The organism is Hymenobacter sp. M1-2 (assembly GCF_057808495.1).
In genome coordinates, this window is sequence record NZ_JBTYZO010000002.1 from 230,687 (window position 1) to 343,339 (window position 112,653).

105 protein-coding genes, 4 tRNA genes and 1 pseudogene (1 of these 110 running past the window's edge) are annotated in these 112,653 nt (G+C 57.2%); 52 read left to right on the forward strand and 58 right to left on the reverse strand.

Annotated elements, in window-relative coordinates; genetic code table 11:
* The first annotated feature begins 121 nt into the window (after positions 1-121).
* The 9 genes from ACYSMN_RS03030 to ACYSMN_RS03070 all read left to right on the forward strand — a co-directional run bounded on the left by ACYSMN_RS03030 (position 122) and on the right by ACYSMN_RS03070 (position 4,393).
* Positions 122-493, forward strand: coding sequence for a hypothetical protein (locus ACYSMN_RS03030; protein ID WP_488922364.1), 372 nt, complete (start codon positions 122-124; stop codon positions 491-493).
* The gene (locus ACYSMN_RS03035) at positions 486-779 is read left to right on the forward strand and encodes a hypothetical protein (RefSeq protein WP_488922365.1); all 294 of its coding nucleotides are present in this window, start codon (positions 486-488) and stop codon (positions 777-779) included. The genes ACYSMN_RS03030 and ACYSMN_RS03035 overlap by 8 nt, the downstream gene beginning before the upstream one ends.
* A complete protein-coding gene (locus ACYSMN_RS03040; RefSeq protein ID WP_488922366.1) occupies positions 766-1,062 on the forward strand; it encodes a hypothetical protein in 297 nt (98 codons plus the stop codon). The genes ACYSMN_RS03035 and ACYSMN_RS03040 overlap by 14 nt, the downstream gene beginning before the upstream one ends.
* Positions 1,063-1,114: 52 nt before the next feature.
* On the forward strand, positions 1,115-1,303 hold the full coding sequence (locus ACYSMN_RS03045; RefSeq protein WP_488922367.1) for a SymE family type I addiction module toxin: 189 nt from the start codon (positions 1,115-1,117) through the stop codon (positions 1,301-1,303).
* A gap of 53 nt (positions 1,304-1,356) precedes the next feature.
* Positions 1,357-1,671 (forward strand): DUF3846 domain-containing protein, encoded by a 315-nt coding sequence (locus ACYSMN_RS03050; RefSeq protein ID WP_488922368.1) that lies wholly within the window; start codon positions 1,357-1,359, stop codon positions 1,669-1,671.
* Between the two features lie 3 nt (positions 1,672-1,674).
* Positions 1,675-1,929, forward strand: a complete 255-nt coding sequence (locus ACYSMN_RS03055) for a hypothetical protein (RefSeq protein WP_488922369.1) — start codon at positions 1,675-1,677, stop codon at positions 1,927-1,929.
* A gap of 67 nt (positions 1,930-1,996) precedes the next feature.
* Entirely contained in the window at positions 1,997-2,707 is a 711-nt protein-coding gene (locus ACYSMN_RS03060; protein WP_488922370.1) for a hypothetical protein, read from the forward strand.
* Between the two features lie 51 nt (positions 2,708-2,758).
* On the forward strand, positions 2,759-3,433 hold the full coding sequence (locus tag ACYSMN_RS03065; RefSeq protein ID WP_488922371.1) for a PD-(D/E)XK nuclease-like domain-containing protein: 675 nt from the start codon (positions 2,759-2,761) through the stop codon (positions 3,431-3,433).
* Positions 3,434-3,508: 75 nt separating this feature from the next.
* A complete protein-coding gene (locus tag ACYSMN_RS03070) occupies positions 3,509-4,393 on the forward strand; it encodes an RNA ligase family protein (protein WP_488922372.1) in 885 nt (294 codons plus the stop codon).
* 188 nt (positions 4,394-4,581) lie between these two features.
* Here ACYSMN_RS03070 and ACYSMN_RS03075 read toward each other — a convergent pair whose 3' ends face one another.
* On the reverse strand, positions 4,582-5,202 hold the full coding sequence (locus tag ACYSMN_RS03075; RefSeq protein ID WP_488922373.1) for a DUF4304 domain-containing protein: 621 nt from the start codon (positions 5,200-5,202) through the stop codon (positions 4,582-4,584).
* Between the two features lie 313 nt (positions 5,203-5,515).
* On the opposite strand from ACYSMN_RS03075, the gene ACYSMN_RS03080 reads away from it, so the two are divergent.
* Together ACYSMN_RS03080 and ACYSMN_RS03085 are read left to right on the forward strand one after the other, a co-directional pair.
* Positions 5,516-6,553 carry an HNH endonuclease gene (locus tag ACYSMN_RS03080; RefSeq protein ID WP_488922374.1) on the forward strand — a complete coding sequence of 346 codons (1,038 nt, stop codon included), beginning with the start codon at positions 5,516-5,518 and terminating at the stop codon, positions 6,551-6,553.
* Positions 6,554-6,651: 98 nt separating this feature from the next.
* Positions 6,652-7,290: a hypothetical protein gene (locus ACYSMN_RS03085; RefSeq protein ID WP_488922375.1), complete on the forward strand. Its 639-nt coding sequence runs from the start codon at positions 6,652-6,654 to the stop codon at positions 7,288-7,290.
* Positions 7,291-7,478: 188 nt separating this feature from the next.
* Here ACYSMN_RS03085 and ACYSMN_RS03090 read toward each other — a convergent pair whose 3' ends face one another.
* Both ACYSMN_RS03090 and ACYSMN_RS03095 read right to left on the reverse strand, forming a co-directional pair.
* Complete coding sequence (locus tag ACYSMN_RS03090; protein WP_488922376.1) at positions 7,479-7,739, reverse strand: Tn3 family transposase; 261 nt, start codon at positions 7,737-7,739, stop codon at positions 7,479-7,481.
* A complete protein-coding gene (locus tag ACYSMN_RS03095) occupies positions 7,636-8,073 on the reverse strand; it encodes a Tn3 family transposase (RefSeq protein ID WP_488922542.1) in 438 nt (145 codons plus the stop codon). The genes ACYSMN_RS03090 and ACYSMN_RS03095 overlap by 104 nt, the downstream gene beginning before the upstream one ends.
* Positions 8,074-8,229: 156 nt before the next feature.
* Between ACYSMN_RS03095 and ACYSMN_RS03100 the strand changes: the two genes are divergently transcribed.
* Entirely contained in the window at positions 8,230-9,540 is a 1,311-nt protein-coding gene (locus ACYSMN_RS03100; protein WP_488922377.1) for a C39 family peptidase, read from the forward strand.
* A 28-nt stretch (positions 9,541-9,568) separates the two neighbouring features.
* Entirely contained in the window at positions 9,569-10,090 is a 522-nt protein-coding gene (locus tag ACYSMN_RS03105; protein WP_488922378.1) for a hypothetical protein, read from the forward strand.
* Between the two features lie 318 nt (positions 10,091-10,408).
* On the opposite strand, the gene ACYSMN_RS03110 is transcribed toward ACYSMN_RS03105, so the two are convergent.
* The 6 genes from ACYSMN_RS03110 to mutS form a co-directional block, all read right to left on the reverse strand.
* Positions 10,409-10,891 (reverse strand): hypothetical protein, encoded by a 483-nt coding sequence (locus ACYSMN_RS03110; protein WP_488922379.1) that lies wholly within the window; start codon positions 10,889-10,891, stop codon positions 10,409-10,411.
* A gap of 122 nt (positions 10,892-11,013) precedes the next feature.
* Positions 11,014-11,754: a hypothetical protein gene (locus ACYSMN_RS03115; protein WP_488922380.1), complete on the reverse strand. Its 741-nt coding sequence runs from the start codon at positions 11,752-11,754 to the stop codon at positions 11,014-11,016.
* A gap of 609 nt (positions 11,755-12,363) precedes the next feature.
* Complete coding sequence (locus ACYSMN_RS03120; RefSeq protein ID WP_488922381.1) at positions 12,364-13,659, reverse strand: site-specific integrase; 1,296 nt, start codon at positions 13,657-13,659, stop codon at positions 12,364-12,366.
* Positions 13,660-13,812: 153 nt separating this feature from the next.
* A tRNA-Leu gene (locus tag ACYSMN_RS03125) sits at positions 13,813-13,895 on the reverse strand.
* A gap of 234 nt (positions 13,896-14,129) precedes the next feature.
* Positions 14,130-14,205, reverse strand: a tRNA-Gly gene (locus tag ACYSMN_RS03130).
* A 252-nt stretch (positions 14,206-14,457) separates the two neighbouring features.
* On the reverse strand, positions 14,458-17,172 hold the full coding sequence (mutS, locus tag ACYSMN_RS03135) for a DNA mismatch repair protein MutS (protein WP_488922543.1): 2,715 nt from the start codon (positions 17,170-17,172) through the stop codon (positions 14,458-14,460).
* 258 nt (positions 17,173-17,430) lie between these two features.
* Between mutS and ACYSMN_RS03140 the strand changes: the two genes are divergently transcribed.
* Complete coding sequence (locus ACYSMN_RS03140; RefSeq protein ID WP_488922382.1) at positions 17,431-17,967, forward strand: RNA methyltransferase; 537 nt, start codon at positions 17,431-17,433, stop codon at positions 17,965-17,967.
* Between the two features lie 173 nt (positions 17,968-18,140).
* Here ACYSMN_RS03140 and ACYSMN_RS03145 read toward each other — a convergent pair whose 3' ends face one another.
* Positions 18,141-20,657, reverse strand: a complete 2,517-nt coding sequence (locus ACYSMN_RS03145) for a T9SS type A sorting domain-containing protein (RefSeq protein ID WP_488922383.1) — start codon at positions 20,655-20,657, stop codon at positions 18,141-18,143.
* Between the two features lie 504 nt (positions 20,658-21,161).
* On the opposite strand from ACYSMN_RS03145, the gene ACYSMN_RS03150 reads away from it, so the two are divergent.
* The 3 genes from ACYSMN_RS03150 (at position 21,162) to ACYSMN_RS03160 (ending at position 25,159) form a co-directional block, all read left to right on the forward strand.
* Positions 21,162-23,822: a T9SS-dependent M36 family metallopeptidase gene (locus ACYSMN_RS03150; RefSeq protein ID WP_488922384.1), complete on the forward strand. Its 2,661-nt coding sequence runs from the start codon at positions 21,162-21,164 to the stop codon at positions 23,820-23,822.
* Between the two features lie 99 nt (positions 23,823-23,921).
* Complete coding sequence (locus ACYSMN_RS03155) at positions 23,922-24,353, forward strand: hypothetical protein (RefSeq protein ID WP_488922385.1); 432 nt, start codon at positions 23,922-23,924, stop codon at positions 24,351-24,353.
* The gene (locus tag ACYSMN_RS03160; protein ID WP_488922386.1) at positions 24,350-25,159 is read left to right on the forward strand and encodes a J domain-containing protein; all 810 of its coding nucleotides are present in this window, start codon (positions 24,350-24,352) and stop codon (positions 25,157-25,159) included. The genes ACYSMN_RS03155 and ACYSMN_RS03160 overlap by 4 nt, the downstream gene beginning before the upstream one ends.
* A 97-nt stretch (positions 25,160-25,256) precedes the next feature.
* Here the strand turns inward: ACYSMN_RS03160 and ACYSMN_RS03165 are convergent, their stop codons facing one another.
* Together ACYSMN_RS03165 and ACYSMN_RS03170 are read right to left on the reverse strand one after the other, a co-directional pair.
* Positions 25,257-26,027 (reverse strand): TerC family protein, encoded by a 771-nt coding sequence (locus ACYSMN_RS03165; protein ID WP_488922387.1) that lies wholly within the window; start codon positions 26,025-26,027, stop codon positions 25,257-25,259.
* 88 nt (positions 26,028-26,115) lie between these two features.
* Positions 26,116-26,613 (reverse strand): YajQ family cyclic di-GMP-binding protein, encoded by a 498-nt coding sequence (locus tag ACYSMN_RS03170; protein ID WP_488922388.1) that lies wholly within the window; start codon positions 26,611-26,613, stop codon positions 26,116-26,118.
* A 341-nt stretch (positions 26,614-26,954) separates the two neighbouring features.
* On the opposite strand from ACYSMN_RS03170, the gene ACYSMN_RS03175 reads away from it, so the two are divergent.
* Positions 26,955-27,434: a PaaI family thioesterase gene (locus tag ACYSMN_RS03175; protein ID WP_488922389.1), complete on the forward strand. Its 480-nt coding sequence runs from the start codon at positions 26,955-26,957 to the stop codon at positions 27,432-27,434.
* A 90-nt stretch (positions 27,435-27,524) separates the two neighbouring features.
* Here ACYSMN_RS03175 and ACYSMN_RS03180 read toward each other — a convergent pair whose 3' ends face one another.
* From ACYSMN_RS03180 to ACYSMN_RS03190, 3 genes are all read right to left on the reverse strand, one after another.
* Entirely contained in the window at positions 27,525-28,538 is a 1,014-nt protein-coding gene (locus tag ACYSMN_RS03180) for an NYN domain-containing protein (RefSeq protein WP_488922390.1), read from the reverse strand.
* 720 nt (positions 28,539-29,258) lie between these two features.
* Positions 29,259-29,999, reverse strand: a complete 741-nt coding sequence (locus ACYSMN_RS03185) for a metal-dependent hydrolase (RefSeq protein WP_488922391.1) — start codon at positions 29,997-29,999, stop codon at positions 29,259-29,261.
* A gap of 58 nt (positions 30,000-30,057) precedes the next feature.
* Complete coding sequence (locus ACYSMN_RS03190) at positions 30,058-30,303, reverse strand: hypothetical protein (RefSeq protein ID WP_488922392.1); 246 nt, start codon at positions 30,301-30,303, stop codon at positions 30,058-30,060.
* A 167-nt stretch (positions 30,304-30,470) separates the two neighbouring features.
* Between ACYSMN_RS03190 and mfd the strand changes: the two genes are divergently transcribed.
* The 3 genes from mfd to nfi all read left to right on the forward strand — a co-directional run bounded on the left by mfd (position 30,471) and on the right by nfi (position 35,304).
* Positions 30,471-34,013 carry a transcription-repair coupling factor gene (mfd, locus tag ACYSMN_RS03195; protein WP_488922393.1) on the forward strand — a complete coding sequence of 1,181 codons (3,543 nt, stop codon included), beginning with the start codon at positions 30,471-30,473 and terminating at the stop codon, positions 34,011-34,013.
* Between the two features lie 84 nt (positions 34,014-34,097).
* Complete coding sequence (locus tag ACYSMN_RS03200; RefSeq protein WP_488922394.1) at positions 34,098-34,463, forward strand: hypothetical protein; 366 nt, start codon at positions 34,098-34,100, stop codon at positions 34,461-34,463.
* 157 nt (positions 34,464-34,620) lie between these two features.
* A complete protein-coding gene (nfi, locus tag ACYSMN_RS03205; RefSeq protein WP_488922395.1) occupies positions 34,621-35,304 on the forward strand; it encodes a deoxyribonuclease V in 684 nt (227 codons plus the stop codon).
* A 98-nt stretch (positions 35,305-35,402) separates the two neighbouring features.
* On the opposite strand, the gene ACYSMN_RS03210 is transcribed toward nfi, so the two are convergent.
* The 3 genes from ACYSMN_RS03210 to ACYSMN_RS03220 form a co-directional block, all read right to left on the reverse strand.
* Positions 35,403-38,696, reverse strand: a complete 3,294-nt coding sequence (locus ACYSMN_RS03210) for a PQQ-dependent sugar dehydrogenase (RefSeq protein WP_488922396.1) — start codon at positions 38,694-38,696, stop codon at positions 35,403-35,405.
* 299 nt (positions 38,697-38,995) lie between these two features.
* Positions 38,996-39,598 carry a DUF4276 family protein gene (locus ACYSMN_RS03215; protein ID WP_488922397.1) on the reverse strand — a complete coding sequence of 201 codons (603 nt, stop codon included), beginning with the start codon at positions 39,596-39,598 and terminating at the stop codon, positions 38,996-38,998.
* Between the two features lie 25 nt (positions 39,599-39,623).
* Positions 39,624-40,889 (reverse strand): AAA family ATPase, encoded by a 1,266-nt coding sequence (locus ACYSMN_RS03220; protein WP_488922398.1) that lies wholly within the window; start codon positions 40,887-40,889, stop codon positions 39,624-39,626.
* A gap of 227 nt (positions 40,890-41,116) precedes the next feature.
* Here ACYSMN_RS03220 and ACYSMN_RS03225 point away from each other — a divergent pair, with 227 nt between their 5' ends.
* Complete coding sequence (locus ACYSMN_RS03225) at positions 41,117-41,629, forward strand: hypothetical protein (protein WP_488922399.1); 513 nt, start codon at positions 41,117-41,119, stop codon at positions 41,627-41,629.
* Positions 41,630-41,689: 60 nt separating this feature from the next.
* Here the strand turns inward: ACYSMN_RS03225 and ACYSMN_RS03230 are convergent, their stop codons facing one another.
* Positions 41,690-41,986, reverse strand: coding sequence for a hypothetical protein (locus ACYSMN_RS03230; RefSeq protein ID WP_488922400.1), 297 nt, complete (start codon positions 41,984-41,986; stop codon positions 41,690-41,692).
* A gap of 498 nt (positions 41,987-42,484) precedes the next feature.
* Here ACYSMN_RS03230 and ACYSMN_RS03235 point away from each other — a divergent pair, with 498 nt between their 5' ends.
* On the forward strand, positions 42,485-43,168 hold the full coding sequence (locus tag ACYSMN_RS03235; RefSeq protein WP_488922401.1) for a hypothetical protein: 684 nt from the start codon (positions 42,485-42,487) through the stop codon (positions 43,166-43,168).
* Positions 43,169-43,403: 235 nt separating this feature from the next.
* Positions 43,404-43,724, forward strand: a complete 321-nt coding sequence (locus ACYSMN_RS03240; RefSeq protein WP_488922402.1) for a hypothetical protein — start codon at positions 43,404-43,406, stop codon at positions 43,722-43,724.
* Positions 43,725-43,861: 137 nt separating this feature from the next.
* Here ACYSMN_RS03240 and ACYSMN_RS03245 read toward each other — a convergent pair whose 3' ends face one another.
* A complete protein-coding gene (locus tag ACYSMN_RS03245; RefSeq protein WP_488922403.1) occupies positions 43,862-44,137 on the reverse strand; it encodes a hypothetical protein in 276 nt (91 codons plus the stop codon).
* A gap of 347 nt (positions 44,138-44,484) precedes the next feature.
* Complete coding sequence (locus ACYSMN_RS03250; protein ID WP_488922404.1) at positions 44,485-45,486, reverse strand: fatty acid desaturase; 1,002 nt, start codon at positions 45,484-45,486, stop codon at positions 44,485-44,487.
* Positions 45,487-45,982: 496 nt separating this feature from the next.
* Here ACYSMN_RS03250 and ACYSMN_RS03255 point away from each other — a divergent pair, with 496 nt between their 5' ends.
* Both ACYSMN_RS03255 and ACYSMN_RS03260 read left to right on the forward strand, forming a co-directional pair.
* Positions 45,983-46,426 carry a BLUF domain-containing protein gene (locus ACYSMN_RS03255; protein ID WP_488922405.1) on the forward strand — a complete coding sequence of 148 codons (444 nt, stop codon included), beginning with the start codon at positions 45,983-45,985 and terminating at the stop codon, positions 46,424-46,426.
* Between the two features lie 81 nt (positions 46,427-46,507).
* On the forward strand, positions 46,508-48,358 hold the full coding sequence (locus ACYSMN_RS03260; RefSeq protein WP_488922406.1) for a sensor histidine kinase: 1,851 nt from the start codon (positions 46,508-46,510) through the stop codon (positions 48,356-48,358).
* 39 nt (positions 48,359-48,397) lie between these two features.
* On the opposite strand, the gene ACYSMN_RS03265 is transcribed toward ACYSMN_RS03260, so the two are convergent.
* Entirely contained in the window at positions 48,398-48,796 is a 399-nt protein-coding gene (locus ACYSMN_RS03265) for a response regulator (protein WP_488922407.1), read from the reverse strand.
* A gap of 11 nt (positions 48,797-48,807) precedes the next feature.
* A complete protein-coding gene (locus ACYSMN_RS03270) occupies positions 48,808-50,232 on the reverse strand; it encodes a sensor histidine kinase (RefSeq protein WP_488922408.1) in 1,425 nt (474 codons plus the stop codon).
* Positions 50,233-50,954: 722 nt separating this feature from the next.
* Between ACYSMN_RS03270 and ACYSMN_RS03275 the strand changes: the two genes are divergently transcribed.
* The 4 genes from ACYSMN_RS03275 to ACYSMN_RS03290 all read left to right on the forward strand — a co-directional run bounded on the left by ACYSMN_RS03275 (position 50,955) and on the right by ACYSMN_RS03290 (position 55,528).
* Entirely contained in the window at positions 50,955-51,524 is a 570-nt protein-coding gene (locus tag ACYSMN_RS03275; protein ID WP_488922409.1) for a hypothetical protein, read from the forward strand.
* A 63-nt stretch (positions 51,525-51,587) separates the two neighbouring features.
* Positions 51,588-53,321, forward strand: coding sequence for a type VI secretion system Vgr family protein (locus ACYSMN_RS03280; RefSeq protein WP_488922410.1), 1,734 nt, complete (start codon positions 51,588-51,590; stop codon positions 53,319-53,321).
* Positions 53,322-53,339: 18 nt separating this feature from the next.
* A complete protein-coding gene (locus ACYSMN_RS03285; RefSeq protein WP_488922411.1) occupies positions 53,340-55,019 on the forward strand; it encodes a DNA/RNA non-specific endonuclease in 1,680 nt (559 codons plus the stop codon).
* A 26-nt stretch (positions 55,020-55,045) separates the two neighbouring features.
* A complete protein-coding gene (locus ACYSMN_RS03290) occupies positions 55,046-55,528 on the forward strand; it encodes a hypothetical protein (RefSeq protein ID WP_488922412.1) in 483 nt (160 codons plus the stop codon).
* 114 nt (positions 55,529-55,642) lie between these two features.
* On the opposite strand, the gene ACYSMN_RS03295 is transcribed toward ACYSMN_RS03290, so the two are convergent.
* From ACYSMN_RS03295 to ACYSMN_RS03305, 3 genes are all read right to left on the reverse strand, one after another.
* On the reverse strand, positions 55,643-56,626 hold the full coding sequence (locus tag ACYSMN_RS03295) for an ABC transporter ATP-binding protein (protein ID WP_488922413.1): 984 nt from the start codon (positions 56,624-56,626) through the stop codon (positions 55,643-55,645).
* 125 nt (positions 56,627-56,751) lie between these two features.
* Positions 56,752-57,444 (reverse strand): hypothetical protein, encoded by a 693-nt coding sequence (locus ACYSMN_RS03300; protein WP_488922414.1) that lies wholly within the window; start codon positions 57,442-57,444, stop codon positions 56,752-56,754.
* Positions 57,445-57,619: 175 nt separating this feature from the next.
* Positions 57,620-58,603 carry a GlxA family transcriptional regulator gene (locus ACYSMN_RS03305; protein WP_488922415.1) on the reverse strand — a complete coding sequence of 328 codons (984 nt, stop codon included), beginning with the start codon at positions 58,601-58,603 and terminating at the stop codon, positions 57,620-57,622.
* Positions 58,604-58,787: 184 nt separating this feature from the next.
* Between ACYSMN_RS03305 and ACYSMN_RS03310 the strand changes: the two genes are divergently transcribed.
* From ACYSMN_RS03310 to ACYSMN_RS03320, 3 genes are all read left to right on the forward strand, one after another.
* The gene (locus tag ACYSMN_RS03310; protein ID WP_488922416.1) at positions 58,788-59,207 is read left to right on the forward strand and encodes a VOC family protein; all 420 of its coding nucleotides are present in this window, start codon (positions 58,788-58,790) and stop codon (positions 59,205-59,207) included.
* 88 nt (positions 59,208-59,295) lie between these two features.
* A complete protein-coding gene (locus tag ACYSMN_RS03315; protein WP_488922417.1) occupies positions 59,296-59,835 on the forward strand; it encodes a dihydrofolate reductase family protein in 540 nt (179 codons plus the stop codon).
* A gap of 119 nt (positions 59,836-59,954) precedes the next feature.
* A complete protein-coding gene (locus ACYSMN_RS03320) occupies positions 59,955-60,398 on the forward strand; it encodes a DoxX family protein (RefSeq protein ID WP_488922418.1) in 444 nt (147 codons plus the stop codon).
* Between the two features lie 24 nt (positions 60,399-60,422).
* Here the strand turns inward: ACYSMN_RS03320 and ACYSMN_RS03325 are convergent, their stop codons facing one another.
* The 9 genes from ACYSMN_RS03325 to ACYSMN_RS03365 all read right to left on the reverse strand — a co-directional run bounded on the left by ACYSMN_RS03325 (position 60,423) and on the right by ACYSMN_RS03365 (position 66,561).
* Positions 60,423-60,599 (reverse strand): hypothetical protein, encoded by a 177-nt coding sequence (locus ACYSMN_RS03325; protein WP_488922419.1) that lies wholly within the window; start codon positions 60,597-60,599, stop codon positions 60,423-60,425.
* A 229-nt stretch (positions 60,600-60,828) separates the two neighbouring features.
* A complete protein-coding gene (locus ACYSMN_RS03330; protein WP_488922420.1) occupies positions 60,829-61,437 on the reverse strand; it encodes a DUF4136 domain-containing protein in 609 nt (202 codons plus the stop codon).
* A gap of 86 nt (positions 61,438-61,523) precedes the next feature.
* A complete protein-coding gene (locus ACYSMN_RS03335; RefSeq protein WP_488922421.1) occupies positions 61,524-62,021 on the reverse strand; it encodes a YciE/YciF ferroxidase family protein in 498 nt (165 codons plus the stop codon).
* Positions 62,022-62,320: 299 nt separating this feature from the next.
* Complete coding sequence (locus ACYSMN_RS03340) at positions 62,321-62,824, reverse strand: YdeI/OmpD-associated family protein (RefSeq protein ID WP_488922422.1); 504 nt, start codon at positions 62,822-62,824, stop codon at positions 62,321-62,323.
* 1,086 nt (positions 62,825-63,910) lie between these two features.
* Positions 63,911-64,591, reverse strand: a complete 681-nt coding sequence (locus ACYSMN_RS03345) for a hypothetical protein (RefSeq protein ID WP_488922423.1) — start codon at positions 64,589-64,591, stop codon at positions 63,911-63,913.
* Positions 64,592-65,079: 488 nt separating this feature from the next.
* Complete coding sequence (locus ACYSMN_RS03350) at positions 65,080-65,319, reverse strand: DUF433 domain-containing protein (RefSeq protein ID WP_488922424.1); 240 nt, start codon at positions 65,317-65,319, stop codon at positions 65,080-65,082.
* Between the two features lie 50 nt (positions 65,320-65,369).
* Positions 65,370-65,786 (reverse strand): NAD(+)--rifampin ADP-ribosyltransferase, encoded by a 417-nt coding sequence (gene arr, locus ACYSMN_RS03355; RefSeq protein ID WP_488922425.1) that lies wholly within the window; start codon positions 65,784-65,786, stop codon positions 65,370-65,372.
* 105 nt (positions 65,787-65,891) lie between these two features.
* Entirely contained in the window at positions 65,892-66,182 is a 291-nt protein-coding gene (locus ACYSMN_RS03360; RefSeq protein ID WP_488922426.1) for a hypothetical protein, read from the reverse strand.
* Between the two features lie 10 nt (positions 66,183-66,192).
* Entirely contained in the window at positions 66,193-66,561 is a 369-nt protein-coding gene (locus ACYSMN_RS03365) for a 4-fold beta flower protein (protein ID WP_488922427.1), read from the reverse strand.
* Between the two features lie 240 nt (positions 66,562-66,801).
* On the opposite strand from ACYSMN_RS03365, the gene uvrA reads away from it, so the two are divergent.
* The 6 genes from uvrA to ACYSMN_RS03395 all read left to right on the forward strand — a co-directional run bounded on the left by uvrA (position 66,802) and on the right by ACYSMN_RS03395 (position 72,839).
* Positions 66,802-69,729, forward strand: a complete 2,928-nt coding sequence (gene uvrA / locus ACYSMN_RS03370) for an excinuclease ABC subunit UvrA (RefSeq protein ID WP_488922428.1) — start codon at positions 66,802-66,804, stop codon at positions 69,727-69,729.
* A gap of 174 nt (positions 69,730-69,903) precedes the next feature.
* Positions 69,904-70,104, forward strand: coding sequence for a DUF2281 domain-containing protein (locus tag ACYSMN_RS03375; protein ID WP_488922429.1), 201 nt, complete (start codon positions 69,904-69,906; stop codon positions 70,102-70,104).
* Positions 70,105-70,231: 127 nt separating this feature from the next.
* Positions 70,232-70,414 (forward strand): PIN domain-containing protein, encoded by a 183-nt coding sequence (locus ACYSMN_RS03380; protein WP_488922430.1) that lies wholly within the window; start codon positions 70,232-70,234, stop codon positions 70,412-70,414.
* Between the two features lie 176 nt (positions 70,415-70,590).
* Positions 70,591-71,367: a hypothetical protein gene (locus tag ACYSMN_RS03385; protein ID WP_488922431.1), complete on the forward strand. Its 777-nt coding sequence runs from the start codon at positions 70,591-70,593 to the stop codon at positions 71,365-71,367.
* 169 nt (positions 71,368-71,536) lie between these two features.
* Positions 71,537-72,304, forward strand: coding sequence for a triose-phosphate isomerase (tpiA, locus tag ACYSMN_RS03390; RefSeq protein WP_488922432.1), 768 nt, complete (start codon positions 71,537-71,539; stop codon positions 72,302-72,304).
* A 151-nt stretch (positions 72,305-72,455) separates the two neighbouring features.
* Positions 72,456-72,839: a 7(1) septoil knot domain-containing protein gene (locus ACYSMN_RS03395; protein WP_488922433.1), complete on the forward strand. Its 384-nt coding sequence runs from the start codon at positions 72,456-72,458 to the stop codon at positions 72,837-72,839.
* A gap of 106 nt (positions 72,840-72,945) precedes the next feature.
* On the opposite strand, the pseudogene ACYSMN_RS03400 reads toward ACYSMN_RS03395, so the two are convergent.
* Both ACYSMN_RS03400 and ACYSMN_RS03405 read right to left on the reverse strand, forming a co-directional pair.
* Positions 72,946-73,242 (reverse strand): annotated as a pseudogene (locus ACYSMN_RS03400) (OmpA family protein); the annotation flags it as partial.
* A 44-nt stretch (positions 73,243-73,286) separates the two neighbouring features.
* Positions 73,287-74,000, reverse strand: a complete 714-nt coding sequence (locus ACYSMN_RS03405; RefSeq protein ID WP_488922434.1) for a hypothetical protein — start codon at positions 73,998-74,000, stop codon at positions 73,287-73,289.
* Positions 74,001-74,178: 178 nt separating this feature from the next.
* Between ACYSMN_RS03405 and prmA the strand changes: the two genes are divergently transcribed.
* A complete protein-coding gene (gene prmA, locus ACYSMN_RS03410) occupies positions 74,179-75,009 on the forward strand; it encodes a 50S ribosomal protein L11 methyltransferase (RefSeq protein ID WP_488922435.1) in 831 nt (276 codons plus the stop codon).
* Positions 75,010-75,323: 314 nt separating this feature from the next.
* On the opposite strand, the gene ACYSMN_RS03415 is transcribed toward prmA, so the two are convergent.
* On the reverse strand, positions 75,324-75,665 hold the full coding sequence (locus ACYSMN_RS03415) for a hypothetical protein (RefSeq protein WP_488922436.1): 342 nt from the start codon (positions 75,663-75,665) through the stop codon (positions 75,324-75,326).
* 296 nt (positions 75,666-75,961) lie between these two features.
* On the opposite strand from ACYSMN_RS03415, the gene ACYSMN_RS03420 reads away from it, so the two are divergent.
* Together ACYSMN_RS03420 and plsY are read left to right on the forward strand one after the other, a co-directional pair.
* Positions 75,962-81,391, forward strand: coding sequence for a hypothetical protein (locus ACYSMN_RS03420; protein ID WP_488922437.1), 5,430 nt, complete (start codon positions 75,962-75,964; stop codon positions 81,389-81,391).
* A gap of 186 nt (positions 81,392-81,577) precedes the next feature.
* Positions 81,578-82,216 carry a glycerol-3-phosphate 1-O-acyltransferase PlsY gene (gene plsY, locus ACYSMN_RS03425; protein WP_488922438.1) on the forward strand — a complete coding sequence of 213 codons (639 nt, stop codon included), beginning with the start codon at positions 81,578-81,580 and terminating at the stop codon, positions 82,214-82,216.
* A 255-nt stretch (positions 82,217-82,471) separates the two neighbouring features.
* On the opposite strand, the gene ACYSMN_RS03430 is transcribed toward plsY, so the two are convergent.
* From ACYSMN_RS03430 to ACYSMN_RS03440, 3 genes are all read right to left on the reverse strand, one after another.
* Entirely contained in the window at positions 82,472-83,581 is a 1,110-nt protein-coding gene (locus ACYSMN_RS03430; RefSeq protein ID WP_488922439.1) for a glycerophosphodiester phosphodiesterase, read from the reverse strand.
* Positions 83,582-83,808: 227 nt separating this feature from the next.
* Positions 83,809-84,276 carry a VOC family protein gene (locus ACYSMN_RS03435; protein ID WP_488922440.1) on the reverse strand — a complete coding sequence of 156 codons (468 nt, stop codon included), beginning with the start codon at positions 84,274-84,276 and terminating at the stop codon, positions 83,809-83,811.
* A gap of 102 nt (positions 84,277-84,378) precedes the next feature.
* Positions 84,379-85,182, reverse strand: coding sequence for an AraC family transcriptional regulator (locus ACYSMN_RS03440; protein ID WP_488922441.1), 804 nt, complete (start codon positions 85,180-85,182; stop codon positions 84,379-84,381).
* Positions 85,183-85,307: 125 nt separating this feature from the next.
* Between ACYSMN_RS03440 and ACYSMN_RS03445 the strand changes: the two genes are divergently transcribed.
* Entirely contained in the window at positions 85,308-86,669 is a 1,362-nt protein-coding gene (locus ACYSMN_RS03445) for a dipeptidase (protein WP_488922442.1), read from the forward strand.
* A gap of 96 nt (positions 86,670-86,765) precedes the next feature.
* On the opposite strand, the gene ACYSMN_RS03450 is transcribed toward ACYSMN_RS03445, so the two are convergent.
* The 4 genes from ACYSMN_RS03450 to ACYSMN_RS03465 all read right to left on the reverse strand — a co-directional run bounded on the left by ACYSMN_RS03450 (position 86,766) and on the right by ACYSMN_RS03465 (position 89,934).
* Positions 86,766-87,359: a porin family protein gene (locus ACYSMN_RS03450; RefSeq protein ID WP_488922443.1), complete on the reverse strand. Its 594-nt coding sequence runs from the start codon at positions 87,357-87,359 to the stop codon at positions 86,766-86,768.
* Between the two features lie 149 nt (positions 87,360-87,508).
* Positions 87,509-88,219, reverse strand: coding sequence for a porin family protein (locus tag ACYSMN_RS03455; protein ID WP_488922444.1), 711 nt, complete (start codon positions 88,217-88,219; stop codon positions 87,509-87,511).
* A 185-nt stretch (positions 88,220-88,404) separates the two neighbouring features.
* Entirely contained in the window at positions 88,405-88,998 is a 594-nt protein-coding gene (locus ACYSMN_RS03460) for a porin family protein (protein WP_488922445.1), read from the reverse strand.
* Positions 88,999-89,190: 192 nt separating this feature from the next.
* The gene (locus ACYSMN_RS03465) at positions 89,191-89,934 is read right to left on the reverse strand and encodes a porin family protein (protein ID WP_488922446.1); all 744 of its coding nucleotides are present in this window, start codon (positions 89,932-89,934) and stop codon (positions 89,191-89,193) included.
* Between the two features lie 198 nt (positions 89,935-90,132).
* Here ACYSMN_RS03465 and ACYSMN_RS03470 point away from each other — a divergent pair, with 198 nt between their 5' ends.
* Entirely contained in the window at positions 90,133-91,242 is a 1,110-nt protein-coding gene (locus ACYSMN_RS03470) for an acyloxyacyl hydrolase (RefSeq protein WP_488922447.1), read from the forward strand.
* Positions 91,243-91,253: 11 nt separating this feature from the next.
* Here ACYSMN_RS03470 and ACYSMN_RS03475 read toward each other — a convergent pair whose 3' ends face one another.
* Positions 91,254-92,303: a quinone-dependent dihydroorotate dehydrogenase gene (locus ACYSMN_RS03475; protein ID WP_488922448.1), complete on the reverse strand. Its 1,050-nt coding sequence runs from the start codon at positions 92,301-92,303 to the stop codon at positions 91,254-91,256.
* Positions 92,304-92,541: 238 nt separating this feature from the next.
* Between ACYSMN_RS03475 and ACYSMN_RS03480 the strand changes: the two genes are divergently transcribed.
* Positions 92,542-92,617 (forward strand) — tRNA-Lys (locus ACYSMN_RS03480).
* A 126-nt stretch (positions 92,618-92,743) separates the two neighbouring features.
* On the opposite strand, the gene ACYSMN_RS03485 is transcribed toward ACYSMN_RS03480, so the two are convergent.
* The 7 genes from ACYSMN_RS03485 to ACYSMN_RS03515 form a co-directional block, all read right to left on the reverse strand.
* Complete coding sequence (locus tag ACYSMN_RS03485) at positions 92,744-94,282, reverse strand: YifB family Mg chelatase-like AAA ATPase (RefSeq protein WP_488922449.1); 1,539 nt, start codon at positions 94,280-94,282, stop codon at positions 92,744-92,746.
* Between the two features lie 60 nt (positions 94,283-94,342).
* The gene (gene lpcA, locus ACYSMN_RS03490; protein ID WP_488922450.1) at positions 94,343-94,945 is read right to left on the reverse strand and encodes a D-sedoheptulose 7-phosphate isomerase; all 603 of its coding nucleotides are present in this window, start codon (positions 94,943-94,945) and stop codon (positions 94,343-94,345) included.
* 18 nt (positions 94,946-94,963) lie between these two features.
* Entirely contained in the window at positions 94,964-95,392 is a 429-nt protein-coding gene (locus ACYSMN_RS03495) for a hypothetical protein (protein WP_488922451.1), read from the reverse strand.
* A 121-nt stretch (positions 95,393-95,513) separates the two neighbouring features.
* Positions 95,514-95,843, reverse strand: coding sequence for a hypothetical protein (locus ACYSMN_RS03500; RefSeq protein WP_488922452.1), 330 nt, complete (start codon positions 95,841-95,843; stop codon positions 95,514-95,516).
* 90 nt (positions 95,844-95,933) lie between these two features.
* The gene (locus ACYSMN_RS03505; RefSeq protein WP_488922453.1) at positions 95,934-96,179 is read right to left on the reverse strand and encodes a hypothetical protein; all 246 of its coding nucleotides are present in this window, start codon (positions 96,177-96,179) and stop codon (positions 95,934-95,936) included.
* Between the two features lie 144 nt (positions 96,180-96,323).
* Positions 96,324-96,653 (reverse strand): hypothetical protein, encoded by a 330-nt coding sequence (locus ACYSMN_RS03510; RefSeq protein WP_488922454.1) that lies wholly within the window; start codon positions 96,651-96,653, stop codon positions 96,324-96,326.
* Positions 96,654-96,720: 67 nt separating this feature from the next.
* Entirely contained in the window at positions 96,721-98,568 is a 1,848-nt protein-coding gene (locus ACYSMN_RS03515) for an ABC transporter ATP-binding protein (protein ID WP_488922455.1), read from the reverse strand.
* 359 nt (positions 98,569-98,927) lie between these two features.
* Between ACYSMN_RS03515 and ACYSMN_RS03520 the strand changes: the two genes are divergently transcribed.
* A complete protein-coding gene (locus ACYSMN_RS03520) occupies positions 98,928-99,374 on the forward strand; it encodes a QcrA and Rieske domain-containing protein (RefSeq protein ID WP_488922456.1) in 447 nt (148 codons plus the stop codon).
* A gap of 196 nt (positions 99,375-99,570) precedes the next feature.
* Here ACYSMN_RS03520 and ACYSMN_RS03525 read toward each other — a convergent pair whose 3' ends face one another.
* Entirely contained in the window at positions 99,571-101,388 is a 1,818-nt protein-coding gene (locus ACYSMN_RS03525; RefSeq protein WP_488922457.1) for a hypothetical protein, read from the reverse strand.
* A 118-nt stretch (positions 101,389-101,506) separates the two neighbouring features.
* Positions 101,507-103,933, reverse strand: a complete 2,427-nt coding sequence (locus tag ACYSMN_RS03530; protein ID WP_488922458.1) for a VPS10 domain-containing protein — start codon at positions 103,931-103,933, stop codon at positions 101,507-101,509.
* A gap of 228 nt (positions 103,934-104,161) precedes the next feature.
* On the opposite strand from ACYSMN_RS03530, the gene ACYSMN_RS03535 reads away from it, so the two are divergent.
* The 3 genes from ACYSMN_RS03535 (at position 104,162) to ACYSMN_RS03545 (ending at position 106,502) form a co-directional block, all read left to right on the forward strand.
* Complete coding sequence (locus ACYSMN_RS03535) at positions 104,162-105,103, forward strand: GNAT family N-acetyltransferase (protein WP_488922459.1); 942 nt, start codon at positions 104,162-104,164, stop codon at positions 105,101-105,103.
* Complete coding sequence (gene upp / locus ACYSMN_RS03540; protein ID WP_488922460.1) at positions 105,091-105,786, forward strand: uracil phosphoribosyltransferase; 696 nt, start codon at positions 105,091-105,093, stop codon at positions 105,784-105,786. Before ACYSMN_RS03535 ends, upp begins: the two co-directional genes overlap by 13 nt.
* Positions 105,787-106,088: 302 nt before the next feature.
* Positions 106,089-106,502 (forward strand): hypothetical protein, encoded by a 414-nt coding sequence (locus ACYSMN_RS03545; RefSeq protein ID WP_488922461.1) that lies wholly within the window; start codon positions 106,089-106,091, stop codon positions 106,500-106,502.
* Positions 106,503-106,721: 219 nt separating this feature from the next.
* On the opposite strand, the gene ACYSMN_RS03550 is transcribed toward ACYSMN_RS03545, so the two are convergent.
* A complete protein-coding gene (locus ACYSMN_RS03550; RefSeq protein ID WP_488922462.1) occupies positions 106,722-108,149 on the reverse strand; it encodes a DEAD/DEAH box helicase in 1,428 nt (475 codons plus the stop codon).
* A gap of 344 nt (positions 108,150-108,493) precedes the next feature.
* Here ACYSMN_RS03550 and ACYSMN_RS03555 point away from each other — a divergent pair.
* From ACYSMN_RS03555 to ACYSMN_RS03565, 3 genes are all read left to right on the forward strand, one after another.
* Positions 108,494-108,567 (forward strand) — tRNA-His (locus ACYSMN_RS03555).
* 157 nt (positions 108,568-108,724) lie between these two features.
* The gene (locus tag ACYSMN_RS03560; protein WP_488922463.1) at positions 108,725-109,660 is read left to right on the forward strand and encodes a PfkB family carbohydrate kinase; all 936 of its coding nucleotides are present in this window, start codon (positions 108,725-108,727) and stop codon (positions 109,658-109,660) included.
* Positions 109,661-109,825: 165 nt separating this feature from the next.
* Entirely contained in the window at positions 109,826-110,101 is a 276-nt protein-coding gene (locus tag ACYSMN_RS03565; RefSeq protein WP_488922464.1) for a hypothetical protein, read from the forward strand.
* 78 nt (positions 110,102-110,179) lie between these two features.
* Here ACYSMN_RS03565 and ACYSMN_RS03570 read toward each other — a convergent pair whose 3' ends face one another.
* Both ACYSMN_RS03570 and ACYSMN_RS03575 read right to left on the reverse strand, forming a co-directional pair.
* Positions 110,180-110,995 (reverse strand): TolB-like translocation protein, encoded by an 816-nt coding sequence (locus tag ACYSMN_RS03570; RefSeq protein ID WP_488922465.1) that lies wholly within the window; start codon positions 110,993-110,995, stop codon positions 110,180-110,182.
* 23 nt (positions 110,996-111,018) lie between these two features.
* Positions 111,019-112,653, reverse strand: partial view of a M61 family metallopeptidase gene (locus ACYSMN_RS03575; protein ID WP_488922466.1) — the 3' portion only. Its footprint extends 102 nt past the window's final position; 1,635 of the gene's 1,737 nt are visible here — the last part of the coding sequence; its start codon lies beyond the right edge, outside the window; it ends in the stop codon at positions 111,019-111,021.

Here is a 112,653-nt window from a genome sequence, read left to right on the forward strand (position 1 = left end):
TCTTAATTTATAATAGTGTGAGTATTTTTCGTATATTTAGATAGTAGTTCGGGAAAGGCCCGGACGCTTTGCGCCAGCCAAAGGCCACGGCGGCGCAGCCCACGGCTAACATCTACAGCCCATGCTCACCGCTTTGCAGTTTTCGCAGCTCGTCACCGTTGCTTGGTCCGGTCCGGCCGCCGCCCATTTTGCCACTATCAGCCATTACGTAGCCCCAGAGGGCTACACCCGCACGCAGTACACGGCCTCTTATCACATCGGCCAAGCTTGCCACATGGGGCAGGCAGCGTGCCCCTTCCAGGCCATTTCAGCCGCCGTGCGGGCCTTTGCTGTTGCTCAGCCCGCCCCTAGCCTATTGGGGGCTCTAGCAGTAGCCTACGCCGCCCAGGCCTTGGCTGCAGCGGCTCAGGAGCTGGCCGGCGCGCCTCTGCGCCGCCCCGGCTTCGCCTTCCGCTGCCTTCGTCACCGTTGCGCCCGCCTTCGGTATGCGTAGCGCCCAGCTCACCGCGCCAGCCGCTTCCCTTTGGGAGGCGGCCCCGGCCCTGGGTGTGCGCCAGCAGTTGGCCCGCACTCAAGCCGTTTTGTTTGATGCTCGTTCGGCCCTCTACGCCATGCGCGACGAGTATTCACGCCAGCCCGCCCGCTTTGCCCGCATCCGCGCCGCCATTGTGCGGTACCGGCAGGCTCGCGCCGCCTATAAGGCCGCTACCGAGGCCTTCCATACTAGCCCGGAAGGGGCGCAGCTGCAACGCTTACGCCTGTACTATGCCCGCTGGTAACGTTACGCAGGCGGGCCGTTGGCATACGGCCTGCCTGTACGCTGGCAACAATGGTTGGGCCGTAGTGCGCGATGTGGCCCAGCCCGGCACTACGCCCGGCGGCCCCGGCTACTACCAGCAGCAGGCCGCTCCCGGCGCCTACGCCACCCACGAGCAGGCCCAGGCCGCCGCCGATGCGCTGAACGCTGCCTCGCTCATCATTCGCTTACGCCCGGCCGACCGCTACGGTCTGCTCCCAGCCCCGGCCGAGGACTACCATCCCCACCCCTGGGAACTGTCATAACCTGCCACCGGCCCGCGCTGCCTCCAGCGCGGGCCCCCACAACCCCAGCACCGTGGCCCACACGCACACGACATCTCGCCGCCTCAAAGTGGCCCTGTATTACCGCCGCCTGCATCCCACGCTGTCTACTACCTCACTGCTCGTGCTGCGCGGCAATTGGCTGGCCCAAGCCGGCTTCGTGCCCGGTGCTACGGCCGTGGTAGAGGTAGAACCCGGCCGGCTCATCATCACTGCCAAGTAATTCTCTCATCGGCCCGCGCCGGACTAGGCGCGGGCCCTAACCTTCCAGCCGCTATGCCCGCTACCGCTACTACCTACCAGCCCCATCTGCTCGACCCGCACAGCGCCGAGCCCCAACCCATCCGTCCGCGCAATGGCCGCAGCTTCAAACTGGCCGAATTGTACGAACTGCTCGATTGTCGAACGGTAGATGTGGTGCGCCTCACGGATGAGTTGATTTTGATAATTGACGACGAAGGTAAGTTCCGCAACCCCGCTTACCTGAATCTACTGGCTACCTACCTGTGGTACCAGTACCAGCCGGAGGCGCGCGGCAAAGACAGCATTGTGGGCCGCGTCATTCTGTGCCACGATAAGCAGTTCCGCTAAGCCATGCAGGCCCCCACGTTCCGCGCCTGGGTGCGGCCCTGCCCGCGCTTCGGCTTTGTCTGGCAGTTGCGCCAGCCCTGCTACTCAACTACTGCCAACGGCGAGCGGCCTACCAGGGCCGCCGCCATGCGCGAGGCCATCCACGACGCCCGCCACTTCCAAACCGTCCACGAGGAGCCGGAAGAAGGTGGCGAGTCCTTCCACGAGCCGCCGCCCGCTTGGGCACCCGAAGGCTTCTACGACGATACCGACTACTAACGGCCACCGGGGGTCGGGCCGACAACTGGCCCCCATTCACTTCTTCCTCTTTTTCCTCTTACTCCCTATGGCTAAGAAAAACGCCACCCCCCCCATTGCCACGCCCGCCGTGCTCGACCCCACCACCGCCCCCGCCGAAGTTCGGCCGTCCTATCTGCTGGATAGGGTAGATGAGGCCACCGGCGAGGTGCAGCAGATTTCCCGCTTCAAGTACCTGCCTGGCCACCCGCGCCAAGTGCGTTTCGACGCCAAAGCCGGCCAGTTCAACATCAACGGTGTTACCCCGCTGGGCAACTCGCTCCGCTTCATACCGCTGGCTTGGCGCATCTTCCAGGACGACATCTTAAACATGGGCCGCAAGCTGTGGGCCGAGCTGTTCTATGCCGACGAGAAGGGCGCCATCTGCGCCGTGCTGTTCCACGGCTATTCGGTGGAGAACCTGTACCGCCTCATCGAACCGCTGTTTTACGACGACCTGACTCTGGCCGATGTGGTAGTAAAGGTGCAGGCCAGCAAGAAAGAAACGACCAAAGAGGGCAAGAAAGCCACCTACTACATTGCCGAGTTCAGCTACGAAGCAGCCGACCCGGCCGAGGTGCAGGCCCGCCGCGAGTTTGCCCAGGACTTCCCCATTTGGCGTGAGGAAACCTACACCGGCGCGGCTGACGTGCGCATCCAGCACGGCTACCAGAAACCAAAGGCCGAAGCCGCGTCGCTCGATCTGCCGGAAGGAGAAAACCCAGCCGCCCCAATCACGGAAACCGCTCAAGCTGCCTAAAGACACACTGGCCCCCGACCCTATACGGAAGGGGGCCTTACTTCTCGACTCATGTTCACTGATTTACAAGCTCACCCCGATTTAACCCAGGCCCAGCACCGCAGCCTGCCCCACGTCAGCAACACCGACCTGTCCGACCTCAAAGCCCAGATAATTGGCCAGCTACGCACCCCCAGCCCGGCTGCCCTGGCCTACGGCACCGCCTTTCACGCCGCCACCCTGGAGCCCGCCACCTACGCCCGCACCGATGAAAAATGCCCGTGGGAGCAGTTAGAGCAGCTGGCCCGCCATGTGCGTCGCCAACGCTACTGCCGCGACCTGCTCTACCGCGGTACCCCCGAGCTAACGCACACCGCCATCCACACCGCGACCAGTGTGCCCGTGAAGGTGCGGCCGGACCTGCTCGTGCGCAGTCCCGCCGGCCGCCGCCTCACCCTCATCGACTTCAAAACCACCAGCTGCCGCGACCGAACCCACTTCCTGGCCACCATTGAGCAGTACGACTACGACCGGCAGGCGGCTTTCTACCTCGACGCACTTCAAGCCGACCGCTTCCTCATCATTGGGGTGCAGAAGAAGGCCCCGCACGAGCTCTGGACAGTGGAGATAAGTGCTAATCTTATGCTTATGGCGCAGGGACGTAAAAAGTACGCTGCCCTATTACGCCACTACGCCCGCCAGTCAGCCCCTCAATTGCCCACGCCCTGCTTCAGGCAGGCAGCCTAGTCTACTCACCGGCCCGCTAGTGAAGCGGGCCGGTCCCTTTTTTCAGTAGCTTCACCCCCGTAAACTATCCGACTCATGCCATTCTCTACCGAAAGCCACGCCCGTACCATCGCTGCCCGCTCCCTGGCTCAGCTCAACACCCTGACCAAGTACCCGTCTATCCTCACGCTCCATGCCCTTGGCGACCGGGGCCGTCTCACAACCACCTTCACGACGCCTGCTGTATTCGACCAGCCTCTGACGGCCACCGAGAAGATAGACGGCACCAGCGCCCGCCTACTGGTCTTTGCCGATGGCTCCTATCTAGTAGGCTCCCGCGAAAACCTACTCACCGTCAGCGGCGACTTCTTATTTGACCCAGCCGTGGGCATTGTGGAGGGGCTTCGCCGCCTCGTGTTCCCACAGTTCGCCGACGAGCAAGGCCACCTGCCGCGGCTGGCTCATGGGGCCGCCACTGGCCAGCCGGCTCCGCTTACCGTCCTTTTCGGCGAGTTCTACGGGGGTAAGGTCACCGGCAATTCCAAACAGTACGGCCCGCCCGAGCAGGTTGGGTTCCGGGTCTTCGATGTTGCTGTCTTCCCGGATGCCGCTGCTCTAGCCATCCAACTCCAGGCCGACATCCGTGACTTATCTATCTGGCGCGAGTCTGAAACGCCAACCGGCATTCGCTATGGCCAACCGTTCCTTTCCGAAACCGAGTTGGCCATTTACCTCACCCACGTCGGCTTGCCCGCCGTGCCGCCGTTGCCTGCTTACACCCTCTCCGCCGCCGAATCCACGCATGAGGGCGTCTTAACGTGGTTACGCCACCATATACCGCTCACCCACGCCGCCCTACTCGGCCAAGCTACTCCCGGCCGCGCAGAAGGAGCCATCCTGCGTACCGCTGACCGCTCCGCACTGGTCAAAATCCGCTTTGAGGACTACGAGCGCACCCTCAACCAGCGCGGCAAAGGGTAATATCAACGTTGCCCATTCACAAAAGTCAAGCCCGGCAATTCTCTCAACAGCATGGTGAGAATTGCCGGGCTCTTTCATTCAATCGTTTAAAAAACCGCTCTTGCCTAGTATGGCCCGCATCTATAATATACACTTTAACAGCTAGCGAAGGAGGTAGCGCAACCCCGCACCCATGCGAAGCCGCATCCTCACCCACTCTCCTCAAGACTTTTCAGCCGGCGCTGAAGCATCTCCAGTGGCTCGCGGTGAGACCGATAGATAGTCGTGGTGATTTCGTGGGATAGCCACTCGTGGGCTTCCACCGAATACCCGCAGACATACACCGTTTCGATGGCCAAAGGCGAATTGGGGCGTCTTTCGCTGAGCAGGTGGTGCAGAATATCTTCCCGGCGGCTCATCCGGTCCAGGTAGGGTAATACATGGGCCTGAAGATCCTGGGTTACCACTTGCGCCAGAAGTTGCGGCTCCGTCGCGTCCGTCAGCTCGTACCAGACGTCGGCCCCCAGCTTTTTTAGCGCACTAATGCGTTTTCGGATGAGACAATCCGGCTCCAGGAATCGCTCGTTCGTGGTGCGCCCGGTCCACAGACGCTCCGCTTCGGGCAGGTAGAGTCCGGTATTCAGCGTAAAAGTGAGGGTATGTCGGTCGCTATACTGGCTCTTTTGGACGTTGACGATCTTGCCCCAGCCGGTAGGGTCGTACCAGCGAAAATTGCTGCCCGTTTTTTGGTAGCCCCGCTGCTTAAACGGAGGCCAGAGCACGTCTCGAATCAGAGCATCAAATCGTGTCTGAACAATGGTCTTCGTCATATCCTACATAGAAAGGCTGACGCTTAAGCACCCTGGTACAAGCTGGAAAAGGTCATTACATTGTTCAGGAAAACGGAGGGTAAGGTATATGTTTGTATAAATGTATAATCTCCAATCAATACCGTAGAGTTGGTCGGATGGAAGCTTTGTGAGAAATGGCAGGTGAGCCTGGATCAATGTGCGGATGGCAACTGCTGCTGCCACCGGGCTGGCTGTTGTCTCAACCCAGAACTACTCTTTATATTACATGTGTGCAACGTCCAGCCAGGAAAGTCACCGCTTACTCCGTCTGGTTAGAACCACCCGTCAAGCTATGGGACCTAATAATCAAGCCCGCCGGTGCTATTGGTGCGGCGAGAAATTAACCGCCGCCAATAAATCTGAGGAACATATTATTCCTGAGGCTCTGGGCGGCCGTCATACCAGTCCTAATCTGCTATGCTTGGCCTGTAATAATGGACCCGCTTCCGACATTGATAAGGCTCTGGCCGCTCAGCTGGGCTACATCCTCCCGCTGGTGCGTATGGCGCAGCCGGGAACCGGTAACGAGGTAAAAAGTGTGGGTAAGCTGCTGTCCGGCGAGGAGGTTAAGTTTCGCGGCGACCTTAAACCTGAGACCACGCTCATCATTGAATGGAAACACGAGCCTGCTTACCAGTTCACAGGGACCGATGAGGAGGTCCGGGCCAAAGCGCTTCGGTACCTCAAGCAGAAAAAGGGGCAGTACCCGGATATTAATCCTGAAAAGATGCTGGCGGAAGCCGAGCTTTTACAACAGCCAGTAGAAGGCCTGATCTATTTCTCGAACTGGACCCCTACGCAGAGCCGGACCGGCGGGCTGGAGTTCTACAAAGGCATCATCAAAATCGCGGTCAACTTTTACCTGAGCCGGGGCGGTGATGCCGGATTAGTGCAACGCCCAATTTACATCCTGCGCGAAGCGGACCCGAGACAATCGGTGGCCAAGTTCTATTATCCCACCAGCATGGAGCCTCACCAGCTGGGCCCCGACGAAGTTTCCAACCTCCTATATTTAAAAGCGGATTCAGAACTCGGGTTGCTGTACTGCTACGTGGAGATCTACAACGCTCATAATGTCATCGTGCTCCTCAACGACTCTTATAGTGGTCCGGCGTTCGAACACGTGTATTGCTACGATTTGCTTAATAAGCGACGGGTGTACAAGCCGGTGAGGCTCCCTATACGCTTTGCCGACCACCTGCTGGACTATCTTGTTATTGACTGGGACACCAGTCATCTGCATGATGCCCGCTACAAACGCATGCGCCGTATTCTAGATGTCCGCTTCCAGCAAAAAGGGGTCGTGCAAGCTCCCGGCCTAATAACATAGCCCTGTCGGGTTGATACTCTCTGATAACTCATCACCCGCTATTATTGCTCTGTTCTGGTTAATCTGGTATTGAAGTCAGTCTATCACATTTGCTGCACATGAATTCTTTAGAACGCCAGTCAGGCGGGCTTCCCCGCCCGATGAAAGATAAACTCATTGCGCAACTCTTCCCCGACGACGTGAGTGGCGACAACGTTGTGCAGTTAGCTATTCGCTTTGCAGATGAAAACATCAATGTCAACGAGCTGGCCAGCTATTTGGGCGCTATCTACAAAGTCGACGGCCTCCTGCACGGTTCCCGGTACCGCAGCTATGTGCATCAGAGCGACCGGCAGATTGAGCTAACGCGCATTCGCAACGGCTCAGTAGTAGCTGAAATAGAGCGTTACATCTCGGACAACGATGCTTATAATCTCGGGGTGCTGTGGTTGTTTCTCAAATACCTGCCCCAGGCTATTACCAAGCTAACTGAGATTGCCAGTAATGTTATTGAGGTGCTCGATAAGCGCGAGGATTACTTGGAAAAACGCGCCAAGCGTCGACTCCGTCAGGACATAAGGCGCGTGGTGGCTGATGACCCAGAACTGGCGTCGCTCACGGAGGCCGACAAAGCCAAACTTGTCAAGCTCCTCGGAGAGCTATATGAAGCTAACAGCACGAAGATGAACGCTATGGTGCGTTTCTCAAAGAAGTACGTTAAGGAGATCACCCTTAAAGCGCGCAAGAGGACCTTCTAATAGCAGTGGAGGATGAAATGGCTCTAAGCCGTTTCCAACGGCTTGCGCAAGCTGCGTAGCCCGTTGGGCTCTACTCCCATCTGGCGAGGGAAAGTGTACTTGCCTAGGCGGTTGATGTGTTCGTAGTGGGCATGCGAGAGCCGAGCTAGGTCTTCGTCGCGCACTTCCACGCCTTTGGCCCGTAGTGTTTACACCACCTGTTGCAGATACCGTGTCCCATGGCACCGCATCAAGTTAGTGACCAGGTTTAGGGCGCTGACCACCTCCTGCTGGACTTCTTCCTGTTTGCGGCAGATGAGCCCTTCGCCACCAAACCAGAGAAACATCCGCAGCGCGTGCAGCCGCTCACCCTGTTGAACTGAACGTGAATCTTGCGTGCAAGGGTTGGCTAAGCTGGTGGCGTAGAATGAACGGGGGTTTGATAAGCCGCCCGAATTGCTGCATGACATACGTCAGATTGTGCCGGCGTGGATAGGCCTGTAGCTGGCTGATAAAGAGCGAGGCCGCGACATAGCTTAACTTAAAGGAGCTGGCTACTCGCCGTAGCAGGTCATCTAAGCGAGCTTCGATGTAACTAGGCTGCACGTGGCCGGTGAAGTGCAGGCCTGGATAGGTCAGGTATTGGCAAAATAAGTTACACAAGCCAAGCTCTACAAACGCACTGTGCCTTCGCCACCTTTCGTAGGGAGCACTAATGAGTGGTCCCTTTGAACAAGCAGTCTTAGAACAGTCGCTTCCTTCTACTTTTCCATTATTTTTCCCATTCACATAGCCTATCTGCATTTCACCCTCTATACACGACCACTCGCCAAAATTTTCTCTATGGGCGGCCGTGGCGCATTTATTTTGAGGCACTACTTGCTGTAGGCAAGAATCAGAAAGCAGCGGGGTATAAGCTGCAAATACGCTAGTAATTCACCTAAATCCTTTATAAAATTCATGAAATACTCCCCGTTACGTCTTGTCGTAGCCGCCGCAACGCTAGCATTAAGCGTTTTCGGTTGCAACCCACAAGAACCGGAACTGTTGCAGCAAGACTCTATTGAGGAGATAACTCCTCTTTCCGCTGCCCAACTTCAGCAATGGTATAGAGACCAAGGCGGTACGCTCACCGATGCCGTGTTGCCTACTCCAGCCGGGGCCTTTTCTGTGGATGCCCCCCCTCAACTTAATTGGGGATTGCTCACTAGCACCCAAATTGGCGCCGAGCGGGTGTCATTAGTGCCCTTCGCCGACGCACTCACTCCCGGTGGCAGTAGCGACTATTTTACTCGCCGCTATTTACTCCTCGTCCAGCGTACAGCGCGCTCACCAAAAGCCGCCATTATTGAGGTATTGACCACTAACTCGCAATCAGTAGCCGAGTCTCAAGCCCTGTTTTTCGACCTTTACCGTCAAGGTCGATCAACCGCCGCGCTTCCTCAGCAAAACTTTACTGGTTTCGTATTCTACTACACATTACGCTATCAGTTCCGCGCTGGACGCCGCTACACGCAAGGGCGCGTATCTCCTGGTAACCCGCAACTCCTTACAGCTGCAGAGGCCGGGGGTAGCGCGCGAGGCACCAGCACGTGCACTTATGTGATTATATCACACTCTCCGCCTTATACAGTTAACGTATGTGATCCACCAAGTGGTGGCGGCTACGGTGGTGGTGGCTACGGCGGCGGCGACGACAGCGGCGGTGGCGGCGGTGGTCTACAGCCCACCGATTATCCTGAGCTGCCAGGTGGTGACCCCAATGACAATGGGAGTGGATCTGGGTCAGGATATCCGAAGCTTATACCCAACATGCCAACCTCAATGATCCCGCAGATAACACCGGGTAGTTGCGTAACCTCTTCTTTAACAGAGGTCAAGGCAGCATTATGTGGAGGCAATCAGACGAAGGAACAGATTGAGTCTGCAATGGTTACGTATGCAACGCAACTGTATGGCGGTGCCTTTTTCACCACTGGCGTACCTTTAAACGATATAGGCAGCTTTGTAAGCCATTTTTTCACTACCACCGTCCTTTTTCCCGTTGATAACTATCAAGGAGCAATTGACGCAGGCCATCCGATAGCAATTGATATACCTTCAGGTACAGATGCTTCTGTTTGGCATAGTGTAATTGTAATGGGCTATGAGTCGGATCAACCCAACCTTGTTTACTACCTAGACCCCGCTACAGGAATGATCACAATGGGTGATGGCCCAAGCTTGTTCGCGAACGCGCACTATGCGATACCAATAACGGGCTGCCGATAATTTTTGTATTCTGTAAATCCCTTTCGCCATGCGTAATCACCTGCTTCAGTTTCTTCTCTTTGCTGTTTTGATTGGCCACTTCCACATGAGTTATGGGCAAGAGCCAACGGCAAGCAACACACACGTTGAAATAAAAGAGCCTTTATATATTGTAAACAATAACATAATAGCTAATGGTCTCACTCCTGCTCTTAACTCGACGCGTATTAAAAACGTGAGGATATACAAAGGACAGGATACACCCAATCTATCGAAAAACATATCAACAAAGGGAGTAATCTATATAGATTATGAAGATAAGATCACGAGCGTCTCATTTGCTGATGTAGCCCGCCAGTATGGAGTGCAAGGTCCTTTTCGCGTTGTAATCGACGGGCAGGCGCTTGCCGCAGCACAAGTAAGTGCCCTGCGTATTGCACCCGAAGCTCTTGGACAGGTGCGCGTCGTCCCCGCGACACCCAACACTTCAGAGGTTACCCTAGCTATTCAACTCGCAAAGCCCAACGCAGATAATTCCAGAAGAGCCCCTGGAACCATAATGATTCGGTAAGCACGCCTAGTTGCCTTAAAGTGGCTCAGTCCTCTTTCGTTCTAGCCGTTTTCGGGTCGTCAGGGTATGGCAAATACTTGTAGGCCTGTTCCAAGTGCTACTTCACTAACGGCTGCCGACGTTCGGTGTACCTTACCGCGCCGCTACTGGCTTAAGTTTTACGCTCAACTACTACGAAAAGGCCCCGCGCTGCCGCCGGCGACCAGTGGGTTTTCTTGAGTGTCACTGTGGCGCCGAACGGCAGAATCTACTTCTACTTAAAAGGCCAGTCCATAAGATGGACTGGCCTTTTCTATACCTTTTATCTAGGTACACAGCTTATTCCTGCTCGGCCTCGGGTGATGCGGCAGATTGCTCATTGGTGCTAAGAGACGGCGGCACCTTAGCTGACAGCTTTACCAAGTTGGTATCCGTTTGAGCTGGCGGCACGATGATGGGCGTGCCCGCTCCCCGTTCCCCAAACAATGGATTATCCGGCAGTGGCTGCCCGCCGTTCCCGTCGGGAACTTGGTTGTACAGTACCAGTTCCTCTCCAGGTGTACTCTGGGCCAGATGGTCGAGCAGCACTTCTTGTCCGCTGTTGGCGTGCAGCGCCTGTGTGAGTAGCGTGTAAGTGCTCACGTCAACGTTGTAGAGCTGGTTCAGGGCGTTCATCTGCATGGCCGCGTCTTCGGCGGCCCCGATAGCATCCGCCAGCTTCTGTGCATAACGCCGGGCCTTTGCATCGGCTGAGGCCCGCAGTCGTATTGCCCGCTTCATGCGGACGCGAAATTGGCGTTGGTAAGGAGTGAGAGTTGCCATCGTTAAAAACCTAAATGTTAGAAATGAGAAAGTAGGAGCATGACGAAGCGAAAGTGAGAGCCTGCCCCTGGAGCCGTTCTGCGATTCTCAGTTCCAAGCTCTCACCTCCACCTTCTAAAGCACTACCCCACTGCCACCACGCTCAGCGCGTTATAAGCATTGGAATTCAGGGGGTAGAACTTGCCGTTCATCTGCTGAAAGAAGTCCACACCCACCGCCACAATCAACGACTCATCGGCTGCGGCAGTCCGCACCAGCTGCAATGCCTCGGCCGGCCGCACCGCGTTGCTCAGCGGCAACTCCTCCGTACTAGCTTCGGCGCTAGTGGCGGTGCCCGTCTCGAAGTTAACCGCTCCTACGGCCGCCGTAATGCGGTAGTGGGTGGCGCCCTGTGGAGCGGCCACGTCACGGGCCGGGTTCAGTTCCCCTATGCTCACCAAGTGATTGCCGGTGGCCCGGTCCAGCGTTGCCTGCACACTGCCGTAGTAGGTGCCGGAGAAGGCCGAGCCCGCATTAAAGTCAAAGCCCAGCAGTGCCGACAAGTTCTCCGGCAGAATCTGCCGGCCACCACGGTCAGAGTCCTCGTCCAGATTAAGGATTTCCTTCATCTTCTGCGCCAGGCGCGACACCATCAGGCGGTCGGAAGCCAGCACCACCACGCGCCGCAGGGCGTCGCGTACCAGTTTGCCGGCCTTGGCCGCCGTGCCAAACTCGCTGGCGTTTTCTCGTACCCGCTGCATCGAAGCGGACGAGTTGAATTGGCTCTTGTTCGAGCCCTGTTTTTGGCGCACCGTGCCGTCCTTCGCGAAAACGACGCCGCCCACGGTGCCACTGATTTGGATTACGCCAGTCTGACGTGCCATAGTAGTAGGGGTAAGAATGAAAAATGAGACTGTAGCTGCTTTCATTACCGACTCCTACCAGGTGCACCCACCCCAGCAAAGCCGCTCGATTTTCTTTTGATTGTCCTGCCCATCAGCAAGACTGGCCCAATGCTCACATAAAGAAGCCGATTATTATACAAATATGAGAAATATATTCTTTTTATGAAATAAATAGTATCAGTATCTAGGAGCCAGTGTTACTTATCTTTCCCATTTGGCCCCCACCATCCTCGTAGCTAGAGTATAGCTAGAGTATGGCTTAGGTATGACACCGTCCTCTTGATTCGCCTATTTTGCTAGTTAGCCGCTGCCTTTGAATCGTTTATTCTGCGCCGCATCAGGCTCTGAACCACCTCTTACAGCGGCTAAGGCAGCCCGTCAGCCGGGCCGCTACGTGCATATGCGCGCTATCGTGGCCCGCGTGTACACCACTTGCGCAGGCTACACCTTCTTGAACCTGGAACGCGCCCGTCTTAGTTGCCCGCTGGAGCTGGTCATCCGTCCCGACCTGCTGCCCAACATGGTGCGCCACCTAAAGCAACGGCCCGCCAACTTGGCGGGCCGCGTAATCATAGCTGAAGGATACGTTCAGGCTGCCAAAGGTTCCGCCGCGCAGATTTGGTTGGCGCGAGCCCCTGCGTTATCCGTAGCGGCACCCTGACCTTCCCAAATGCGGCGCATAGTCTGGTGCTGTAGTTCTTCTACCACTTTGGCGTACACCAGCGTGGTTTGAATCTTGGCGTGTCCCATCACCTTCTGCAATACTTCCACTGGCATACCACGCAACAGGCTCTGCGTGGCGAAGGTGTGCCGGGCCGTGTGGCTGGTCAGCAGCTCATACCGCGGCACCGACTTTTTCAGCACTTCGCCGCCTACTACGGTAGTTACAACCACTTCATCCGTCAGCCCGGCCGCCTTGCCCACCCGTTTTAGGTAGCGGTTCATAACTTGGTTAGCCAGCACGGGCAGCAGGCGCACCCGCTCCGCGTCGGCGTATTTGTCCAGAATAGCCCGCGCGGCCTCGGTTAGGTAGATGCTCACGCCCGTGCGGGTTTTGGTCTGCACCAGCCGCAGAATCAAGCCCCCGTCCCATTCGTGCAGGTTGCCGCGCTGCAGCGCAAATACGTCCGAGTAGCGCAGCCCCGTGTAGCAGCAGAACAAGAGCACGTCCCGCACCCGCGTCAGGTACTCCGGCAGCTCGGCCGCCGCCAGGGCCGTCAGGTTGTCGGCCGTTAGCCACATCTTCAGCACATCCGCGTGCCGCCCCTGCAGCTTGCGGAGTTCCACGTCCACCGCCATGCCCCGCTCTTCCCGGCACCAGCGCAGAAACACTTTCAGTCCCCGCACGAAGGAAGCCACCGTATTCTGCGCCAGGTTCCGCTGAAAGCGCAGGTAACTCAGCACCCGGTCATACGTGCAGGGGTTCAGCAACTCGCCCCGGTCCTGCTCGTAGGCGCTCAGCCACGAGCCCAGCATCTTGCGCTGCCGCAGCGTGTGGTGCGCGTACCCCCGCGCCTGCAGCGACTGCCAGTGCTCCTCAAATATGCCCATCACCGACTTGGGCTTTTCTTCTTGCTCTCCCGACTCTGCTACCGGCCGCAGGGCGGCCTTCAAGCTTTCTACCGTGGGCGTTTCTCCGGAGGCCCGCAGGTTCCGCCACCAGGCCAGTGCGTCAGTTGTCAGCCGGGTTAAATACAGATTGGCTTCTTCGGCCAGCGGATAGGCCGAGCGGAACTTCTGCTTATCGGCGTTCCACTCGGTGGGTTTACACTTTTCGCCAGTAGCGTATTTGAGGCGCACGCCGTTGAAATAGGCGATGAAGTGTACCGGACAGCGGCCGGTGCTGTCCTTCTTGTCTTTGCGAAGAATGAATTGCGTGTTCATCCGGAAAGGGGGGCGTAAGAGGGGGCGTGACTCCCATTGCACAGTCCATATTTCGCGTTGCAGAGTACCGATTGCCCTGAACGCAAAAAACCCGGAAAACCCCTTCTGCTACGTGAGAAGGCATTTTCCGGGTCTTCCGGTTGTAAGTTGTTGTACCAGAGACGGGACTCGAACCCGTACGTCCGTGAAGACAAGGGATTTTAAGTCCCTCGTGGCTACCATTACACCACTCTGGCAAGTGTTTTATTTCAGCCGCGTAAGCTCATTACCACCACGCGACAGTTATGACAAAGTAACTGCAAATTCTTGAGACAATAATCCTCAATATTGGCCGTAGGTCTGAATCAAAGAAACTTTTTGCGGGCCTTACCTTTGCCGCACCGTACTTTTCGAGAGAATGATCAATGCAATAGCGAACTACAACAGCCGCTCTACAACAAAAAAAGGATGCTGCCGGAGCAACATCCTTTTGGAGCGGGAGACGAGGTTCGAACTCGCGACCTCGACCTTGGCAAGGTCGCGCTCTACCAACTGAGCTACTCTCGCTTGAGGTCTAGACGCCGTAGGGGGCGTTTTGATGTGACAAAGGTACTACAGGAAATTGGCTTGTCAAGTCCCTGCGCCAAAAAATGTCAGACTTTCCACACTGTGCCTGTGCTTTTTCCTGATTATCAAGGAGAAATTTTTTGTCTCAAATTACCTTGCCAAACCATATTTCTCGCCTCACAACGATGGTATTGTAGTGCTTCGTATCTGCCATTGCTCACGCGAATTATTCAACAAAACTTGAGGCTAAATTTACTGTTTGGGGCTAGCGGCCAGCTTCAGCTCGTTGAGCTTAAGTAGGGCTTCAATAGGAGTGAGCGTATTCACATCCAGCTTTTCCAGCAACTCGCGCACCCGCTCCAGCCCTGGATCGGCGGGCTCAAACATGCTGAGTTGCAAGCTGGGCCGAGGAGCATTGTGTACCGCTGCCGCAGGCTGGGCTTTAGGGCTACGACGGGCGCTGTCGTCAGCGTCTATCGCGTGGCCGTTCAGCGGTACTACTTTACTGATGGGCTCAGCATCCAACCCGGCTAACACCTCGTCAAACTCAGTGGGAGCATCAGAGTCAATACCGGCGGAAGTGCGCTCTTGCTCCAGATGGTGCATGATTTCGTTGGCGCGCAATACCACCGAGGTAGGCATGCCGGCCATGCGGGCCACGTGAATGCCAAAACTATGCTCGGAGCCACCTTCGCGCAACTTACGCAGGAACAGAATGCGGCCATCGGCCTCCTTCACGGCTACGTTGTAGTTACGGACCCGCGAACAATCGTCGGCTAGCTGGTTGAGTTCGTGGTAGTGGGTGGCGAAGAGCGTTTTGGCCCGCGCTTTGGGCGAGTTGTGCAGATGCTCCACAATCGCCCAAGCAATGCTGATACCGTCGTAGGTGCTGGTGCCGCGCCCGATTTCGTCCATGAGCACGAGGCTACGGTCGGAGAGATTGTTGAGGATGGAAGCCGTTTCGGTCATCTCCACCATGAACGTACTCTCGCCTTTGCTCAGGTTATCGGATGCGCCAACACGGGTGAAGATTTTGTCGATGATGCCCACGTGGGCCGAGTCGGCAGGCACGAAGGAGCCAATTTGCGCCAGCAGCACAATAAGCGCCGTTTGCCGCAGCAGGGCCGATTTGCCGGCCATGTTGGGGCCCGTAATCACCACAATCTGCTGCTCGTCCTGGTTGAGGCAGATGTCGTTGGGAATGTACTGCTCGCCGGGCGGGAGCTGGCGCTCAATTACGGGGTGGCGGCCCGCCCGGATGTCGAGCAAAGTGGTATCGTCGATGATCGGCTTCACGTACCGGTGCTGCCGGGCCGTGGCCGCGAAGGACGATAGGCAATCGGCCACGCCAATGGCGCGGGCGTTCTGCTGAATCTGCGACACGTACTCGGCCGCAAACAGTACCAGCTCATTATAGATATTCTGCTCGATGACGAACAGGCGCTCCTCGGCGTGCAGAATTTTTTCTTCGTAAGTTTTCAGCTCCTCCGTAATGTAACGCTCGGCATTCACCAAGGTCTGCTTGCGAATCCAGGAGGTCGGAACCTTGTCTTTGTGGGCGTTGGTGACTTCGAGGTAGTAACCGAACACCTTGTTGTAAGCCACTTTCAACGACGAAATGCCGGTTTCCTGAATGGCGCGCTGCTGAAGCTGAAACAGGTAGTCTTTGCCCGAAAAGGCCATGGCCCGCAGCTCGTCCAGCTCTGTATCCACCCCATCATTAAGCACGCCGCCCTGGTTGGTCAGGATGGGCGCATCGACTTTGATTTTCGCTTGAATTTCTTCGCGCAGATTGGCGCAAGGGTTGAGCTGGTCGGCGAGCTTTTGCAGGGCTTTGATGCCGGACGCCGCTAGTTCTTCCCGGATGGGGCTAATGGCTTCCAGGGCGCGGGCCAGTTGGAGCAGCTCCCGAGGGTTGATGCGGCGCACGGCCACTTTGGAAATCAGGCGTTCCAAGTCGTTGATCTGACGCAGGTACTGGAGAATGTTTTCCAGCAACTCCGGAGTTTGAAGCAAGGCTTCCACTGTATCGAGGCGGCGCTGAATCTGGGCGGGCTCTTTCAGAGGGAGTACCACCCACTTGCGCAGCAGGCGCGCGCCCATCGGCGTCACGGTCTGGTCCAAAATGTCGATAAGGGGCACGCCGCCGGGGTGTTGTGCTTGCACCAACTCCAGGTTGCGCACCGTAAACCGGTCGAGCCACACATATTTGTCTTCTTCCAGGCGCCCGATGCTGCCGATGTGGCCCACGTCGGTGTGCTTGGTTTCGGCGAGGTAGTGCAGAATGCAGCCCGCTGCCGTAATACCTTCGCGCAGCCCATCAATGCCGAAGCCTTTGAGCGAGGTAGTATTGAAGTGGCGCGTGAGGGTCTCGTGGCTATAATCGAAGCCGAAAACCCATTCATCCAGCGCGAAATGGCAATAGTCGGGCCCAAAATGGCTTTCGAATTCAGCCCGGCTTTTCTTGCAAAACAGGATTTCGGCGGGCTGGAAGTTCTGGAGCAGTTTGCCCAGGTATTCCACGGTGCCCTGCGCCACCAGAAACTCACCGGTACTGATGTCCAGGAAGCTGATGCCGGCCTCTTGCTTGCCGAAGTGCACGGCGCAGAGGTAGTTGTTGCTGCGGCGGTCCAGCACATTGTCGTGCAGGCTCACCCCAGGCGTCACCAGTTCCGTGATGCCGCGCTTCACGAGGCCCTTGGCCATTTTCGGGTCTTCGAGCTGGTCGCAGATGGCGACGCGCTGGCCGGCGCGCACCAGCTTGGGCAGATAGTTGTCGAGCGCGTGGTGGGGGAAGCCGGCCAGGGGAGTTTCCGAGGAAGTGCCCGCGCCGCGCTTGGTGAGCGTGATATCGAGGATGCGCGAGGCCGTTACGGCATCTTCACCGAAGGTTTCGTAGAAGTCACCCACCCGGAACAGGAGCACGGCGCCGGGGTGGGCCTGCTTGAGTTGGTAATACTGCTTCATCAGCGGCGTATCAATCACGGGAGCAGGACCGAGGGAGCCGTGGGTGCGGATAGGCTTTTTAGTTGGATCGGCGACTTTCGTTTTCACTAGGCTAGCGGGTAGCGCGAAGCTCCAGCTTCGCGTATTGTTGAGCAGGCGGTGCGGGTATCGTTGCAACCAAGCAAGGCAACGATGCGCGAAGCTGGAGATTCGTGCAGCATTTCGGGATACGAACAGCCAACATCAGCCACCTACGGGCGCGTTCCTACCTTTGTCGTTATGCGCAAACTCTCGATGGAAGAGCTGAACCGACTGACGGTGGCAGACTTCAAAAATACGCGAAAATTCCCCCTTACCCTAGTGCTCGACAACGTGCGCAGCCTGCACAATGTAGGCGCCGCCTTCCGCACCGCCGACGCGTTTGCCATCGAGAAAATCTGGCTTTGCGGCATCACCGGCCGCCCGCCCCAGCGCGAAATCACCAAAACTGCCCTCGGTTCCACGGAGTCGGTGGCGTGGGAATACGCTTCTTCTACCACAGAAGCCCTGCGTCAACTGAAAGCCGCTGGTTACGTGCTAGTGGCCGTAGAGCAAACCACGGACAGCCAGCCGCTACCCGCCTTTCAGCCTAACCCGGTGCTGCCGTATGCACTAATTATGGGGAATGAGGTATTTGGGGTGGAAGATGAGGTACTGGCCCTGTGCGATGCCGCCGTGGAGATTCCGCAGTTCGGCACCAAGCACAGCCTCAACGTGAGCGTAGCGGCTGGGGTGGTGCTATGGGATTTCCTGAGCAAGATGCACCTTAGTACTTAGGTGGGTTAAAGTAATCCGCAGGCCGTCATCTGCTTCTGCACCTTTTGCGGGCTAAAAACCTGGCGCCCCGCAGGGGTAACTAGCCAACTCGGGTAGTGCTCGGCTGAACACCATTTAAAAACGAAAGGGCCGCCTCATATGAGGCGGCCCTTTCTGAGCAAAAAAGATACCTGCTACTTCTGTACCAGGACTTTGCGGGAAACCGTTTCGCCATCGGCGCCGAGGCTTACCTGGTACATACCAGCTGCCAAACGGCTCAGATCCACGGGAACTTGCACTGTGCGTTGGCCGGCGGGTAAGGTCTGGCGCTGGATTTCCTGGCCTAAGCTATTGCGGACTACCAATTGTAAGCCATTTACAGGTTGCTTGAAATTTGCTTGAACCAAGAAACGACCCGCGCTGGGGTTGGGGTAAACTTGCAGACCGCCATTTGCCTTCAGATCAGCTACGGTACTGTTGGATAGTACAGCATCCTGAATAGACAGATTGTCGATGGCCCAGCCCCAGCCGTGGCTGAGTTGGTCAGAGAAGAGACGGAAACGCAGACGCACCACGTCGCCGGCCGCAAATTTGTCGCGCAGGTTCAGCGTGCGGGGTTGAAACAAGGCAGGCGTACCTGGGGCCGTGGAATTACCACCACCATCGACGGCGCTGTTCCAGGCAGCAAGCCAAATGGCTTTGTCGCGGGAGTCGTAGCCCGGTGCTACGGCAGTCCAAGTGGCGCCATTGTCTTTGCTGCCTTCCACTACCACATAATCATAGAAGTTGGCGCCGCCGAATACAGTGCCTGCGTCACCCGGCTCCACCAGCACTATTTCGTCGAACTTCATGATGGCCGCTGCCGGATCCGCTTTAACAATGATAGGCACCAGCAATTGGTAGATGATGCTGCTCTCGAAGCCAGGGCCAGTACCGTCCGCGTACGGATGGTCGGAATGAATGGCGGGACTGCTGAAGCCGGTGGGTTGCGTAATGGAGAATCCATCCCCTACTAGATCCAGCGGATTATTGCTGTTAAGGGCGTTAACATACGTAACAACAGGAGTCTTAAAATCGACGACTGGTACAGAATACGAGCCGCTGGCTGGGGTCACTGTTTGGTTGACAGCGGCAGCGACATCTCGCACTACCACCCGGTAAGTGACTACATTACCTGCTGCAATAGCGCCGCCGGCGGTGCTGAGCTGCCCGACGAAAGTAGTGTCGTTTTGCTGAGTCAGGGAGAAATTAGGTCGTGGGGTGCCATTCACGCTGTATTCCACGGTTACAGTGTTCACTCTCTGGTTGTCTTTGGCATACACCGTGAGCTGGTAAGGGAGCTGGCTCGGAAACAGGAAGGACGGCGCCCGGTGAGCAACGATAGGCGCTTGCGTGTCAGGGCCTACTCTGAATCGGTATCGCAGTGCCGGGGCAGTGGAACGGTAAATGCCCGGCGCGGTGTACGTGCGGTTGGTTTCCACGTCTTCGGCCTGCAAGTAATAGCTCACGCTTGCGTTGAGACCCGGGTTCGGAATAGTGCCTGTATACTGATTAGAGACACTGGTGGCCGTCATGGTCACCGTAGTTTCCGACCCATTATTAATGGCGTACACGAGCTTCACTGAACCAGGTTTTACCGTGCCGTCGCTTTCCACGTTGGCATTTATCACGAAGTTCTGCGCCACCTCTGTGTCGCGCAAAGGCGTATGCCGAATGGCCGTGTTAAACCACCCTATTTCGGCAAACATGGCCTTGGTCAATGGTCCGGGGTCATGGATTGCTTCTGCGGCCCCAATTTGCGGCGTCATCAGCGAATTAATGTCGCGGGCTGGGTAAGTGGCTTCGTCTAAGTGCGAAATGCTGGAGCCGGCTGAAAACATAGACGGCGCGTACAGTTTCGGCCGCTTCTCGGCGCTGGTGGTCGTGTTGGCTGCCTTTGCCAGCGGACTGTTGAAATACAGGTTATTACTCCGAAACTCGGTACCCAGCGCAGTCGAAGGATTCTGAAAAATCTGCGTGTTAGTGATTTGCTGGCCCGCCAGATTTTCTATGTACGTAGCGAAGTTGATAGGAGGGATACCGTAGGCGCCTTGGGTTGTGCTGGCAGTGTAACTAGTACCCGCCTGAAAGCCAAGACCGTGGCCTAGCTCGTGCAGCACCACTGATACCAAGTCGTACTGGCCGGCGGGGGTGTTGCCGTCAAGGCCATAGTACCAGGTAAATGTGCTGCTGAAGTTAGCGTTGATGTCGGCATCCGTAGGGGCGTTTAGGTCGCGGCCCGCAATCTTTTCGGCCAGGGCTACCGGATATTGCACATCCACGCGCGAAGCCCCATCAAGGCGGCTGTAGAAACTGCTGGCTCCCGCCGAGCCAAGTACGTTAGCAGCTAGGGGCGTCCAGTTAGCGCGCACCCGGATAGTAACTGGCGACGAGAGCAGTGATTCCCAGATATCAACTGCGCGTTGAAAAGCGGCCTGGGCCTCCGGGGTGAAGCCAGTGTAGGTGACCTCAATATTTGCAGCAGTCGTTGATCTGCGCCCGGTGCGCACTTGTTCTAGATACTCGGTGGGTGGCGCCACCCGGGTGTACATATTCTCGGGACGAGCTGGGCACACCACAACGGGCACCCGGCCAGGTACCTGAACAAAGGTCTGGCTGAGGGCCGGCTGAACAGCTGCACAAAGCAACGAAAGCGTCAGTAGTTTTTTCATCAACAGGTGAGACGGAAAAAAATGAATGAAAAGCAAAAGCGTAAGGTGAAGCTAAGGAGTCGTTGTTCAGTTAGCAAATCAAGATCTAATATTTTAGAGAAGAGCCACTTACCAGCACTTGATGCGAGTACAAAAAAATAGTAACAGCGTTAAGCTTACTTGTAGCTTCAGGCCTAGTAAGGTAGCCTACACTGCGCTAATTGCACTGCATTGCTAGCAATTTCTGAAGCTTTGAGCCTTAATGAAGGCTAATCAACACCATATTGATTAGAGAAATAGGTAAAATACGTAATGTCACCACGTATAAAGGATGAGATGTCGGTGCGATACTAGGCAATGTTAGCGGGTTTAGTATAGGCTTGGGTGCTAAAATTTTCAAATTTCTTATGTAGTTTTGGGATGAAGCACTAGAAAAGAGGTGCTTTTTTTGCGTTTTTGCCAATTTCCCACATTTTCAAATACATGAAACAAAGTTTTACTATGCCGGGTAGTCGAGCATTGGTAATGGCTGCTCTGCTTGCCATACCAGGACTAGCCACTGCCCAACAGACCGCGCTTAGCCACGCTATTTCAGCTTTGAGCAGCAAAGCGTTACGACAGGGGTTGAGTGAGCAGGACCTAGCTAATCCAGTTATCACCAGCCAGCATACCGATGCCAGCACTGGTCTCACGCATATCTACTTGCGTCAGCGCTACCAAGGAATTGAAGTATATGGTGCTGTAGCCAATGTACACGTTGCTAGCAACGGTCGGATTGTGGCTTTACAGCACAACTTCGTGCCAAGTGTGGCTGCAAAGGCTCGCACCAGCGCCCCTGCACTCACGCCAGCACAGGCCATAGCAGCGGCGGCCCGCGCCTTACGAATGCCTGCGCCTAGCGCACTTGTTGTGGAGCAGCAAGGCCAGCCGGCCGAAGGAATGGTCTTCAACAACGGCGGCATTTCGCTGGAAAAGATTCTGGTAAAGCTCATGTACCAGCCTGTAGTCAGTGGTGAGTTGGTATTGGCTTGGGACGTGACGCTGGCTCCGCAAGATGCAGAGCACTACTGGAACGTGCGGGTTGATGCCCAGACTGGTCAGTTGCTCGACAAGACTGATTACACAGTCTCGGAGGAGGTTTCCTTCGCGGAGATGACGCAGCGGGCCTTGGCTTCTCGCAACTGGTCGCAGGTGTTGGCCACACCCACCACGGCCAGCCGCGTGACGGCGCCCAATTCCTACAACGTGTTTCCGCTCACTGTTGAGAGCCCTAGCCATGGAGCACGCCAGGTCGTAACTGATCCGGCTAGCACCACGTTTTCGCCTTTTGGCTGGCACGATGTGAACGGGGTAGCTGGTGCTGACTCCACCAATACCAAGGGCAATAATGCGTACGCCTACCTGGACCGTAATGGGGTGAATGGGTTTCGCAAGGGTGCCAGCCCCGACGGTGGGCCCACGCAAATATTCGATTTCGCCTTCAACGGTACATCGGAACCGAATATCAGCAAAGACGCTGCTGTAACTAACTTGTTCTACTGGAATAACCTAATGCACGACGTGATGGCCACTAAAGGCTTCACGGAGCAAGCTGGTAACTTCCAAGTGAAAAACTACACCAGCAATGGTGGTGTTTCCACACCTGGCGGCAATGACCAGGTACTGGCCGAAGCTCAGGATGGTGCTGCTCTGGCAACACCTAATCTTAACAACGCCAATTTCTCGACTCCTATTGACGGCTCCGCGCCGCGCATGCAGATGTATGAGTGGGATGGCCTGGTTACCGTAGCAGTGACGGCTCCTTCCACCCTAGTAGGCCCAATAAATGCGCGCGAAGGCGCTAACGGCCGCAAGCTGGCTCAGGTAGGGCCCGTTACGGGTAATCTAGTTGCTGTCAACGATGGCTCGGCGCAACCCACGCGTGGTTGCAGCGTGCCATTTGTGAATGCTGCTGCCATCAGTGGCAATATTGCGCTGATGCGGCGTGGTAAATGCGGCTTCTCGGCTAAAATAAAAAATGCTCAGAATGCTGGTGCCCGCATGGTTATCATGATGGATAGTATTCCTGACGCACCGACACTAGTAACCATGGGAGCCACGGCACCGGACTCTGTTGGCATCCGCATTCCTTCTGTCTTCATTTCATACAACGATGGTATGCGGCTGCGGACAGCATTGGAGAGTGGCCAGACGATTACGTTAACGGCTAGTGGCTCGGCTCGGCGCGACGGTGACTTCGACAATGGCATTATCGCCCACGAATACGGCCATGGCATCTCGAATCGCCTCACTGGTGGCCGCTTAGATGCCAGTTGCCTTAGAAACTTTGAGCAGATGGGTGAAGGCTGGAGCGACTTCTTCGCGCTCTGGATGACCACGCGCCCCGGCGACGCAGGCACTACCGGTCGTGGTATCGGCACTTACGCTTCATCGGAGCCTACCACCGGTGGTGGAATCCGACCAACCCGGTACAGCACGGACATGGCTATCAATGGTGCTACCTATGCCCTAATAGGAACTCCCGGTTACAACACCACCGTCAACGCCGCTGGTCAAACTGTTGCTCAGGTTCACAACATTGGTTATGTATGGTGCACCACACTCTGGGACCTGAACTGGAAGATGATTGCCCGGCACGGCTACAATGCTGACCTAACGGCAACTACAGGTGGCAACAACATGGCACTGCGGTTGGTCTTGGAGGGTTTGAAGTTGCAGCCATGCAGCCCTGGCTTCATTGACGGCCGTAATGCTATTTTGAAGGCTGATTCTGTCCTGTATGGTGCCGCTAATTCAGATATTATCTGGCAGGCTTTCGCCCGCCGCGGTATGGGCTTCAATGCCGTACAAGGCAGTAGCAGCAATCTCACCGATAACACGGCTGGTTTCGCGCTGCCCACGGTATTGAGCACTAGCACCCGCCTCAACGAGCAGCAGCTGGAAGTGTATCCGAACCCGGCCCGCGACCAAGTACTGGTACGCACGCAAATAGCTAGCAAAACCGCTGTTTCGGTGGAGCTGCTGACGCTAATGGGCCAAGTAGTACGCGCTACCTCAGTGCCAGCCAGTATGTTGCAGCAGAGCGGTGTGAAGCTGAACACAGCGGAGTTAGCCGCTGGCGTGTACGTCGTGCGTCTGACTACTTCGGAGGGCATTATCACCAAGAAAGTGGCTGTACAGCATTAAGTAATCGGCTGGCCTCAAGGGCAGCTTTACAAGAAACCCATCTGGCTGTGCGTCGGATGGGTTTTTTGTGGTTCTTCGCCTTGCCTTATTCTGTACTTTATGACTTCTGAGTTTTCATTACCCACTCGGCCCGACACAGCACTACTGGCCTTGCGGCCGGTGCTGCCACACGTATTGCCCGCCACCGGCGAAGCTACTCCTGCTGATTTCCTGCACCACACGCTCCGGCCGGTGTTGAAACTGCAAAACGACTTGCTACTGACGGTGGTGGCCGATTTTGTGCACGATCACCATATCCCGCTGGCTACTGCTTCGGCCGCGGAGCAGCAGCGACTACTGGCCGAATTGCTGACCCGTAATATCAAGCTGCGCTACACGGTGGTAGGGCTGGTGTGCGGCCTGTTTACAACGGACGAGCTGGTTTACTACCGCCAGCACCGTTCCGAACTGAACCGCCGATTGCTGGAACTGGCCACGCGCCGGGTGCAGGACCAATCTGCCGGAGTTGCTACTCTAAGCGCAATGCGGTGAGCTACTACGCAATCCTTGGCGTCAGCGAACAAGCTTCTCCCGACGACATTCGGCGGGCGTACCGACGCCTCGTACTGCTCACCCATCCCGACCGCACGCCTGATCCGGCCCAGCATCGCCGTTATTTAGCTATCAACGAAGCCTACGAGACCCTTAGCGACCCGGTCCGCCGCCAGCGTTACGACTATATTCTGCGCCAGCCTGTAGCGCCAGGCCCAGCCCCCGTCGATGATCTGCATCCTGATCCTGCACTACGGCGGCGTGGTCGGCGCCGGCCGAAACCGGCGGCCCGGCAACCGTCAGCACCCCCACACATTCGGTACGCCAAGGAATTTGGCCGCATACGGCCTCACTTTCGCTTACTCGCCATTCTGAGTTTGCCGATAGCTTTACTGGTGATAGTAGACTTCTCGCGGACTCAGGTGCTACCCCAGGAAACAGTGCAGGACTTTGAATATGTGGTAGGAGGAACCAGACGCTATACAACTTCCTACTTCGTAGTATCGACGCAACAAGCGCAGTTCGAGACTGAAAGCACAACCAAGCTAGAAAGAGGTGCCCAACTGATAGTCTACCAAACGCCGTGGTTCGGGAAAGTTCGGCGTGTAACTACACCATCTGGCGAATCAGAAAGCATTGAACTGCGGCTTACCAATTTCGTCTATGCCTGGATGTTGCTGGTCACACTGATTGGTAGTGCCACCGCAACATTGCGCCTGAAGCTACGACGTGACCGCGCTTTCAACGTGGGGTTGGTCAACTTAGTAGCATTTGTGCTGCTCGTTATAGTTCTGCTTTTCATGTAAGTCAACCTATACAAAAAGGTCAATAGAAAGGCCCGCAGTTAAAGCTGCGGGCCTTTCTATTGACGTGTACTAAGAAAACAGCTTTGCCACTACTGCATTAGTCGAAGCTGGAGTCGCGAAGCTCTACGGGGGAGGCTTTCTTGCGCAGCCGCATGTTGAGCAGTTCCACTGTCAGCGAGAAGAACATGGCGAAATAGATGTAGCCTTTCTCTATCTCCTTGTGGAAGGCTTCCATCACCAGCATCACCCCAATCATAATCAGGAAGGAGAGGGCCAGCATCTTGATAGTGGGGTTGCGGTTAACGAAATCAGCCACTACCCCCGAGAAAGCCAGCATCACGCCCATGGAAAGGATAACGGCTAGAATCATGATCAGCACGTTGTCGACGAGGCCCACGGCCGTCAGAATAGAGTCGAAGCTGAACACAATGTCGATGATGATGATCTGGAAAATGATGCTGCCCATTGTAGCGCTGCCGCCCGTGCCGTGCTCGTCTTCGGGGCCACCTTGCAGCTTGGTATGAATTTCGGTGGTGCTTTTGCCAATCAAAAACAGGCCACCCGCAAACAGAATAAGGTCGCGGCCCGATACGCCGAACGGCTCATCCAGCCAGGGCAAGGGCAGTGTAAACAGAGACGCCTTCAGCCCCACGATCCAGGAAATACTCAGCAGTAGGCCAATACGACACAGCAGCGCCAGTAGCAAGCCAATGCTCCGGCCCCGTGCTTGCTGATCGTGGGGCAGCCGGTTTACGACAATCGAAATGAAGATGATGTTGTCGATACCCAGCACGATTTCCATGAACGTGAGCGTGAGCAAACTCACCCACGCTTCCGCACTGGAAAAAACCGAAAAGTCGAAGTGCATTGATTGAATGGTTAAATGGTTGAATTGTGAATGACTGGTGGTGCCGTTCTGCAAGCCTCAACGACCAGCCATTGAGCCGTTAAGCCATTCAACTTTTCATGTTCACAAATTGCAGCGGCTGGCCAATCTCGGCGGCGCGCTGACGGAGCAAGGCAATAACGCCTTGCAAATCATCTATTTTCTTGGCTGACACCCGCATTTGGTCGTCCTGCATCTGCACTTCCACCTTCAGCTTCGCGTCTTTGATCGTCTTGCTGATTTTCCGGCCTACTTCCTTGTCGACGCCGGCCCGCACTTTGATGGTTTTCTTCACCAGCGCCCCGCTAGGCTGTTCTTCAGCCGTGAAATCCAGCGCCGTGCCATCGATTCCCTGTTTCACGATGCGAGCCAGCAGAATGTCTTCTAACGCCTTGATGCGCATGGAATTCTCGGAGCTAAGCAGAATGGTATTGGCCTTCTTGTCTAGCTCCATGCCGCCTTTGGTGTCGCGGAGGTCATACCGAGTTTGCAGTTCTTTTTTCGCCGTGTTCACCGCGTTTTCCAGGGTTTGCGGGTCCACTTTGCTTACGATGTCAAAAGATGCCATGAGAAAGGAAGAAGGGTATAAAAGCCATTACGCCAAACCAGCGGGCCGGTTCGGTTGAGAGCCGCAAAGGTAGGAAGTCACAGCAGGATTGGCCGGCGGCTGTTTTTGGTCGTGTTCAGGCCCAATAGTTTGGCTGTAACCACGCGGTGCCTCGCCTCTCCACGTAGCTAGTTGGTGTAGCTAGGTTGCTGGGTAGCCTTGGCCCGTGCGGTACGCGGCCCCGCGTACGCACGGGGCTACAAGGATATGCAACAGGAAGCCCCGAAGCACCTATATTGCTCCCTGAGTACTAATGCAGCGCCTCAGACTGGCCACTACACTTTCTCTTCCCATAGTCATTCATGGAACAACTGCCCGACGTTGCGACGCTAATTGGAATCTACAACCAGATCAATGCCTATGGCCGCGCTAACGGGATGAAGCTAACGGTGCAGCAGCCCGGCCACGTGCTGTACACCATGACTATTCGCGACGAGCATCTTTCGTCGCCGGGCACCTGCCACGGGGGCGTGCTGGCCGGGTTGATGGATGCAGCGTTGGGAGCAGCAGCGCTTTCCCTGGCTTTCACGGCTGCTGAGTTGGTTTCAACGGTGGAATTCAAGATCAACTACCTGCATCCTGTACACATGCACGACCACCTCGTAGCGCGCGCCCAAGTAGAGCACAGCGGTAAAACGTTAGTCGTGAGCAGCGCCACCATTGAGTGCACCACCCGCGACAACCTGGTGGTAGCGCGGGGTATGGGCACGTTCAACCGCTACCCCGCTGACAAGCGCGATTTTCACCGCCTGCTATTCCCTAACGTCGAGCCCGAGGAGTAAGCTAAACGGTGACCTTACTGCATACAAAAAGCCGCCAGCGCTTCCGTAAAGCAGCTGGCGGCTTCTTGTTGCCGAACGAACTAAGAAAGACTAGAGGCGCTCCGTAGAGTCAGCCGACTCGTGTTCGGTGGGTTCCTCTTCGTCGTCGTACTCGTCGCCTTCTTCCATTTGCGGAGCGGCCACTTTGCGGACGTTGCGGGCGCAATCTTCGTCGCGGTGGTTGCGGCCTACGGTGAATTCCACCCAGTCGCCTTCGCGCAGCTCGTTGAAGTCGCCTTCGGCCATGTCGGCGTAGCTGAAGAACAGGTTGTTGGGCGGCATCACTACGAAGCCAAACCCGTTTTTGAGGTTCTTGATGGTGCTAATGCCGATGGTGCCAACCGGACCGGCCGCCGTCGGACCCGTGGGGCGCACCGGCTTCGGCACGGCCGGATAGGCTACGGGCTCGGGCGTATTGACGAACATGCTCTCCACCAGCTCATCGGCATCGATGAGGCCCTGGTCGATGATTTCGTGCATCTGCACCGGATAGGTAGCCTGCTCGAGCAAGTGCTGCGAGGCGCGCGTCACGCGGGCTTCACCTTTGAAGTCCACGTATTTGAAGTCCCAGTTCAGGAGCATCACGCGGGTGCCTACCGTGTTGAGCTTCTTGATGAGCGGCACGTAATCGGAGTCGCCGGCGATGAGTACGATTACATCGTAGCTCTTGTGCAAGGCCAATTCCAGAGCTTCCAGCGACAACCAAACATCAATGCCTTTTTCCTGCAAACGGCCATCGCGCGTTTTCAGGGGCATGTAATGCGTGGCGATGCTCATGTTCATGAGAATGTCGTCGAGCAGTCGGTCATGAAATAGCCGGTCTTTGTCGCGGGCTTCGGTAGCCGAGAGGCGGCCACGGAAGAAGTGGGCGTCAATAATGCGGCTGAGGCGGACATCCACGTCCTCTTCCTCGGCGACTTGGTGACGAATAAACTCATGTAATCCTTCCAAGCTAATGCGGGCTTTACGCTCGTGCTGGAAGTAATAGTAATCACTGATTTTCAGGAAATAATTGCCGTCATAAAAGACGCCTATCCTAATCAGGGGACTATTTATCTGGTTCATACGGGGAAGGTTTTGAGGGTAAGCGAAGGTGTGTGTGAGGGTAAAAGGGCAGATAATTAGGTTCGGCTGCTACTAAGACTAGCACAGTCTGATGCCAAAGATACGAGACCCTATGTTTTGGCTGCCTGAAGGGCAAACTATATTACGTGAGTACCACATCTTTACAGCGCTATCCATAGCAGACATCAAGGGTAAAGTGAAAGTGCTGAACAGAACAGCTTAACTATGCGAAGAGGCGTCAGATAAGCCCGGATGTTCAGCGTATTCAGCTTGCAGATAAGAGGCGTACCGGGTATATGCTTAGCTCAATGCTCTCACACGGCGAGTGGCGTAATATTAAATAATATAAATCTTACATGGTAGTAATAAATGTTAAGTGAACGTCTTTGTTAAATGCATTTCGCCGCTAAGCTACACGTCTGCGTAAACTGCTGCAAGCATTATTGTAATTTAGTACGCTAACAACCGAGGCTAACCGACAAAAAACCATGAATTTGAGCCGTAATAAGCAATTTTTAGTGACTTTATTTATCTGAAAATCAAGTATAAGACCTTGGTATTCCGGTGATAGTGAAGTTGTGTGTCGGCTTAGATCAATTTTTCTTCAGCAGAACAGGAAGCCGAAGAGAAGCTCGTAAGCTGAACCAACGGGTTGCAGAAGGAACTGAAGACAAGTAGTAAATTTGTCTTCTAGTAATAATTTATTGTTCAGATTGGTGACTAAAATACCATTTTGCTTAGCACCAACGCCAGCACTACCGCTCCATATCCCACGCAAATGCCAACTTCCAGCATGTTGCCACTGGCCGAGCCAGTGCGAATGAGCGGGATTTTAAACGAGAAACCGGTGAGCGGCATAAACCATTTCACGCCGGCTTTGGTGAGCGTGTCGGCCAGCAGGTGCGAGACATAGCCGCCGCCCGCAAACAGTGCCACGCCGTGCCAGCCCAGGCTTTGGTTGGCTAAGTGGCCGATGTAGGTCCAGAGGGCGGTGGCCCAGGTGGTGTGCGTCCAGGAGCGATGGCTCGTGAACGGGGCCACCGCCACAAAGCAGCCAAGCATACTGAGCCACAGAAACTCGGTGTAAAGCCCCGCTACCACCGTGCATAGCCCCGTGAACAACAAGGCAAGCTTACGGGCCGAGCCGCCTTGCAGGGCGGCGCCGAGCAAGCCAAAGGCCAGCGCCGCCGTGAAACCCATGCGTCGGTCGGGGCCGATGGGCAGCATGAAGTGCGTGTAGGCGGCAATGACAGCGGCGGCGGCTACAAACGCCCAACGCACGTAATTCTGCGCGAAACCAAGCCGTTTGCTCAGGCGGGATTCGGGATGGTCGAGGTCGGGGGCGAGGGCGGAAAAACCCGCTAGGGCAATACCAGCAGGGGAGAAGGGCACGCCGGGCACGAGGCCAGCCACGGCTACGCCCGTAATGAGGCCGATGGCCAGGTGAGAAGAACCGCGCACGGAGTGAAGAGTTAGCGAGAAGAGGGCAGCGAAGATATCATTGCTCAGCTTTACCGGGCTACCATTGGCCGGAACTGCCTTTCATCCCGCCCCGAATATCCTGCACTTGCCCTTCTAGCAAAGCTAAGCCGCGCCGGAACGCATCCGTTACTTCCGCTTTCTCCTCTTCAGGCAGCGGGCCTTGCTCTTGCACTTGCTGGCGAACCTGACGTAAATGGTTGAGAATATCGTCCCACTCGTCGCTGCCTTGTTCGTTGTGCTTATTCGCCATTGTCGTACGCCTTGGGGGCAACTTCTTTCGCATGAACCCGGAAGATACGAGGGCGACGCTAAAATGTGCGGGAAACTTTCGGGCGGCGGCGGCGGTATTGACTAGCGCGTCTCCCGGACGGGCCTTGCCCGGACTTCGCCCGACCAGATTTACATCCGGCCGGGCTTCTACCTTTGTCTCTCGCCTAGAAAATATTCGCTTTGAAGGTCTCCGATTTCCTCAAATTATACTCCCTCGACCCCACGGTGCTGACGGTGGGTGCCCGTCTCAATCCGGCCACTGCCAACACGCTGCGCGGTGCCGCCAAGGACGATGCCGATGCCGTACGCCTACACCTGCGCGGCCTCGTGGGCAGCCAGGACGCGGTGCTGGCCGCAGCTCTGCACCGCGAGTTTCCCAACCAGCACCACCTCTTCATCCTCCATGACCGGGAAGAAGCCGCCTACTTCCTGGCCGACTTGCAGCATTTGGTACCCGATGAGGAGCCGCTGCTGTTCCCCAGTTCCTACAAGCGGCCTTATAGCTTCGACGAGACGGAAAACGCCAACGTACTCATGCGCGCCGAGGTGCTGAACAAGCTTAATACGCACCGGGGCACCTCACCCCCTAACCCCCTCTCCACGGGAGAGGGGGAACTAGATTCTAATAGCTCTAAAAATCTAAAAGCTAGTCCTCCCTCTCTGAAGGAGAGGGGGTTAGGGGGTGAGGCTCCCGGCGTCCTCATCGTCACGTATCCGGAGGCGCTTTTTGAGAAGGTCATCAACAAGAAAAGCCTCGTGGCCAACACGTTCGTTGTGAAGGCGGGGGACAAGCTGGATGTCAACTTCATCAGCGACATGCTGGCCGAGTACGACTTCGAGCGGACCGACTTCGTGTATGAGGCGGGACAGTTTGCCGTACGTGGCGGCATCGTCGACATCTTTTCGTATGCCAACGAGCTGCCGTACCGGATTGAGCTGTTCGGGGATGAGGTGGAGACGATACGCACATTTGACCCGGAGAGCCAGCTTTCGGTGGAGAAGCGCCAGCAGGTGAGTATCATCCCGAACGTGCAAACCAAGCTGCTTCAGGAGACCCGAGAGGCATTTCTGGACTTCATTCCAAAGAACACCGCCATTTGGGCCAAGGACGTGCGCCAGACTTTGGATGTGGTGGAAGAATCCTTCGATAGGGCAGAGCAGGGCTTCAAAGAGCTGCTGGCGTCTTCGGGCGGGATGCAGATTGTGAGCAAGCCGGAAGATTTGTTCGAAACGGGCAAGTCGTTCAAGAAGCTGCTCGATGGGTTTGCCGTGGTGGAGTTTGGCAAACGGTTCTATTTCAAAGCTGGTGCCGAGGAGTTCAGCTTCAGCAGTAAGCCGCAGCCGAGCTTCAACAAGGACTTCAACCGGCTCGTCAAGAACCTGCACGAAAACCAGCAAAAAGGCTATACCAACATCATTGCGGCCGAATCGGTGCGGCAGGCGGACCGGCTACGAACCATCTTCGACGAGCTGGACAACAACGTGCAGTTCCAGCACCTGCTGCTGGGCCTGCGTGAAGGCTACATAGACGACACGTTGAAACTGGTAGTATACACCGACCACCAGTTGTTCGAGCGGTTCTACCGGGCGCAGGAAGGCCGCAAGTTCTCCAAGAAGAAGGCGCTGACCCTGAAAGAGCTGCGTACGCTGGTGCCCGGCGACTACGTGGTGCACCAGGACTACGGTATCGCGCGCTTCGCGGGCCTGACGCAGGTGGAAATCAACGGGCACTTGCAGGAGGCTATCCGGCTGGTGTACCGCGACGACGACTTGCTGACTGTCAGCATTCACGCCCTGCACAAGATTGCCAAGTATTCGGGCGCTGAGGGTACGCCGCCGACTATGAGCAAGCTGGGCTCGCCGGAGTGGGAGAACAAGAAGAAGTCGGTGAAGAAGAAGGTGAAGGACATTGCCGCCGAGCTGATTCGACTCTACGCCAAGCGCAAAACCGCGCCCGGCCACGCCTTCGCTCACGACTCCTTCATGCAGGCCGAACTGGAGTCGAGCTTCATTTACGAAGACACGCCCGACCAGGCCAAGGCCACCGAGGACGTGAAGCGCGACATGGAAGTGCCCCACCCCATGGACCGCCTCGTGTGCGGCGACGTGGGCTTTGGCAAAACGGAAGTAGCCATTCGGGCCGCGTTTAAGTCGGTGGCCGATGGCAAGCAGGTGGCCGTGCTGGTGCCCACTACCATTCTGGCCATGCAGCATTACAAAACGTTTCGGGAGCGGTTGGCGGCCCTGCCCGTGACGGTGGAGTACGTGAACCGCTTCAAGAGCACCAAGCAGATCAAGGAAACCCTGGCCCGCGTGGCGGAGGGCAAAACCGACATCCTCATTGGCACGCACCGCCTCACCAACAAAGACATCAAGTTCAAGGACCTGGGCCTGCTGGTTATCGACGAGGAGCAGAAGTTTGGGGTGAAAACCAAGGACAAGCTCAAGGAGCTGAAGGTGAACGTAGACACGCTCACGCTTTCGGCCACGCCCATTCCGCGCACCCTGCACTTCTCGCTCATGGGTGCCCGCGACCTGAGCGTGATTGCCACGCCGCCACCCAACCGCCAGCCGGTGCAAACCGAGCTGCACGTGTTCGATGAGTTGCTGGTGCGCGACGCCGTGGCCCGCGAAATCAAGCGCGGCGGACAGGTGTTCTTCGTGCACAACCGCGTGAAGGACATTGAGGAACTGGCCAACATGATACTGCGCCTCGTGCCCGACGCCCGCGTGACTTACATTCACGGGCAGATGGAAGGCGACCTGCTGGAAAAGCGCATGATGAAGTTCGTGGATGGCGAGTACGACGTGCTGGTGAGCACCAACCTTATTGAGTCGGGCCTCGACATTCCCAATGCCAACACCATCATCATCAACCGCGCCCACCTCTTTGGTCTGAGCGACTTGCACCAGATGCGGGGCCGTGTGGGCCGCTCCAACAAAAAGGCATACTGCTACCTGCTCACGCCTCCGGTGGCCGGCCTGCCCTCCGATGCCCGCAAGCGCCTGAGCACGCTCGAAGAATTCTCCGACCTCGGCGACGGTTTCAAAGTAGCCATGCGCGACCTCGACATCCGCGGGGCCGGCAACCTGTTGGGTGGCGAGCAGTCGGGCTTCATCAACGACTTGGGCTTCGAGACCTACCACCAGATTCTGGACGAGGCCGTGACGGAGCTGAAGGAAACCGAATTCCGTGACCTGTTTCTCGGCGACCCCACCGAGCGCCTCCAGCAAGCCGTCAAGAATAGCGGTCCGAAGGAGTGCAACATCGAAACCGACCTGCAAATCCTCATTCCCGACACCTACGTGAGCAACGTGTCGGAGCGTTTGCAGCTCTACAGCAAGCTTGATCGGGTGAAGAACCCCGAAGAGCTGCGCAAGCTGGTGGCCGGCATTGTGGACCGGTTTGGGCCGCTGCCGCCCGAAGTGGAGCAGCTGGCCGACATCGTGCGGCTGCGCTGGCAAGCCTGCCAGGTGGGTTTCGAGAAACTAACGCTGAAGAGGAACCTGCTGAAAGGCTATATCTCGGCCACCAACAACGAAGCCTACTTCCAGGGCGACACCTTCGGCAACATCCTGAGCTACGTGCAAACCCACGCCCGCTCGGCCAGCATGAAGGAGCGTAAGGAGCAGCTCATCCTCAGCATCGAAGAGGTGAAAAGCGTGCAAGCAGCCAAGCGCATTCTCAGCGAGCTAGGCAGTGAGGAGAAGGTGGGAGTGTAGCGCGAAGTCCTAGCCGGCCAACCGTCCGCAACGCTCAAAAGACTATCTTCACCTGTCTCACCTTAAAATTAAAGTGCCACTCCCATGAATAATAATGAACGATTCGACCAGCTAGAGGGCCTCATGGCGGATATGCTTCGCCGAATGGACCAAATGGCTGGTCGGATGGATCAATTGGCCAGTAGCCAGGAGCAGATAGTTGCTAGCCAAGTGCGCACCAATGAATTATTGGATGGCGTAGTTGAAGTGCTCAAAATCACGGACCAACGTTTTCAGCGCGTAGAGGAGGCTTTTCTTAAAATGGATGAGCGTCAGCAGCGGTTTGAGGACACCCAACGGGCTTTGGTGAACGTACTCCAGCAACAAACCGACCATTTGGGCACCGCCTTCCGCACCCTCGAAAGCCACAACGGCCGCATCCAGAAGCTCGAAGACAATCAGGCGGCCTAGTCTCATTCGATATACAACAGCGCCGGTTCGTTGCAGCAGCAATGGGCCAGCGCTGTTGTATGTTCGGTGAAATTTTCGTTGCATTGGATCAAAGAAACCGGGTAGCATCATGCGCAACAGCAGGTCCATCCCTGCCAACTACCCGCGCCACCCTACCATGCCCGACTCACTTTCGCCCCAAGCTCTTGCTGAAGCCGAGCGGGAGCAAACGCGCTTGGCTCACCTCGTCGTCACGCACGACCAACTACCGGACCCGATCCGCACGGTGGCGGGTGTGGACGTGGCGTATGCCAAAGACACCGATTCGCTCGTAGCCGCGGCAGTGCTGCTTGATGCAAACAGCCTAGCTGTTCTGCACACGGCCGTAGTGAAGTTGAGGGCAACTTTTCCTTACATCCCCGGCCTGTTTTCGTTTCGGGAGCTGCCGCCGCTGCTTCAGGCGTTGGAGCAACTGCCCCAAGCGCCCGACCTCGTGATTTGCGACGGACAGGGTCTGGCACACCCGCGCCGCTTCGGGCTGGCCTGCCACCTGGGTGTAGCTACGGGCCTCGCCACCATCGGCTGCGCCAAAACGCGGCTCGTGGGTGAGTACGACGACTGCAGCCCCACGCGCGGCAGTACCGCCGAGCTGCGCGACCAAGGAGAGGTAGTAGGTCGGGCGCTGCGCACGCAAATGGGCAAGAACCCGGTGTTTGTGTCGGTGGGGCACCAAGTTTCGCTCGATACGGCTTGCCGGTGGGTGCTGCACTGCGCGCCCACCTACCGGCTCCCGGAAACCACCCGCGCCGCCGACCAACTCGTGAACCAGGAACTGAAACGGCTGCTCACCGCCGGCGAGTAGGCGCGTGCTGACTTCCCAGAAAAGGCACAAAAAACGCTGCCTGGCATCTTGCCGGGCAGCGTTTTTTGTACGTTAAGCGCAGGACTTCAAGCCGAAATTTAGCGCACGAGTTGCAGCGGTTGAGACTGAGCTGCCTCGTCCGTTTTGAGTACTACCCGATAGGTCCCGCTAGTCAGCGACTCGGCCTTGAAAGTGGCTTGGTGTTGCCCAGCCGTTTGCTTTTCGTCGTGCACCAGCAGGGCTACGCGGCGGCCTAGCGCATCTACTACTTCTAGACGTACAGTGGCCGGCTTAGCCAACTCGTAGCGGAGCGTGGTTTGGTTGGTGAAAGGGTTAGGATACACATCCAGCGGAAGGCCGCTCAGCTTCGCCTGGCTCGCCTGGCTCGATGCTACTGTCTGACGAGCCGCCGATTTCAGGGTCAGCTTCCACCGCTGGGCGTTAGACGAGTTGGCCGTGTAAGATTTCACGATGGTACCGTCGGCCGTACCGCTGCCGTTCACGTCCAGGCGCTTGCCAGGAGCGCATTGCGGTTCCAACTCGTAGATACCGTTGCTCAGATCAATCGGGATGAGCTTCCACTGCTGGGCCGTGCTGGTGTTGGCGTCCCAGATCTGCACCTTGGCGTTGTCAGCCGAACTACCTGCGTTTACATCCAAGCGGCGCGTGGTGGCCCCTACTACTTGCGAGTTGAGAGTGTATATGTCGCCGCTTACGTTGGTCAGCTTCCAGGCTTGGGCGTTCGAGCCGTTGCTCGGCGAAATGTTGATTTGCGTACCGTTGGCGGTGCCCGAGGAAAGTACATCGAGGCGTGAGCTAGGCGCGCACTGCGGGGCCAACTCATACACGGCCCCCGACTGAATGGCATTCTTTAAGATCAGCTTCCACCGCTGGTTGTTACCCGCATTGGCTGTGTAAGACTGTACTTTGGTGCCATCGGCGGTGCCACCGTTTGCCACATCCAGGCGCTTGCCGGGGGCGCACTGTGGCTCTAGCTCATAAATGCCGTTGCCTTGGTCGATAAACTTCCAGCGCTGGGCATTGGTGGTATTGGCATCCCAGATCTGCACTTTGGCGTTGTCGGCGCTGCTGGAGCCATTTACGTCCAGGCGGCGCGTGGTAGCCCCCACTACTTGGGGCGTAAGCTCATAGATGTCGCCACTTACGTTGGTGATTTTCCAGGCCTGCGCATTGGTGCCGTTGCTGGGCGAAATATTGATTTGGGTGCCATTGATAGTGCCCGACGCCAGCACGTCCAGGCGCGAGCCGGGTGCATTCTGCGGGGCCAGCTCATACACAGCGCCCGACGCAATAGCCGGCGAGGGGGTACTCGTCGTCACGCGGAACGTGGCGGTGTACGTTACATCGTCGGTGGGGGTGCTAATGGTTTGCGAGGCGCTGCCACCCTGGCTCCACGACACAAACTCGTAGCTCATGCCGTTCAGGGTTTGGGGCGAGGTAACACTTAAAGTCCGCTTTATTCCTTCCACGCTCACCACTGTAGTCGGAGTGGTCAGGCCCTGGCCATCAACTTCTACTTTCAAGCCGGCCGGGCTGGTGGCAAAACTCAGCGTAGTGGTCTGCGGGTAAATGTCGATGGAGTCGCGCTTGCTGGTTTTGCCCTTCGAGTCCGTGACGCGCAGGAAGAGCCGGAACCAGACGTTGGAAGCTGTTTCGCCTTCCGTTGGCACTGTGAAAGTACCACTGGTGCCCGTGGTGGCACTGCTGGCAAAGACCGGCGCGGGGCCGGGGTGGAAATGGTCGTCGTGGTGGAAGTCTACCTGCCACGAAAAGGCGCTGGCCGGCAAAGTGCCATCCTCGGAATCCGTGCCCGTGCCCGCAAAGCTGATAATGTCGCCGCCCCGGTACTTGGCGCCCGCAACGGGCGTTGTGATGTCGGCCGTAGGGGCTTGGTTGGTGTCTACGGTGAGAGTGGCGCTGTTGCTAGTCACGCTCGATACGGAGTTCGTGACCACCACCCGGAACGTGGCGCCGTTGTCGGCGAGCGTAACCGAAGAAATGGTGTACGTGGAGGACGTAGCGCCCGCAATGTTCACGTTGTTGCGCTGCCATTGGTAGGCCAGCGGCGCGCCGCCCGAAGCACCCACTACGAAGGTCGCCGAACCACCCACCGAAGCCGTCTTGTTCACGGGCTGGGCCGAAATACTGGGCGCGTCGTTGCCGACGTACTGCACCCGCCATACTTCCCCGTTGCTGCTCGACGTATTATCATCCACGGAGCCCCCACCTAGGCCACCGCGCGCCAAGTAATACAGGTTGCCGTCGGGGCTCACTTTCACGTCGATGGGCCGGTTGATACCCGTGGCGAAGGTGGCCACGGCGTTGCCGTTGGCTACGTCCAGCGTTTTGAGGTAGCCGTTGCAATAGTCGGCGAAAAAGTACTTGCCGGTGTAGCTGCTCGGAAACTGCGAAGAAGCCGGGTTGAAGAAGGTACCGCCCGTGATGGAGCAGCCCTGGCTATGATCGTAAGCGTAGGTGGGGTCCTGGTAGCCAGCGGGGGGCGTTTGGGTGCCTCGCGGGCCTTCGATGCCCGGCCAGCCGAAGTTTTTACCTCCCACCGTAGCATCGTTCACTTCTTCCCAGCTGCCGCCGCCCACATCATTGACGAAGATCTTGCCGGTACCAGGCTGCACGGCGGCCCGATAGGGGTTGCGCAGGCCCAAGGCCCAAATGGCGCGGTTCTTACCGGTAGCCGTGGTGTAAAAAGGGTTGTCGGTTGGGATGGAGCCGTCTGGATTGATGCGCAGAACCTTGCCCAGCAGGTTATTTAAAGTCTGCGAATTGCTGCTGACTGAGTTTTCCCCGGTCATGATGTAGAGCTTGCCACCTTTGAACAGCAGCGCGCCGCCGTTGTGGACGCCCGCGCCCAGGTTATCGAGTTCCAGCAGCACGGTTTCGCTGCCAGCTACGGCCACGTCGCCGTTGGCCGTGAAGCGGCTCACGCGGTTGTGCGAGGGGCTGCCCGCCAGCGTGTAGTACACGTACACGTAGTTGTTGGTGGCGAAATTAGGGTCGAAAGCCACGCTTTGCAGTCCTCGTTCATTGCTGACATCCACGTTGGGAATAGTCACGAAGGGCGTAGCCAGCAGCGCTCCATTCTTGATAATTCGGATGCTGCCGGTTTTGATGGTCACGAACAACCGGCCATCGGGTGCGAATTCCAACCCAGTTGGATCGAGCCCCGTGGCAAGACGGGTTTCCGAAAAGCTGGACGGCAGGGTGGAGGCGTGGGCGCCAGCGGCAAAGCCAAGTAAGACGGCCAGCCAGAGGCAGCACAGCCAAAACGAACCCCGGAAAGGGCGCGTTTTCAGCAGAGATGAGAAGTTACGGCGGCCACTGATTGGCCGCTCAGAAGTTGGGTTTGTTTTCATGTGGTAGTGGAAAAGTACAGAGCTAAATGGTGATTAGGCAAAATGCAAGCTGATCCTTATAAGGATACTTCAATGTAGCTATTTTGCCGGGCAGGACACAAAGCCAGAAGCCCGTCACGCCGAAAATCACAAAATCTTAACGACTGCCCCAGCCCACTCGCGTCCACTTCTTAGCCTCCACCAGCCGCTGTTTCCTACCACCCCGAACCCCGCCACCACACTCCCCGGCACCACCGAAACCGTTGCGCCATTTTATTACAACCAAACGCCCGTTTCTTGCTGAAACGGGCGTTTGGTTGTCACAGGAGAGCCAACCCCTCCCGGAAATACTGAAAGCTGGGTGAGGTATTGCGCGCCGGGTCCATATGAAGGGCAATGGTTTCGGCCCATTCTATTTTGGCTTTGCCGGTGGGGTAGTAGTTGCCTTTTTGCAGCACGCGCCACAGTGTTTCCCAGGTATCGGCAATAGCATCGGGATTGTGGGGGAGACCGCTGAAATGCTGAGGGCGCACGCGGGAATACGCGGCTTGAATAGCTTCCCGGTCGCCGAAAAACCAGGCTTCCAACTCCTGCACAGCCAGCCGGGTGATGATGCGGAACGGCTTGCTGGGGCCGGCGGTGGTTTTAGTTGGCAGGCCCGCCTCGGCTATCACCTTTTCCAGTTCGGCTTTGCGCCGCTTACAATCCGTATCGGCGTCCATCAAGATAACGACCCGCAACTCGGGCTGATGCGGAAACTGGCGGGCGTAGGTTTTGAGCCGGCCGGGCAGACGCTGTAACAGGTCGGTTTTGCCCCGGTGCGGATGGCAGTGACACGTAACATGGGGCGGCAGCAGTTTCGGCAGCAATCCTTGTAGCGCCGCTTCCGCCGATTGTTCTTCCAGTAAAAACTCAATGTGCATAACGAACGGCCGCTGACGGGCGGGGCTACTGAGCGGCTGGGGTAGGGGGGGCCAGCGGGTCGCCGAGGCGGAAGAAATTGCTGGTCCAGAGGTAGCCCAGCGGTGAGCCGTCTTCTACCAGCTCCTTCACCTGCGGAATATCAGCGGTGCGGGTGGCCTGCGTGTAGCCATCTTCGCCTCGGTGCAGTATCCAGACCTGCTCCGGCTCCAAGGCATCCAGCAAAAAGGGCGAGTGGGTAGCGACCAGCAGCTGCCGCGTCTCGGTGGCTTTGATGAGTTCTTCGGCTAGGCGCGGCAGCAGGCGCGGGTGCAACTCGTTTTCCGGCTCCTCTAGTCCCAGCAGCCCGGTGGCGTTGGGCTCGTAGAGCAGCGTGAGCAGGGCCGCCAGCCGCATCGTGCCCTCCGACATATACTGCGCCGGCAGCGGCTTCTCAAACGGCGCATCCTTGAAACGCAGCAACAGCCGCTCATCGGAAGTTATTTCTGTTACGACCTCCGCCAACTGTGGCACCCACCGCCGTAGCTGCGCCGTGATGCGCGCCAGCGCCTCCGGGTGCTTGGTGTGCAGGTAGTACAGCACGTTGGGCAGGTTGTCCCCATTCGCCGACAGTCTCTCCCGCGGCCCGGCATCGGAGTAGCCTTTCAGGTGGTCGTCAGTGAGGTGGATGTAGCGGTAGGAGGTAAGTAATGCCACGAAAGGACTTACAAAATCATCCTTTAAAGGTCCTTTGAATTGAATACTATTAAATAAAAGCAACAATGAATTATCTGTCTTGACATTAAGCCTGATATCTGAATTGTCAGAATCTTCACCTGCTAGCTGCTCGTAAGCCGGGTTGCCTTTGAAAAGAGTTATCCACTTGGTAGTATCCTCTTGCGCTTTTTCAACTACAAATAATGGGTAGACTTTATCAGCTTCTTTTATACAAAGTTGCTCCTCTTGAATATGTACTTGTCCATCATACTCAGTTAACACTATAAGATACAGAAGAGGACGTGTGCTAAAATCCAGCAAAATTTCTACCTCAAACTCAATCGGCCCCTCCTGGCCCCGCGTCCTCATCCCCGCAAAACGGTTCCGCTTCTCCCAGGCTTGCTGCAAATTGCCGCTCACTGCTTCGGCCAGAAACGCCAGCGCGTCGAGGATGGTGGATTTGCCGCTGCCGTTGGGGCCGATGAACACCGTGAGCGGCGTCAGGTCGCGCAGCTCCACGTCGCGCAGGGCGCGGTAGTTTTTGATGCGCAAGTAGGTGAGGCGGGGGTAGCCGAGGGGCGCGGCGGTGTCGGGCATGAGGCAAGGCAGTGGTTGCCACAAAGTACGGGCGTTTGCAAGAATGTAGGCGAAGCACGTACCCGCGCAGCCACAGCAGGTACTCAAAGGGCTTCGGATTCAACGCGGCACGGTGCTGCTAATGGCGCGCTCGGTACACCATCCGTACTTGCTCGAAGCCGATGGCGGCGGGCCGCAAGCTGCAAGGTGCTTTCTTTAGCAGTAGAATCTGCCTCCCTATCCACCCTATGAAACGCATCAACTGGCGCCTGTTCGCACAACACTTTCTGGCCATTCCTTTCCTGGTGCTAGGAGCACGGCAGTTGCAGATTATCCGAGCAGTAGATATCATCGAGGCTTACCAGCAACACGGTATGGAAGGTCTGGACGACTTGCCCCAACAGTACACACTCGCCGAGATGACGTTCAAACTTCAGACCGAGCCGCTGTATGCCGGGTTTCTGTCTATCGTAGTCTGCTGCCTGCTTTCGGCCCTAGTGGTGTGGCAACAGCGAGAGAGCTGGCTGATTCCGGTGCTACTGCTGGCCGCCGCCATCCTAAGCTCCCGAACCCACTATTACACGAGCGAAGTGGTCCACACCGGCCTTACGCTGCTCCGCTGGCCGCTGGAATCATGGCCTCTGGCGGTGCGGCTAGCTGTTGTAGGCGGCTTATTGGTAGCGGCGGGAGTCTTGTTGCTCCTGCTGCCGCTCCGGCGGCGGGTTGTGGTGGAACCTGGTATCATGGAAATCGGCCGCTAACGGCTGCCAACCAGTACCCACGCTTACGGTTTCGCGGCCTTCATGAAAACCAGCGTGCTGCTAGTGGTTGGGGCCAGCTGGCCCCGGAAAGGTGCTCTGCAATACGTAGCCCTGCTCATAGAGCTTGGCTAATACGCGCTGATACCCCAGGGCCGCCTCCTCATTGTAGCGCTTACCCGAGCTGGTCTGAAACTCCTCCACTTCGGGCGCGGCAGTCCCCCGCGATATGCAAACTCGAATCGTTTTGTAGGTTTCAAACGTCCGCACCACCACTACGGTGGGGGCGTCGGCCAGGGCCATGGTTGGGAGGCTGTGCAGCACCAGCAGGCAGCTCAGGAAGTAGGCTAGCTTTTTCATGCAGTCAGGAAAGATGTGTGGGCGTGAAATTCTAGAACAGGGTAGGAGCAGGCCGCCCACGGAAGGTCGCCCCCGCAGAATACGACCCATTGCGGCGGCAACGTCCGCTCGCACTTGTCCTCAAGATTCTTGCCGCCCCTGTAGCGGCGCATGTCATCCCTGTAGCCTTCTATGACGCCCCTATAATGGTCTTTGCCACTCCTATAATGGTCTTTGCCACTCCTGTAGCGAAGCATGTCACCTCTGTAATGAGCTTTGCCACCCCTGTAGCGAAGCATGTCAGGGCTGTAGTGCTCTATGACGCCCCTATAGCGGGGCTTGCCACCTCTATAGCCGGGCATGACGGGGCTGTAGCAACTCATGTCACTCCTGTAGCGGGCTTTGCCAGCCTTGTAGTCGGGCCTGCCAGGTGAGCGGGAAAATATGTGGGCCAAATAATATTATGGCATTATAATGCCCCTATATTAGCTCCTCTGTAGCCCTTAACCTTTTATCAGCATGAACGATTTCCAACGCGCCCGGCTCACCATGCTCCAGGCCACTCTGGCCGTGCTCAATCAGCACGCCGACCTCACTACTGCCAACCAATCCCTGATTCAGGATCGGGCCCGCGTCGCCGATTTGGTGGAAGACCTCGACCCCACCGCCGAAACGCAGCAACTCGCGGCCAGCGCCCAGAAGCCCGGTGCCGTGAAGAAGAAGGTGAAAAACAACTTGGCGCAGCTGGCCGCCGAAACGGCCGCCGCCCTCTTCGCCCACGCCGATGCTACCGACAACCTCACCCTGCAAACCGATTCCGACTACACCGAGCGCAGCCTCCGCCGCCAGGTCGACAACGACTTGCTGCGCATTGCTCGCAACATTCACACCCGCGCCACCGAGCATTTCACGGCGCTCCAAACCCAAGGCGTAACCCAGGCCGAACTCGATGCCCTAGACGCCGCCCTCATCACCTTCCAGCAGGCCCAGGCCGTTCCTCGCACGTCGCGTGCTACCGCCAAAGCCGCCACCAACGGCCTCGCCGCCGACCTGCGCGAAGCCAACAACATCCTCCGCAACCGCCTCGACAAGTACCTGCTCCGCTACCAGCGCACCCAGCCCGCCTTCTACACCGCCTACCAATCGGCCCGCCAAACCATCAACAGCGCCGCCCGCCCCACCAAACCAGAGCAGAAGCAATAAGCTAGAAACTAGCTCCCCTCCTTTTTTTAAGGAGGGGTTGGGGGTGGTTGACTAGAACTAGAAAATTAGAGCTAGTACTCGTTCAACGATTTTACCACCCCCAACCCCTCCTTCAAAAAAGGAGGGGAGCTGTAGCTCTAGCCTCATACATCTCCGACTGAACACCAGCTTACCAACCCCCGTATACCAGCCACGCACCCGTGCGTGGCACTCACTCTTCACTCGACCCACTTCTATGAAAACGCTAGCCCTCGTAGCCGCTCTGGCCCTTTGCGCCACCGCTGCTTCCGCCCAAACCACCCCCGGCAGCACGCCCACCGTCAATGGCAGCATGAGCCCGCAGTCGTCGCCGCCCGCGCAGCCCCCAGGTTCCACCGGCACGCTGCCCGCCAGCAACACCCAGCCCGCCAGCGACCAGCCCACCGGCACCACCAGCGGCTCCACGGGCACCACTAGCGGCTCCACGAGCCCCAGCAGCGACAAGCAGGAGATGCGCAAGCACCGCACCAAAAAGCACCGCACCAAATCCACGACTACCACCACCAGCCCGCAGTAAGCCCCGCGCTAACCCTCTCTCAACGCAACGGCCGCCCTATTTGGGGCGGCCGTTGTTGGTTCTGGGCTTCTGCTGCCCGGAGCTTCGCGCTATAATCCGTACAACAACTCTAGAGCCGCCCCAAGACCTAGCCCCGCTTAAACGTGCGGCCGGCGCTGTAGCCACTCCGTCGATTCGCGCGCTACCAGCGCCGCAAACGCGTCCATGTCGCCCGGCTGCAATTGCGTCCCGGATGACTTTTCGTAGGTTGCGCGGATCTTTTCGGCCAGGTGCTGGGCCTTGTTGGGTAAGTCCTCCAGTTCGATGTTCTCCTCGTCGAGCACGCGGAAAAGCTCTTCTTTCGGAATGGGCGAGAGGCCGCCGGGGGGGGATACCCAGCCAGAGCGAGCAGCTGAATTTTCGGATTGAGCCATGAGTCAAGGGGCTAAAACGGTACGTGATTAAACTGCCTTCCTACGCAGGCAGAAACCTCCGCGTTGACCCGCACCCTTTCCGTATTATCCTTACACCTGAGCTTGTAGAAGCCTTTTCAGGCAATTAGCCGCCGTAAAACGGCCCACAGTCAACAGCTCTATTTCTAGAAATCTGTGCTCAAGTAAAGAAGCACATTTGCGTTGCGACCCCGCTACTGTTGGATAGTAGCTAAGTGCGCCGCCCAGCCGACAGGATAGTACCGAAAGCAGTAGCCCCTACCCCCCACCGCACTACTGTGGCCTGGGGTGTAGGGGCTACTGACACGCCGTGAAACGGCAGCGGATGGTTACTTTACCAATTGCAAATCCGGCGTCGAGTTGTCGGCCAGCGTGGCTTTGCCGCGGCTCTTGCGCGTGATGCGCGAGAAAAGGCTGATTTCCTGGTCGAAGAGGAAACGGAAAAACAGCTTGGTGTAGGACGTATGGTGCAGCAGCGGCTCGTAGAACTCCGGCGCCACGGCCTTCAGCTTGGGCAGGTTGTTCCACGGAATAGAAGGCATGTCGTGGTGCTCGTTGTGGTAGCCCACGTTGAGGTTGATGCCGTTCATGCGGCCGTAGTAGCTGTAGGTTTCCTGGCTGAGGTCGAGGGTGAGGTAGTGCTCCTGAATCCAGCGCGCCCCCAGCGGGTGCAGCCCCACCGAAAACCAGAAGCTCAGAAACAGATACAGCATGGCCGTCCAGCCGAAGAAGTACACGATGGCCACATCAAAAGCCACCTGCGCCACAAAGTTGGCCACCACGTACCGGTCCACGGCCGCCACTTCCCGGCAGCGCACGGTGCGTATCACCTGAAACAGCGGGAAGAAAAACAGCCAGATGGCCTTGCCGATGGAGTAGTTCTGAATGAGCCGCGCCTCGTACCAGTCCGGTAGGTCAGCGTCCAGTTCGTGCACTCCCTGAAACACGTGGTGCTTGAGGTGGAAATTCTTGAAGGAAATAGCCGTCGGTAGCACCGAAGGGAAGTTGGCAATAATACCTACCGCTGCGTTCTGCCACACTTTCTTAAACACCAAGTTGTGCGCCGCCTCGTGAATCACCACGAACAAGGTGTGCGACAAAAATGCCCCCACCAAGTACGCCACCGGCAGCGTCCAGTACCACGCCTGGTTGCGCAGCAGATAGGCCAGCAGCACTTGCGCACCCACGCAGGCCAGCCCAATCAGGAAAGTGGCCGGGGTGCGGGTCATGAGGTGACGCACTTCGGGGTGCGCCTTCACAATCTGGCGCGTCCGGATCCGGTGGGGCTCCGTGGTGTCTACTTCAAGGAAGGCAGTTGGTTTTGCACTCATGGGGTACGTAGTTAACAACAAATAGACAGGCTCGGCACCTTGGCAAAGCAGGTGAAGAAGGCAGGTTTTCCGTAACCCCACTTCCGTTGTAAAGTTCAGCTTTTCGAATGGTTTCTGCCCGAATCACGCAACAACTTATTTCCCTCAACTACCTCACGATTTTGAACCGGCTCTTCGTTTATACAGCCTACACTAGCGCCAAGAGATTGAACCAGCGAAGCAAAAACGTCGAAAGAAGACGCGCTGTGCCACTTGTCAGCAGGGAATGAAGAATGTATCGTCGAGGTTTCTGCCGCGAAGAAAAGGAAAGTAGATGGCCAATTAAGACCGCCGAATTTAGCGCTAAACCGTGACTCAAAGCTGCTCCGAGGCTTCCCCGGCCAGACACCGAGGAGCTTGCGCGCCCAACCTCGTCAGCTACCGCACGTATCTTGGAACTTTGCCTGGCACCCGCTGCTTAGCCGCCAGAACATTCATTTTCAGTCGTAGCGTTAGGATGAACCACATTGTCTACATGAGCCGCGCCGTCCGGCCGCTTTCCGACCAGGATTTGCAGGAACTGTTAGCCCAGTGTCGCCGCGACAATGCTCAGCATAACATCACGGGGGTCTTGTTCTACAGCCACGGCAACATCGCCCAGCTGCTGGAAGGCGACCCCGCCGTGCTAGAGCCGATCTACGAGAAGATAACCCGGGATGGCCGCCACTCCAACGTGACCAAGCTGGCCGACAAACCCATCAATGTCCGCAGCTTTCCCGACTGGTCTATGGCATTTCATCCGCTCAAGTCTGCGGCCTTCAGCACCCTGCAAGGCTTTTTCCTGCCGCAGCAGATGCCGCCTACTCCCGCCACGCTCACCATCGCCGACGCCATGCTGGTAGACTTGGTACGGCAGGCCGTATTTGGCCACGATGGGCCAGTAACCAATCCGGAAGAATAAGCCGCCCGTATCACCGTACTCCTTCCTCTGCTCTATTTCCAACCTATGCGCGAACAGCAGCTTCAGAATATTCTCCGGCATATGCCTGCGGGTATTGCCACCCTACTGGGGCCGGAGCTGCGCTATGGTTTCGTAAATGAGGCTATGCAGGCCTTGCTAGGAGGAGCAACCCTCGAAGGCCAGCCCCTGACCCAGCATCCGGGAGCTTTATCGGCCGATTTGTTGGAGGTGATGCGGCAGGTCTACCAGTCTGGGCGGCCCTACGTGGCCAAGGCGTACGCCCTGCCCCTAGCCGATGTGGCTGGCGGCCCCGCCACGCCGCGCTACTTCGACCTAGCCCTAGAACCGCTGCACGACGACGAGGACCAGCCGCTGGGCCTGCTCTTGTTTGCCGTTGATGTGACGGGGCAGGAGCAGGCTCGCCAACGCGCCCATGAGCTGGCCCTCGAAACTCGCCGCCTCGATGCCCGTCTGCGCGTGCTTACGGAAACGGCCCCGCAAATCACCTTTACCATCGATGCCGCCGGGCACTTTGAGTACGTAAGCCCGCAGTGGTACTACTTCACTGGCCAGCCGCCCACCGCCGACCTCAATGCCATGTGGCCGCTGCTCATTCACCCCGACGACCGGCTGCGCGTGCTCTACCAGTCCGATGCGGCCCGGGCTGGGGGCGTGGGTTGGAGCTACGAGTACCGCCTGCGCCGCCACGATGGCCAATATCGCTGGGTGCTCAGCCGCGCCCTGCCCGAGCTGCACGCCCCCGACAAGCCTGTGTTTTGGCACGGCGCCGTCACGGAAGTGCACGACCAGCGCGAGCTGGCCGAAGTGCTGCGCCGCGGCGAGGCCGAGCTGCGCTTCCTCGCCGACAGCATCCGCCAGCTCATCTGGACAGCCAACGCCGACGGCTTCATCGACTACTACAACCAGCACACCGCCGAGTACACCGGCCTCACGGCCCAGGAGCTAGGCCCCACCGGCTGGGTGGCCCTGCTCGACCCCACCGAACAAGCCGCCGCCGCCCGCCGCTGGGTGCAGTGCGTGGCTTCTGGCCAAGACTACGAGGGCCTCTACCGCATGCGCCGCCACGATGGGCAATACCGCTGGCACATCATTCGGGCCCGGCAGCTGGCCGATGCCCGCGGCCCCCGCTGGTTCGGGGCCTGCACCGACGTGGACGACCAGCACCGCCTGCGCGAAGTGCTCCAAACCCAGTACGACGAGCTAGCCCGCACCAACCGCGACCTGGATACCTTCGTCTATACCGCCTCCCACGACCTGAAACAGCCGCTGTTCAACCTGCGCGGTCTGTTCGAGGAGCTGCGCCGCACCGCCTCCTTCCAAGACCCCGACCAGGAAATGCTGCTCGAAATGGTAGACGGTGCCCTGCGCCAGCTTGATGGAACCTTGCAGGAACTGGCCGCCACCGTGCAGGACCAGCGCCAGCTATCGGCGCCCACCGAAACCCTCGACTTGCGGAGCGTGGCCGAAGAAGTGCTGCTTGGACTGCGCACCCAGGTCCAGGAAGCCCAGGCCACCGTGGAGCTGAATGTGGCCGCGGCTCCCACGCTCGACTACGGGCGGGCCAACCTGCGGAGCGTGCTGCACAACCTGCTCAGCAATGCCCTCAAGTTTGCTCATCCCAACCGCGCCTTACACATTAGAGTCACGAGTACCTGGTCCGAGGCGGGCTATCCTCAGCTCATCCTTGAGGACAATGGGCTTGGAATGGAGCTACCGGAGAGCGGGGCGCTGGCGTTTCATTTGTTTGAGCGGCAGCACCCCCAGGTAGCGGGCGCGGGCGTCGGACTCTATTTGGTGCAGCGGGTGGTTGATAGTCGTGGCGGGCACCTGGAAGCCACCAGCACCGTAGGCGAGGGCACCACCTTCACCGTGTATTGGTTCGAGCAAAACCACGCGGCCGTAGTGGAATAGGCTTTATCCCCGTTCGTACATCCTGCGCGCCAAGCATACTCAAGGCTCGTTCTGCTCACTCAGCTCGGCCCGGATAGTGCGTAGCATCTGCGTGTCCACGGGCTTATGAATGAGGCCCGAAACGAGGGCGTACTCCTTGGCTCTCGCGGCATCGGAAGGAGCCAGCGAGGAGGTGAGAATGTAGATGCGGCATCGGTCCGACAGCGCGGGTTCGTGGGGTAGCAGAGCTTCCAGAAACTCCCAGCCATCCATGACGGGCATATTCAGATCCAGGAAGATAACCTCGGGCACGTGTACCGGAAGCCGCTCTTCTAAGTAGCCAAGAGCCTCTTGAGCCGATAAGAAGGAGCGGATACTCTCCGAGAAACTTTCGCGCTTTAGCAATCTTTCCGTCAAGAATACGCTGGTCGAATTATCGTCAATCAGTAAGGTTTCCATGAGTAACTGCATCAGCGTAAATGAATAGTAAAGCGGGTTCCTACGTTTACTTGGCTGCTCACTTCAATGTGGCCGCCCATAGCTTCCACGTGATTTTTGACTAAGTATAACCCCATGCCGCGGCCCGTTTGCTGCGTATGAAACCGCTTGTAGAGTTTGAAAACATCAGAGCCGGCTTTCGCCAAATCGAAGCCCGAGCCATTGTCGGCAATCGAAATCTGCACGCCGTCTTCGGAGTTCACCGTGCCCTGCACGTGTACTTGCAAGGGCCGCGTTTCGGCCCGGTACTTAATGGAATTGGAAAGCAGGTTGAAGAAGATACTGTAGAGGTAAGCGCGGTTGCCATGCACGCGCAGCCCCACGGGTAGGTCCACCTGCAAAGTGCCGCCGCACTGCTCCAACGGCTCTTCCAATGTACGCCGCGCCTGATCAATTACGTCGGCAAGGCGCACCAGTTCCGAAGCAGCTACATCTTGCGTGTCTCGCACCGCCAAGATGGTATTCATATCCTGAAGTACGGTATCGAGCTGGTAAGTGTTGGTTTGCAAATGCACCAGCGTCACCTGATAGTCGTCCGATTGCGGGTCCAGGGAGCTTAGCAAATCCACCAGGCCCATGATATTAGCCAACGGCGCGCGCAGGTTATGCGACACAATGTAAGTGAACTGCTGGAGGTCGTTGTTTTGCCGGTACAGCTCCTCTTGGGCTTTCACCCGGTCCGTTACGTCGGAGAAATACACCGATAAGCCTTCTTCCGAGGGCGAGGCTTTCACGTCGAACCACCGCTCTACCCTTTCCAAAAAAGCCTCGAAATGCACGGCTTGGCCACTAGTTATGGCGTGCTCATATTGCTGGTGAAATGTGCCTCCGTACTCCTCCGGAAACACATCCCACATTAGCTGCCCCACGAGTTGTTCCCGCTTCACGTGCAGCAACCGTTCTACCTCGCCGTTCACGTAAGCAAAGCGCCACTCGTGGTCGAGCAGAAAAAAAGCGTCCGTGATGCTCTCGAAAATAGTATTGAGTTTGCGCGCCTGCTGCTGAATGATGTTCTGCGACTCGGAAACCTCGGTAATGTCGCGCGCTACCATGTGGATGCCCCGTACTGCCCCGTTTTCCATGAGCGGCACTTTCGTAACATCAAGCACTTTGGGCTCGGCGCCGGCAAACTGCACTTCGGCATCAAACCGCACCTTGGTGCCCCGAAACGCTTCCCGCAGTTTCTCTTCAAACAAGGGCCACAAGTGAGGCGGCAAAAAATCCAACAAAGGCCGATGCCACACTTGCTCCTTCGTCTTGTGCACAAGCGAAAGAAAAGCTTGGTTGGCATCTAAAATGATTCCGTTCTCATTCTGGAACACAACCAAGTCTGGGTTATTCTCAAACAACGACCGAAACCGCTGCTCGCTCTCTGCTAACTGCGCATTGTTATCCATGAAGGTGAAAGCAACTGCCTTGATGCCCGTCTGAACCTAAAACACCCATTACAATACGGGCAACTATGGTTTTGGTGGTTGAAGTTGGGGTAAAAATTGAAAAATTCACTCTTGGGCCTCACTCTCTGCCAAATAAGACCAGGTTAGTCTCCTTGTACACGTCGTCCTTGAGCTTTGAGGCGCGGCTGGCAGGTACTATAATGCGCCATTGGTGTCTGCTGGTGCGTAATGGTAGAATGTATGTTCTTCCTGCGTAAGCATACAGCTTTTACTAGTGGTTGAGGTTATTTCATTAATCATACTATCCTTTTATAATAATAATGCTCTAACTTTCCAGCAGTCTTGGGCGTAAGCTCAAGCATCTTATTTATCACTTTACATTGTCGAGAATGGCTGCTATTTCATGTTTTCTGCCTTGTTTGATTTGGGGGAAACTGCTTTCCGCCGCAACGCCCCAAGTGGTGCCTTGCACCGAAAACGTAACAAGCTGTTGTAATCTAGTCTAGTCTGCTAGCGCGTAACTTGCTTTACAGTTCCGCTACAGAATCAAATTACCCCTTATTCCAGGTTGGCCGCCATTCGCCAACTGGCTTAGCACCCAACCTGCCCACCGCTTGGCAGGCTTCGGTTTCCTGCATACTACTGCGTTTTTGCCTGCTTGTCTCCACCGGAGAGATACTAGGAGTGGGTCATTTTTTTGTCATAGACTAAAGCACCACAACATGCCGTACGCATTCAATACCAAGGCCAAAGCAGTGGCTTTCGTTAGCGGATTTAATCGTCCGGGCACGCGCTGGGTTGCCCGCCTCAGCATCGGCAAAGGCGTTGGGCATTCCGGCATCAACCTGTACGCCAACCGGCAGTACGTGGGCACGCTACAGGGCGACATCCTAGGAGCTGCTCTGTATAAAGATCCCAACAAAAATGCCGTGGAGTATCGCGACATTCCGCTCACGTGGAACAGGCTACTGCAGGGCATCGACGAAACGTATTCCCACCCTACCGCCTGGGGAACCTGGTTTTGCCACGATATAACGGCCGCTGTTTTCCGCCGCTGGGGCTTACGGGGGCAAGACGTGTACGATATGGCGTATAGCAGGACCCCGCTAGGCCGGCCCGGATTGGTGATAGGCCGACTGATGGGACTACTCGCTGCGCCGGGTACTACCCTTTGGCTGGGGGTACACGAAGGGTGGAACAAATTCCAGGAGGCCTGGCGCAATTACGACCAGTTACCGGACGTCCTGAAGTTTCCCAACTACCTGCGCTGGTCTACTTTGAGACTGAGATAGAGCCTTTCTACGGCGTACCGGCGAGTTTCTTACGATTCCACTCCTTCTTTTCCTTCCTTTCCTATGCCGCGTCAAGTTCAAGTATTTATTCAGCCTTCGGGCCGCAAAATCCCCATTCTGGATTTCCGCTACCTGCGCTTGCAGCAAGAGGTGCACACGCACCATAGCTTCGAAATCTGCGTGCCCTTCGACCATCTGGAAGGCCGGGCGGCAAGCTTTATGCGCACCGCGCACCAAGAACTCATTGGAAAGCCTCTGACGATGAGCTTCCTGGACCACGAAACGGGTTTCCCGTACGAGCTGGCCTTCTCCGGCATCGTGACGGAACTCGTGGTGAGCGGCGATAACGACTACACGGGTTCCTTTATCATCAAGGGCCACAGCCCTACCTGCCTGCTCACGGATGGCGTGCAAAAACGCACTTTCCGCAACTTGCCGCTGTCGGCCATTATAGAACAAGTGCTACAGCCGTACCCGGCCAATTTATTGCCGCGGGGCGAAATCAAAACGGCTAACACGCCCCTGCCCTACGTGGTGCAGTACAACGAAAGCAACTTCGACTTTTTAGTTCGCTTGCTGTCCGAAGCGCACGAGTGGGGCTACTACGACGGTAAAAAGCTGCAATTCGGAACGCCGGCGCAAACTCCACCCCAAAGTGTGTACCTGGACGGCGTGTGGGGCACCTACCAGCTGGAAACGGTGGTGATGCCCTCCAAGCTGACATTGGCAGTCTACAACCCCGAAAAGAATGAGCATTTCCGGGCGGAGAATGGCACCAAAGCCGAAGGCGTAGACACCAATCATCTGGCCGCTTTTGCCCTCAAAGAGTCGCACACCTTGTACTCGCAACCCTCGTACGGCAAGCCCGTGGCTGGCGCGGAAACACCTGCGGCCCTCACCCAGACAGCCAAAACGGCGGGCACTTCCCGCGCCAACGCGCACGTCCTGCTCCGAGGCCGTAGCGACAATCCTAGCCTGCAGCTGGGAGCCATTATTGAGGTGACGGCCGAGGGCTTAGGCAGTGCTAGTTTCCAGCCAGATGCCGTGGGTATGTACCGCATCACGAGCATCACGCACTACGTGGACGAGCAGGGTAACTACGAAAACTCCTTCACGGGGGTGCTGCATTCTATTCCGGTGCCGCCGGCCAACCAGTTTGTGCGGCCTCCGATGGCGGAAATGGAGTTGGCTGATGTGGTAGACTTGCAGGACCCGCTAAAGCTAGGCCGCGTGCGGGTGCGCTACCACTGGCCCGTAGAAAAGCCCCACTTGGCCGAAACTGGCTGGCTGCGCGTGAGCACGCCCTACACCGGCGACGGCAAAGGCCAGCTCTTTACGCCCGAGCTAGGCTCTCAGGTACTCATCGGCTACGAGCTGCACCGCCCCGAACAGCCCCTGATTCTAGGCAACCTCTTCCACGCCAAAAACCCGGCGCAAGGCAGCTACAGCCACCCAGACAACAACGTAAAGAGCATCCGCACGAAGGGTGGCAACAAAATCACTTTCCACGATGAGAAAGGCGAAGAGCGTATCCTCATCTCGAACGGCAACAAGAAGGAAACGGCCTTGGAAATCTCCTTCAAGGAAGACGGCAACATCACGTTGCGCACGGCGGGCTCCATCAATCTCAGCGCCGGGGCCGATATCGTGATGGAAGCCGGCGGCGAAATCCTGATGGCCGCCAAGAAGAAGTTTGAGTATCAGGCCGAGGTGGTATCTGGCGTAGCGACGGATAAAATGATGATTGACGGGGGCAGCAAAATCACCGTTGATTCCGCTGATTCTCAGTATTTGTAATCTTCTACTTCGGCACTCATGAACGATGACGATTTAGAATACATCGTGTCCGGGGCGCTACTGACGTGCAGCCAGGGCTTGGTGCCGGCGCCATTCAGAGCCACTCCGCGCAAAACGAAAATCTCCGACAAAGTAGCTGGCAACGAGTCGGACCGCGCGCCTATCGCCAACATTCCCTCGTTTATCATTTGCCAGAAGCTCACCCAGCAAGCCGGTGGTAACCCCGTGCCGTGCGTACCCGCGCCGCAGCCCTGGCAGAAAACGTACCCCGCCAAAGTAGGCGGGGCGCGGGGGCTGCTGTTTATGTCGTGCCTGACGTGCTCGGCCGGGCAAGGCAAAATTGAGTTCTTGACTTCCGGTCAGATACCCGTTTCGGCCGCCACGCTAGCCCACCTGCAAAGTGCCCGGCAAGAAGGCCTGGATGCCCTGGTGCAAGCCGACCGGGAGCGGAAGGCAGTGGGCGAGTCGGGGCTGCTGGAAGGAGCTATTCCGCTCTGGGGCAGCGGCCGAGACTTTGTGAACAGCGTGCAAACGGGCAGCGTGGGCGGCGCCGTAGTCAACGGCGGCTTTTTCATTTGGGATGCGGTATCGGTGGCGGCTGGGGTGGTGAGCTTCGGTACGGCCACGGTGGCCATGCAAGGCGGCAAAGCAGGCTTGCGCGCGGCCATGCGAGCTGGCGGTAAGGTGGTTATCGGGGCCGCTAGAAAGAAGCTGGCCGCATTAGCGGCTCGGTCGGTGGCCCTGAAATCAGGCCTGCGCAGAAGCTTATTTGCGGCCCGGAAAGCGGCGGCCGAGTTGTGCGTGCGAGCCTGCTTTCCGGCCGGTACGCTGGTACTCACGCGGGCCGGCCGCGTGCCCATCGAACAAATCCAGGTTGGGGATGATGTGTGGGCGTACAACGAGCACACGCAGCAGGCCGACTGGAAGCCGGTGCTGGAACTGCACACCACGCACAGCCAAGCACTCTGCGAGATAGAAGTGGTAGGTGAAGTGCTGGAAGCCACGCCGGGTCACTGGTTTTTCGCGGACGGAGACTGGAAAGATGCGGCCGACCTCAAACCGGGCAATTTGCTCCTGCGGGCCGACGGGGCCGTAACTCCCGTGCTGCGCGTAACGGAAAAAGAGGTTTCGGCTCCGATCTACAACCTGGAGGTGCAGGATCATCATACCTACTTCGTGGGCCACACTGGGCTGCTGGCTCATAATAAGTGCGACCCATTGACGGAGCTGGTTGATATTGGCGGTGGCGTGCTGAAAAGACGCATGCGCCCCAACCACAGCTACGTACGCAATGGCTACACGTACAAGACCGACAAATTCGGCCGCATCAAGGAAAGCAGCGGCACCCTCTCGCTAGGAGCGGGCGGCCGCGACAGCTACATGCAGCGGACCCTGGGCAAAAACGACGGCCGCAAAGCCGGCGACGCGGGCGGCCACCTCATCGGGCAGCAGTTTGGCGGCAACCCCAGCAACGCGAACATGGTGCCGATGGCCCATAAAGGGGTGAACGAGTATCCCAAGGGCACTTGGGGTGGCATGGAAGACCGGTGGCAAAAAGCGCTGCAGCGCGGCGATACGGTGAAAGTGAAAATCAATCCGGTTTACTCGGCTGGCAACACCACTTCTCGCCCCAACAGCATCAAAGTAACGGAGTGGATTAACGGTGTTCCGAGGCGTCTTACCATCAATAACCCGTAATTGCTGCCAGACTTTCCTTCGACCTTATGACCGACGAAATCCAAGAACTTATCCAGCACATCGGCCAACTCGCCGTGGCCAACGTGCCCAGCAACGAGTGGGAGACTATCACCGTCGTTTCCCGCAACCTGTACACTTTTGGCGAGCTAGACGTCAGCTACCTGACGGGTGTGTACAAAGCCAAGCCCGAGTTTTACCTCATTGAAGACGACGACCTAGAGTACGAGGAGCAAGCCACGCCCAGCTTCGAAAAGCTGCGCCGCTTGATGTACGAGGAAGCTCCTTTTAAGGGCGCATGGTACACCGCCGAGCTGCGCATCACGAGCGACGGAAAATTCAACATCGACTTCGAGTACGATGAGCCGTCGTTCAGCATTGAGGTGCCGGAAGAAGACTTCGTTGCTGACTTCCAGGAATTTCCCCGCGACGAAGAAAGCACCCCCGATTGGCTTAAGGAAATCGTGAAACGCCACGGGCTGTCTTTTCACGAGCCGGAGTCTTATTCCTAGTTCGTGCTACCGCTTTAGTCGGAGTTTTCAACAAGACGGCCGAAGACCCCCACCTTGGGATTCTTCGGCCGTCTTGTTTTGATGAATGTAGCCGGTAAAGCTGCCCAACCGAACTCACAGATACCAAACATCAGCAGCCTGCACGGAAACTGCCACTGCCGCACCGGGCGCAACTTCAGCCGCACTGGCTTTCACCGTGACTTGGCCGCCGCGTAGCGTCACGTCCAGCTCCGAGTAGCTGCCGAAAAACCGCACGGCCCGCACGGTGCCCGGCAGGCCACCGCCTTCTGCTGAGCCTAGCGTTAGTTTCTCGGGACGAATGAGCAGGTGCTTGCCCTTTTTCTTGCTGCCAATGAGCTTGCTGAATGAAGCGCCTAGCGGGCCAGTAAGTAGGTTATAATCACCAAAGAGGCCGGCGGTGTAAGCATCGGCTGGCTGCGCGTACACCTGCGCGGGTGGGCCTTGCTGCACGAGCCGGCCAGCGCGGAGCACCAGGATTTCATCGGCCCAGGAAAGCGTGTCCAGCGGGTCGTGGGAGACGAGGATGCAAGTGATGCCAAGCCGCTCGCCTAGGTCTTCGATAACGGCTTTCAGCTCTTGCTTGTGGCCTCGGTCGAGGTTGGAGAACGGCTCATCGAGCAGCAGCAGCCGAGGCGAGGTGAGCAGTAGCCTGGCTAGCGCAATCCGCTGCCTTTCGCCGCCCGAAAGCTGGTCGGTACGGCGCGTGGCCAGATGAGCAATGCGGCACACGTCGTACAACTCAGCCTCTTCCTCTACCGACAAGGTATTGGCGTAGCGCAACGCTTGCTCGACTCGCAGAAACTTGGGCAACTCAAACTGCTGCGACAGATACGCAATGCCTGGGTGGCCCGGCACCAACACTTCCTGCGGCCCGCGCACCCGGACCCCATCGAAGCGGACCTCGCCGGCATCGGGCTGCACCTGGCCAGCTATAACTTGCAGCAGCGTGCTTTTGCCGGCACCCGTTTCGCCTGCTATGGTCAGCTTCTGGAACGGCCGTTGCGTGAAGCTGATAGCATGCAAAGCATCATTTCCTCTCTCCCGCAGCGAGATGCCCGAGACTTGTAAAAACGTCATAGGCTGACTGCTTTTGCGCGGTTGTATTGGTTTGTTTAGCACTACTACTGCGGCTTCAGAAGACGCTGTCGGAGCGCCAGCTTAGGAGTTTCGACGTTCCTTTGAACTCTCGTAATGCCCACAAGTTATCGGCGGCTGGTCTTTCTGAGCTTGGCAACGTAGGCTGCTAGGTACTCGCCGGGCAGAAGACTAGCCGTATCCAGGTATTCTTGCAGCAATTCGTCGTCCCGGATGTGCTCCGCTATAACGCTCAGGCAACGCATTTTATAATGCTCATCATCCACCTTTTCCCATGATTCGCGCAGCAGATTTCTCATGTGCGGGTACTGTAATTTACCTAGGGCAGTTAGCGCGCAGCCTTTGGTGTAAAGGTGCGGGTCGTGGTAAAAAGCCAGCAGTACGTGTTGGATGTCGGTAGTCAGCTCGGGGAATTTCTGGCAAGAAGCGGCGAACTGGTATCTCGCATCGCTGAACTCCGCCGCAGTGAGAGAAGAAGCCGTGTTGGCGAGTAACAGGAAGTCTATCTCTCTCAATGAGCCAACATTCGACAAAGGATAACTCGGCGACAGCCATGCTATCATGGTGCCGAGGTCCCAATTTCGGGCAATTAGATAGAGCAAGTTAACTTGGTCGGCCCGAGGCAGCGCGGATAGCTCATCATTCGCTATGAGCGTAGCAAAATGTGCTTCTATTTCGCTCCACTCCGGATAGCCAGCATCATCAATGCGCAGTTGGCTGATTTGCTCCGGCGTGTGCGTATCCGCCAGCCAATGCCGGAATTTAGCAACGAGTTGCGCAAGGGTAGGAGTAGTTGGCAAGGGGCGTGCTGGCGAAAAAAAGTGTCTGCTGCGTCTCGGACGTCTTCTAGTGAATCGTCCGGCTGAGCCTTCTGCCCATTAAGCAGCAACGAAGCATCTCGTGTGTTGCCGTTGCTCTATCGTGCTGACACAATACCCCCATGTTTCGCGTTGCTCAGCATGCCAGGGTACTAGCTTACACAGCCACGATTTTTTCGCGGTTGTACTTGTTGCGGTATTGCATGGGCGAGAGGCCGGTAAGGCGCTTGAACGTCACGCGGAAGGCTTTGGGGTCGGTGTAGCCTACGGTGTACATCACCTCATTCACGTTCTCGCGCGACGATTCCAGGCTGTTTTTCGCCGCTTCTATTTTCACGCGCTGAATGTATTCGGCCACGGAGTTGGCGGTGGCTTTCTTGAAACGCCGCTCCAGGTTGCGCCGCCCCAGCGCCAGCATATCGGCCAGCTCATCGACGGTTATTTTCTCCTGGTAATTGTCTTCGATATAGGTCTGCGCCTTTTTCACCAGCTCATCGCCGTGCTCTTTCTGACCCTGGAAGATGATGAAAGCCGACTGACTGACCCGCTCAATATCAATTTGGAAGACCTTGGCGCAGGTAACGGCCATTTCGCGGCCCACATATTTCTCAATCAGGTAGAGCACTAGGTTGAGGTAGGAAAAGGCGCCGCCGCTGGAGTAAATGCCGTGCTCATCGGTGATGAGCTTGTCTTCTACCAGCTCCACATCCGGGAACATGCGGCGGAAGTCGTGCACGGCGGCCCAGTGCGTGGTGCATTGCCGCCCGTTGATAAGGCCGGTGGAAGCCAGCAAAAAGGCCCCAATGCACAGACTAGCCACTTCCGCGCCTTTTTTGTACTGCTCGATTATCCAGGGCACAAACTCCCGGTTGGCTTCGAGCACTGCTGGCAAGTCGCCGTCTAGGGCCGGGATGATGACCAAATCGGTTTGAGTGATATCGGTGGCGCGGAGTGTGGTGCTCACCGTGTACAGACCCCCGCACATGAGCGTTTCGGTCGACAAACCAGCCAGGTGGATGTCGAACAACGGCGACTTGCCGAGGCGCTTGAGCATGGCATTTACCTCAGATAAAACCAGGCGTGGACCCTCGATGCTGCCCAACACCGCGCCCTGCGGAACCAGAATAGATACGTGCTTCATGATGAGTAAAGCTAGCGCGATGTGGTGTCGCAATCAACCCCTAGATAGTCGCATTTGCACCCGCGCCTTGGCTGGTGAAGTTGCTAATTTTGTTGGCATCAGGGCTCTAGAAATAGTCAATAAGATTAGTAGCGAGCCGGCCCGATACGCAGCAACCAGCATCTTTCACTCAACCTCCAGTTTTATGCAAACGCCCCAACTGACCCCTTACCTCGCTTTCAACGGCAACTGCCGCGAAGCCATGCACTTCTACCAGCAATGTCTGGGCGGCGAACTACAGATCCAGACTTTCGCTGATAGCCCGGCCGGCAACGACATGCCGGAAGAAGCCCGGCAAGGCGTGTTGCACGCGCGCCTGACCAACGGCAGCCTCGTGCTAATGGCCTCCGATGCCGGCCTACAGCAGCTTACCCCCGGCAACACGGTTGCGCTGTCGCTGCACTTTCACCGCCCAGAGGATATAACGCACTGCTTCCACCAGCTCGCGGAAGGTGGCACCGTAACGATGCCGCTGGCCGAGGCATGCTGGGACGCCACCTTCGGTATGCTCACCGACCGATTCGGCATGAGCTGGCTGCTCAACTACGAGCCAGCGGCTGCCTAATCAGTTGGCCTAATTAGAGAAGAAAATCAACACGAAGAAGGCGGCCACTTCAGCACAGCTCAACGGCAGCTCCAAGCACCTCAACCCCATGAAAAAAGTAATTGCAGCCCTGTATTTGTCGCTCGACGGCGTGATGGAAAACCCTTCCTGGACCGTGCCTTACTGGAGCGATGAGCTAGCCCAGATGCAGCACGACCTACTATTCGCCTGCGACTCGCTGCTGCTCGGCCGCGTGACCTACCAGGGCTTCGCCGCCGCCTGGCCCACTATGAAAGACGAGGGTGGCTTTGCAGATCGAATGAACAGCCTACCCAAGTTTGTCGCCTCCACCACCCTAGACACCTTGGACTGGAACGCGCGGCTTCTCCAAGGCAACGTGGTGGAAGAAGTGACCCGCCTGAAGCAAGAGCCCGGCCAGGACATTCTCATTTACGGCAGCGGCGAGCTGGTCCGCACCCTCATGCCCCACAACCTCATCGACGAGTACCGGCTCATGGTGCATCCGGTGGTGCTAGGCAGCGGCCAGCGCCTCTTCACGGAAGGTAGCCAAGCCACTCTAAAGCTCACAAACACGCAAACAACCAGCACGGGCGTCATCGTCCTCACCTACCAACCCGACCAGCAATAGTTTCTCGTCGGCTCCATAGCTCGAAACTCAAACTCTGGGCTACAGGTGGGCTCTGATGCACATCCTAAGCAGCCTGTACAACCTTTCAACAACTCATTTCACCCTCAACCCCACAAGTCATGGAAACCATCAACATCACCACCGCTTCTGCCGCTCAACCTGTTACGAAGACCAAAACGACTACCATTCTGTACTGGAGCATCACCCTTCTTTTCGTGGCGTTTATGCTGCTGAACGGCGTTACGGCACTAATGGGGGAGAAAAATGGCCAGGAAGCCATCCGCCACCTGGGCTACCCACTGTACATCCTTAGGATTCTAGGCGTAGCGAAGATTCTCGGCGCTCTGGCATTGGTGCAGACCCGGTTCCGGACGCTGCGGGAGTGGGCCTACGCGGGCTTCACCATCAACTTTATTGGCGCGGCCGCGTCCTGTGCCTTCGTGTATGGCAGCCTTGGCGCGACAATTCCGGCCGTTATTGCGCTGGTGGTTATGTTCACTTCGTATTTCTTGTGGAAGAAGGTGGAGCAATCTTCCCGCTCCGGCAGCAGCAACCTCGCGTAAAAACTCGGCCGCTACGCTGCCATTTCAGTCTTCCCGGTCTTCCTGCTCTTTGTCGATGAGGAGTTGCAGGTACACGTTGAGTTTCACCATTACGCGTAGTATGAGTACTCCGAGGTAAAGCAAAAAGCCAACGCCAACACACCACAAGACCACGAACACCAGCATGGAAACACCACCCAAGGCAGCAGAAACACCATTCATAAGGAAGCAAGGAAAAGAAAGACAAGCTATAGCCCCGCCAAAGTAGGTACTTTCTTCCTGCGCAGTTGCTGCCTCCGTCTCTGAATGGATCTAGTAGCGCCGCCAAAGCAAACGGGCCGCCCAACTTGGGCGGCCCGTTTGCTTGCAATGCGGATCGATACCAGAATCTGCCGGCTGAAAGTTGAACAGCGTAAGCTAAGCTCTAGCATCCAAGCACTAGGCACTAAACTCAGGATCTGTTGGTGCCGGCCGGAAATTTCTCTAGAATATCCTTGGCTGCTCTGGCAAACTCTTCGCCGATACGAGCTGGGTTATTGACGGCGTTGGCCATGGAGCCGCGCCACACTAGGTTGTTGGTGCGGGCATCCACCAAATCCAGAATAAGGGTGCCTTCCTCGTAAGTTTCGGTGCGGTAGCCGGTGTTGTAATACGGCGTGCTGTACCAATACCCGTAGTTGATGGGCAGAAACCGGCCGCGGTAAGAAAACGCGTACGGATACGCAAACCCCGGCGCGGGCGGATTAGCCACGGTGCGTTCCGCCTCCTCAATGTAGAGGTGATAGGAGATGTAAAAATCGGGCTTGGCTTTGCCTTGTGCCTGTTGTAGGCCGCGCTTCGTCAGTTCGCTGTTGATGGCGCTCTGAATCTGCTCGTCGTTGAGGCTGCTTGAGTAAATGGGGTTTTGGGAGCTGGCCGATTTGACGTCCATTTTGGCCCAGTCGTAGGTGCGGTACTTCGAGAAGTCCGTGCCCGGTTTTTGCTGCACGGCCACCGACGGCGAGCAGCTACTCAGTAGCCCGACTAGCAGCAGGAGAATAATACTCAGGGAAGTTTTCATAGGTGGTGAGTTGGGATGGACGCGGCATTCAGCCAAATCGTCCGGGGCGTTAGGAGGGTAGGAGCAGCGTCTGCGACAAGGGCCGCTTACACTTGCTCGGCGCGCGGGTTCACGGCGCGCACGGCTAGCTGCGTGAGCAGGGCATCGGTTTTCTTTTCTTCTTCGAGCGAGAGTTCGAACAGGTCGGCCAACTCAGAGTAGCCGAGCTGTTTGGATAAGGCTACAATGGTGCCGTAGCCGGCTATTTCATAGTGCTCTATCTTCTGCGCGCCGGCAATGAGGGTGGCGTCAAGCACTTCGGGTTCGGCGTCTTTGTGCATCACTTTCTCGCCTTCCGCAATCAGACCTTTCATGCCCGGGTTGCCGTCACCGTCCGGGTCAATTTCCAGTTGGTCGGCGGCTTGCTTGAGGCGTTCCACCTGCTGCTTGGTTTCGTTGACGTGCACCAGGAAGGCGTCCTTCAACAGCTGGTTTTCGGTGTGCTGTATCATGCGCGGGATGCCAGCGAGTAGCAGGTTCTCGGCGCTGTACATCACCTGAATTTCGTGCGCGAGTAAGTCGGTTAAGGTTTTTAGCTGAGCCATGATCAAAACAGTCTACGGTGAGTGATAAGGCTATTGCTACGAACTCACTGGCCGCGCGTTATAGCCGAGCAACCGTAGGCTGCCTCATCTCATAGAGAGCACGACTCGTCGCTAGAGCAGCATAAAAAGCGGCTGTAGGTGCAATCGTCGGTTTTCGGCAGTGATTTACCCGGCCTTACTATGGGCCTGAAAATATCTTGGCTGCTAGAATTTTCTTGGGGTCTGGTTTGCGGCCAAATGGTTGGGTCGTGGCCCACATTTGCGCGCTACGCTGCCGAGCACGTCATGCTCCACCAACTTTAGGCAGGTGGCAAGCAAGGCTCGGCACTCGTCAGGGCCGCCGCTAATCGGGTGCAGGCCATTTCGGCGCGGGTTACTTTTTGCTCATCCGTGGCTGCCGTGTCCACCCACCTTACCCAAGCCTGCTGCTGGGTCTGATTCAGCCGCTCGTAGGCCGGCAAAGCGCCGGGCACCTCGGCCAGACACTCCCGAAAATCGGCTTCGGATACGGCCAGCGGGGCGTCTTCCTCAGCCCGAAACAACACCAATCGCACCACGTCCCCGGCCTGCTTGCCGATGCGCTGCCGGATAGCGGCCTTCACCGGCAGAAATAGCCGCCCCTTGCCCATAGCCATCAGATGCGCTTCTTCGAGCACGTACTCGTCAATCTGCCCACTCACCCGCAACTGATTGAACCAGGTCTTAGGAGCCGTCACGGTAGCCGGCAGCGGCGCGTACGTCCAGCCCCCCTTGCCCGGAAACCGTTCCAGCGTAATATCGGTGTTGCAGATTTCGGTAGGCATGGCGGAGGTGAAGTAGCGCGAAGCTCCCGCTTCGCGCATCGTTGAACGACGTCGCTGCAACAATACAGTATTCCTCGCTCAACATCAGCAACGATGCGCGAAGCCGGAGCTTCGCGCTACAGTTCGCCCCCAACCTTTCAAGCACTCCCACCCCCTCAAGTCCGTTGCTAGCTTGTCTAGGCCCGAAAAACCACGCGTTGGGCGTCGGGCAACCAATGTACCCAGGTTCGTTTCAGCCCCGGCGGAGCGGCATATTCGGTAGAGAAACGATAGTAACGAGCAAGCCCCGGCGGGGCGGCATATCGGTAGTACATTCATTGCCTGCATGATCCCAAGCCCCATAGGGGCGACACCGACAAACCACCTTACTAGGTGCCGCCCCTACAGGGCTCGATTCTTCTTTACTGCCTCCCTACTACCGATATGCCGCCCCTCCGGGGCTGAGCGGTAGGCTGGTATGCGTAAATCCGGTTACCGCAAGTAGCCACCCCGCCATTTGGGGCAAGCGTGCTACCCATGTTGCGGAGCAGCCGCGTCGCGGCGGCAGGTTTGTAGCCTCAAGTTGGTTGGCGGGAGTAGCTCCGCGTCGCGGTGCCAGAGACGCCCGCCCATCTGGCACCGCGACGCGGCGCGGGGTCGTTTCAGGCCTGGTGTTCTACAAACCTGCCGCCGCTACGCGGCCACTTGGGCTAAGTAGGCTTAAGGACTTTTGGTCGAGCTGGAATTGACTGGTGTTTTTTCCGCTATCCGAAACCAGAGCCGTTTCGGGCTGCGTGTACACAGAAGCGGAATCGGCCGCCGAACCCTGACTCCGGAACCGCTCTTGGTACGTGGCAGGTAGAGGGGTGCCAAGGCGGGCGACGGAATGAAGTCCGTGCCACAGCTACCCGGCAAGTGCTTGTGGCACGGACTTTAGTCCGTCGCCCCACCACTTGGAGCGGTTGCAGCATGAGCCTGCGCCGAGGCGGGAACAGCCGCCGTATACTGATGCCGAAACCGCTCTAACGAAACGACTGGCACGATAAGGCCCGGCTGGCAGCGTGCCAACCGGGCCTTTCTGGATATGGGTAGCGCCGGGCCGCTGGCTTATTGCGGCGCGGGAGTAGGCTTGGCGGCGGCGGGCGCTATCACGTACTCGGCCGCTTTCGTGGCGTCGCTGGTTTGCCAGTAGGCGCTGCCGGTGGCGCAGAGCTGCACAAGCTGCCGGTACAGGCCATTGGCGAACCGGATGCGCGCCCGCGTGGCGTTGCTGCGGGTGCTTTCGGCCTCCTTGCGGTCTACGAGGCCGTCTACGAAGGCTTCGCGCTGGGTTTCCACCGCGTCGAGCAGGGCCGCCGTCAGCCCTTTCTCCGCGTATTCGCCCACGTACTTGCGGCCTTGCTTCACTAGCATGGCCGCGGCCAGGTTCAGCTTGGGCTCCGAGAGCGTGGTCACGCTGGCTACCCCAAACCGCTTGTAGCGGGCCGTGCGCGGGTCGTCCTGGCTGGCAATGATGCCCATTACTTGCTGCATGGCCGTTTCCAGTGCCACCCGCGTGGCGTCTTTCTCGTCGGTCACGGCCGCGCCTTCTTGTTGCAGCACCGTGTCGGGCTCCATTTCCCCAAACTCGGCGGTGTCGTCCTTGAACTGCTGGAGGCGGGCCGCCGTCACGCCGCGCCCGGCCAGGGCGGCGGCATCGCGGTCGAGGGCGGGTTGGAGGTCGAGGCAGCGCTGCCACAGCTCAGCCTGCGAGAAGGGATATTCGGCAATCGGCTCTTTGTCGAGCATACGAAAGAGGAATTAAGAAAGAAACAATAGGCCACCTGCCAGCTCGGCAGTAGCTACCCGAATCTACCCCTTCCCCGCAGATAAACCAACTTCCCCAACCAAAACTGCATCTGCACCTTCCGAAGCCGCGTCTGCACCTTCCGAAGCTCTGTCTGCACCTCCCAAAGCCGCGTCTGCACCTTCCGAAGCTGTGTCTGTAGTTCCCGAAGCTCCGTCTGGGGCAACCAAAGCTCTGTCTGGGGCTCCCGAAGGTCCATCCACTAGCTAATTCCGCTGCTTTGGCCATGTTGGGCGGAGCTTCGGGCGCGGCGGCGTGGGTTTGGAAGATGGCAATTGAGGCTACAGTAAGGTAGCAAGAGCCTTCGGCGTGAGGCAACAGGTGCTTGGCGTCGTCGGGCGGGGCTTAGATTGCAGCGGTTGTGCCGCGCGGCTGCCGTAGTGGGATAGGCGGCGCGATGAGTGGGTTCGGGGTGAGGTCCCTTGTGGCGTCAAGCAACAGCCGCATACAATTGCTCTATATTTTTAGAGGTCAGCAATCTGCTGGCGGTGTCGAGCAAGGCAATAGCCTGCGCTTTGCTTACGGAAGGAAAGTCGTCCAGGAACTCGTCTAACGGTACGCCGGCCTCTAAATGGTCGAACAAGCTCTCCACCGGAACCCGGGTTCCGGCGAAGACGGGGGTGCCGCCCAAAATGTCGGGGTCAACGGTGATAAGGGCTCTGATATCCATGGTTTAAAATACCTGGATGGGTTGAGAAAGTTGCGGCTCGTATTTTCTTCTCAGTCTTCGATGGCCTCGATACCGAGTTGCTTGAGGCGCTCCAGATTCTCCTGCATGGCGCGGAGTTGCTCGGCGGAGTGCCCTTGCCACTCCGCCACCTCCCCAATAACCCGCAGCGGCTGCCGGGTGCGGTAAGACCTGGTAGGGTTGCCTGGAAACTTCTTGTCCGTCAGGTTGGGGTCGTCTTCTATCGGGCCGGTCGGCTCTACTATATAAATTCTGCCGCGCCCTTCGCCCAGGGCCAGCTCCGCCCCCCAGGTAGCCGCATCCAGCGTGGCAGTCAGATAGACATAAGCCGCCTTCTTCTGCGCACCGTAGTTTGACTTGAAGCCAGGTTCAATAAGGTCACCCGGTTTCAAATCGGCTTTTGTGCCGTGGTAGAGTTGCTGGGGGCTTTGGTTGGGAGTGGTGGGCATTGGGTAGTTGGTGGGACTGTTTGTTTTCTTTGTTGATAATCTTATTTGCTGCTTTCGCGACTAAAATCAATGACTACTTTATAAAGTGTGATTATTCTCTATGTTCTACACATTGCTGGATTTCCAATTATCCTCTATCCATTTTTTAATATCCTTTTGGCTGCGGATATTACTAGGTAATTCTTGTCGTATCATTTTTTCGGCTTTAATTGCTGAAGCTTTCAATTTAAAATTGTGTTTTTCAGAAAATTTATTAACAAAATATAGAATTTCGTACCCTTCTTTTCTGCTCAATAGGGTACTGTCTGGTTCTCCAGAAACTTTTGGACTGTCTCCTGGAATAGTTGTCCAAGAATAGTCCTTATAATAAAGGTCGTTTTTCGTGAGTAGTGCCATTGTAATCGTTCTATGAGTTAATAAATTGTTCCCAGTTCAAATCAGACCAACCACCTAAAGGCGCTAACGGCCTTAATGGCTTCAACGGTTTTAATGGTTTTAAGGGTTTAAGAGGTTTGAGTGGAGTTAGTGGAGCTATTGGGCGTATAGGTTTTAGACTGTTAGAAATTGAAGTTTGTGAGTTCCAAAATGCGGTTTTCCCATTTATGTCCCTTATGCTAGTTCCATTCAAAATACCAACCCAATTTTTTCTATTCGCAGTCCATATATTGTTGTTTGAAATAAAAGCGACCCAAGACATGTGAATGTCAAAGATGTGCTTATTATCGTTACTAAGCCAGCATACTAGCTCGGCATTTTTATCAAAGAGAGGTGTCATGAAATGTATTTTAAAGGTTGAAAGCAGCCTTATCGCCGCCATTGTACGTATTGCTGCTACTCTTTATAGCGGTAACATACTTTCAGCATACAAGATATTGTCTTTATTATTGTCACACGAGCTTATTTCTTCCAACAGTATTATAAAGCAGACGAATACCATCTAGAACTCGCCGTACCTTCGTCTACCCAAACCGCGCCGTACGAAACCAAACCCCCGGCTGCGGCTGTTCACCCGTCTATGGCCGACAAATCCGCTCTGCAAGTGGCTGCCCCCGCAGCCGACCCCATTGACCAGCTCGACCCACGCGAGTTCATCCTTATCAAGAATGCCCGGGTGCATAACCTCAAGAACCTGAGCGTGGCGCTGCCGCGCAACAAGTTTATCGTGGTCACGGGGCTGTCGGGTTCCGGCAAGTCGTCGCTGGCCTTCGACACGCTGTACGCGGAGGGCCAGCGCATGTACGTGGAGAGCCTCAGCTCCTACGCCCGCCAGTTTCTGGGCCGCATGGACAAGCCCGACGTGGACTATATCCGGGGTATTTCGCCGGCCATTGCCATCGAGCAGAAGGTCAGCATCAAGAACAACCGCTCCACCGTAGGCACCAGCACCGAGATTTACGACTACCTCAAGCTGCTCTTCGCCCGCGTGGGCCGCACGTTCTCGCCCGTGAGTGGGGAGCAGGTGCGCAAAGACAACGTGGCCGACGTGGTGGACTCCTTGTTCCAACTGCCCGGCGGCACCCGCGTGATGGTGCTGGCCCCGCTGCTACCCTCCGAAGAAGGCCGCCCCATGAGCAAGGAGCTGGATTTGCTGCTGCAAAAAGGCTACAGCCGCGTGGTAGTAAACGGCGAAACCGCCTTCATTGAAGAGCTGCTTGCCGAAGGCCACCCCGAAGTGCAGGGCGAGGTCTACATCATGATAGACCGCGCCGTCATCCAGTCCGGCGACGAGGACCTGATGTTCCGCCTTTCCGACTCAGTCCAAACAGCCTTTTTCGAGGGCCACGGGACTCTCGTTGTTCGTTATTCGTTATCCGTTTCTCGTGAGGGAGAAGCCAACGAACAACAAACAACAAACAACGAACAACGATCTGGAAAGGCCAACGAACAACAAAAAACGAACGACGAACAACGAGTCTTCTCCGACCGGTTTGAGCTGGACGGCTTAGTGTTCGAGGAGCCGAGCGTCAATTTCTTTTCCTTCAACAATCCCTACGGCGCCTGCCAAACCTGCGAGGGGTTCGGCTCGGTGCTCGGTATTGATGAGGACTTGGTGATTCCCGACAAGAGCCTGACCGTGTACGAAGGCGCCATTGCCCCGTGGCGCACCGACAAGCAGAGCGAGTGGCTCAAGCCCCTGCTCAAAAACGGCATCCGCTTCGACTTCCCCATTCACCGGCCCTACAACGAGCTGAGCGAGGCCGAACGCCAGTTGCTCTGGAAAGGCAACAAGTACTTCGAGGGCCTCGACACGTACTTTCAGTGGGTAGCTACGCAGACCCACAAGATTCAGTACCGCGTGCTGCAAAGCCGCTACCGGGGCCGCACCACCTGCCCCGACTGCCGCGGCACCCGCCTGCGCAAAGACGCGCAATACGTTAAAATCGAAGGCCAAAGCATCACCGACCTCGTACTGCTGCCGGTGAGCCGAGCGCTGGAGTTCTTCCAGAACCTCAACCTCGACGAGCACGACGCCAAAGTGGCCGAGCGCCTCGTGACGGAAATCACCAACCGCCTGGAGTATCTGAACCGCGTGGGCCTGGGCTACCTCACCCTCAACCGCCTGAGCAGCACGTTGTCGGGCGGGGAGAGCCAGCGCATCTCCCTGGCTACCTCGCTGGGTTCGGCGCTGGTGGGCTCCATGTACATTCTCGATGAGCCGTCCATTGGCCTGCACCCCAAGGATGCCGAGCAGCTGATTGGCGTGCTGCGGTCTTTGCAGCAGCTCGGCAACACCGTGATTGTGGTGGAGCACGAAGAGAAGATGATGGAAGAAGCCGACCAAATCATCGACATCGGGCCCGACGCGGGTTCCGGCGGCGGCATCCTGCAATTCCAGGGCAGCTACGCCGAGGTACTGGCCTCCGACACCTACACGGGCCAGTACCTGAGCGGGCGCATGGAAGTAACGGTGCCCAAAGTGCGCCGTCCCTGGCGCAACGCGCTGGAGCTGACCGGCGCCCGCGAAAACAACCTCAAGAACGTGTCGGTGAAATTTCCGCTGAACGTGATGACGGTGGTAACGGGAGTGTCCGGCTCCGGCAAGTCCACGCTCATTCGGCGCATTCTGGCGCCGGCCCTGCTCAAGCAGCTCGGCGGTGGCGCAGGAGAAGCCACTGGCAAATTCGACCGTCTCACCGGCGTAAACGGCCAGGTGACGCACGTGGAATTCGTGGATCAAAACCCCATCGGCAAGAGCAGCCGCTCCAACCCCGTCACCTACGTGAAAGCCTACGACGCCATTCGTAGCCTCTTTGCCGACCAGCAGCTAGCCAAAGCGCGGGGCTTCAAACCCTCACACTTCAGCTTCAACATTGATGGCGGCCGGTGCGAAGTCTGCCAGGGCGAGGGCCAGGTGAAGATCGAAATGCAGTTCATGGCCGACATCTTCCTGACCTGCGAAGCCTGCGAGGGGCGCAAGTTCAAGCAGGACATTCTGGACGTGAAATACCAGGACAAGGGCATCAACGAAGTGCTGGAAATGACCATTGCGGACAGCATTCAGTTCTTCAAAGACCAGCCGAAAATAGTGGAGCGCCTCAAGCCTCTCGATGACGTGGGTTTGGGCTACATCCGCCTGGGACAGTCGGCCAACACGCTGAGCGGCGGCGAGGCGCAGCGCGTGAAACTGGCGTCCTTTCTCACCAAAGGCGCTACGCTTCAGCAGGATAAGATTCTCTTCATCTTCGATGAGCCCAGCACCGGCCTGCACTTCCACGACATCAACAAGCTGATGACGGCCCTCAACGCGCTGGTGGAGCAAGGCAATTCGGTGCTCATCATCGAGCACAACATGGACATCATCAAGTGTGCCGACTGGCTTATCGACCTCGGTCCCGAAGGCGGCATCAACGGCGGCCACCTTCTCTTCGAAGGCACTCCGGAAGACATGATAAAGCTGAAAGACAGCAACCATACCGCCCGCTTCCTAGCCGAGAAGCTGTAACTGTCATTCCGTAGCCTAGGGTTTCAGCCCTGGGACGTTAAGGCTCGTGCTGGTTTCCCAGGGCTGAAGCCCTAGGCTATGGAACTGATAAGGCTTGTTGTAGTAGTGCATTAACAACCCTAGGTGCGAACCATCCGGGGCTTTTGCGTAGTTTACAGAACAAACCGAGCAGCCATGATTACCGACGCGCAGAAAAAAGAAGTCATTGCGGCCATTGAGCAGTTGGATGAGGTGGCGCTGCAAAAAATTGCGCAGACAATAACGGAGTTGTCGGCGCCTAAAACTCGGGCGCCGCTAGGCTTTGCTCGGGGGGCAGGCCTCTGGATGGCTGACGACTTCGACGAGCCGCTGGAGGACTTCGCGGATTATATGTGATGGATACGTATTTACTGGATACGCACGCTCTGTTATGGTACGCTAGCAACGACCCGCGCCTGCCCGCCGCAATGGCGGAGTTGATTGCCGATGTTAAAGTCGGCATGGTCATCAGCCGCGCAACTTTGTGGGAAATAGAATTAAGGATAGTCTCGGCAAATTGGTTCTGCCCCGGCCGTACCAGGAATGGGTAGCCTTGGTTCGGTCTTTCGATTTTACGATACTCGAAATCAGTGACCAGCATCTATTCCAGCTGCTCACCCTCCCACAGCTCCACCGGGACCCGTTCGACCGGCTGCTCATTGCGTAGGCCATGAGCGAGAATCTGACACTGCTGAGCCGCGATGCTCATTTCAGCAGCTACGCGGTGCAAATACAGTGGGAGGCTGGCCCAGCTTAACGGTTACTCGGGCCGTTGCGTAAGCAACAACCGACTTTATTGGTTGCTGCTCTATGGAAACTTTGGCTACTTCAACTTCGACGCATGTGCTCCATGCAACGACTGGCCGCCGCGCATGGCGCTGGCTGGCCGCGGCTACAGTGCTCGGCAACATCATCCTGAACTACTATTCCAATGCCCGGCCTTTCAATGGGCAGAGCATGGGTGCGGTGTCGGCGCAATACCCAACGCTGCTCACGCCGGCCGGCTACGCGTTCAGCATCTGGGGCCTCATCTTTCTGAGCCTGACGGTGTACGTGGTGTGGCAGCTGCTGCCCACGCAACGCCATAAAACACTACCTGATGCTGTGGCCCGGCCGCTCACGTTGGCGTCGGTGGCCACGGCAACCTGGGTGGTGCTGTTTGCTTATGAGTTGATTTTGCCCAGTGTGCTTACTATGCTCGTAATTCTGGGCGCGCTCATTGTGGTGTACGACCGGGCGCGGCGGCGGGTGCTGGCGGAGGAAGCCCCGCGTTGGACAAGCCTGCCGTTTGCGCTGTACCTAGGCTGGATTTCGGTGGCGTCTACTATCAACATCACTATTGGTTTGCAACAGCTTGGCTGGCGGCCCGCTGAAAACGTGAATGTGCTGCTGACGCTGGTACTGTTGGCCGTGGTGGTGGCGCTAGGGTTGCTGGTGAGCCGGCAGTTTCTGGAAGTGGCGTTTCCGCTGGTGGTGGCTTGGGCGCTGATAGCTATCTGGGTGTCTCGGCGCGCAACTTATCCCGAGCTAGGCTGGGCCGCTTTGGCAGGAGCGGTGATTGTCGCGTTGGGGGGCTTTGTGCTGTCTTCGCGCCAGCGCCGCCGTGCCGCTGGGGTGTAATTTTTAAGTAGTAGGTCGTAAGTAATAAGATGTTGGACAAGTAAACACGAGATGGCGATAGTGTGCTGTCCTGCTACCAACCACTCACTACCAACTGCCTGCTTAACACATGCTTCGCGCTACTGCGCAGACCCGCTAACTTGCGGCTTCAACTTCCACCTCTTTCGCGATGCGTAAAAACCTTGTTGCCGGCAACTGGAAAATGAACACGACTCTCCAGGACGGCCTCGCCCTGGTGTCGGAAATCACCAATATGGTGCAAGATGAAGTAACCGGCCCGAGTGAGGTGCAGGTGGTCATCTGCCCGCCGTTTCCGTTTTTGTCGGCTATCAGCAAGCAGCTGCCCGCCAACAGCCGCTTTCACCTCGGCGCCCAAAATTGCCACCAGAAAGAAAGTGGCGCTTACACCGGCGAGGTATCGGCGAAGATGCTGCAATCGGTGGGGGTGGAGTACGTGATTCTAGGCCACTCGGAGCGCCGCCAGTATTTCCGAGAAGATAACGAGCTGCTGAGTCAAAAGCTGAAAGCCGTATTGGCCGCCGGCCTCAAGCCTATCTTCTGCGTGGGTGAAAGTCTGGAAACCCGAGAGGCCGACGAAACTTTCGACTTCATCAGCCAGCAATTGAAAGAAGGCCTGTTTCACCTTTCCAACGAGGAGTTCGACCAGGTAGTAATTGCCTATGAGCCCATCTGGGCCATCGGGACGGGCAAAACGGCTACTAGCGCCCAGGCGCAGGAAGTGCACGCCTTCATCCGGGAGCAGATAGCCCGCGCCTACGACGCCGAAGCCGCCGAAAACACGACCATCCTGTATGGTGGCTCGGCCAACGCGCAAAACGCCCGCGAGCTGTTCAGCCAACCCGACGTAGACGGCGGCCTCATCGGCGGCGCGTCTCTCAAGTCCCGCGACTTCACCGAAATCATTAAGTCTTTCTAGTGAGTAGTGCTTCGTGCTTAGTGCATAGGAAGAGAGGTCAGAACTGGAATGTAGCTGGTGGGTGTTTAAGTTTTCCCTTTCAGCTACTCCTCGCTGGCAAACTCTTTGTGCTCTAAGCACCAAGCACCAACAACTAAGCACTATATCTCAAATGCTGACCACGCTCCTTCTTTCTGGCATGCTGGCCCTGAATCCGTTTCGGCCGCAGCCGCCCGTGCCGTTTGTGGCAGTAGCCGCCCCCGCCGGCTCGTTGGAGCCGTGCCGCATCTTCGGTTCTGTGTACCTGGAGCGTGACTCGCGGCGGCGTGGGTTCTGTTTCGGGACCGTGTACGAAGAGCCAGAAGAAGCTTTTGCCGACGTGCTAGTATTTCAGGAAGACAACAAGCTCTTCGCCGACAAAACTGGCCTGTGGTATTTCACCGAAGCCCGCGACTTCGCCGATTACGTCCTCTTTGTTTCCAATGACCGAGGCGTAGCCGACTTCAGTATTCATTACACCAAAGTTCGCTCCTTCGCCGGCTGCCGTAAACAGTAGTTTAGTAGTGAGTAGTGGGTATTGAGTAGTGAGACTTTCATCCTATTCCTAATAGGACCAGTAGAACAAAAGTCTCACTACTCAATACTCATTACTCATTACTATCTCACAGCTTCACCAGCTCTACGCGGCGGTTTTTGGCCTTGCCTTCCTCGGTGGCATTATCAGCCAGCGGCTTGGTTTGGCCGAAACCGGCGGCTTGCAAGCGGCTGGCCGCAATACCGGCCTGCGTGAGCGAAGCTACCACCGACTGGGCGCGGCCTTCGGAAAGCTGCTGGTTGTGGGCGGGCGTACCGGCATTGTCGGTGTGGCCGTGCACCGCCAAGCGTAGCGTTGGGTTCTGGTTTAGCAACGTCACCACTTCTGCCACCGTCGGCTCTGATTCGGGCTGGATGGTGGTTTTATCGGTGTCGAAGTTGACGTAGAGGGTGGCGCGGCCTTCAGTGTCTAGTTTTTTTTTAACTCGTCGGCGGGTATCACCGTGGCTTGCTGGGGCATGGCGGCGCGCTCAGCCACGGTGAGGTTGTAGTTTCCATCACTGCCTAAAGCCGTTACCTGGACCCATACTTCCTTGTCTTTCTGCCGAATGGCGTACGTGTCGGTGATGTGGTCGGTGCTGATGGACCATTTGCCGTGCTTGTATACTTCGTCTTGGCCAATTTTTTCGATTACCTCTCGCGGGACTTTGTCTCCGGAAACCTTCGTTGCGCCCAGATTTTTGAGCAGCGCTTCGTAGTTGCGCTGTATCATCAGTTCAGAAGCCTTTTTGGCGCCGTTATCGGGCTGGAAGAAGCGTTGTGATACTTTGCCTTCAATGGGCACCAGATTTTTCCCGTCGTACACGTAGGCCCGCTCAAAGTCATAATCTTCGCTGTTGCCGCTGCTGGCTGAGTAGCCTTGCAAGCCGCTTAGATAAGGAAAAGCACCCATATTGGCCGTTGAAACGGGCAGCGAATTAATGTCGAAAGTGGCGGCGGCAGTGGTGGCGGGTGCTTCGCTGGTAGTGGCTGGTGCGGTGGTGGCCGCCTCCGTAGCTGGTGCAGTGGTCGTTGCTTCTGGCGTAGTGGCCATGGCTGTTTCTTCGGTTTTTTCTTTGGAACCGCAGGCGGCGAGCAAACCTACCAGGGCGACGGTAGCCAGGAGCTGAGTCGTTTTTTTCATAGATGTGTTGACGGGGTAAGCGTTGGATTGGAACATCAAAAGAAGCACTATTTATATAAATGGATAGGTGGAAGGATGGTGAGCTTTTGTGGTCAGGGTCAGTGGCGGCCATATTTTCCTGCGAACTTTGTCCCCCGGCCCGGCCGGATTCACTGAGTTCATTTCCTTCTTGCTACCCATGGATTTTGTAGAAGTGCGCGTACAAACCCCGCGTGAATTGGCCGATATATTGGTGGCCGAGTTGGCTGAAGTCGGCTATAACACCTTCGAAGACAACGAAGAAGGTTTCTGCGCCTACATTGATGAAGACCAGTTCTCGGCCGACGCCGTGGCCGAAATTATGAGCCGCTACGAAGGCCAGGGCGAGGTGACCTACGAGCACCGCGTGATTACGCGCCAGAACTGGAATGCCGAGTGGGAAAAGAATTTTCAGCCCCTCGTCATTGCCGACAAAGTATCGGTGCGGGCGCCCTTCCACGAGGCGCGCCCCGACCTGCCATACGAAATCGTGATTATGCCGCGCATGTCCTTCGGCACCGGCCACCACGACACTACGGCCCTCATGATTACCAACCAGCTGGCTGTAGACCACCGCGGCAAGCGCGTGCTCGACATGGGTTGCGGCACCGGCATCTTGGCCGTGATGGCCGTGCACCTAGGAGCCGCGTCGGTACTGGCCGTGGATGTAGAACCTTGGACCGCTGAAAATGCCGCCGATAACGCCCTCGAAAACAACGTCCAGGACAAAGTGGAAGCCCGCCTCGGCGACATTACGGCGCTGGCAGGGGAGGAGCCTTTCGACCTCATTTTGGCCAACATCAACCGCAACGTGCTGCTCGAAGACATGGACGCTTACGCCCAGTACCTCAAGCCCGGCGGCCCCATTCTCTTCTCCGGTTTCTACGAAGACGACTTGCCCCTCATCCGCGCCGCCGCCGAAAAAGCCGGTTTCCACTACCAAAGCCACCGCACCCAAAACCACTGGGTATCCGCTGTTTTTTTAGGGTGATGAAGTGAGTAGGTGATGAAGTAAGGCGCTGTCCGGCTCCGGTCTGCCCGCTTTTTCGGCGGGCTGAACGGTCGAAGTGCGCGCCGCTTGTTCAATGAAGTACGCGGAATTAGGAATTGCGCCACTAGAACAAACAAAACCAAACAACATCAGCTTGCGGCGACCGGTCAGCCCGCCGAAAAAGCGGGCAGACCGGAGCAACGAAAAAGGCCCGTTTCAGATTTCTGAAACGGGCCTTCTTACAAAAAAGTGAAAACGCAAGAAGTCTAACTTCTCAGGTCTCACTTCTAATACTCCAACCTCTCACTTCTAAATCAGAGGCAAAGCGCCAGCCATTCCTCATCGGAGAGGCCGTAGTTGGCGGGATTTTCGTGCACCAAAGCTTTAGCGCTGAGCTTGGGCAGTATGTCGCGCGGGGGAACGAGGTAGTGGCGGGCCAGCCGGTCGAGGGCGGCGCGGCCGCGCTGCACAATGACGGTGCCGCACTCCGGGCGCACTTGCACCACGGGGTCGACGAGAAGCAGTATATCCTTCCACTCGGCTACCGTGGCGGAAGATTTGCCCAGGCGTTGGGTGATATCGTCGCGTAAGTTCTGAACTACGCGCAGCAGCGCGTTCGGGGCGAGGGCAGAAAGCCGGGAAGCAGCGTTGAGCATGAGACAATGGAATAAAGGGTTCTACCTTTCTGGGTACGCAGATGCGGCCCGGAAAGATACTCTTTTAGCCCACTCCGAATGTAAAGTCTATAAGAAATTTACAACGTCCCGAAAAACTGCGTTTTGCGCTACAGATGAGGTAGCCAAAACGGCGGCAATGCATTTTGTTGTAGGACGGTAGCCGGGCTAAATAGTCCAAAACCAGCAAAATGAAATCTGGGCAGCATCCACCTCTCTTAGTATGCCGACTATTACCGAAATTGTAGGCGACTAATCAGGTTCCGACGGAATTTCCTATGAAGCAATTCGTTTTCGGGTGGCTTTGCGCAACGGCGCTGCTGCTAAGCACTCCGGTGCTGGCTCAGCAGCCCAAGCCGCAACCACCCAAACAGCAGCCCACGGCTCCGGCCGCTCCGGCTGCCCGATTTACTGGTAAGCTCTCCTCTGAGCCTGCGCAGTTCATCCAGGACGTGCAGCTAATGATGGCGGCCAGCAACAACGCGGCTGCCAAAGCCACCGGCGCTAATTTCCAGCAGCTTTGGGGCAGCAACGAGCTTACTGCCACCCAGCAGGGCAACATTGTAGTGCTTTCGCAGCAGATGCTGAAGCTAGGCTACAAACCCCGCCCGCACTTGGAAATGCTTTACCAAGCCATTATAGCGGGGGCCTTGTACCAGAAATTCACCGACCCGCAGATGGACGAGTTCCTGGCCGTCGTAACTAAAACCGTACAGCGCGACCCCGGCCCCGAAGCCGCCAAGTTCATCAGCTCCGCCGCGCAGTTTCTGGATACCAAGTATCTCTACCGCTCGCGCTACAGCACGTTGCGCGTAGTGGGGGGCAGCTTTTCCTTCGCCTACAACGACCAGGACATGCCGAGTCTGGCTCCCGCCGCGCCAACTCCGGCGCCAGTTCCGGCTCCGGCGCCAGCCGCCGTCGAAACCAAGCCGCTGGACGTGAAGCCGGGCGCCAAACCAGCTCCCGCCAAGAAAGCGACCCCCAAGAAGCGCAGCTCCGATGGTTGGGACAGTGCCGACCTCTGGAGCAGCAGCGGCGGCAGCGGCTGGGGCGATAGTAATGATGGCTGGGGAAGCCCGAAGAAAACACCCGCTAAAACTGCGCCCGCCAAAGCTGGTGCCGCTCCCGCTGCCAAAGCACCCGAGCCGGAGCCCGCGTTTCAACCCGCGCCTTACTTCGACAACTACGTGGCGCCGCCCACCCGCGGGCCGGTACTGGTGCTCAAGGATGCCGATTTGGTTATCTCCAGCAGCTCCGATTCTACAACCATCAAGAAAACCAGTGGGGCCGTGGTGCCGCAGACCGGCAAGTTCGTGGGCTACGGCGGCAAGTACGATTGGCAGATAAAAGGCAACCCAGTTAGCGCCGAATTCACTACTTATGACTTCGATCTAAACAAGGCCGAATTCACAGCGGAACCCGTGATACTGACGTATCCGGCCGTGTTGGAAGCGCCTATTAAGGGCGCGTTGTCCTACAAAAACGTGAAGAAAAAGCCGGGCGCTACGGACTCCGGCTATCCGCGCTTCATCTCACTCACCAACGATGCTCGCGTCAAGAACATCGGCACCAACATCCGCTACTACGGAGGCTTCTCTATAGCTGGGGGCCGCACGTTGTCGGCTTCGTTGGATGGGTCTCTGTCGCGGATTTTCGTGGACGTGGACGGCAAGCCCAAATTTCGGGCCGCCAGCCGGGCCTACGTGCTCGGCGACTCCATCATCACGGCGGAGCGGGCTTCGGTCACGATTTTCCAGGATAAGATCGACTCGCTTACGCACCCCGGTGTGAAGCTGAAATACGGAAAGAAGAACGAGCAGCTCCAACTCACCCGCGAAAACGGCCTCTACAAAACCACGCCTTACTACGACTCCTACCACCAGATGGAAATTACGTCGGAGATGCTGACGTGGCCCATCCGTACGCCCTACATCGACTTCACCATTCTGACGGCCAAAAATCAGGTTACGGCCAACTTCGAATCGAAAGAATTTTACACCAGTACCCGCTACCAGCAAATCAAGTCCATCAACAAGCTGCATCCCTTGCAGATGATGGTGGGCTACAGCGCCGAAAACGGCAACGTGCGGCGCTTTACGGTGCAGGACGTGGCTACCTACCGGAAGCTGCAACCTGCCAACGTGCGCTCCGCCGCTGCCGGCCTCGCCCGCGACGGCTACGTCGACTGGAACCCGCAGACCCAGCAGATTACGTTGCGGCCCAAAGCCATGCACTACGTGAGTTCGAGCCGGGGCAAAAAGGACTACGACCACATTGCCATCAAGAGCCTTTCGCCCTCCGGCAAAAACGCCACCCTCAACCTCCAGAACAACGACCTCACGGTGCGGGGCGTGGAGCGCTTCAACTTCTCCGACGATTCCGTGACGGTGTTCGTGAAGCCGGACTCCAGCATCATCCGCATTCAGAAAAACCGGGGCATTCTGTTCAATGGCACCGTAGTGGCCTCGGCTTTCGTGTTCAAGGGCAAGGAGTTCAAGTTCGATTACGATGGCTTTTTCATCGATCTGGCGAAGATTGACTCCATTATCGTGAAGGGCAAAAACTCCAAGGGCTCGGTGATGAAGGCCCGCAAAGACACCGACTTCACCCTCACCAACAAGAAAAAAGAATCGGCCGGTAAGCTTTACATCAATCACCCCAACAACAAATCGGGCCGCAAGAAGCTAGGCGCGTATCCATCGTTCGATGCTACCACCGGGGCTTACGTGTTCTTCAACAAACCCGAAGTGCTCGGCGGCGCCTACGACACCACCATCTACTTCGATATTCCGCCCTTCAAGCTCGACTCGCTCAACAACAAGAACCGTTCGGCGGTAGGCTTCAAAGGTACTTTCGTGTCGGGCGGCATCATCCCCGACATCAAAACCAAGCTGATTCTGCAAGAAGATGGCTCGTTGGGCTTCGTCTACAACCTACCCAAAGACGGCGTGCCCGTATACGGCGGCAAAGCGCGCCTCTTCAACAAGGTGCGCATGAGCAACCGCGGTATTCAGGGCGTCGGCGACATGAAGTACCTCACCGCCACACTTAATAGCGAGCAGTTCATCTTCTACAAAGACTCCGTCGTGACGGTGGGTAAGTCGGGCACCATTTTGCCGGGGCCGCTCAATGGCACTGAGTTCACGAAGGTGACGCTGCCGCCCGGCTACCAGATGAAGTGGGCCGTGAAGCAGGACTCCATGTACCTGAGCACGCAGCCCAAAGGCATGGCCATGAAGCTCTACGGCGACCAGTACAGTTTCCGCGGCACGGCTACGCTCTCACCCGGCGGCCTCTACGGCGACGGCGGCATGGAAGGCCCGCAGTCCTTTATCCGGTCCACACTCATCTCCTTCAAGCCTAGCTCCTACACGGGTAAGAAATCGACGCTTAGTATCAAGTCGGCGGAGCCGAACAAGCCCGCGCTTACGGCCAACAACGTGGCCTTCACGTACGACGTGAAGAACGGCAACACCACCTTTGCCCGCGAAGAAGGCGACAACAAGTCCAGCATCGACCTGCCGTATTCCGACTACAAAACCACGCTCTCGGGTGGTAAGTGGGACTTCAAGAAGAAGATTGTGCAGCTGAAAGTGGCGCCCGGCGCCGACTCCACGCGCTCCTACTTCTACTCCACCAAGAAAGAGCAGAACGGCCTCAAGTTCCGGGCCGCCAGCGGCGTCTACGACCTGTCGCGCTACCGCCTCGTGGCGGGCGGCGTGCCCTACATTGCTGCGGCTGATGCCTGGATTGAGCCCGACTCCAACAAAGTATATCTGCTGGCCAACGCCCAGATGCGGACCTTCCAGAACGCCAACATCGTGATGGATACGCTGGCCAAGTTCCATAAGCTGTACAAGGGCGAAATCAAGGTGCTTTCGCGCAATGCCTTCACCGGCAATGCCCTCTACAGCTACAAAAACGCCGCCGCCGATTCCTTCGCCATTAAGTTCGCCAACTTCAGAGTCGACTCTACGGCGGTGGGGCTAGGGAGCAAGGCCAAGAAAGGCGGGCTGCTGAAGAAAGACAAGAACAACGCCGACAACGACGTGGCGCCGGCACCGCCCACGGTGGCCGTGGCTACCATCGATGCCAAGGAGAAATTTCACCTGGCGCCCCGCATTGCCTACCGGGGTGGGGTGAACATGAATTCCAAGCGCCGCGGTTTCACCTTCGATGGGCAGGCCCGCCTCGAATTCAGCAAATCGCCCACGGCCTCCGACTGGTTTGCGGTGCAGGACTCCATCGACCCCAAAGCCGTGCGGCTGCGCATCCCGGAGCCAGGAGCTAAAGCCGCCGACGACCAGCTGTTCACGGGCCTGTTTATGTCGGAGAGTACGGGTAAGGTGTATCCGCTCTACGTGGGCCCCAAAACGGATATCACGGACAAGAATTTGTTCCAGGTGGCCGGTTCCCTCTCGTACGACCAGAAGAAGGGCCTCTTCACCATCGCCAAGCACGACATCGCCAACCCCAACATCTACGAGGGTTCGGTCATGAGCTTCTCCGATTCCACGCAGGAACTGCGGTTCCGGGGCAAACTCAATTTCATCAATTCCACCAAGGACTATAACATGGCGGCTTCGGGCGTGGGCCGGGCCAAGCCTGACAGCAGCCGTTACGCGTTGGATACCTTCATGGCCTTCGACATCAACATCCCTGAAAAGGCGGTTGAGGCCATGGGCCTGGATATGGGCGTCAACACCAAAGGCGCGCCGGAGGCTCTCAATGGCTCCCAGGCGGAACTCTACAAGCTCGGCGAGTTCATGGGCAGCAGAACGGTGCAGACCTACACTGAGAAGCGGACTAAGTATGAGCCTTTGCAGAAGATTTCGCCCAAGCTGCTGCACACCATCGTGCTCAACAAAGTGGATCTGCGCTGGAGCGAGAAGTTCAATGCCTGGTATTCGGTGGGTAAAATTGGCCTCATCAGCGTGGGCAAGAAGGACTTGAACGCGCTAATCGACGGGCACATTGAGATTCATAAGGGCGAAAACAACGTGGACGAAGTAGTGCTCTACCTCGAAGCGGAGCCGCAAACCTGGTATTTCCTCAAGTATTCGGGTACGGCCCTGCTAGCGAAGGCTCAGCACGGATCCTTCGACGAAATCATCGGCCTCAAAGCCAAAGGCGACTACAACACGGCTACGCAGTACGGCTTCTTCCTCGGTGACGACCAGGAAGTACAGCTCTTCCTGAACCACTTCCGCAAAGACTACCTGCGCGAGGACCCCAAGAAGAAAAAGACCACCGTTACGTCGGCCCCGGCTGGCACCGGCAACTTCGATTTCGACCAGGACAAGAAGAAAAAGAAGAAGGGCAATGAGCCCGCCTTCGACGCCGATGGCATGCCGATAGAAGAAGCGCCAGTAGATAAGAAGAAAAAAAGCAAGAAGGAAGCCACCGCCGACGCCAATGACCCCTTCGGCGGCGGTGATGCCAAGGCTGCTCCGGCCGAGGACCCCAAAAAGAAGAAGGCTGCCGAACCTACCACGCCAGCCCCCCCAACTAAAGCCGCCGCTCCTGCGGAAGACACGTCGAAAAAGAAGAAGGAAAAAGCGGCCGAACCCGAGCCTACCGATGAGCCCCCCGTGGATGCTAAGCAGGCTAAGAAAGAAGAAGATCGACTGAAAAAAGAGGAGGAGAAAAAGAAGAAGGAGGAAGGCAAGAAGAAAAAGAAAGAAGACGACCCTTTCGGTGATTCTTAACTACCAAAACGCCCCAGTCTCTGACTGGGGCGTTTTTGCTGTAGCGCGGAAATTCATTCCGCGCCCGAGCGTAGCGAGTTCTTACGCGTACACACCACGGCACCGAAAGGCCTAGCCCAAATACTCGCTCCGCTCAGGCGCGGAACGGATTTCCGCGCTACGTTGCGCCGCCCTACATTTACCCGCATGAACATCCCGCTCATCCTCGGTCTGCTCGTGGCCGCCTATCTGCTCGGCTCCATCCCAACGGCCCTGTGGGTGGGCCGCCGCTTCTTCGGCCTCGACATTCGAGAGCATGGCTCTGGCAATGCCGGCGCCACCAACACCTTCCGAGTATTGGGCAAAAAGCCGGGCTCTTTTGTCATGGCCATTGATGTGCTCAAGGGCTGGGCCGCTACGTCGCTGGCGCTGCTTATGCTGCGGCAGGGCGCTATTGCGCCGGGGCAGCTGCTGTATTTCCAGCTGGCTTGCGGCATTTTGGCTATAGTGGGGCACATCTACCCGGTGTTTGCGGGGTTCCGGGGCGGCAAGGGCGTGGCTACGGTGCTGGGCATGATGCTGGCCATCGCGCCTGCTACGGTGGGCATTTGCATCCTAGTATTTCTGGCAGTGCTGGCCACAACTCAATACGTTTCGCTCTCTTCCATGACGGCGGGTGTGGCCTTCGCGCTGCTGCAATTGCTACCCCCGTTCCGGCCCCAGAATCAGCTGCTCGTGTGGTTTGGTTTTGTGCTGGCGGCCCTGCTCATTTACACCCACCGCGCCAACATCGGCCGCCTCCGCGCCGGCACCGAAAGCAAAGTGCCGCTGCCGTGGAAAAAGTAGTATGGGCTGCACCTGCCCACAAGCCGAACTACGCTGGCGCTGGTTGAAACCTGCCAACGTAATATGCCATTGGGCACAGCCGTGCAAGATGTTCGTCTGACGTTAGCGGGAATGGGGCTGGGCCGCCCGCCGCCGCAACTCAAGCCGCCTAACGAACTGTGGCCCGGACTTTAGTCCGCAGCCCAATTTCGTGACGGACTTCGCCACGGTACAGGAACTGCGGACCGAAGCCCGGGCCACAAATCGAAGGAAGAGTTATTTGGCTTCTACAGCGGTGGCGGTGAAGTCGGTGAAGACGCCGTCGAGGCCTAGGTTGTAGAAGTTTTTGTACTCCGCCTTGGGGTCGTTGTTGTAGGCGGGCAGCAGGTACCGGCTTTCGTTGCGGAAAGTGTAGGCGTGCACAATCAGGCCGCGCTGGTGGGCCCGCTCAATGAGCGACGTGGCAGGCAGCGAGGCTTTGGTGGAGGCTACGTAGGACTGGATGAAGGGCTTCCAGGGGCCAATACCATCGGCGTAGGTTTTCACGAAATCCAGGCCGGCATCGGTGGCGAGGTCGTTGTAGGTGCGCGCATCGCCCGCCACCACGAAATCGTACGGCTGCCCGTTGGGAGCCGTCATCACCATGCTGCCGTTCTCAGCCACGTCGTAGGCGTCGTAGAGCTGCACTATTTTCACCGTCGAGCGGTACTGGCTGCGGATGGTGCGCAGGTTGCTCACCTCAAACGACTGCACGTACACGGGCGCTTCCTTGCTGTTCCAGCCAGCGGCGGTAAGAGCTTCCATCAACTTGCTGGTTAAAGGCAAGCCCTGGCTCTCGTGGAAGGTAGGGTGCTTGGTTTCGGGGTAGATGCCGATGGTCCGGCCTGTTGCCAAGGACTGCGCCTTCACCAGATCAATTACTTCCTGAAAGGTAGGAATCAAATACTGCCCGTTATACTGTTGTGGCCGGTCGGCCATGGCCTGTTTGGCCCGCAAGGTTTTGATTTCGGCCAGGGTGAAGTCATTGGCAAACCAGTCGGTGGTCGATACGCCGTCCAGGATTTTGGTGGTTTTGCGGTTTGCGAATTCAGGCTTGTCGGCCACGTTGGTGGTGCCGGAGAGCATGGGCTCGTGTCGGCAAATCAGCACCTGGTCTTTGGTGAGCACCAGATCCTGTTCCACAAAATCGGCACCCTGCTCAATGGCTGCCTTGTAGGCTTCTAAAGTATGCTCCGGATATAGGCCCGAAGCACCACGGTGCGCAATGACTAAAGGAGCCCTGCCGTCGAGCGTTTTGTATTGTGCGGGTGCACTATCATCGTCGTCTTGGCAGGCAGTAGTCATCAGCGTGCAAGCTACGGCAACCAGGTAAAGAATCTTATGCATGATGGGTTGGAATAGTGAACCCAAAAATTCGCTTTCAATGTCACTTCTGGGTTAAGCGCAGGTTATCGAATTCCTACCGAAAGCAACTGATTCTGGGGGCGCCCAGCACCCATCTAGTGCTCTGGCACTGCATCCTTATCCGGTACCATGCTATATCACGCGCATGCCCACGCCCCGACTACCGCAAGGTGACCGGGGCGTGGGCATGGCAGGCAGTTGCCGTTTGGCTATTCGCCGGAGAGCGTGAGCACGTAGCCGTTGTTGTCCTGAATAGCGAATTCGGTGGCGCCGTAAAACATTTTGTGCGGAGTTTTCAGAATCTGAACTTGGCCTTTTAGCTGCTCGTAGAGGTGGTTGACGTCCTGCACCTTTATATAAAGTGTGAGACCTGGTCCTGGCTGTTTGGAGTCGAGTACGGGGTATTCTTCTTTGAGGCTCTTCTCTTCCTGAAACATGAGTTGCACTTGGCCCGCTTGCACCAGCGCAAAGGCATAAGGAGCTTGTTCAGGAACGGTAGTAAGCACCTGAAAGCCGAGGTGGCGCTGGTAAAATTCGACGGTTTGGCGTACGTCTTTCACCATGAGATTGGGAGTGAGCTGGAGCATGGTAGCGGGAGTGGGCGGAGAAGAAAAGTTGAGGAAAAGGAGACCAAGGCTACCCAAGGCGGCAGCAAGGCCGGGAAGCCAACGAATCATATGAAGTTGCAATGGTTGGCACAAAAGTAGACGCCCAGTACCCCGGCGCTTTTGTAAAAACCGGACATGTCTATTTCGGCCAGAGCTTCGCGCTACTGGTTTTTACTTGCTCCTGAAAAACGCCGTGGGCGGCAGGCCGCTGAATTTCTTGAATTCTTTGGTCAGGTGGGCGTGGTCGGTGTAGCCCTGGTCGAAGGCAATGCCCATGAGACTATCCTGGGGGTGGTTGCGGAGGATGCCGCACAAGCGACGAAAGCGGAGAATACGGCTTAGCATTTTAGGCGCTACGCCCACGTATTGCCCGAACTGCCGGGCCAGGTGGCGCCGACTCACGCCCGCCTGCGAAGCCAATTGATCCAGCACATCCGGCCCATCCGAAGCTTGCAGAAACTCGGCCCACGGCATAGCAGGGGCCACGGTGCGGGCCTGAAGCGGCAACCGAGCAAGCAACAGTTCCTCCAGTGCGCTTAGCCGTTGCGCCCAGGTTGGCTGGGTGGCTAGGTCGGCTTCCCAGTCCTGCCCCGGTACGGCGGAGGCCAGCGGCAACATCCGGTTTGTAAAAGCCGACAGCCGTAATTTCAGGAAAGGATAGATGCCGCCCGGCCGGAACCGGATGCCCAGCAAGTCAGCCGTTTGCACTACGGCGGAAGGACGTTGAGCCGTAGTCATGGTACCTACCAAATAAGCGCCCGGCCGATGGACCATGCCGTTACCAGCCGTACGCAGCGGGGGTAGACAGTAGATGATATCGGTGCAGCCGTCGGGTAGGATACGCTGGTGCGAGACCAGCTCACTAGCTGGCTGCATCCAGAAGCATTCGATGTACGCCTGTAGCGCCGCCTCAACGGGAAGCTTAGTGGTGTACGAAGTCAGTTCCTGCTCCATGTGAGCGAGGAAGGTATTCATAAAACGGTGTATTAGCTGGTGGTGTAGTGGTATCACGGGAAGCGTAAAGGTGAAAAGGCGCCTGCTGGTGCGGGCAAATCCTTGTTACTTTTACCCCAGATTCCCAACTAACCCGTACTGCCCGCATGGCTTCTTACCTCGAAGACAACAAAGACCGTTTCCTGAGCGAGCTGCTCGACTGGCTGCGTATCCCGTCCGTATCCGCCGATCCTAAGTTTCACGGCGACGTGCTGAAGGCGGCCGACTACCTCAAGACCCGCCTCGAAGAAATTGGCGTCGAGAACGTGGAGCTGTGCCCCACGGCCGGCAACCCCATCGTGTACGGCGAGAAAATCATCGACCCTAGCCTGCCCACGGTGCTCGTCTACGGCCACTACGATGTGCAGCCCGCCGACCCTTACGAGCTGTGGAACTCGCCGCCTTTCGAGCCGGTCATCAAAGACGAAAAAATCTACGCCCGCGGCGCCTGCGACGACAAAGGCCAAGTGTATATGCATGTGAAAGCGCTGGAAACCATGCTCAAGAACGGCGGCGCACCCTGCAACGTGAAGATCATGGTGGAAGGCGAAGAGGAAATCGGCTCCAACAACCTCGGCCTCTTCGTGCGGGCCAACAAAGAGAGACTGAAGGCCGACGTGATTCTGATTTCCGACACCGGCATGCTGGCCAACGACCAGCCCAGCATTGAGGTGGGCCTGCGCGGTATGAGCTACGTGGAGGTAGAAGTAACCGGCCCGAACCGCGACTTGCACTCCGGCCTCTACGGCGGGGCCGTGCCCAACCCCATCAACGTGCTCTGCAAGATGATTGCCAGCCTGCACGACGAAAACAACCACGTCACTATCCCCGGCTTCTACGACAAGGTGGCCGAGCTGAACGCCGAGGAACGCGCCGAACTAAACCGCGTGCCTCACTCCGACGAGGAATTCAAGCAGAGCATCGGCCTCAAAGACATCCACGGCGAGGCCGGCTACACCACCACGGAGCGCATCGGCATCCGGCCCACGCTCGACGTGAACGGCATTTGGGGCGGCTACACCGGCGAAGGCGCCAAAACGGTTATCGCCTCCAAGGCCCACGCCAAGATTTCCATGCGCCTGGTGCCCAACCAGGTTTCCGACGACATCACGCAACTGTTCCAGCGCCACTTCGAAAGCATCGCGCCGGCGGGTGTAACGGTAGTCGTGAAACCCCACCACGGCGGCGAGCCCGTGGTAACGCCCACCGACTCCGTGGCCTACAAAGCGGCGGCCGACGCCATGGAAACCACCTTCGGCAAGCGTCCCGTTCCTACTCGCGGCGGTGGCTCCATTCCCATCGTGGCCATGTTCAAAAACGAGCTGGGCCTCGACACCGTGCTGCTCGGTTTCGGCCTTGACTCCGACGCCATTCACTCGCCCAACGAGCATTACGGCGTTTTCAACTTCCTGAAAGGCATCGAAACCATCCCGCACTTTTACCGCAACTACGCGGCGGCTATGCAGTAGGCTGGAAGAAATCAGCAGCTCAACAAAAAGGCCTCTGCATGTGCAGAGGCCTTTTTGTTACTTATCGTCTTACTGAAAGCGCGGTGGAAACCGGCGCTATTTACCAATTAGGTAAGTGACGTAGAGCTGCACGGCGCTGTTGCGCAGGTCAGATTGGATGGTGGTGTTGCCGAGGGTGATTTCCTTGGGAATTTTGCTAAACCCACCGTTGTAGCGCAGCCCAATGCCCGGGCCGCCCGACAGTTGATAACCCAGACCACCCACGTACCCAAAATCAACGGAGTTATAGCTGTCTTTCACATCCGTCGACACGCTGCCAGACTCTGCTTTGGCCGCTACCAAGAACCCAATCTGCGGGCCTAGCTCAAAAAACAGCCCGCGGGCATCCACGTGGACTAGTACGGGCACATCAATGTAGTTGAACTTGCTGGTTATTTCGATGGGGCCAACGTTGGCCTTCGCGCCTTTCTGCGAATACAGCAATTCGGGCTGAATAGAGAAGGTGCTGTTGATGCCCAGATTAGCTAACAGGCCCACGTGAAAGCCAAATTTACTTTCAGAATCTTTGGCGGCGTCGCCGGTGAAGTTGGTGAGCGAGCCACCTGCTTTCAAGCCAAAATCAACGTCTTGCGCGTGGGCGCCCACCGTGGCAGCAGCCAACACGGCGAAGGTCAGAAACAGTTTCTGCATATGAGGTAGCAAATGGGGCAAAGTCCAGAGGAGAGTATGGGCACAAAACTACGAGGAAAACGGTGGAGGCTGCTAGGTAGACCAGCAAAAAGCCCCTTTCCGCGCGGGAAAGGGGCTATACAAGTAGCACCGGGAGAGAGACGGGAAGCCTACTTGTTGGGAATCAGGTAGCCAATGGAAGCTTGGAACGCGGAATGGCGGGCGTTTTTCAGGTCGCCGTTGAAATAGGTGCCGTCGGTGCCGCTTTTCACCAAATCATTGAAGGCGCCAGTGTAGCGCAGGCCCAGGCTGAGGCCATTGGCGGCCTGGTAGCCGAGGCCAGCCGCGTAGCCCAGCTCGGTGCGGTTGAGTTGGCTGATGTCGTTTTTGTTCTGCGTCTCGAAGGTCTCCGCCCGGCCCGTAAGCGCGTTGGTGCGTGTCACGCGGGTTTCGTTGCTGGAGCTGAGTAAGTATGATACCTGCGGCCCACCTTCCAGATAGAACCCGCCCGCATTGATTTTGAGCAGCACCGGCAAGTCAAGGTAATTGTAGTTGACATTGCCTTCGCGCTGTTCCTTATAGCCAATGCCAGCAATGGTGTTGTCGTAGGCGGTGGGCTTGTTCTCGAAGCCCTTCTGCGAGTACAGTAGTTCGGGCTGAATGGAGAAGAACCCGTCGCCGGTTACGTCGGCGTTCAGCATCACGCCGCCCAGAAAGCCGACTTTGTTGTTGTAGGTGTTTTCGTGTTGGATGTTGCCAGCCAGATTGGAGTAGTTAGCGCCGGCCCGCAGGCCCAGGCGCACGCCCTGGGCATGAGCAGCAGAGGAAGAAAAAACAGCGGCCGTCGAGAGTGCGCCGATGAAGAGCAGGGAACGTTTCATGAGTGGGGAGCAAAAGGAGTGAAGAAAACTACACTGTTGGCCCCGGAAGACGAAAAGCGTGCCAGAGTGAGAAGCAGCAAGGCGGCTCACACTCTGTATAGAGTAGTATAGATGGTTTGGTAAACCAGAAAAAAAGCCCGCCTCCTACACGGAAACGGGCTTTTTGCTATTAAGTCAGGGGAAGCTTATTTACCGCCGAAACGGTAGCCTACATAGAACTGAAAAGCACTGTTGCGAACCTTCGCTTGGGTTTTTGTGCCCAAAATTTCCACTTCTTTGGCCACGTTAGTGATGCCACCATTATAACGCAGGCCAAGGTTGAAGCCGCCATCCAACTGGTAACCTACGCCTGCTACATAGCCGAAGTCGATCGTGTTGAAAGAGTCCTTGACATCCTGTGAATTGTCTTCATCTTTGGCTTTCGCCGCGACTAGGACACCTAGTTGCGGGCCAGCTTCAAAGAACAAACCTTCAGCGTCAACTCGGAACAGTACTGGGACGTCGATGTAGCTGGCGTTTATTTTGAAATCGCTATCGTCTTCACTCTGATCACCTTTGACAGAGTACAGGATCTCAGGCTGGACCGAAATCATGTCATTGATGCCTAAGTTTAGCGTTGCACCAACTAGCGGCCCAATTTTCAAGGCAGAATCTTCGGCATCGTCACCAGAGAAATTAGAAAGGTTGATACCACCTTTCAAACCAACTTTAACACCTTGTGCGTGGCTGAACGATACAACACCGGCGGCCAAGGCTAGAGAGAGAAAAACTTTTTTCATAGATAGAAAAAGGATGTGAGAGAGGGGAAAATGCGAGACGCCCCGCAACGCCCAAAATTACTATATGCCTTTGGTATAATCTTATATTATTGTTGAGTTTTTGTTACTTATTCTCAACAGTAGGTATGCCCATACAAAAACCGGCCGCCCCACGAATGGAGCGGCCGGTGCGGTAGAAACTACGGAAGCTTACTACTTGGTCGGAATCAGATAACCGACTTGCAGCGTATAGGCGTTGTTGAAAGCCTTGGGCTCGTTGTCGGTGTCCTTGGTGTCAAGGAGCGAATTGAAGCCACGAGCGTAGCGTAAGCCTATGCTCAAGCCGCCTTCGCTCATGTAACCTAGACCAGCCAGCCCGCTAATGTCAACGTTCGACAGGTCACCTTTGTATTTCTCGCCGCGGATGCCGCCTAGGTAATCCACAAATTCCGAACGGTCTTCGTTTTTGTCTTTCGTACCGTCCGTGTATTTGGTTGTTGTTTGGTTCTTTACTCGCGAGCCAAACAGGTAGCTCACCTGCGGTCCTAGTTCAAAGAAAAACCCGCCTGCGTTAATCTTAGCCAGAATAGGCAAGTCGATGTAGTGCAATACACGCTGTTGCTCAGTCTCTATCTTGGAGACGTTGGTGGGCAAGTTGGTGGTCTGGTTGGATTTGATTTCGTAGCCTTTGCGGTTGTAGAGCAGTTCGGGCGCAATGGAGAAGAAACCGTCGCTGCTGAGCGGAATGCTGAGCGATACACCAGCGTTGTACCCGAGCTTGTAGTCGCCGAGGTCGGTGCTGTAATTAGGACCCGTGAACTGCGACACGTCGTCGCCGGAGACGTTCGAGTAAGTAGCGCCAGCTTTCACGCCGATGCGGAAGCCGCCCGCATCTTGGGCATGAGCAAATGTGGCGGCCGAAGCCAAAGCCAATGTGAGGGCAAAAAACTTTTTCATAGCTAGTAGGGGGGATGAGGTGACATGCACAAAACGAACGACACGAACCTGGGCCATAGGGCCCTCAGTGGGCCGTTTCCAGGGGCTGTTATCGAAAAATTATACTAGAATGTTACAGCGCCACAGAAAATTAATATTCCAACATAGGTTCTATCTCTACTGTAGCAATCCGTATTTTCGCACCCTCTCTGTTGAATTATGAAGTTGCATATACGTTGGAAGTGTGAGCTGTTCGGGCTGACGCTATTGTTGCTCACTTTGCCGTTGCGAGCCCAGCAAGTAGCGCCGGGCCCTGTCGTGTTAGGTGCCTATGCCCAGGGGAGTTTCATTCTCGCCCACACCCCCGCCGTCAAGCATCTGGCAGTGTCGCACCCCACTGGTGTTGAGTTGAATGTGCAGCGCCAAACCAATGGCTCCGCGCCCTGGCATGCCTGGTACCGCTACCCTAAAGTAGGGCTGGCACTGGTGTATTACGACTACCACAATCCGACGCTAGGAAAGTCGTACGCCAGCACTATCTACATCAATAAAAGCTTTCTGCGCACCCCCAAACACGAAGTGAATTTCCGGCTAGGCACGGGGCTGGCGTACTTTTCGAATCCCTTCGACCTCGAATCCAACCATAAAAATACCATCGTCAGTTCACGGCTGAATGCTACGATACAGCTGCGATTGGAATACGATATGGCGGTGGCCGAGCACCTCGGCCTATTAGTGGGGCTGGGGCTGAACCATTATTCCAACGGTGCCACCACCAAGCCCAACTTCGGCATCAACTTACCTACTGTGTTTGTGGGCCTTAATTACCATCAGCAGCGGCCCTTCGTGCCCATTGCCGCACCCACCGACGATACACCTGCTGACCTCGGTCGCAACTTCCTGAACCTGAGTACCAGCCTAGGCTTTAAACAGCGTAATCCCATTGATCGGGAGAAGTACTTGGTGCAGTCGGTATCGGCATTAATAGGACGGCGCGTAGGGCGCAAAAGCAACTTGCTGGCGGGTATAGAGGGTTTCTACGACCGAAGCCTCCGCTCGGAGCTTCGTGACACGGCTCGCACCACCGACAACCTACCCGACGTGAAGAAAGCCGGTGTCGTTGTTGGGCATGAGCTATTGTTCGGGCGGCTAGCCTTCGTGTCGCACTTGGGCTTCTACTTCTATAATCCCTACAAGTCCAACAAGTTCTACTACGAGCGCCTAGGCCTGAAATATCACTTCACGGAACAGTTATTCGGTGCCGTGGACCTGAAAGTGCACCGTGGCTCCGCCGATGTAGTAGAGTGGAAAGTCGGCGTGAAGCTGTAGCGCCTGAGACGCTACTTGGCTTGGTTGCTTTTCTGAGCTAATTGCTGGTTGATGCGTTTCACTAGCCCCGGGCCCTCGTACACAAACCCAGTATAGAGCTGTACCAGTGAGGCCCCAGCTGCTAGCTTCTCCTGCGCATCGGCTGGCGAGTGAATGCCGCCCACGCCAATAATGGGCAGCGCACCCTGGCTGTGGCGGTGCAAATAGCGAATCACATCGGTGGCGCGCTGGCGCAGTGGCCGGCCACTCAGGCCCCCGGCGCCCAAACTGCTGACGTGCCCATCGGCCGTTTGCAGACCGGCGCGGCTGATGGTGGTGTTGGTGGCGACCAGGCCGCTGAGTTGCGTTTCGCGGGCAATGAGCAAAATGTCGTCGAGCTGGGAATCGGTGAGGTCGGGCGCTATTTTGAGCAGTAGCGGGCGGGGTGTGGGCAGGGTAGCGTTGCGCTCTTGCACCTGTTGGAGCAGCCGAATCAGCGGCTCCCGCTCCTGGAGCTGCCGCAGCCCCGGCGTATTCGGCGACGACACGTTTACCACGAAATAATCGACTACCGCGTGTAGAGCTTCCACGCAGGCTACGTAATCCTGAGCCGCTTCCTCATTAGGCGTGTCTTTGTTCTTGCCAATATTGCCCCCGATGATGAGACCGGGTCCGCGCCGTTGCCGTAGCCGTTCAGCCACCACATGGGCCCCATCGTTGTTGAAGCCCATGCGATTCAGCAGCGCCTCATCCTGGGGGAGCCGGAACAGGCGCGGCAGTGGATTGCCGGGCTGCGGCCTGGGCGTCACGGTCCCAATTTCCACGAAGCCGAAACCTAGCGCACCTAACTCCCGCGTCAGTTCCGCGTTTTTGTCGAGGCCGGCCGCCAGCCCCACCGGATTGCGAAACTTCAACCCGAATACTTCACGCTCCAGACTAAAGTGCTGAAAATCGTAGAGGCCGCGCATGAGCGCCGAAGCGCCTGGCAGCCGGTGCATTCGTTGCAAGTTATCGAAGACTAAATGATGCGCCTTCTCCGCATCGAGCTGAAAGAATAAGGGCTTCAGAAACGCTTTATACATGGCGGGCCGCAGGAGTTTCGAATTGCAAAGCTCCCACTTATTCTGTTAGCGCAAGACCGTTTCGATAGCAAGGCTCTGAAATTTTATTTGCGGAAGTATATTGCTGAAAGCTAGGAAGCTGAAGGCGGGTAGACCTGGCATACGTAGGCGCGGAACAGAAAAAGTTTGGAGGAAACAAACGCACCTAGTACTTTTGCCATCCCTTCCGCAGAAAGTATTTTCTTCGTCCAGGGAAAACGATTCTGTAGCTCAGCTGGTAGAGCAATACACTTTTAATGTATGGGTCCTGGGTTCGAATCCCAGCGGGATCACCAAAAAGCCTGTTTGCAACGTGCAAACAGGCTTTTTTATTTCTAGTTGAATTTTGTCAAGCCCAGCAAAGCGAGGAATCTGAGGATGCTGTGTAGAAAGCTTTAAACTCCTCCACGCTCAAACCAGCATCAGCCTGCCCACCCTTCACGGTCTAGACTGCGGTATTGAATGGCTTCGGCCAGGTGCTCGATACGGATGTCGTCGGTGCCGCCGAGGTCGGCGATGGTGCGAGCCACTTTCAGGATTCGGTCGTAGGCGCGGGCGGAAAGGCCGAGGCGCTCCATGGCCGTTTTGAGCAGCGTGCGGCCCGCCGTGTTGATCTGGCAAATGTCTTTCACCATCTGCGGCGGCATCATGGCGTTGGAATAGATATCGGGAAACGTCTCGAAACGTTTCGCCTGCACCTGCCGGGCGCGATCTACACGCACCTGAATTTCCTGGCTCGATTCCGCTTTGCGCGTTTCCGTCATCTGGTCGAACGTGACAGGCGTTACTTCCACGTGCAGATCAATACGGTCGAGGAGTGGGCCGCTAACTTTGTTGAGGTAGCGCTGCACCACGCCTGGACCGCACACGCATTCTTTCTCCGGATGATTGTAGTAGCCGCAAGGGCAGGGGTTCATGCTGGCGATAAGCATGAAGTTGGCCGGAAAGTCGATGCTCACCTTAGCCCGCGAAATCGTGACGCGGCGCTCTTCCAGCGGCTGGCGCATCACCTCCAGGACTGTCCGTTTAAATTCCGGTAATTCGTCTAGGAACAGCACGCCGTTGTGCGCCAGCGAGATTTCACCCGGCTGCGGATTTCCACCGCCGCCAACCAGGGCCACATCAGAAATTGTGTGATGCGGCGCCCTGAAAGGGCGCGTGCCGAGCAGGGAAGCGTTGGCGCCGAGCTTGCCCGCCACGGAATGAATCTTCGTAGTCTCCAGCGCCTCTAATATGGTGAGCGGCGGCAGAATAGTTGGCAAGCGCTTGGCCAGCATGGTTTTGCCCGCGCCGGGCGGGCCGATCATAATGACGTTGTGCCCGCCGGCCGCGGCTATTTCGAGGGCGCGTTTGATGTTTTCCTGACCCTGCACATCAGCAAAATCAGCGGCGTACTGGTTGGCCTCGTGCTGAAATACGTCCCGCGTATCTATCACCAGCGGCGTGATGTCGAGGCGGCCCTCAAAGAAGTCGATGGCCTCTTGCATGGTCTCGACCGGGATGATGTCGAGGTTGTTGACGATGGCCGCTTCCTGCGCGTTTTCTTTGGGCAGAATGAAACCCTTGAAGCCTTCCTTGCGGGCCTGGATAGCAATGGGCAACACCCCCCGAACGGGACGCAACACGCCATCGAGCGCCATTTCTCCCATGATAATGTACTCGCCCAGGCGCTCCGTGTTCAGCTGCTGCGAGGCGTGCAGAATGCCGAGCGCAATGGGCAAGTCGTAGGCCGAGCCCTCTTTGCGAATATCGGCCGGAGCCATATTCACAACCACCTTCGTGCGCGGCATCCGGTAACCCCGAAATTTGAGCGCCGCTTCAATACGCTGCTGGCTTTCCTTGATGGCATTGTCGGGCAGCCCAACCACGAAGAAATTGGTGCCCTGCGAAACAACTACTTCAATGGTGATGGTATAGGCATTTACTCCCTGCACGGCCGAGCCGAAGGTCTTGGTGAGCATAAATCAGCTTGGAAGAATATAGTGAAGGTCGGCGAAGATAGAAGAAATGCCGACGAGTGACTAAGCGCCTCCTTCAGCCACCAATTGCTCAATCAGCATAATCATGATATGGATGGCTTTGATGTGGATTTCCTGCACCCGGTCGGCGTAGCCCTGGTGCGGGGCCCGAATTTCCACATTGCAGAGAGCCGCTAGCTTTCCCCCGTCCTTGCCTGTCAGGCCAACCACTTTCATATTGGCGGCCCTAGCGGCTTCGGCAGCGCGTAGCACGTTGGGCGAGTTGCCGCTGGTACTGATGGCAAGCAGCACGTCGCCGGGGCGGCCGAGGGCTTCCACGTAGCGGCTGAAGATGTAGTCGTAGCCGAAATCATTGGCTACGCAGCTCATGTGCGAGGCTTCGGTGAGGGCAATGGCACCAAGCGCAGGCCGGTTTTGGCGGTAGCGACCGGTTAGCTCTTCGGCGAAGTGCTGAGCGTCGCAGAGGCTGCCACCGTTGCCACAGCTCAAGATTTTACCGTTGCCGCGCAGGCTATCGGCCATGAGGCGGGCGGCTTGTTCGATGGCGGCGAGGTTGGCGGGTTCAGCCAGAAAACGGTCCAGCACGGTGCGGGCTTCAGTTAGCTCCGCCCGGATAAGGTCGGTGAGAGGGGCAGCGGTAGTCACGACGCGAAGATAGGTCGGCTACGCCAGCGGCGCGTCGTCGCGGCGAGGGGCGGGTTGTATGGGCTGTACGGGAGTGGGCTGCACGGTAGGGGTGGGAACCACGTAGCCTTCGGGGTGTACGGTAGTGCCCGTGCGCGGCGCGCCAGCGGCCGAATTACGGTGCTCTAGCTGCTGGTCGTAGAGACGGGCCTTAAGTTCGTTGATCTTGCTTTCGCGGGAGGCCACGTCGCGGCGGAGTAGCGTGCTGTCGAGGTTTTCGGTGATGAGCTGCAAGGCCAGGAGCACTACACCCACGAGGAAGAGCGTGTAGAAGAAACCAGTGCTATTGGTGGTGCCAGCTGTAACGGACATCAGGCCGTCGCGGGAGCCGGGGCTGAAAATGAGCAGCAGCGCCAGCAGAATATAGAGCATCACCAGAATGGTAACTAGGCGTTTCAAAGCAAGCATGAGTCGGTGGAGCTAGGTGGGAGAACAATGGCTCCTGTACGCAAAAAAGCGCCAGGCGGGTTAAATATAGGGTTTTGCTGGTTCTGTTTGGCTTTTACCGTCAAGCTCGCTTGGCTTCGGCCTACCGCCGCCCGGCCGCCCGCACAGAGTCGAGCCGAAGCTGGAGCTGCCGTAGCTTCTGGCGCTCTATCCCAAACAAATGTTCGGTGGGCTGGCGACCGAGCGAGTCGAGTAGCCGCGCAGCGGCGGCGGTGTCGAGTTGGGCGAGTAGGGCTTGGGCGCGCAGCAGTGCGGTATCGTAGTCTAGGCTAGCCAGAAGTTTGCTTTGCAGCGCGGCTTCGGCTTGGGCTTGTTGGTGACGAGAATACGTGTTCCAAGCCCACATGCCTAAGCGAAACAACAGCAGTAGCGCAATCAGTGTGGCTACCCGGTTGCGCGTGGAATCGGTCATAAAGAACCTATAATGAGAGCTTAGAAGTAAGGAGGTTTTCCTACAGCGTACATCATGGAGGGCTGCTTGGAACCAACCACGCAAGTGAGGTTACCGCGTAGCAGCTATGGAGTCGACTAATAAGGCCGAATCGGCTATGACTACGGTTGCCGAGGAAGAAGCCTCATTGGTCTTTAGCTGCTCTTTCAGGCGCTCGTTGCGGGCCTTTATTGATTCGAGACGTGACTCATAGCCGCTGGATTGCTCGGTCCGACGCATCTTGTAGCCTATCCGAATGCCCAAGATAAACAAAGCCAGTATCCAGAACCAGGGCGAGCGGTACCAGGGAGTCTTCATTGTTTTTAGTGCTTGGTGCTTAGAAATAGAGCGGTTTCCAATTCGGGGTAGCGTGTTGTTCCTCGCGCTGCTCGGGACGCACGTTACCCCGAATTGGAAGCTGCTGTAGAAGTTGCCGTAGAAGGAGAAGAACTAGCTGGCAGCTTATTGTGCGTGGGCGGCCCGGTACCGCTGGACTCGCAGAGAATCGTAGCGTTGCATGAGGGCGTCGGTGTCGATAAAGACGGCTTCGTTCAGATCGGCGTCCCGCAGGGAGTCTAGGAGTTGACGGGCCGGGTCGTACTCGCCGCGGGCCATTAGAGCATCGGCGCGAGTAAGCAGACTCTGGCCACGGGCTTCCGCTTCAGGACTCTCGGCCCGGCGAATTATACTGCCGTGGCCATCGGTGTGGAAGTAAAAGAAGTACACCATCCAGAGAATCATCCCCAAAATCATGCTTCCTAGTGCGTACAATAAAAACCGGGAATGTGTCATAGCACAGCAGGAAAAGATGCAAAACGAAGGAGAGGCCTAGAAGCTACGAAAATAGCCGAAAAGGCCGTTACACCAGCGCCGCGTTGGTGGCTTGCAGCTGGCTTAGGCGTTGGTAAAGGCCCCCGGACTGGCGCAGCAGTTCCTCGTGCGTGCCACGCTCCACAATGCGACCTTGGTGCAGCACAATGATTTCGTCGGCGTGCTGCACGGTGCTCAGCCGGTGCGCGATGACGAGAGAAGTACGGCTCTGCATAAGGCGCGTGAGGGCCTCTTGTACCAGCTTTTCGCTCTCGGTATCAAGGGAAGAGGTGGCTTCATCGAGAATGAGGATGGGCGGATTGCGCAGGATGGCGCGCGCGATGCTCAGGCGCTGCCGCTGCCCCCCCGACAACCGGCTGCCTCGGTCGCCAATCATGGTGTGGTAGCCGTCGGGCGTGGCCATGATGAAGTCGTGCGCATTAGCGATGCGGGCGGCTTCCATCACCTGTTCTTCGGTGGCAACGGTGTTGAAGCGGATGTTGTTGAGAATCGAGTCGTTGAAGAGGATGCTCTCCTGCGTCACGATGCCCATTTGCTCGCGCACCGAATGAATGGTGCACTCGCGTACGTCGTGGCCGTCGATGAGGATTTGGCCACCGGTAGGGTCGTAGAAACGCGGAAGCAAGTCGGCGAGGGTGCTTTTGCCGGAACCGCTGGGCCCTACGAGAGCCACAGTTTTGCCTTTCTCAATGGTTAGGTTGATGTGCTGGAGTACGGGCACATCACCGTAGCTGAATTGCAGGTTACGCAGCTCAATCTGCTGCTCGAAGTTGGGCAGAATCTTGGCGTCGGGCTTGTCGCGGATGATAGGGTCAGTGTCGATGACGCTCAGCACCCGCCGACCAGCTACCAGCCCGCGCTGAATGGCGCTAAACGAAGCCGATAGTGCCTTGGCCGGCGTGAGCACCTGCGAAAACAGAATCACGTAACCAATAAACGTTTCGCCCGTCAGCCCGGAGTTGCCGCCCAGAATAAGCGTGCCGCCGAAATACAGCAGCCCTGCTACCACCGACACGCCCGCGACTTCCGAAAACGGCGAGGCCAGGTCGCGGGTGTTGTCCATGTGGCGCGAGGTGCGGGCGTACTGGTCGTTTTGCGCCTCAAATTTGCCCCTGATGTAGTCCTGCGCGTTGAAAGCCTTGATGACGCGCACCCCGCCCAACGTCTCATCAATAACGGAAAGCATGGAGCCCAGCGTGGACTGGCTTTGCTCGGCCTGGCGGCGTAGGCGCTTGGCGATGCCCGCAATCAGCCCCCCAGAAATGGGCAGCAGCACCAGCGTAAACAGCGTAAGCGGCGTGGAAATGTAAAACAGCAGCGCGAAGTAGGCCACGATATTCAGCGGTTCCCGGATAACGGCCGTCATCGTATTCACCACCGAGCTTTCCACTTCCTGCACGTCACTCGTGAAACGCGACATTAAGTCGCCCTTGCGCTGAGTGCTGAAGAAGCCGAGTTGCAAGCCCAGTACGCGCTGATAGAGGTGATAGCGCAGATTACGAATCACGCGGGCTCGCACCCGCGCCAACAGCCGCAGGCTCAGGTAGCGAAACACGTTGCTCAGCAGCACCGATGTCACCACCACGGCGCACACGAAAGCCAAGGCACCCATTTTACCCTGGGTCGCCAGCACGTCGGAGAAGAAGTAGTAGAACGTTTCCTTAGCCCAATCGAAGCTAGGGCGGAAGGCGGGCAGCTGGTTTGGGGCCTGCAGCGGAATGTTGTCGGTCTTGTCGAACAGCACACTCAGCAGCGGGATGATGAGCGTGAAGTTGGCCAGGCCGAAAACGATGTTGAGCACCGTATACAGCAGGTACTGCGGCAGTACGCCCGCCAGCGGCCGGGCATAACTAAGAATGCGAAGGTAGGTCTTCATGGAAGCCGCAAATGTACTTTATATCTATCGGAGGCTGCTGAGGGCTTAGGCATAAGTCTTGGAAGATGAAGCAGTCTTTGTTGTAGAACCATGTAGAAAAGAGCATAGACGTTTATTGTTGCCTGATTGCTTGAAGCTGCTCTCCGGTTTAGGCACTTTTGCTCCCATCTCCATTGCGTAGCCTGAGTTTGAGCCGAGGGAGTTGGGCCAGCACGTACCGATTTTTCTGGGGTTGCCGGGGCTACATTGCACTTCTGTGGACACACGGGCTGCGAAGTTGCATTGAAGCAACCTTTGCGCAGCTACGGACGAGTAGGAAGCTAAAGCAATTTTCTTCCTTCTCTTTCCCTGTTCGCCGCATGAAACGCAACGAATTCATTCAACTTTTCGGCTTAGGGGCCGTGTCGGTACTGGCTGGTGGCTGCCTCGGCGGATGCAGTAAAGACGACAACGACGGCAGCACGCCCGCGCCCACACCGCCTACCAGCAGCGGCGTCGACTTCACCCTCGACCTAAGCGCTGCTGCCAATGCTCCGCTCAACGACCCCGCCGTGGGCTACGTGTACGGCGCCAACAACCAGGTTATTGTGGCGAAAACCACAGCTGGTAGTTTTATTGCGGTGGCCGCGCCCTGCACGCACCAAGGTACCAGCGTCGTGTTCCAATCGGCCAACACCGTGTTTTTCTGTCCCAATCACGGCTCCCGCTTCAATCCCGATGGCACGGTAGTTAATGGCCCCGCGGCCGCGGCTCTCAAACGCTACACCGTAACGCAAACTGGCAGCTCGCTCCGCGTAGTTGGCTAATGCAGCACGAGCTTCAGCCAAAGCCCGTTGTCATTGCGAGCAGCGCGAAGCAATCCTTCCTCTCGATGCTGAAAACTTTACTTATAAGACAAGTGCTCCGTCGTTAGGATTAGCTTCTAACGACGGAGCACTTGTTGCTTCAGTAGGCTTGTCTCACAGAGAGGAAGGATTGCTTCGCTCCGCTCGCAATGACAGTTTAAAACTCGTGCAGGCGTTGGGCGATATTCCAGCGCAGGGCTAGGGAGGGAAACACGGTGTTTTGCGCGGGGCTGTCGGTGAAGGTTTGGCGCCGTACGAGGAGCTTAGCGTCGAGCCATACATTGTGGCGGGGCTGGTAGGAAGCCGTAAAATCGAGGTGCAGCAGGCGGGTTTGGTTGCCTTGGCCGACCTTGTTGCCAAAGTCGCCGGGCCGACTGTCGTTGTAAGAGCGCAGCACGTTGCCGCCGTAGTTCACATTCACCAGCTTCGGTATAGAGTCCGTAGTCGTGATGGTACGGTCGAGGCCCTGCACGGTATAGAAAGCCTTGCCCACGAGCTGCAAGCGCGGAATGGGTTGGTAGCTGAGGATGCCCAGCAGTTCATAGAGGTTGGCGCCCATGGGGTGCGCTAGGGGCTGCTGATAGTGCTGGAAGTTGGTGTACTGGTCTTCGTGCTGGTAGGTATACGGCCGGATGAAGTTGAACTCGGCCTGCACGTCGAGGTTGCGAATGCCAGCCACGTCCACATACTTCGCACCCAGCTGGAAGGCTTGCTTGTTGGCCCACCAGCCTTTACGCTCCCGCACCCGGCTCAACAGAAATTCATCGAGCACCAGCTGGCCGTAGATCTGCGCCTGGCGCCGGATGTTCCATTTAAAATCGAGGCCCAGAATAGCGTTGTCGCCGGAGCCGGTTTGCTGCTCAATGGCTCGGTAGAAGATGATGGGGTTGAGGTATTGCAGCTCGTAGCGGCCCGTCCCGCGCGCAAACACCACCGCCTCGTACACGCCTACGTTGAAGTTGGGCGTCACATCAAAGCTCAAATGATGCACGTTCAGGTATTTTTTCTGGTACACGGTATCAATGGGGCTGCCGGCCGCGTCGCGGCTGCGCTCCACGGTCATCTCCGTAAACAGGTTCTGGTAGTTGAACTTCCAGATACGCGTATTCAGCTTCAGGAAGAAGTAGGGGGTGCTGTAATCGGAAAGAATGAGGGAGCGGTAGCCGTTACCGATGATGTTACGGTCGTGGCCGAGCTGCACGTTGATGTGCTTGGTGGCCGCGTAGGTGATGTAGCCGCGCGCCGTGAAGAAATCGTACTGGCTGCCGCCTATGGTTTTGAAGAATTTCCAGTACCCTTCGTGCGGCACGATTTGGTCGCGCTCAATGCGCTGCTGCACGTAGAGCGGCACGGCCATCTGGTTGTCGGCCAGGAAGGTGTAAAAGCCCAGCCGTTCGTCGATGGTGCCTTCTACCTGCACGCCGCGGGTGTTGAGGTAGCGCAGGCCATCGATTTCCGAGTCCCGGCCGGCGGAAAGGCCCAGCACCGGGTTCACGCGCAACGTAAAATCTGGGATGGTGAGACTGTACAGATCGGACTGGCGCTGGTAGAAATGCTTCAGCAGGGGCCGACGGCTGCGGTTGGGCACTTCGGCTCGCGTCGTGTAGTTCCAGTTGTCGCGCAGCAGGTATTCAGCATTGAAGCGGTCCTGGCGCGAAAGATTGGCACTGTCGGCCAGCATCCGCTCGGCCAGCCGGGCTACGGCGGCGCGGGTGTAGGGCCGCACGGCCGTGTGCGGGTCGCTCAGCGAGTCGGAGCCGTATTTGATGGCGTAGCGGTCAATCAGCCGGTATACATCCTGGTCGAGCGGTACGGTGGTGGTGCCTTGGGGGTATTGTTTCGATAGCGCCGCCGCGGTAGCTTGGAGCGAGTCGGCGGGTGGAACGGGACCATCGAACTTGAGCGACATACTTTGCCCGGCGGCAAAGCCACTCAGCAACGTGCTCAGCACCAGAAAGAGCAGAGTTTTTTTCATAAAAGAATAAAGCCGCGCACACGAAGCGGGCAATGGGGCAACAAACCTACGCAGTTGCGCCCGGACTTGCGGCTGTAACTGCCGTAAATCCGGGCGCTTCCACAAACGAACGGTTCCCCTATTCCTTGTGCAACTGCTGCGAATAGGTGTTTCCTGCCCCGCGTACTTGCACTATATAGGAGCCCGCCGCGAGCCGCTGCGTAGTAAGCTGCACGCGTTGCCCGCCGTTCACCGGCTGCCCGTGGCAAACCCGGCCCAGCAAGTCCGACACCGTAAGCTGGTAGTGGCCGGCAGGCAGCGTGGTCAGGTCCAGGATAACGGATGCGGCGGCGGGATTAGGATAAAGAGCGAAAGTGCGTGCTTGCTCGGTACCGGCGCGTGTGGCCGTGACGGTGGCGTTGGTCAACTGACCCCGGAAAAACCCGCGTCCGTAAGTACCCAGCACCAATTGCCCGGCCTGAAACGGGTTGAATCGAATGGTTTCGATGCGTAACATGGCCAAGCCGTCATTCTGCTGGCTCCAAGTGCTGCCCCCGTTATCCGACACCGACACGCCCGACACGTAAGCGGCATCGTGGTAAGGGTGGTCGTTGGTGACGACGACCAGGCGCTGGCTGTTGCTGGGGTCCACGTCTACGTCGCTGATGGTAGCGTCGGTGCTGATGCGGGTCCAGGCGTTGTTTTCGCGTTTCCACAGGCCACCAGCCGCAGCACGCCAAGCCGTCACGTAGAGCCGGCCGTCGTTGCTGGGGTCTACGCGCAGCTTGGTGGCGTTGGCCGGGCTACCGGGCAGCAACCGAAAATTGATGCCATCGGTGGTTTCGTACACACCTTCCGAGCCACTGACGTAGAAGGTGAGCGGCGTGTTTTTCAGGGGTTCGATGTGCGTCAGATTGGGTTTGACCAGCGCCTGAACCCAGGTTTGACCACCGTTATCAGAGCGGTAGAGCGTGCCGCCTAGGCAGGCCCACACGCGGTTGGGGCTAGCGGGCAGTGCGTACACGCCAGCGCCTTCCTTGCTGCCGCCCAAGCCCGGGAAGGCGCTTTCCGGTACGATAGTCCAGTTTAGCCCCCCGTCCGTGGTTTTGCCGATGCCGCCGTAGTTGCCAAACTGCCCGAAGCTGGCGTACATCACCTCGCCGTTGGTCCCGGCGAAGGTCACGTTGTTGCCGCCGTTCCAGTGGGGCATGCCCTGGCCGCCCCAGATCCAGGTTTGCAGTCCGTCGCGACTCTGCCAGAATCTACCGTCGTCCAGTCCCATCAGCACGGCGTGGTTGGCCCGGTACGGGTTGAAGCGCACCACCGTCGAGACCAGGCCCGAAAAACCACGCCCCGTGTACGCGCCGTTGGCGGCTGGCGAACTGGTTACATCCTGCCAGGTTTGGCCCCCGGTGGTGGTGCGCAGCACGTATTCCGTGTTGCCGGCCAGCACGTGCTGGGCATCGCGCGGGTCTACGGTTATCACGCCCATGCACGGTGCGGGATTGTAGGCCGTGGGCGTCTGCTGCTTTTTCGCGTAATCGAGTACCATGCTCCACGTATCGCCGCCGTCCTGGCTGCGAAAGATGCCGTAGGGCCAGTACGACATGTCCGAGGTGTAAAGCACGTTGGGGTCGGAAGGAGCCACGGACACCACATCATAGTGCGAGCACAGGACGTAGTTATTGTCGCGCGTTTGGTGCAGGCCTTGGGTAATGGCCTGCCAGGAAGTACCACCGTCGCGCGAGCGGAAAATCTTGCCCGGCTCCCGCGTGCCATTCACCTCATAGCTGTCAGTACTCACGAAGAGCGTGTTGGCGTTGGTGGGGTGAGCAGTTATCCAGGTGATGTTGGTAGTCGGTAAGCCCTGGTTGGCGGGCATCCAGGTGCGCCCGCTGTTGGTGCTTTTCCATACGCGCTGCCCAGAGGTGGCGGCAAATAGCACCGACGAAGTGCCGGCGAACGTAGCCGCTACCACGCCGGGTGCCGTGGCGTTGCCCACCTGGCCTACCCGTTGCCACGAAGTGCCGCCGTTGGTGCTTTCCCACACCGCGTTCCACTGGCTGGTGCCGGGCCCGCCATCCCAACCCCGGTGCGAGCCTCCAAATGCCAACAAACGTTGGGCGTTACTAGGGTCGAAGAGTATCTTTTGAATGGGGCAGGTATAGTTATTAGCCAGCGCCGGAAAACCATTGCGCATTTCCTGCCAGGTGCGGCCACCGTCGCGGCTCACGTAGGGCCCACTCATGGTGCCGGCCCACACTTCCTGCGGGTTGGTAGGATGCCAGGTGAAGTCCGCTATTTCCCAGCTCTTAAAACCAGTAGTAGCCCGCCAATTCTGGCCCCCATCCTCGCTTATCCCCACGCCCAACATATCGCCGCCGATGAGCAGGCGTTGCCGGTCGTGGGGGCTGATGGCTAGGCCCGTAATCGCGCCGCCACTACCTGGTTCGCGCAGTGGTTGCCAGCTGATACGGGAGGGTGCTTGCGCCGCCGCGAGCTGCGGTAGTAAGGCCAGGATTAGAAGCTTTACAATTTTGAAAAAAGTAGAATTAGCGTTTGCCATAAGTTCTGTCTTTTGAACGGGTTGAGTAACCTGCTGACAGTCAAACATAGAAAGCTTGTTCGACTTGTCTCAATTGCCATTGAAAAAAGCTCTGTGAAGAATATATCTTACTGGTATAGTTCTAAAACATTAGACAAGGTAGAAACTTAACTGGCCCCGTTGCTCGTACGACGGCACGCGGGCTAGCCCTGGCCCTTACCTTTGATCCACTTGTTTTAGCTCTGTTCCGTGCCGCTTCGTTTGCTTCGTCATCATCAACTCGACCTGCCTGCCTGGGATGCTTGCGTGGCTCAGGCCCGGCAGGCAGTGCCGTACGCCCAAAGCTGGTGGCTGGCCGCCACGGCCGGCCGCTGGGATGCGCTGGTAGAAATAGGAGCGAAGGGCGAGTACGTGGCCTTGCTGCCGCTGCCCGTAAAGCGTCGTCCTTGGGGCCGCGAAGTGCACCAGCCGCCCTTCACACAGCAGCTGGGCCTGCTCACTACCGCTGCCAGCCGCCATCCGCACCTCCTCGATTACCTACCACTGCTGCGTGGGCGCTACGCCCGTTTCTACTCCCAACTGCACACCGAGCACGAATTGGCCACTGCTCCGCCCGGCTTCGACCTGACGGAGCGAGTAACTTACCAACTGAGCCTAGCCCCGAGTTACGACACTTTGCAGGCCAGCTACAATGCCGATTACCGCCGCCGGTTGCGCCTGAACGGCCAGTTGCCCACGCCGCTCACAGTGAGCCGCACAGATTCCATAGAGAAGATGCTGAGCCTGTTCCAGGAACACAGTGGCGAAGCAGCGGGCCTCAAAGAGCAGCACTACCAGCAGTTGCGGGCCTTATATATCTCGCTCCAGCAGCACGGGCAGGCGCTGCCGCTGGAAGTGCGCGACCCTGAAACAGGTGAAATGTTGGCTGGAGCGTTATTCGTGCAGTTTCAGACGCGGCTGGTGTATTTATTTGCGGCGGCATCATCGGCGGGTAAGAAAGCCGGAGCCCCGCTGCTGCTGCTCGATTACGTAATTCGGCAGCACGCCGGCACGCCAGGGCTAGTGCTCGACTTTGAGGGCGGCATGATACCGTCGATTGCGCGTTTTTTTGCCAATTTCGGGGCCACGCCCGTGCCTTACGCGGTCCTTTCTTCCACTCAACGTCCTTGGTATCTGCAATGGATGCGCTGACTCCTTCCCCCGCCGATTCTCCTGCCGCTGCTCCCGATAGCCGCGTCCACGTGGTATGCGCCGAGCCTTCGGTAGCCAACCACTTCCTCGCTGAGCTTCGCGACGTAGAAGTGCAGCGCGACTCGCTCCGCTTTCGCCGCAACTTGCAGCGCCTCGGCGAAATCATTGCCTACCGCATCAGCTCCCAGCTCAGCTACGTAGAAAAAACCGTGAAAACGCCGCTTGGCGAGTCGCGAAGCCTGCACCTGCACGACTTCCCGGTGCTAGCCACCGTACTGCGGGCTGGCCTGCCATTTCACCAGGGTTTCCTCAACTACTTCGACCAATCGCCGAGTGCCTTCGTGGCCGCCTACCGCATCGAAGGCACGTCCCAGGTACAGGTGCAAGTCGACTACCTTTCCGCGCCCAGCCTCGACGAGCGGGTGCTGATTCTAGCGGACCCCATGTTGGCTTCTGGTAAGTCGCTGGTGCAAACGTATCGGGCTATGCTGCGCTTCGGTACGCCGCGGCAAGTGCACATTGCCGCCGTTATTGCCTCCCCGGAGGGCGTGGCTAACGTGACTCGCGAAATTCCCGAAGCTACTCTCTGGGTGGCCGCCATCGACGAAGGCCTCAACGCGCAGGCCTACATCATCCCCGGCCTCGGCGACGCCGGCGACCTATCCTACGGCAGCAAATTGTAGAGTAGTAATTTGTTTCGCAACGAGCCACAAGCGAGTCGCCAGCCGTATGCCGCTTGTGTTGTACGTACAAGCCAACAAGCTCATCTGCTGCTTATCTTGCGTGAGTTGGAATTTGGTGGTATTCAGGAATTTTTGGTAGCAGAAGTCGACAGAATAGATTTCTCCGCTACTTCATTATTCCGTAACCATCACCATCTTCGGCTTCTCACTAACTTTAGGGTTTAGGTCTCTGGTTACTTCACACTTCCAACCTCGCTGTGCTGCCTCATCTCGTTAAATACGCTGCGGTTTTCCTGTTGGGCATGGTCAAGTTCGTGGCCGCTCCTGTAGCGGGTATTGCCGCCGGATTGCCAATTGGTCTAATTTGGATTTTGTCGGTGGCGGGTATGATGACGACGGTGGTGCTGATTTCGAGCGTGGGTAAGATGTGGGCGCTGCATCAGCGGCGCAAGCGCGAAGAGAAAGGCAAGCCACTGTTCAGCCGCAAAAGCCGCCGTATCGTGAGCATTTATCGCCGTTTCGGGATGCCCGGCATTGCCTTCCTGACGCCCATCCTGTTCAGCCCCATCGGGGGCACCGTCATCGCCACACAATTGCACGTGCCGCGCTGGCGCATCATGATTCACATGTTCTGGAGCGCAGCCATATGGGCCGCCGCTTTCACCCTGCTAGCCATCAAATTCAGCCACCTAGCCATATTCGACCATTATCGCTGAACCACGGATTCGGGCGGATTTTTCGGATTCCACAGATTTTGCACCCGATCACGGATTAGCACGAATTTTAGCGGATTCCACGGATTTTGTAGCTGGTGCGCACATCTCCTAGTCCGGTCTAATGAAGACAGAACAGCTTGCCAAATGGCAAGCTGTTCTGTTTTTTAATCGTCTACAAAATCCGTGTAATTCGCTAAAATTCGTGCTAATCCGTGATCTTTATTTCCTCCGGTTGCGGGCGCGGGCCTGAGCGGCTTTGACAGCTTTTGCGCCGGGCTTGGAGGCGCTGCCTTTAGAGGGGTTAGCTTTGTTGCCTTTCTGACTACGGTTGGGGCGCGCCACGTATTCACGGCCGGTGCGCTTGTCGATGGTGACGCCGGGCTTCACCCACTCTTTCCGCTCGTGGAAGGCGCCTTTGAAGTCTGGGTCTTCGCGTTTGCGCCGCTCGTCCTTTTCGCGGTCCATGCTCTGCTGCTCGTCGAAGGTGGTGGGGGCCACTTCCACTTCCGGGGGCAGCGGCACCAGCGGAATCTCCTGCCGGATCAGCTCTGCTATGCGTTGCATGTGGTGCATTTCGGCCTCGTTGGCGAAGGTGATGGCCGCACCCGTATGCTGCGCCCGGCCCGTGCGGCCAATGCGGTGCACGTAATCGTCGTATACCAGCGGCACATCGAAGTTGATAACGTGGCTCACCTGCGGCACGTCGATGCCACGGGCCGCTACGTCGGTGGCTACGAGGAACCGTATTTCGCCAGCCTTGAAGGCTTCCATGGCATTGATACGCACGTTCTGGCCCTTGTTGCCGTGAATGGCGCGCACTTCGCCGTGGGCTTTGCGTTGCAGGAAGCTGGCCACGTTTTCGGCGTGCTCCTTGGTGCGCGTAAAAATCATCACCCGCGTGAAGGTGTCCCAGTCCAGCATGAGGTATTCGAGCAGGTTGATTTTGGTGACCAAGTTGGGCACCTGGTACAACTGCTGCGTCACGGTCTGGGCCGAGGTGGCGGCGGGTGTTACTTCCACTCGCACTGGAAACTCCAGGAATTCCTCGCTCAACACCGTCACCTTTTCGGGCATAGTGGCCGAAAACAGCACGTTCTGCCGCTTACTCGGAATTACTTCCAGGATGCGGCGGATTTGGGGCATGAAACCCATGTCCATCATCTTGTCAGCCTCATCAAGTACCAGCGTTTTCAGTTCCTTCAGCACCAAGTCGCCTTTCAGGTAGAGCTCTAGCAATCGGCCCGGTGTGGCAATCAGAATATCGACGCCTTGGGCAATGGTTTCGATCTGCGTTTTTGGCCCCAAACCGCCATAGATGGCGAAAATGCGCAAGTCGGTATGCACGGCCAGCTTCTTAAGGTGGCTTTCCAACTGCATGGCCAGCTCGCGGGTAGGAGCCAGCACCAAAGCCCGTGGGTGCGTGCCCTGGGCATACTTCACCTTCATGAGCAGCGGCAGCCCGAAAGCGGCGGTTTTGCCGGTGCCGGTTTGCGCGATGCCGAGCACATCGTGGCCAGCTAGCAGCAGCGGAATGGTTAGCGCCTGCACGGGCGTGGGCTCGGTGAAGCCGGTCTCGGCTACGGCCGTGAGGAGCTGCTTGTTAAGCTTAAAATCGGAAAAGGAAAGCGGCTGCGGCGTATCAGACATGGCAAAAGGGTAGTACGAAAGGCAAAGGTACGGCTAATGCCGGCGGGCACTGTTCTTACGAGTTCCTGTCAGTGTATTGTCATTGCGAGGCGCAGCCGTGGCAATCCTTTCTCTACATGCTGAGAGATTTCCTTGCATACACTTCTCACACCTTTGATGTTAAGGTGCCACTCTAGCCGGCAAAACACTTGTCGCTTCAGTGGGCTTCGCGAAGAGTGAGGAAGGATTGCGTCGCGCTGCTCGCAATGACAAACAGGGCGTTACGCAAGCACGCGAAAAAACTGCCCTAAAATTTGCAAATCCCCGTCCATGCGCTACTTTTGTCGCTCCATATCCTCAACACGGTAGGTATAGCTCAGCTGGTTAGAGCGTCGGATTGTGATTCCGAAGGTCGTGGGTTCGAGCCCCATTACTTACCCACAGCAGAAAAGGCCTCAGACGTTACGTTTGAGGCCTTTTTTATTTGCCCGGCGCGCATCATTTCGCAAAATCTGCTCAACTGCGGAAGGATTTGGATATTTGCGGCGTTGCAGGACAATTGCATATTGCATGAATCACCTTTTCCCTTTCTGAGTATGAGTCTGGTTGTTATCGGATCCGTGGCGTTCGACGCGCTGGAAACGCCTTTTGGCAAAACCGACAAAATCATTGGTGGCGCCGCCACCTACATTGCGCTGTCGGCGAGCTATTCCGTGAAGCCAGTGAAACTGGTAGCCGTAGTAGGCGACGATTTTTTGCAGTCGGATATTGAACTGCTCCAACAGCACGGCGCCGACACCGAAGGTCTGCAAATCAAGCAGGGCGAAAAGTCGTTCTTCTGGTCGGGCAAATACTCCAACGACCTGAACTCGCGCGAAACGCTGGCTACGGAACTGAACGTGCTGGCCGATTTCGACCCCATCATTCCAGATTCTTACCAGGATTGCAAGTACCTGATGCTGGGCAACCTCACGCCCCAGATCCAGCGCCTCGTGATTCAGCGTCTGGTAAACCGGCCCAAGCTCATTGTGATGGACACGATGAATTTCTGGATGGATGTGGCGCTGGAAGAGCTGAAAACGACCATCGAAATGGTGGACGTGCTCAGCATCAACGATGAGGAAGCCCGCCAGCTTTCGGGCCAGCACTCGCTCGTGAAAGCCGCCAAAATCATCATGGAGATGGGCCCTAAGTATCTCATCATCAAGAAGGGTGAAAACGGCGCGCTGCTTTTTCACAAGAAGCAGATTTTCTTCGCGCCGGCGCTGCCGCTGGAAGAAGTATTCGACCCCACCGGCGCCGGCGACACCTTCGCGGGCGGCTTCATCGGCTACCTCGCCGCCACCGACGACATCAGCTTCGACAATATGAAGCGCGCCGTAGTTCATGGTTCGGCTATGGCTTCGTTCTGCGTGGAGAAGTTTGGAGTGGAGCGTCTGCTGAACCTGAGCCAAGAAGAAATTGAGGCCCGCGAGCAGCAGTTCGCCGACCTTGTGGCAGTGGTGCCCGCCACGGCGGAGCAAAATGCATAAGCAGCTGTAGAAGCAGATTTTTCTAGACACAACGGGCGGAAAGTGAAGCAGCCCATGCTTCATTTTTCGCCCGTTGTGCATTTAGAAACTGCGTTGTTTTCACAACCCTAGGTACGGCAGCAGGGTAAAAGAAAAGGAAGTTATCCACCCTTAGCCTCTACCGCCATGTCCAAGCATAAGAAAGAAAACCCGGCTTCGAATCAGAAGCAAGACTCGCCGATGGGACCCGATGCCCTGCAGCAAATGCCCGCCTCCGTAGACCCCGACACGCGGGCCAATACGGGTGGTACGCAAGTTCAGAACGTGAACCAAAACCATATCACCGAGACCGGCAACGACATCAAGAACAACACGCCGGGCGGCAATTTCAACGAGGTGCGCCACAGCCGCATCAACAAGCCGCGCAACAGCCCCAACCCAAGCCAGCAAAACCAGAAATAGGTGGTTGCTGAACACAACAAGACCTTCCTGAAGCTTCAGGAAGGTCTTGTTGTGTTTGGTGGTTTCTTCAGCATTCCGCTACGGCACAACCGTCAGGCGCACAACGCGGGTGTCGACGTCGCCGTTGTCGAAGAAATCCTGCTCGAAGAGGATGGTTTTATTGTCAAGCCAGCGTGGTTGGGTGCAGCCCCACTCGGTTTGGCGCTCCCATAGCATACGCGGCGCGCTGCCGTCCATAGCCCACAGCTGCAAGCCGCTGGGCTCATAGTGGGCTAATACATCGGAGTTGCCGCACACGAAATGGCGGCCATCGGGCGCTACGGCGGGTGCGCTCCAGACCCGGGTACGGCGGCCCGTGCGCTGGTCAATCAGCATAAAATAGCCGCCTTCGTAGAGGTGCACGGATACCAGCCACTGCTTGATTTTGGGCAGACTAGCCATGTACTCAAAGCCGATATTGGCATCGGGGTTTTCAGTGGGATTATTGCGCAGCCGGATGGTTCGGGCTTTGCTTGGCTGCAACACGAGCGTGGAGCCGATCCGGCGCACGCCAGGACCGGCTGTGCGCAGGCGGCGGCGCTCCTCGGCCTCGAAATCAAATGCTTCTTCTTCCTCAGCCGAAGCCGGCGCGGCGGGCAGCACCAAGGGCTGCGGCAACTTTTCGTACACGCCCCGCGAGGCTTGGTGAATAGGCAGCACTCGGCCCGGCACTTGCACCAGCGTATCGAGGTGACCGAGACGGTAAATGCGCGGCGGTTGGGGCCGGGGCAGCGGTGCTACAGGTACCGTAACGGGTACACCAGGCTGCGCCCGCTCGGACGGGCCGCGGTAAGAACAACTCAACAAGAGCACTGCCAGTGGTAAAACCACTACTAGTGCACGAAGCCGACACATGGGGAAGGGTAAAAATGCTGCGCTTAGAACTCCTGTTTCATCCAGCTCCGGAAACTAGCCTGCTGCTCAGCAGTAGCCTCTGGAAGCTTTTCAATGGTAAATTTTTGCCAAAACCGCTGCCCATCCTGCGCCGTCAGCGGCACGGTTAGGAGTCGGTTCTGGCGAAACACGCTGACCTCGTATTGAGTTTCGGAGCTGCTAGAAAGCAGGCTTTGCAGATTCATGGCTACCCGGCGCCCGTTCACTGCCAGTATTTCATCGTCGACGGTGAAGGCTGCCGCGGCGGGGGAGCCGGGCAGGATGTCGGTGATTTCCGTGCGCTCGTTCTTTACTACTGCCCGGAACCCAAATACACCTTCCGCCACCGACTGATTTTCCTCGATGTGCAACGTGCAGCCCACGAAGCTCAGCGCTTTATCGAGCGGCTCTTCCAGCGGGGCCGTGCCGTAGATAAACTTGTCGAAATAGGCCTGCATATCGCGCCCGGCTACTTCCGTCACAATCCGCGCGTAATCCTGTTCGGTGTAGCCGATGCCCGTCTTGCCGAACTCCTCCCACAGGCGGCGCATCACGTCATCGAGGCTGCGCTGGTGCTGCGAAAGGCGGCGGAGCGTAAGGTCGAGCAGGAGAGCCACCAAAGCACCTTTGTGGTAGACCGACACTTTACGGTCGGGCACGCCGGGTTTGTAGCCATCGAGCCAGAGGTCCATGCTGGCATCGGCGAGGGAAAGATTATAGCGGCCATAATCCTCGTAGTGCTTGCGCAATACGGTGTTCAACTCCGCGAAATACTGCTCGGCGGTGCGCACCTGGGCGCGGGCCAGTAAATACTCGCCGTAGTACGTGGTGATGCCCTCGGCAATGAAGCAGGTGCGGAAATAATTCTCTTTGGAGTAGTCGTACGGCTGCATTTCAGCCGGCCGGATGCTCTTGATATTCCAGGCGTGAAACAGCTCGTGGCAGCTCACACCCAGCAGCTCCTTATATAAGCCCTCGGTCATGAGCTGTTCCCCTGGCCCGAGTACAATTACCGTCGAGTTGAGGTGCTCTACGCCGTGGTAGTGCTTATAAGGCAGAATCTGGTTCAGGAAATGATAATCCTGGGCCGGAAACGAACCGAATAGCTGCAATTGCTCTTCGCTGAATGCCCGAAAGTCAGCCACCAGCTGCGGCCAATCAACATCACACTCTCCTTGTATCCAGATGTAGAAAGGTAGGCCCTGCACCTCGTAGTTGCGGTATTGCAGCGTGGGGCTAGCAATGAGGGGCGAATCGGCGAGGTGGTCGAAGCTCTGGGCTTGCAGCACGTTAGGCCCGCTTTGGGGCAGACCGCACGCCAGCTGCCAGCCTTCCGGCAACTGGAGCTGCACCTGGCAAGACTCATTCTGCCGGCCCTCCACGTACATGAAGCCCTGCACCGGGTTCAGGTAGAGCTGCGTCTCGTCTAGCCAAGAGCCGCCGGCATCCATTTGGTGAGCGTAGAAATTATAGCGCACCTGCACCGTGCGGCCAGCCGCCGAAGCCACTTCCCACCGGTCTTTGGTAAGTTTCCGGGTTGGCAGCGCCTGCTGGGAAGCGGCATCCACTACTTCTACCCGCTGAATTTTTTGGGCAAAGTTTTGCAGCTCATAGCGCCCCGGTCGCCAGGCGGGAAGCTG

Bases quoted from the DNA above. Each gene is read 5' to 3' on its own strand.
- ACYSMN_RS03030 (WP_488922364.1), top strand. From the start codon at position 122: ATGCTCACCGCTTTGCAGTTTTCGCAGCTCGTCACCGTTGCTTGGTCC.
- ACYSMN_RS03035 (WP_488922365.1), top strand. From the start codon at position 486: ATGCGTAGCGCCCAGCTCACCGCGCCAGCCGCTTCCCTTTGGGAGGCG.
- ACYSMN_RS03040 (WP_488922366.1), top strand. From the start codon at position 766: ATGCCCGCTGGTAACGTTACGCAGGCGGGCCGTTGGCATACGGCCTGC.
- ACYSMN_RS03050 (WP_488922368.1), top strand. From the start codon at position 1,357: ATGCCCGCTACCGCTACTACCTACCAGCCCCATCTGCTCGACCCGCAC.
- ACYSMN_RS03055 (WP_488922369.1), top strand. From the start codon at position 1,675: ATGCAGGCCCCCACGTTCCGCGCCTGGGTGCGGCCCTGCCCGCGCTTC.
- ACYSMN_RS03060 (WP_488922370.1), top strand. From the start codon at position 1,997: ATGGCTAAGAAAAACGCCACCCCCCCCATTGCCACGCCCGCCGTGCTC.
- ACYSMN_RS03065 (WP_488922371.1), top strand. From the start codon at position 2,759: ATGTTCACTGATTTACAAGCTCACCCCGATTTAACCCAGGCCCAGCAC.
- ACYSMN_RS03070 (WP_488922372.1), top strand. From the start codon at position 3,509: ATGCCATTCTCTACCGAAAGCCACGCCCGTACCATCGCTGCCCGCTCC.
- ACYSMN_RS03075 (WP_488922373.1), bottom strand. From the start codon at position 5,202: ATGACGAAGACCATTGTTCAGACACGATTTGATGCTCTGATTCGAGAC.
- ACYSMN_RS03080 (WP_488922374.1), top strand. From the start codon at position 5,516: ATGGGACCTAATAATCAAGCCCGCCGGTGCTATTGGTGCGGCGAGAAA.
- ACYSMN_RS03085 (WP_488922375.1), top strand. From the start codon at position 6,652: ATGAATTCTTTAGAACGCCAGTCAGGCGGGCTTCCCCGCCCGATGAAA.
- ACYSMN_RS03090 (WP_488922376.1), bottom strand. From the start codon at position 7,739: ATGTCATGCAGCAATTCGGGCGGCTTATCAAACCCCCGTTCATTCTAC.
- ACYSMN_RS03095 (WP_488922542.1), bottom strand. From the start codon at position 8,073: ATGCAGATAGGCTATGTGAATGGGAAAAATAATGGAAAAGTAGAAGGA.
- ACYSMN_RS03100 (WP_488922377.1), top strand. From the start codon at position 8,230: ATGAAATACTCCCCGTTACGTCTTGTCGTAGCCGCCGCAACGCTAGCA.
- ACYSMN_RS03105 (WP_488922378.1), top strand. From the start codon at position 9,569: ATGCGTAATCACCTGCTTCAGTTTCTTCTCTTTGCTGTTTTGATTGGC.
- ACYSMN_RS03110 (WP_488922379.1), bottom strand. From the start codon at position 10,891: ATGGCAACTCTCACTCCTTACCAACGCCAATTTCGCGTCCGCATGAAG.
- ACYSMN_RS03115 (WP_488922380.1), bottom strand. From the start codon at position 11,754: ATGGCACGTCAGACTGGCGTAATCCAAATCAGTGGCACCGTGGGCGGC.
- ACYSMN_RS03120 (WP_488922381.1), bottom strand. From the start codon at position 13,659: ATGAACACGCAATTCATTCTTCGCAAAGACAAGAAGGACAGCACCGGC.
- mutS (WP_488922543.1), bottom strand. From the start codon at position 17,172: ATGAAGCAGTATTACCAACTCAAGCAGGCCCACCCCGGCGCCGTGCTC.
- ACYSMN_RS03140 (WP_488922382.1), top strand. From the start codon at position 17,431: ATGCGCAAACTCTCGATGGAAGAGCTGAACCGACTGACGGTGGCAGAC.
- ACYSMN_RS03145 (WP_488922383.1), bottom strand. From the start codon at position 20,657: ATGAAAAAACTACTGACGCTTTCGTTGCTTTGTGCAGCTGTTCAGCCG.
- ACYSMN_RS03150 (WP_488922384.1), top strand. From the start codon at position 21,162: ATGGCTGCTCTGCTTGCCATACCAGGACTAGCCACTGCCCAACAGACC.
- ACYSMN_RS03155 (WP_488922385.1), top strand. From the start codon at position 23,922: ATGACTTCTGAGTTTTCATTACCCACTCGGCCCGACACAGCACTACTG.
- ACYSMN_RS03165 (WP_488922387.1), bottom strand. From the start codon at position 26,027: ATGCACTTCGACTTTTCGGTTTTTTCCAGTGCGGAAGCGTGGGTGAGT.
- ACYSMN_RS03170 (WP_488922388.1), bottom strand. From the start codon at position 26,613: ATGGCATCTTTTGACATCGTAAGCAAAGTGGACCCGCAAACCCTGGAA.
- ACYSMN_RS03175 (WP_488922389.1), top strand. From the start codon at position 26,955: ATGGAACAACTGCCCGACGTTGCGACGCTAATTGGAATCTACAACCAG.
- ACYSMN_RS03180 (WP_488922390.1), bottom strand. From the start codon at position 28,538: ATGAACCAGATAAATAGTCCCCTGATTAGGATAGGCGTCTTTTATGAC.
- ACYSMN_RS03190 (WP_488922392.1), bottom strand. From the start codon at position 30,303: ATGCGAAAGAAGTTGCCCCCAAGGCGTACGACAATGGCGAATAAGCAC.
- ACYSMN_RS03200 (WP_488922394.1), top strand. From the start codon at position 34,098: ATGAATAATAATGAACGATTCGACCAGCTAGAGGGCCTCATGGCGGAT.
- nfi (WP_488922395.1), top strand. From the start codon at position 34,621: ATGCCCGACTCACTTTCGCCCCAAGCTCTTGCTGAAGCCGAGCGGGAG.
- ACYSMN_RS03210 (WP_488922396.1), bottom strand. From the start codon at position 38,696: ATGAAAACAAACCCAACTTCTGAGCGGCCAATCAGTGGCCGCCGTAAC.
- ACYSMN_RS03215 (WP_488922397.1), bottom strand. From the start codon at position 39,598: ATGCACATTGAGTTTTTACTGGAAGAACAATCGGCGGAAGCGGCGCTA.
- ACYSMN_RS03220 (WP_488922398.1), bottom strand. From the start codon at position 40,889: ATGCCCGACACCGCCGCGCCCCTCGGCTACCCCCGCCTCACCTACTTG.
- ACYSMN_RS03225 (WP_488922399.1), top strand. From the start codon at position 41,117: ATGAAACGCATCAACTGGCGCCTGTTCGCACAACACTTTCTGGCCATT.
- ACYSMN_RS03230 (WP_488922400.1), bottom strand. From the start codon at position 41,986: ATGAAAAAGCTAGCCTACTTCCTGAGCTGCCTGCTGGTGCTGCACAGC.
- ACYSMN_RS03235 (WP_488922401.1), top strand. From the start codon at position 42,485: ATGAACGATTTCCAACGCGCCCGGCTCACCATGCTCCAGGCCACTCTG.
- ACYSMN_RS03240 (WP_488922402.1), top strand. From the start codon at position 43,404: ATGAAAACGCTAGCCCTCGTAGCCGCTCTGGCCCTTTGCGCCACCGCT.
- ACYSMN_RS03245 (WP_488922403.1), bottom strand. From the start codon at position 44,137: ATGGCTCAATCCGAAAATTCAGCTGCTCGCTCTGGCTGGGTATCCCCC.
- ACYSMN_RS03250 (WP_488922404.1), bottom strand. From the start codon at position 45,486: ATGAGTGCAAAACCAACTGCCTTCCTTGAAGTAGACACCACGGAGCCC.
- ACYSMN_RS03255 (WP_488922405.1), top strand. From the start codon at position 45,983: ATGAACCACATTGTCTACATGAGCCGCGCCGTCCGGCCGCTTTCCGAC.
- ACYSMN_RS03260 (WP_488922406.1), top strand. From the start codon at position 46,508: ATGCCTGCGGGTATTGCCACCCTACTGGGGCCGGAGCTGCGCTATGGT.
- ACYSMN_RS03265 (WP_488922407.1), bottom strand. From the start codon at position 48,796: ATGGAAACCTTACTGATTGACGATAATTCGACCAGCGTATTCTTGACG.
- ACYSMN_RS03270 (WP_488922408.1), bottom strand. From the start codon at position 50,232: ATGGATAACAATGCGCAGTTAGCAGAGAGCGAGCAGCGGTTTCGGTCG.
- ACYSMN_RS03275 (WP_488922409.1), top strand. From the start codon at position 50,955: ATGCCGTACGCATTCAATACCAAGGCCAAAGCAGTGGCTTTCGTTAGC.
- ACYSMN_RS03280 (WP_488922410.1), top strand. From the start codon at position 51,588: ATGCCGCGTCAAGTTCAAGTATTTATTCAGCCTTCGGGCCGCAAAATC.
- ACYSMN_RS03285 (WP_488922411.1), top strand. From the start codon at position 53,340: ATGAACGATGACGATTTAGAATACATCGTGTCCGGGGCGCTACTGACG.
- ACYSMN_RS03290 (WP_488922412.1), top strand. From the start codon at position 55,046: ATGACCGACGAAATCCAAGAACTTATCCAGCACATCGGCCAACTCGCC.
- ACYSMN_RS03295 (WP_488922413.1), bottom strand. From the start codon at position 56,626: ATGACGTTTTTACAAGTCTCGGGCATCTCGCTGCGGGAGAGAGGAAAT.
- ACYSMN_RS03305 (WP_488922415.1), bottom strand. From the start codon at position 58,603: ATGAAGCACGTATCTATTCTGGTTCCGCAGGGCGCGGTGTTGGGCAGC.
- ACYSMN_RS03310 (WP_488922416.1), top strand. From the start codon at position 58,788: ATGCAAACGCCCCAACTGACCCCTTACCTCGCTTTCAACGGCAACTGC.
- ACYSMN_RS03315 (WP_488922417.1), top strand. From the start codon at position 59,296: ATGAAAAAAGTAATTGCAGCCCTGTATTTGTCGCTCGACGGCGTGATG.
- ACYSMN_RS03320 (WP_488922418.1), top strand. From the start codon at position 59,955: ATGGAAACCATCAACATCACCACCGCTTCTGCCGCTCAACCTGTTACG.
- ACYSMN_RS03325 (WP_488922419.1), bottom strand. From the start codon at position 60,599: ATGAATGGTGTTTCTGCTGCCTTGGGTGGTGTTTCCATGCTGGTGTTC.
- ACYSMN_RS03330 (WP_488922420.1), bottom strand. From the start codon at position 61,437: ATGAAAACTTCCCTGAGTATTATTCTCCTGCTGCTAGTCGGGCTACTG.
- ACYSMN_RS03335 (WP_488922421.1), bottom strand. From the start codon at position 62,021: ATGGCTCAGCTAAAAACCTTAACCGACTTACTCGCGCACGAAATTCAG.
- ACYSMN_RS03340 (WP_488922422.1), bottom strand. From the start codon at position 62,824: ATGCCTACCGAAATCTGCAACACCGATATTACGCTGGAACGGTTTCCG.
- ACYSMN_RS03345 (WP_488922423.1), bottom strand. From the start codon at position 64,591: ATGCTCGACAAAGAGCCGATTGCCGAATATCCCTTCTCGCAGGCTGAG.
- ACYSMN_RS03350 (WP_488922424.1), bottom strand. From the start codon at position 65,319: ATGGATATCAGAGCCCTTATCACCGTTGACCCCGACATTTTGGGCGGC.
- arr (WP_488922425.1), bottom strand. From the start codon at position 65,786: ATGCCCACCACTCCCAACCAAAGCCCCCAGCAACTCTACCACGGCACA.
- ACYSMN_RS03360 (WP_488922426.1), bottom strand. From the start codon at position 66,182: ATGGCACTACTCACGAAAAACGACCTTTATTATAAGGACTATTCTTGG.
- ACYSMN_RS03365 (WP_488922427.1), bottom strand. From the start codon at position 66,561: ATGACACCTCTCTTTGATAAAAATGCCGAGCTAGTATGCTGGCTTAGT.
- uvrA (WP_488922428.1), top strand. From the start codon at position 66,802: ATGGCCGACAAATCCGCTCTGCAAGTGGCTGCCCCCGCAGCCGACCCC.
- ACYSMN_RS03375 (WP_488922429.1), top strand. From the start codon at position 69,904: ATGATTACCGACGCGCAGAAAAAAGAAGTCATTGCGGCCATTGAGCAG.
- tpiA (WP_488922432.1), top strand. From the start codon at position 71,537: ATGCGTAAAAACCTTGTTGCCGGCAACTGGAAAATGAACACGACTCTC.
- ACYSMN_RS03395 (WP_488922433.1), top strand. From the start codon at position 72,456: ATGCTGACCACGCTCCTTCTTTCTGGCATGCTGGCCCTGAATCCGTTT.
- ACYSMN_RS03405 (WP_488922434.1), bottom strand. From the start codon at position 74,000: ATGAAAAAAACGACTCAGCTCCTGGCTACCGTCGCCCTGGTAGGTTTG.
- prmA (WP_488922435.1), top strand. From the start codon at position 74,179: ATGGATTTTGTAGAAGTGCGCGTACAAACCCCGCGTGAATTGGCCGAT.
- ACYSMN_RS03415 (WP_488922436.1), bottom strand. From the start codon at position 75,665: ATGCTCAACGCTGCTTCCCGGCTTTCTGCCCTCGCCCCGAACGCGCTG.
- ACYSMN_RS03420 (WP_488922437.1), top strand. From the start codon at position 75,962: ATGAAGCAATTCGTTTTCGGGTGGCTTTGCGCAACGGCGCTGCTGCTA.
- plsY (WP_488922438.1), top strand. From the start codon at position 81,578: ATGAACATCCCGCTCATCCTCGGTCTGCTCGTGGCCGCCTATCTGCTC.
- ACYSMN_RS03430 (WP_488922439.1), bottom strand. From the start codon at position 83,581: ATGCATAAGATTCTTTACCTGGTTGCCGTAGCTTGCACGCTGATGACT.
- ACYSMN_RS03435 (WP_488922440.1), bottom strand. From the start codon at position 84,276: ATGATTCGTTGGCTTCCCGGCCTTGCTGCCGCCTTGGGTAGCCTTGGT.
- ACYSMN_RS03440 (WP_488922441.1), bottom strand. From the start codon at position 85,182: ATGAATACCTTCCTCGCTCACATGGAGCAGGAACTGACTTCGTACACC.
- ACYSMN_RS03445 (WP_488922442.1), top strand. From the start codon at position 85,308: ATGGCTTCTTACCTCGAAGACAACAAAGACCGTTTCCTGAGCGAGCTG.
- ACYSMN_RS03450 (WP_488922443.1), bottom strand. From the start codon at position 87,359: ATGCAGAAACTGTTTCTGACCTTCGCCGTGTTGGCTGCTGCCACGGTG.
- ACYSMN_RS03455 (WP_488922444.1), bottom strand. From the start codon at position 88,219: ATGAAACGTTCCCTGCTCTTCATCGGCGCACTCTCGACGGCCGCTGTT.
- ACYSMN_RS03460 (WP_488922445.1), bottom strand. From the start codon at position 88,998: ATGAAAAAAGTTTTTCTCTCTCTAGCCTTGGCCGCCGGTGTTGTATCG.
- ACYSMN_RS03465 (WP_488922446.1), bottom strand. From the start codon at position 89,934: ATGAAAAAGTTTTTTGCCCTCACATTGGCTTTGGCTTCGGCCGCCACA.
- ACYSMN_RS03470 (WP_488922447.1), top strand. From the start codon at position 90,133: ATGAAGTTGCATATACGTTGGAAGTGTGAGCTGTTCGGGCTGACGCTA.
- ACYSMN_RS03475 (WP_488922448.1), bottom strand. From the start codon at position 92,303: ATGTATAAAGCGTTTCTGAAGCCCTTATTCTTTCAGCTCGATGCGGAG.
- ACYSMN_RS03485 (WP_488922449.1), bottom strand. From the start codon at position 94,282: ATGCTCACCAAGACCTTCGGCTCGGCCGTGCAGGGAGTAAATGCCTAT.
- ACYSMN_RS03495 (WP_488922451.1), bottom strand. From the start codon at position 95,392: ATGCTTGCTTTGAAACGCCTAGTTACCATTCTGGTGATGCTCTATATT.
- ACYSMN_RS03500 (WP_488922452.1), bottom strand. From the start codon at position 95,843: ATGACCGATTCCACGCGCAACCGGGTAGCCACACTGATTGCGCTACTG.
- ACYSMN_RS03505 (WP_488922453.1), bottom strand. From the start codon at position 96,179: ATGAAGACTCCCTGGTACCGCTCGCCCTGGTTCTGGATACTGGCTTTG.
- ACYSMN_RS03510 (WP_488922454.1), bottom strand. From the start codon at position 96,653: ATGACACATTCCCGGTTTTTATTGTACGCACTAGGAAGCATGATTTTG.
- ACYSMN_RS03515 (WP_488922455.1), bottom strand. From the start codon at position 98,568: ATGAAGACCTACCTTCGCATTCTTAGTTATGCCCGGCCGCTGGCGGGC.
- ACYSMN_RS03520 (WP_488922456.1), top strand. From the start codon at position 98,928: ATGAAACGCAACGAATTCATTCAACTTTTCGGCTTAGGGGCCGTGTCG.
- ACYSMN_RS03525 (WP_488922457.1), bottom strand. From the start codon at position 101,388: ATGAAAAAAACTCTGCTCTTTCTGGTGCTGAGCACGTTGCTGAGTGGC.
- ACYSMN_RS03530 (WP_488922458.1), bottom strand. From the start codon at position 103,933: ATGGCAAACGCTAATTCTACTTTTTTCAAAATTGTAAAGCTTCTAATC.
- upp (WP_488922460.1), top strand. From the start codon at position 105,091: ATGGATGCGCTGACTCCTTCCCCCGCCGATTCTCCTGCCGCTGCTCCC.
- ACYSMN_RS03545 (WP_488922461.1), top strand. From the start codon at position 106,089: ATGGTCAAGTTCGTGGCCGCTCCTGTAGCGGGTATTGCCGCCGGATTG.
- ACYSMN_RS03550 (WP_488922462.1), bottom strand. From the start codon at position 108,149: ATGTCTGATACGCCGCAGCCGCTTTCCTTTTCCGATTTTAAGCTTAAC.
- ACYSMN_RS03560 (WP_488922463.1), top strand. From the start codon at position 108,725: ATGAGTCTGGTTGTTATCGGATCCGTGGCGTTCGACGCGCTGGAAACG.
- ACYSMN_RS03565 (WP_488922464.1), top strand. From the start codon at position 109,826: ATGTCCAAGCATAAGAAAGAAAACCCGGCTTCGAATCAGAAGCAAGAC.
- ACYSMN_RS03570 (WP_488922465.1), bottom strand. From the start codon at position 110,995: ATGTGTCGGCTTCGTGCACTAGTAGTGGTTTTACCACTGGCAGTGCTC.